The following is a 99,796-nucleotide window of genomic DNA, read 5'->3' on the forward strand; positions in this document are numbered from 1 at the left end:
GTGGCGAGCGCGGCGACCGTGGGGACCGCCGTGGCGGCGACCGCGGCGGCCGTCAGCAGCAGGCCCCGCAGGACGCGCCGGCCGGCGCAGGAGTTGAGGCGTAACCATGCTTATTCCCCGTCGAGTCAAGCACCGCAAGCAGCACCACCCGAAGCGCTCGGGCCAGGCGACCGGTGGCACCAAGGTGTCGTTCGGTGACTACGGCATCCAGGCGCTGACCCCCGCTTACGTGACCAACCGTCAGATCGAGTCCGCTCGTATCGCCATGACGCGTCACATCAAGCGTGGCGGCAAGGTCTGGATCAACATCTACCCGGACCGCCCGCTCACCAAGAAGCCGGCTGAGACCCGCATGGGTTCCGGTAAGGGCTCGCCCGAGTGGTGGGTCGCCAACGTCAAGCCGGGTCGTGTGCTCTTCGAGCTCTCCGGCGTCAGCGAGGACATCGCTCGCGAGGCGCTGACCCGTGCAATCCACAAGCTGCCCCTCAAGGCACGCATCATCAAGCGCGAGGAGGGCGACGCATAATGGCGATCGGTTCCAAGGAGCTCCGTCCGACGGAGCTCGACACCTTCGAGAACGAGCGTCTCGCTGACGAGCTGAAGAAGGCCAAGGAGGAACTCTTCAACCTCCGCTTCCAGTCGGCCACCGGCCAGCTGGAGAGCCACGGCCGTCTCCGTGCCGTCAAGCGCGACATCGCACGCATCTACACCGTCCTCCGCGAGCGCGAGCTCGGCATCCGTGCCACCCCCGCGCCCGTCGAGACCGCCACCAAGGCCAAGAAGACGACGAAGAAGGCTGACAAGCCCGCCGAGTCGACCGAGGCCGCTACCGCCGAGGAGAACTGATGGCGAACGAAGAGAACAACTCCGCCGCCTCGACCCGCGGCTACCGCAAGACGCGTCGCGGCTACGTGACCAGCGACAAGATGGACAAGACCATCGTGGTCGAGGTCGAGGACCGCGTGAAGCACGCGCTCTACGGCAAGATCATCCGTCGCACGTCCAAGGTGAAGGCGCACGACGAGCTCGGCACCGCCGGTGTCGGCGACCTCGTCGTCATCAGCGAGACCCGTCCCCTCAGCGCCTCCAAGCGCTGGCGCCTGGTCGAGATCCTCGAGAAGGCCAAGTAGGCCCCGGCCTGCTTCGGAATAGGAGACAGCAGTGATTCAGCAGGAATCCCGCCTGAAGGTCGCCGACAACACGGGTGCCAAGGAGATCTTGACCATCCGCGTGCTCGGTGGCTCGGGTCGTCGCTACGCCGGTCTCGGTGACGTCATCGTCGCCACGGTGAAGGACGCCATCCCCGGCGGCAACGTGAAGAAGGGTGACGTCGTCAAGGCGGTCATCGTTCGCACCAAGAAGGAGACCCGTCGTCAGGACGGCTCCTACATCAAGTTCGACGAGAACGCGGCAGTGATCCTCAAGGCCGACGGCGACCCGCGCGGTACGCGCATCTTCGGTCCGGTCGGTCGCGAGCTCCGTGACAAGAAGTTCATGAAGATCATCTCGCTCGCGCCGGAGGTGCTGTAAGCCATGGCGAACATCAAGAAGGGCGACCTCGTCCAGGTGATCACGGGCGCCAAGCAGGAGCGCGGCGGCGACCGTGGCAAGCAGGGCAAGGTCATCGAGGTCCTCAAGGACAAGAACCGGGTCGTCGTCGAGGGCGTGAACTTCGTCACGAAGCACGTCCGCGTCGGCCAGACGCAGCGTGGTTCGAAGACGGGCGGCATCGAGCAGCACGAGGCTCCGATCCACGTCTCGAACGTCGCGATCGTCGACCCGAAGACCAAGAAGCCGACGCGCGTCGGTTTCCGCATCGAAGAGGTGGAGAAGGACGGCGTCAAGAAGACCGTCCGCGTCCGCTACGCCAAGAAGTCGGGTGAGAAGCTCTGATGACCGACACGACTGCCGCGCCGGCGACCAAGGTCGAGCCGCGCCTCAAGCAGAAGTACAAGAACGAGATCAAGACCGCTCTCACCGAGCAGTTCGGGTACGCGAACGTCAACCAGGTCCCCGGCCTGGTCAAGGTCGTCGTGAACACCGGCGTCGGCGAGGCGGCTCGTGACTCGAAGATCATCGAGGGGGCCGTCAAGGACCTCACGGCGATCACGGGTCAGAAGCCGGTCGTGACGAAGGCCCGCAAGTCCATCGCGCAGTTCAAGCTGCGTGAGGGCCAGGCCATCGGCGCGCACGTCACCCTCCGTGGTGACCGTGCGTGGGAGTTCATCGACCGCCTCGTCACCCTCGCACTGCCCCGCATCCGCGACTTCCGCGGCCTGAGCGACAAGCAGTTCGACGGCAACGGCAACTACACGTTCGGTCTCACGGAGCAGTCGATGTTCCACGAGATCGACCAGGACCGCATCGACCGCGTGCGTGGCTTCGACATCACCGTCGTGACCACCGCGAAGACGGACGACGAGGGCCGCGCGCTGCTCCGCCAGCTCGGCTTCCCGTTCCGTTCGGCCGACCAGACGGTCTAAGATAGTCCGGGCGTTGCGGGCCGGAGGATTCACGTCCTCCGGCCCGCACGCACGAACACCGGCCGTCGGCGTCAGCCGCCGGCCTCCAGGTCTCCGGGAACCGCTCGGAGACCACCCGATCGCTCAGGTCGGCATTCGTGGAACGGGTGTCGAAACCAGGCGAAGAATGGACGACCATCATGACGATGACCGATCCGGTCGCAGACATGCTGACCAGATTGCGGAACGCGAACTCGGCGCACCACGACGCCGTCTCGCTGCCCAGCTCCAAGCTGAAGAAGAACATCGCCGACATCCTCAAGCGCGAGGGTTACATCAGCGAGTGGAAGATCGAGGACGCCCGCGTCGGGCAGACCCTCACGATCGACCTGAAGTACGGCCCCGAGCGCGAGCGTTCGATCGCCGGCATCAAGCGCGTCTCGAAGCCCGGTCTCCGGGTGTACGCGAAGTCGACGGAGATCCCCCAGGTCCTCGGTGGCCTCGGCGTGGCGATCCTCTCGACCTCGTCGGGACTGCTCACCGACCGTGAAGCCGAGCAGAAGGGCGTGGGTGGGGAAGTCCTCGCCTACGTGTGGTGACCGACAATGTCTCGTATCGGACGTCTTCCCATCGACATCCCCGCCGGCGTGACCGTCTCCGTCGACGGTTCGACCGTTGCGGTCAAGGGCCCGAAGGGCGAGCTCTCGCTCGTCATCGCTGAGCCCATCCAGGCCAAGGTCGAGGAGAACCAGGTCCTCGTCACGCGCCCGGACGACGAGCGCGAGTCCCGTGCCCTGCACGGCCTGACCCGCACCCTCATCGCGAACAACATCGTCGGCGTCACCCAGGGCTACTCCAAGGGCCTCGAGGTCGTCGGCACCGGTTACCGCGTGGCGGCGAAGGGCTCGAACGTCGAGTTCGCGCTCGGCTACTCCCACCCCATCACGGTCGAGCCGCCGGCGGGCATCAGCTTCGCCGTCGAGGGCAACAACAAGCTCACCGTGTCGGGCATCGACAAGCAGGCCGTCGGCGAGGTGGCTGCCAACATCCGCAAGCTGCGCAAGCCCGAGCCCTACAAGGGCAAGGGTGTCCGCTACGCGGGCGAGATCGTGCGCCGCAAGGCCGGAAAGTCAGGTAAGTGATCATGGCTCTCGGTATCCGAGGAAAGAGCAAGTCGGCCGCCAAGGCGCGCCGTCACAACCGTCTCCGCAAGAAGATCACCGGCACCGAGGCGCGTCCGCGTCTCGCCGTCACCCGGTCGTCGCGTCACGTGTTCGTCCAGGTCATCGACGACGCGAAGGGCCACACCCTGGCCAGTGCGTCGACGATGGAGGCCGACCTCCGTTCGTTCGACGGCGACAAGACGGCCAAGGCCCGTCGCATCGGCGAGCTCGTCGCCGAGCGTGCGAAGGCTGCCGGCGTCGAGGCCGTGGTCTTCGACCGCGGTGGGAGCAAGTACGCCGGTCGCGTCGCCGCGATCGCCGATGGTGCCCGTGAAGGAGGGCTGAACCTGTGAGCGACATCGCGAACAACAACGAAGCGGCCGAGACCGAGACCGCTCCTGCGGCCGAGGCGACGACCGAGGCCAAGGCCACGACCGGCAAGGAGGCGGACACCGCCGCCGTCGCCGAGCGTCCGGTCGAGACCGCCGCGGGTTCCGCGTCGAACAACCGCGACAACGCCGACCAGCGCGGCCGTCGTGGCGGCGGGCGTGACCGTCAGCAGGGCCGCGACCGCAACAACCGCGGTGGCGACAGCCAGTTCCTCGAGCGCGTGGTGACCATCAACCGCGTCTCGAAGGTCGTCAAGGGTGGTCGTCGCTTCAGCTTCACGGCGCTCGTCGTCGTCGGTGACGGCAACGGCCTCGTCGGTGTCGGCTACGGCAAGGCGAAGGAAGTCCCCACCGCGATCTCGAAGGGCGTCGAGGAGGCGAAGAAGAACTTCTTCCGCGTCCCCCGCGTCGGCAACACGATCCCGCACCCCACCCAGGGTGAGGCCGCTGCCGGTGTCGTGCTCCTGCGTCCGGCCGCTGCCGGTACCGGTGTCATCGCCGGTGGTCCGGTCCGCGCCGTGCTCGAGTGCGCCGGCATCCACGACGTCCTGAGCAAGTCGCTCGGCTCGTCGAACACCATCAACATCGTGCACGCGACGGTCACGGCGCTGCAGCAGCTCGAGGAGCCCCGCGCCGTCGCCAGCCGTCGTGGCCTCGACGTCGACCGGGTCGTCCCGGCGCGTCTGCTCCAGGCCGAGGCCGCAGCACTGCGTGCCGCGACCGAGAAGGCAGGTGCGTGATGGCGATGCTGAAGATCACGCAGACGAAGTCCGTTATCAGCGAGAAGCAGTACCAGCGCGACACCCTGCGCAGCCTGGGCCTCAAGCGCATCGGCCGTACGGTCCTGCGTGAGGACAACGCCCAGAACCGCGGGTACGTCGCGACGGTCGCGCACCTCGTGAAGGTCGAGGAGGTCGACGCATGAGCGACGAGAAGAACGAGCGGGTCCAGGTGCTGAAGCTGCACCACCTCCGCCCGGCTGCCGGTTCCAAGAAGGACCGCACCCGTGTCGGCCGTGGTGAGGGCTCCAAGGGCAAGACCGCCGGCCGTGGTACCAAGGGCCAGAAGGCTCGTTACCAGGTCAAGGTCGGCTTCGAGGGTGGGCAGATGCCGCTGCACATGCGCACCCCGAAGCTCCGCGGGTTCAAGAACCCGTTCCGTGTCGAGTACCAGGTCGTGAACCTGGACAAGATCGCGGAGCTCTACCCCAACGGTGGCGACGTCACCGTCGCGGACCTGGTCGCCAAGGGCGCCGTCCGCAAGAACGAGAAGGTCAAGGTTCTCGGTCAGGGTGACATCAGCGTGAAGCTCACGGTCTCGGTCGACAAGGTCTCGGCGTCCGCCGCCGAGAAGATCGCGGCTGCTGGCGGCACCGTCTCCCAGTAACCCCCGTCGGCGGCCCGTGCGTTTGCGCACGGGCCGCCGTTACGGTTTCCTTGACAGTGGCCGTCGTCCGACGGCCTGGTCGGCGCTGCCGACCGAACCGTGACGCCCGGTCGGGTCGCGCGGTCCCAGAAGTTCGGAGTCCTCGTGTTCAGAGCGGTCGCGCGCATCATGCGCACCCCAGATCTTCGGAAGAAGATCGGCTTCACCCTCGCGATCATCGCGCTGTTCCGCCTGGGGTCGTACATCCCCGCACCGTTCGTCGACTACGCCGCCGTGCAGAGCTGCCTCGCCAGCGCGTCGTCCTCCGGCGGCCTCTACGACCTGATCAACCTGTTCTCCGGCGGCGCGCTGCTGAAGCTCTCGGTCTTCGCGCTCGGCATCATGCCGTACATCACGTCGTCGATCATCGTGCAGCTCCTGCGCGTCGTGATCCCGCACTTCGACGCCCTCTACAAGGAGGGGCAGTCGGGCCAGGCGAAGCTGACGCAGTACACGCGCTACCTCACCATCGCGCTCGGTGTGCTGCAGTCGACCACGCTCATCACGGTCGCCCGCTCCGGCGCCCTGTTCGGCACGAACGCCTCGGCGTCCTGCTCGTCGATCATCTCGAACGACAGCTGGTACGCGATCATGCTCATGGTCGTCACGCTGACCGCCGGCACCGGCCTCATCATGTGGATGGGCGAGCTCGTCACCGAGCGCGGTATCGGCAACGGCATGTCGCTCCTCATCTTCACGTCGATCGCGGCGCAGTTCCCGTCGGCGCTCTGGGCCATCGAGCAGTCGCAGTCCTTCGAGCTCTTCCTGTTCGTGATCCTCGTCGGCCTGGTGATCATGATGGCCGTCGTGTTCGTCGAGCAGTCGCAGCGGCGCATCCCCGTGCAGTACGCCAAGCGCATGGTCGGTCGTCGCACCTACGGCGGCAACAACACGTACATCCCGATCAAGGTGAACATGGCCGGCGTCGTGCCCGTCATCTTCGCCTCGTCGCTGCTCTACCTGCCGGCCCTGGTCGCGCAGTTCAACCAGCCCTCCGACGGCACCGAGCCGGCCGCGTGGGTGACCTGGATCCAGAACAACCTGACCTCGGGTGACAACTGGTTCTACATGGTCCTGTACTTCCTGCTCATCGTCGGGTTCACGTACTTCTACGTCGCGATCACCTTCAACCCCGAAGAGGTCGCCGACAACATGAAGAAGTACGGCGGCTTCATCCCGGGCATCCGGGCCGGTCGTCCGACGGCCGAGTACCTCGACTACGTCCTGACCCGGGTGACGTTGCCCGGCTCGCTCTACCTCGGTCTCATCGCGCTCATCCCGCTGGCAGCACTGGCGCTGTTCGGCGCGAACCAGAACTTCCCGTTCGGCGGCGCGAGCATCCTCATCATCGTGGGTGTCGGTCTCGAGACCGTGAAGCAGATCGACTCGCAGCTGCAGCAACGTCACTACGAAGGGCTTCTCCGTTGAGCGCACGTCTCATCATCGTCGGACCTCCCGGAGCCGGGAAGGGCACCCAGGCCGGTCGCATCGCGGAGGGCTTCGGCGTCCCCGCGATCTCCACGGGTGACATCTTCCGCAAGAACGTCTCCGAGGGCACGCCGCTCGGGGTGCAGGCGAAGGCGATCATGGACGCCGGCGACTACGTGCCGGACGAGCTGACCAACGAGCTCGTCAAGTCCCGTCTGGCGGAGGCGGACGCCGAGCAGGGCTTCCTGCTCGACGGCTACCCCCGCACCGTCGGCCAGGTGGCGTACCTCGACGCGCTCCTCGCCGAGCAGGGCACCGGGATCGACGCCGTCGTGCAGCTCGTCGCCGACCAGGACGCCCTGGTCGAGCGCCTGCTCAAGCGCGCCCAGGACCAGGGTCGCACCGACGACAACGAGGACACCATCCGTCGTCGCCAGCAGGTGTACACGGAGCAGACGGCGCCGATCGTCGCGGCCTACGCGGAGCGCGGGCTCGTCGTGGACGTCGACGGCCTCGGCGGCATCGACGAGGTCGGCGACCGCATCCAGGCGGCCCTGACGTCCCGCGGGCTCACCGCGGGCGTCTGAGTCCTCGTCGTGCGCCGTCGGAAGCCGTCGATCTACAAGTCCCCCGACGAACTCCGGGCGATGGTCCGTCCAGGGCTGCTGACCGAGGCCGCCCTCACCGCGGTCCGGGAGGCGCTCCGGCCGGGGGTCACCACGGGTGAGCTCGACGCGATCGCCGAGCGGACGATCCGCGTCGGCGGCGGCATCCCGAACTTCCAGCTCGTGCCGGGCTACCGGCACACGCTGTGCGTCTCGGTGAACGACGAGATCGTGCACGGGATCCCCGGCGACCGCGTGCTCCAGCCGGGAGACATCGTGTCGGTCGACGCCGGTGCCGAGGTCGACGGGTGGAACGGCGACAGCGCGTTCACGACGGTGCTGCCCGGTGGTGACGCCCCGCTGGCCGCGGCGCGCCAGACGCTCTCCGACACGACCGAGCGAGCGCTGTGGCACGGCATCGCGGCCCTCGCCCACGCGCGCTCCCTGAACGAGGTCGGCGCGGTCGTCGAGGACGCCGTCGACGAGACCGGTGCGTGGGGCATCGTCGAGGACTTCACGGGGCACGGCATCGGCCGTTCGATGCACGAGGAGCCGCCGGTCTTCAACTACCGGGTCCGCGGTGCGGGTCCGGCGGTGAAGCCCGGTCTGGTGGTGGCGATCGAACCGATGATCACCGCCGGCACGATCGACAGCTCGACGGACGACGACGACTGGACGATCCGCACGCTCGACGGTTCGGACGCGGCGCACTGGGAGCACTCGGTCGCCGTGCACGCGGACGGCATCTGGGTCCTGACCGCCACCGACGGCGGGGCCTCCGGCCTCGTGCCGCTCGGCGTCACGCCCGTCCCGATCACGTAGCGCGAGTCCCCCCGGTCGCACCGGCCTGGAGGCGCGCCCCGCCGTGGAACGGCGGGGACCCTCCGCAAGGTGTCAGTTCCCGACCGTGCAGGTCTGCTCGGACGCGGCCTGTCCGGAGATGCTCGACGGCAGCGGCGTCGCGCTCGGAGCGGTCGTCGTCGTCCCGCTGCCGCCCGACCCCGTGCTGCTCGTCGGCGCGGTGCCGGTCGCCGGCGACTGGCTCGACGGTGCCGTGCCGGTGGACGGAGCGGTGCCGGTGCTCGGCGTCGGCGTGCTGCCGGCCGTCGGGGACTCCTCCGAGGCCCGCCCGGTCGTCGAGTCGGACAACGACGTCCTCCGGTCCTCCTGCAGCGCCACGTTGAGCGCGTGCGCGGGGTCCGTGGAGACGAGCACGTGCGCGCTGTCCTGCGGGTCGTCGACCACCGGGTACTGCACGAACAGCATGTTCGCCGTGCTCATCCCGCGGAGGGTGGAGGCGAGGCCGACGAGGGTCCGGGTCTGCGCGAGCCCGTCGGAGAGCGTCATGTTGCCGAGGGCGGCGCCGGCGAGCTTGTAGAGCGTGACCGGGTTCGACAGGGTGCCGTCCGAGGTCACCTTGCGCAGCAGGGCGGAGAGGAACACCTGCTGCGAGCTGATGCGGGCGAGGTCGCTCGAGTCGCCCACACCGTGACGGCTGCGCAGGAAGGCGAGGGCGTCCTGCCCGGCGAGGGTGTGCTGCCCGGCCGAGAGCTGGAGGCCGGTGTACGTGTCGTCGATGGGCTTGGCCACGCAGACGTCCACGCCGCCGACGGCGTTCGACATCGAGACGACGCCGTCGAAGGTGATCAGCCCGGCGTAGGGGATCGTGAGGCCGGTCAGGTTCTCGACGGTGTCGACGACGCAGGAGAGCCCGCCGTGGCCGAGGGACTCGTTGAGCAGTTCGCCGTCGGAGGCCGGGTAGGTCGTCCCGGTCTCGGGGTTCGTGCAGGCCGGGATCGGCACCTCGAGGTCGCGCGGGAAGCTCACGGCCGTGAGCTGCTGGTGGTCCTGGGAGATGTGGACGAGGATCGTGACGTCGTTCCGGGCACCCTCGACCTTCTCGTCGGAGTCGAACTGCCCGATCCGGGTGTCACTCCCGACGATCAGGATGTTCGCGCCGCCCTTGATCGCGGTGATGTCGGCGGTCTTCGCCGTGTCCTGGTCGTCCGAGCTCAGCTCGACCGTGTGCGGTGCCGCGGCGAGCTGCGCGCCGGCGATCGCCGCGACGCTCGTCCCGCTGACCAGGACGACCGCCAGGGCCGACGCCACGAGGCCCAGTGCGGTGCCCCAGCCGCGGTGGCGGCGCAGGCGGCCGTGACGGGCGAGGGGGCGGCGTGGTGCGTGGGGCACGGGGACTCCGATCGGTGGTCCGGCGCGGGGGACGGACGTCGATCGCCAGGCTACGGGCGGACCCGGGGCGGGGAACCGGGAAGTCGCCGACGGTCCACTGGGGAACACTCAGCCTCGTGGCGCGCGGCCGGAGGGAGCCGGCACTTGGCAATACCGCCGCCATCACATAGGATCGACCTTTGGTGTGCCATGCCCTTCGGCGTGGCGCCCGACCCGCAGACCGGCTCGGGGATCACACCGGTAATCCAACCAAGCGACAGTGAGGCTATGGCCAAGAAAGACGGCGTCATCGAGATCGAGGGCTCGGTGCTCGAAGCTCTGCCCAACGCGATGTTCCGCGTTGAGCTGACCAACGGACACAAGGTCCTCGCGCACATCTCCGGGAAGATGCGCCAGCACTACATCCGCATCCTCCCCGAGGACCGCGTGATCGTGGAGCTGAGCCCGTACGACCTGACCCGCGGCCGGATCGTCTACCGCTACAAGTGATCCGCGAGCTGGAAAGGAACGGCTCGGCGAACCCGCCGGGCACGAAGCCAGCGAGCACGAGGAAACAACCATGAAGGTCAACCCCAGCGTCAAGCCCATCTGCGAGCACTGCCGAGTGATCCGCCGGAAGGGCCGCGTCATGGTGATCTGCAAGAGCAACCCGCGCCACAAGCAGCGCCAGGGCTGAGCTCCCAGCAGGACCCACAACTCAACACTGAACACGCAGTACCAGATCCCGTGGCTCCGGCCGCGGGGGACACCTCGGGGCGGAGGCCCGGGCACCGGTACTGCGCCACACCTCCATCGACAACAGGAGCAGCCAGCACATGGCACGTCTAGCAGGCGTCGACATCCCGCGCGAGAAGCGCGTGGAGATCGCACTCACGTACATCTACGGCGTCGGCCGTACCCGCGCGGTCCAGGCACTCGCCGAGACCGGTATCTCCGGTGACATCCGCGTCAAGGACCTGACCGACGACCAGCTCGTCGCCCTCCGTGACTTCATCGAGGGCAACTTCAAGGTGGAAGGTGACCTCCGCCGCGAGGTCGCCGCCGACATCCGCCGCAAGGTCGAGATCGGTAGCTACGAGGGTCTCCGCCACCGTCGTGGTCTCCCGGTGCGTGGTCAGCGCACCAAGACCAACGCGCGTACCCGCAAGGGACCGAAGCGCACCGTGGCAGGCAAGAAGAAGGCCCGATAGGAGATCATCATGGCTACCCCCAAGACTGCCGCGCGCAAGCCGCGTCGCAAGGAGAAGAAGAACGTCGCCGTGGGCCAGGCCCACATCAAGAGCACGTTCAACAACACCATCGTCAGCATCACCGACCCGTCGGGTGCCGTCCTCAGCTGGGCGTCCTCGGGTGCCGTGGGCTTCAAGGGTTCGCGCAAGTCGACGCCGTTCGCGGCGCAGCTCGCCGCCGAGTCCGCTGCGCGTCAGGCGCAGGAGCACGGCGTCAAGAAGGTCGACGTCTTCGTCAAGGGCCCGGGCTCGGGTCGCGAGACCGCGATCCGCTCCCTGCAGGCCGCTGGCCTCGAGGTCGGTTCGATCAACGACGTCACCCCGCAGGCGCACAACGGCTGCCGCCCGCCGAAGCGTCGCCGCGTCTGACGCGAGGAGCAACCGGCCGTTCCCCGCTCGTCCCCTGACCGGGGCGAGCGGGGCCGGCCATTCCTGGTCGTTCGATCGCGGGGGGTGGGCCGTTCCGGTCCGCCCGTCCGCGTGATCACAACTCAACAGACCCGTCGGGGCCCGGTCGGCCCCGTCGTACCGCCGAGTGTCATATAGCGGACACTCCGCCGAAAGGAATCCCACAGTGCTCATTGCACAGCGCCCCACCCTGACCGAGGAGTCGATCTCCGAGTACCGCTCGCGCTTCGTCATCGAGCCGCTCGAGCCGGGCTTCGGTTACACCCTCGGCAACTCGCTGCGCCGCACGCTCCTCTCCTCGATCCCCGGCGCGGCTGTCACCAGCATCCGCATCGACGGCGTCCTCCACGAGTTCAGCACCGTCCCCGGTGTCAAGGAAGACGTCACCGAGATCATCCTCAACATCAAGAGCCTCGTCGTCTCCAGCGAGCACGACGAGCCGATCACCGCGTACCTGCGCAAGCAGGGTGCCGGTCAGGTCACCGCGGCGGACATCTCCGCCCCGGCCGGCGTCGAGATCCACAACCCGGACCTCGTCATCGCGACCCTGAACGACACCGCGCGGTTCGAGCTCGAGCTGACGATCGAGCGTGGCCGCGGCTACGTGTCGGCGACGCAGAACCGTTCCGAGTTCAGCGAGGCCGGTCAGATCCCGATCGACTCGATCTACTCGCCGGTCCTCAAGGTCACCTACCGCGTCGAGGCGACGCGTGCCGGTGAGCGCACGGACTTCGACCGCCTGGTCGTCGACGTCGAGTCGAAGCCGGCGATCACGCCGCGCGACGCCATCGCGTCGGCCGGTCGCACGCTGGTCGAGCTGTTCGGTCTCGCCCGCGAGCTGAACACGGCGGCCGAGGGCATCGAGATCGGCCCCGCGCCGGTCGACGCGGTGCTCTCGAACGAGCTGCAGACCCCGATCGAGGACCTCGACCTGTCGGTCCGCAGCTACAACTGCCTCAAGCGGGAGGGCATCAACACGGTGTCCGAGCTCGTCGCCCTGTCGGAGACGCAGCTCATGAACATCCGCAACTTCGGTCAGAAGTCGGTGGACGAGGTCAAGGACAAGCTCACCGAGCTCGGCCTGTCCCTCAAGGACACCGTCCCCGGATTCGACGGCGCCCACTTCTACAGCGGGTACGACGAGGACGAGTCCAACAACTGACCTCGCGCTCACGCGCACGCGCGCCGATGAGTCGGTGCGCACCACCATCACCACTGGAGAACTGACATGCCGAAGCCCACCAAGGGCCCCCGCCTCGGTGGCGGCCCCGCCCACGAGCGCCTGCTCCTGAGCAACCTCGCCAACGCCCTGTTCACGCACGGCCGCATCACCACCACCGAGACGAAGGCCAAGCGCCTCCGTCCCGTCGCCGAGCGTCTCATCACGTTCGCGAAGCGTGGCGACCTGCACGCGCGCCGTCGCGTCATCGCACAGCTGCGTGACAAGTCCGTCGTGCACACGCTGTTCACGGAGATCGCGCCGCAGGTCGAGGACCGCCAGGGCGGTTACACCCGCATCACGAAGCTCGGCTTCCGCAAGGGTGACAACGCGCCGCTCGCCTCGATCGAGCTCGTGCTCGAGCCGGTCTCGGGCGGGCCCGCCCCGGTCAAGCGCGACGCCGCCCCGGCCGCTGCCGCTGCGCCGGTCGCGGACGAGACGCCCGCCGAGGAGGCCCCGGTCGACGAGACCGAGACGACCGAGGAGTCCGCTCCCGTCGAGGCCGAGACCGAGACCCCGGCTGCCGCCGAGGTCGAGGCCGACGCCGCTGCCAAGTCGGACGACGCAGCCAAGTAGGTCCAGCACCACCACACGACGGAACCCCCGCGACGCACGTCGCGGGGGTTCCGTCGCGTCCAGAGGTGACCACGGGCGGACGGGAGGCGCGCGCCGGTCGTGCGCAGCGCCTCCCGTCCGCCCTCACAGCCGACCGCGCCTACGGTGATCCCGTCATGGCACGAGCAGAACGGATCACCGGCGCGGGGCGCCGACTGTGGCAGTGGAGCCGCGACTCGGGGACGCAACCGCGCCTGCTCCTCGCGGCCAAGGCCGCGGTCGCCGCCGTGATCGCGTGGACCCTCGCGAAGTACGCGCCCGGCGTCGCCGCCGAGTACCCGTACTACGCACCGCTCGGGGCCATCGTCGCCATGCGGACGACGGTGTTCGCCGGCATCCGCGCGGGCGTGCAGACGCTGGTCGGCATCACGCTCGGCATCCTGATCGCCGGCTTCACGATGCTCGTGGACGCCCCCGGGGTCGTCGCCGTGGCGCTGGTCGTGGGCCTCGGTGTCCTCGTCAGCGGCTTCCGGATCCTCGGCGAGGGGTACTCCTGGGTGCCGATGGCGGCGCTGTTCGTGCTCCTCATCGGAGGCGGCAACGCCGAGGGCTACTCGTTCGCGTACGTCGTGCAGATGGCCATCGGGATCGCCATCGGCCTCGCGGTGAACTTCGCGATCGTGCCGCCGCTGCACTTCTGGGACGCCGAACGTCGCATCGACCAGGTGAACGCGGTGCTCGCGCAGCACCTCGACGACCTCGCGGACGTGCTCGACCAGGGGGAGCCGGACACCGCGGCCTGGGACCGGCAGCAGGGGCGCCTCGACAAGGCGATCGCCGACGTCCGGGACCGGGTCTCGGTGGCGCAGGAGAGTCGTCGGATGAACCCGCGCAGCGCCCTCCGTGGTTCCCGCGCCCGGCTGGCGACGGACGGGGCACGCTTCCGCGCGCTCGAACGGGCGGCCTGGTACACGACGGACCTCACCGAGCTCGTGGCACGGTCCGGTCCGGTGGCCGACAACATCGGCCGGCCGGACCCGACGTTCGCGGAGCCGATGGCCGGGGCGCTGCGTCAGGTCGCCTGCGTGGTACGCGGGGACTGCCCGGAGGACGAGGGCGACGAGGCGATCGCACGGCTCGAGGAGGCGCTCGACGCCAGCCGCTCGAACCCGTCGCACGTCACCGTGACGGCGAGTGCGATCGTGGCGCTGCGTGGGATCCTCGAGTCGGAGAAGCGGGCGACGGAGGACGTCGACACGAAGACCGGGCCGTTCGGCCGCTCGACCGGCGGCCACGCTCACTAGGATCGGGCCGTGCCCGTCGCCTCCCGTGTCGCCGTCCTCGGACCGGTCACGGTCGCGGGTCCGGACGGCACCGCGCTCCCGGTACCGGGAGCGCTCGCCCGGTCGTTCCTGACGGCGCTCGTGCTCGCCCCCGGGCACGCCCTCGGCACCGATGCGCTCATCGACGAGCTCTGGGGCGAGGACCGGCCGAAGGGCGCCCGGGCCGCGCTGCAGACCCTCGTCTCGCGCCTGCGCCGCACGACCGCGGACGGCCTGGTCGTCTCGACGAGCACGGGGTACGCACTCGGCGGCGACCCGGACGGCATCGACCTCGTGGCCGCGGAACAGGCCGTGCACGACGCCGACCCGACGACCGTGCGCGACGCCCTGGACCGCTGGCGCGGCAGCCCGGGCGCCGACGTCGACGGCGACCTCGGCACCGCGCTGACCGAGCGGGCGGCAACGACCGAGCACGCCCTGCGTCGGCGGCTCGGCGCGCTGCTGCTCGCGGACGGGGACACCGGTGCGGCGGCCACGATCTGGGTCGCCGAGGCCGAGGCGTCGCCCTACGACGACACCGCGGCGGCGGGGGCGATGCGGGCGCTCGACGCGGACGGCCGCACGGCCGAGGCGCTCGCGGTGTTCGCGGCGCACCGGGAACGATTGGCGGACGGCCTCGGCGCGGACCCCTCCGGCGAACTCGTGCGGCTCAACGCCGAACTGCTCCGGCGGTCCGTGGCCGCCGACGACCCGGTCCGACGGGTCGGCCTCCGCGTCGCGCCGAACGAGCTGGTCGGCCGGCAGGACGACCTCGCCGCGGTCTCGGGGCTCCTCGACGAGCACCGCCTGGTCACCGTGCTCGGCCCGGGCGGACTCGGGAAGACCCGGCTGGCGCAGGCCGTCGCCGGGGCGCTGCCGGCCACCACGGGTGTGGTCGTGTGCGAGCTCGCGCCGATCGGCGACGGGCAGGACCTGCTGCCCGCGCTCGGTGCGCTGCTCGGGATCGCGGAGGTCCGGTCGGCGCGGATGCTCCAGGACGCCGTCGTCACCGACCTGTGGGGCCGCGTGGTCCGGGCCCTCGACGACGGGCCGACCGTGCTCGTCCTCGACAACTGCGAGCACCTGCTGCACGACGTGGCCCGGTGCACCGCCGACCTGCTCGCCGCCGTGCCGGGCCTCCGGGTCCTGACGACCTCGCGTGCACCGCTCGCGATCGCGGGCGAGGTCGTCGCACCGCTCGGACCGCTGCCGGTCGAGGCCGACGGTGCGGCCGTCCGGCTCTTCACCGAGCGCGCCCGTGCCGCCCGCCCCGGTGCCGTGCTGCCCGTCGACGCGGTGCGCCGGATCTGCACCCGGCTCGACGGCAGCCCGCTCGCGATCGAGCTCGCCGCGGCCCGGATCCGCGGCATGTCCGTGGACGAGGTCGAACGCCGGCTCGACGACCGCTTCGCGCTGCTCCGCGGTGGCGACCGCAGCGCGCCGGAGCGGCACCGCACCCTGCTCGCGGTGATCGAGTGGAGCTGGCGGCTCCTCGACCCGGGGGCGCAGGACCTGCTCACCCGGCTCGCGCTCTTCCCCGACGGCGTGGCGGTCGACGCGGTCGAGGCCGTGGCGGCACCCGACCGGCGTCCGGACGCGCTCGACGACCTCGCCGAGCTCGTGGAGCAGTCGCTCGTGCAGCTCGTCGAGATCGAGGGGGAGCCGGTGCGCTACCGGCTGCTCGAGACCGTCCGCGAGTTCGGGGCCGCGCGCCTGGCCGAGCGCGGCGCGACCGGGACGGTCCGGGCGGCGATGACCGCCTGGGGCCGTGCGCTGTCGTCGACGCGGAACGTCTTCGCCCTGGGTGGCCCGCAGCAGTTCGTCGCCTTCACCGAGGTCCGGCGCGAGGCCGACAACCTCGTGACGCTGCTGCGCTGGGCCCTCCGGGCGGACGACGTCCCGACGGTCACGCAGGTGTTCGCCGCCCTCGGCGGCTACTGGACGCTGCGCGGGCTGCACCGCGAGGTCGTCGCCGTCGCACCCGACGTCGTCGCGGCGCTGCGGTCCCGCGAGCCGGACCCGGCGGACCGCACGGCCGCGGTCACCGGACTCGTGCTGTGCGGCGCCACCTCGGCGTTCTCCGACCTGCGGACGACCGCACGGGCCGTCTCCGGGCTCCGGCGCCTGCACCGGGTCGGCCGTGCCGACCACCCCGTGGTCGACGCGCTCGCCGAGCTCCTGCTCACCGTCGGACGCCCCGGGCCGGCCACCGCGTTGCTCGCCCGGCTCCGAGACGACCCGGACCCGGCGCTCGCCTGCCTCGGGAACCTGCTCAGCGCGCCACTCGCCGAGAACGCCGGCGAGCCCGCCGAGGCGCTCCGCTTCGCCCGCCGGGCCCAGGAGCTGTCGCTGGGCACCGGCGACGTCTGGACCACCGGGACCGGTTCGACCACCCTGACGCAGCTGCTCGCACAGTCCGGCCGCTACCGTGAGTCGCTCGCCGCGGCCGTCACCGCCCGCGAGCACCTCGAGCTGTTCGGCGCTGAGGACGACCTGTACGAGATCGGGTGGACGGTCGGACTCGCGTCGGCGGCGATCGGCGACGTCGAGCGCGCCCGTTCGATCGCCGCGGACCTGCGGCACCGACCGACCGGCGGCCGGGGTGGCTTCGACGACCGGGGGCTGATCGCCGTCCTCGCGGTGGCGATCACGGCGGAGTGCGCTCGGTACGAGGGCGACCTCGCGGCGTCCGCGGCCGGGTACACCGAGGCGTGGGACGTCGTGCAGCCCGGCCGGGGGAGCGCCGCGCACTGGGCGCTCATGGCGGGGGCCGCGCGGATCGCGGCGGTGGACGAGGCGGCGGCAGCCCGGTCCGGCGGTGCCGCCACGGGCCTCCCGGCTGCCGAGGCGGCGGTCGCCCGGCGCATCCGGATCGGGGCCCTCGTCCAGCTGCGCCTGCGGGACGCCCGCCGGGACATGCCGGTGATCGGGACGGCGCTCGCCGGGCTGGCCGTCGCCTCCGCGCGGACGGGCCGCCCGGCGACGGCGGCGGCGTGCTGGGGTGCGATCAGGAGGATCGGGTCGCGGCAGGACTTCGCGGTCCTCGCCCACGACCGGTTGCGGCGGCTGCTCGTCGAGGTCGTCGGTGAGGCCGCGCTGACCGACGCCGAGGCGGCCGCGGCCGGCTGGGACCGGACCGAGGCCGCCTCGCGGGTACGGACGCTGCTCGAGGACACGCGGTTGCCCGCCTGCGCCCCATGACCACCCGAGCGGTCCGTCAGGCCTTCCGCATGTAGGCCCGGACGGTCAGCGGCGCGAACACCGCGACGATCACCGCGGCGCCCAGCAGGCTGAGCCAGAGGTCCCCGCCGATCGTGCCGTGGTTGACGAGGTCGCGCACCGCGGTGATGAGGTGCGAGACCGGGTTGACCTCGGTGAACCAGCGCAGCCAGGCCGGCAGCGTGTCCGTCGGGACGAACGCGTTCGACAGGAAGGTCAGCGGGAAGAGCACGAGGTTGGCGATGCCCGAGACGCTCGAGGCGGTGCGGGCGATGACGCCGAAGTAGGCGAAGACCCAGCTGATCGCCCAGGCGACCACGATCACGAGCACTGCCGCGAGCAGGACCGCACCGAGGCCGCCGGCGGGACGCAGCCCCATGACGATCCCGACCACGAACGTGATCGTCGTCGCGATGGCGTAGCGCACGGTGTCGGCGAGCAGGGCGCCGGCGAGCGGTGCGATGCGGGCGATGGGCAGGGACCGGAAGCGGTCGAAGACGCCCTTGTCCATGTCCTCGCGGAGCTGGACGCCCGTGACGATCGATGACGTGATCGCCGTCTGGACGAGGATTCCGGGGATGATGACGGGCAGGTAGCTGCCGACGTCACCGGAGATCGCGCCACCGAAGATGTACGTGAACATCACGGTGAAGACGATCGGCATGAGCGTGACGTCGAACAGCTGCTCGGGCGTGCGCCGGATCTTCACGAGCCCGCGGTAGGCCATCGTGAACGACTGCCGGACGGTCGCGGCGAGGCCGGTGCCGCCGATCCCGGGACGGGGGGTCACGCGGGGCGACGACGTGGTGGTGGGTGTCGGGGCGAGGGTGGTCATGCGAGGCTCCCTTCGAGCGCGCGCTCGGACTCGGTCTCGGCGTCCGCGGACGCCGGCGAGCCGGTGATGGTGAGGAAGACCTCGTCGAGCGTCGGCTTCTGGACGCTGATCTCGGCGAGGGAGACGCCCGCGTCGCGGAACGACACGAGCAGGTCGGTGACGCGGTCGGGTGCGGTCATCGGGGCGGTGAGTCGCGCGCCCTCGGGGCTGACGACCGCGGGCGTACCGAGCACCCGTTCGACGAGCGCGGCGGCGGTCGTCATCGCGATCGGGTCGGCGTCCGCGAGCCGCAGCTGCAACGAGGCGGTGCCGACCGACGACTTCAGTTCGTCGGCGGTGCCCTCGGCGACCACGCGGCCGTGGTCGATCACCGCGATGCGGTCGGCGAGCTGGTCGGCCTCGTCCAGGTACTGCGTGGTGAGCACGACGGTGGACCCGGTTGCGACGAGCTCGCGGATCGTGTCCCACATCTGCGCGCGGGTCCGCGGGTCGAGGCCGGTCGTCGGCTCGTCGAGGAAGATGAGCGGCGGCTGCGCGATGAGGCTCGCGGCCAGGTCGAGCCGGCGGCGCATGCCCCCGGAGAACTTCTTGAGCGGACGCGACGCCGCCTCGGACAGCCCGAAGCGCTCGAGCAGCTCGACCGCCTTGCGCTTCGCGTCGGTGCGGGAGAGCCCGAGCAGTCGCGCGAAGATGACGAGGTTCTCGGTGGCGCTCAGCGTCTCGTCGACGCTGGCGTACTGGCCGGTCACGCCGATCAGGGAGCGGACGGTCTGCGGGTCGCGCCGGACGTCGTGGCCGAAGACGCGGGCCTCGCCGCCGTCCGGCACGAGCAGCGTGGCGAGCATCGAGATGGTGGTGGTCTTGCCGGCGCCGTTCGGGCCGAGCACGCCGTAGACGGTCCCGGCCTCGACCCGGAGGTCGACGCCGTCCACGGCACGGTTCGACCCGAAGGTCTTCACGAGGCCGGTGGCCTCGACCGCGAGGGGTGTGGTGGTCATCGGGAGGTCCTTTCGTCGATGTCGGTGTCGATGGTGCCGCCGGGCGCTCACGCGCCACTGACGCGGCACTGACACGCGCTGACACCGGCGGTCGGCCCCGGTCGGGGCGCGGGGTCGGCCGGGAGGCCCTGGTCGCCCCCGGTACGCTCGCTCCCGTGGACGGGACGGACGCGACGGACGGATCGGGTGCTGCGGGCACGGGCACGGGCACGAACGGGGTGCGGCTGCGCCTCGACGTCGCGTACGACGGTGCGGCGTTCTCGGGCTGGGCCCGGCAGCCCGGGCTGCGGACCGTGCAGGGTGCGCTGGAGTCGGCCCTCGCGACCGTGTTCACCCGCTGGGGTGCGCCGCCGCTGCTCACGGTCGCGGGACGCACGGACGCGGGCGTGCACGCCACCGGGCAGGTCGCCCACCTCGACCTGACCGCCGAGCAGTGGGGCGCCCTGACCCGCCCGCGGCGGTCCTCGCCCGACGGGCCGCCGCGCACGTCGCTCGACGGTCTGGTCCGGAGGATCAACGGCATCGCGGCGCCGACGGGCGACGTCGTCGTACGGCGGGCCTCGGTCGCGCCGGACGGGTTCGACGCGCGGTTCTCCCCGCTCTGGCGGCGCTACGAGTACCGGGTCGCGGACGCCGACGCCCCGCGCGATCCCCGTCGTCGTGGGCACACGCTCTGGCACCCGACGCGTCTGGACCCGGCGGCGATGGAGCGCGGTGCGCTCCGGCTGCTCGGGCTGCACGACTTCGCGACCTTCTGCAAGCCGCGCGAGGGTGCCACGACCATCCGGACGCTGCAGGAGTTCCGCTGGGACCGCGAGCCGGACGGCGTACTGGTGGCGCGCCTCCAGGCCGACGCCTTCTGCCACTCCATGGTGCGTGCGATGGTCGGCGCGACCATCGCCGTGGGGGAGGGCCGCTTCGGCCCGGACCGGCTCGAGGAACTCCGGGTCGCCGAACAGCGCACCAGCGCGTTCGCGGTCGCGCCGGCCCTCGGGCTCACGCTCACCGAGGTCGGCTACCCGGCGGACGACGAGCTCGCGGCACGTGCGACGCAGACCCGTGCGCGCCGGTCGGACGACGAGCCGGGCGCCGGTACCGTCGGGGGATGAGTTCCCGCAGGCCGCGTTCCGTCGTCTCCGTCGGCCCCGGGGTCGTCTTCGTCGAGGGACCGGTGTCGAACTGGGTCGTCCTCGCCGAGGAGGACGGCGTCGCGCTGATCGACGCCGGCTACCCGGCCGACACCGACCTCGTGCTCGACACCGTGCGGTGGGCCGGGCACGACCTCGGGGACCTGCGACGCGTCTACGTCACGCACGGGCACGTCGACCACGTCGGCGGCCTCCCCGGGATCCTCGAGCGGTTCCCGCACGTCGAGGTCCTCGCCCACGCGGACGAGCTCGACAACGTCCGCGGGCCCGGGCGGCAGCAGGTCACGCCCGCGGAGATCGGCGGGCGGCTGGCGGCACCCCGGACGCTCCGGTGGCTCGCGCGGGCGATCGGCTCGGACGCGCTGCGACCGGTCACCGTGCCGACCGCGCGGGCGTTCACGGGGGCCGACTTCGCCGAGCGTGCCGTGACCCCGTTCCCCGCCGTCGGGCACACCGCCGGCTCCACGGCGTACCTGCTCCCCGCCGCGGGGGCGATCGTGACGGGCGACGCGGTCGTCACGCACCACGACACGCTGCCGCGGTCCTGGCAGCCCCGGCCGCGGATGATCACGCCGTTCTTCACGGCGGACCAGGACGCGGCACTCGCGTCGGCGCGGGCGTTGCCGTACCCGGAGGTCGTGCTGCCGGGGCACGGTCCCGCGGTGCACCGGGTCGGGCGCGAGTGGGTGCCGGTCGCCGGCTGACCGTGCCCACGACGGGGGTGGACCGGATCGTTCACCTGCCGGAAACCTGAGCGACCGATCAGGTGTCTAGCGTGGTGCAGTCCCCCTCCTCCTGCCGAAGGTCAGCATGCCCAACCTCCTGCGGCGCACCGTGCTGTGCGCCACGGTCGCTGCGACGCTCGTCGCCGCCCCACTCGTCTCCGTCTCCACCGCCCTCGCGGACCCCGCCGGTACCGGCCTCGTCATCAGCGAGGCGTACCTCAAGGGCGGCAGCGCGAACGCCTTCTACAAGGAGAAGTTCGTCGAGATCACGAACCCCACCGCGTCGCCGGTGTCGCTCGCCGGCTGGTCGCTCCAGTACCGCGCGGCGACCAGCACCGGGAACTTCTCGACGAGCGCGCTCGAGGGCACCGTGCCCGCGAACGGCACGTTCCTGGTGTCGATGACCGGCAACGGTGGCGCGACCGCGGTGGGCGCCGACCTGCCGACCGCGGACGACACCGCCTCGATCAACCCCTCGGGCACCACCGGGACCCTCGCGCTGTCGAACACCACGGCTGCGCTCGCGCTCCCCGCCGGCCCCGTCGCGACGGGTACGCCCGGTGTCGTGGACCTGCTCGGCTACGGTGCGTCGAACACGTACGAGGGTGCAGTCCGGTCCGTGACCGGTGCCAACAACGTGCCGAACGGCCTGACCCGGGCCGGGGCGACGGACACCGACGTCAACGGCACCGACTTCACGGTCACCGAGTCGTTGACCCCGACGAACGCCGCGGGCGAGACGGGCAGCACCACGCCGACCGACCCCGAGCCGACCGACCCCGGCACGCCGGCCGGCCCCGCCGAGGCCGTCACCATCGCGCAGCTGCAGGGCACCGGCACCGCCTCGCCGTACGTCGGCAAGCGGGTCGTCACCGACGGTGTCGTGACCGCGGTCTACGCCACGGGCGGCCTGAACGGCTACACGGTCCAGACCGCCGGCACCGGCGGTGCGGTCGACCTCGCCACGCACACCGCGTCGGACGCCGTGTTCGTGTTCTCCGCCGCGACCGCGGGCAGCGTGGCCATCGGTGACGCCGTGCGCCTCACGGGCACGGTCGCCGAGTACAACGGCCTCACCGAGCTCGAGGTCGCCTCGACCGCCGACGTCGAGGAGCTCCCCGCCGCAGGCGTCGTGCAGCCGGTCCCGGCGACGCTGACCCTGCCGCGCACGGACGCCCAGCGCGAGTCGCTCGAGAGCATGCTCGTCGCACCGCAGGGCGACTACACGGTCGCCGACAACTACACGACGAACCAGTACGGCGAGATCGCGCTCGCCGCGGGGACGAAGCGCCTGATCCAGCCGACCGAGGTCGCCCGCCCGGGCAGCGCCGAGTACGCCGCGGTCGTCGCCGACAACGCCGCGCGCAAGGTCGTCCTCGACGACGGCGCGAGCACGAACTTCCTCAGCGCCGCGAACCAGTCGGTGCCGGTGTCCTGGCTCACCCAGGGCCCGGTCACCGTCGGTGCCGCCGCCACGTTCTCGGAGCCGGTCGTCCTCGACTACCGCAACGACGCGTGGAAGTTCCAGCCGACGACGCCGATCACCGGCGCGACCCCGGCGGCGGACCTGCCCGCGTCGTTCTCGAACGTCCGCACCGCGGCGCCGGAGAACGTCGGCGGGGACCTCAAGCTCGCCGGGTTCAACGTGCTGAACTACTTCCCGACGACGGGCGACCAGCTCACCGGCTGCACGTACTACACCGACCGTGACGGCGACCCCGTGACCGTCCGCGGCGGCTGCGACGCCCGCGGTGCGGCGAACGCCGACGACCTCGCGCGCCAGCAGGTGAAGATCGTGAAGGCGATCAACGCCCTGGGCGCCGACGTCGTCTCGCTCGAGGAGATCGAGAACTCGAAGCGCTTCGGTCAGGACCGCGACGCCGCTGTGGCGACCCTGGTGGCCGCGCTGAACGCCGCGACCGGCCAGGACACCTGGGCGTACGTCCCCTCCCGGGCCAAGGTCCCGGCGAGCGAGGACGTCATCCGTCTCGCGCTCATCTACAAGAAGGACCGGGTCGCACCGGTCGGCGAGTCGACCATCCTCGACGACCCGGCGTTCGTGAACGCCCGGCAGCCCGTCGCCGACGCCTTCCGCCCGCTCGGCGGGACGGCCGCGGACGACTTCCTCGTGATCGCGAACCACTTCAAGTCGAAGGGGTCGGGCACGGGCGAGAACGCCGACCAGGGCGACGGCCAGGGCGCCTCGAACGCCGACCGCGTCCGGCAGGCCCAGGCGCTCGCCGCCTTCTCGACCACCGAGCAGGAGAAGTACGGCACGGACCGCGTGTTCATGCTCGGCGACTTCAACGCCTACAGCGAGGAGGACCCGATGGTCGTCCTGCGTGACGCCGGCTACACGGACCTCGGTCCGGCGAAGGACTCGACGGAGTACTCGTACGTCTTCAGCGGCCTGAGCGGTTCGCTCGACCACGTGCTCGCCTCCCCGGCCGCACTCGCAGCCGTCACGGGCGTGGACATCTGGAACATCAACTCGACCGAGTCGGTGGGCCTCGAGTACAGCCGCTACGACTACAACGTCACGGACCTGTACCGCGACGACGTGTACCGCGCGAGCGACCACGACCCGATCCTGGTCGGCTTCGACCTGGCAGCGGACGAGACCCCGACCCCGGGTGACGGCGAGACCCCGACCCCGGGTGACGGCGAGACGCCCGCTCCGGGTGACGGCGAGACGCCCGCTCCGGGCAACGGCAGCGGCACCGGCACCACCCCCGGCGCCGGCCAGACGCCCGTCGCTCCCGCCGGGTCGTCGCTGACCGAGGCGAACCGTGGCAGCATCACCGCGCCGGCCTCGGCCCGTGCCGGCGAGACCATCACGGTCGGTGTCGGCTCGGCGCTCGCCGGGCAGCGGATCTCGGTGTGGCTGTACTCCGACGCGGTGCTCCTCGGCACCGAGGTGGTCGCCGCCGACGGCACCGTCCGCGTGACGATCCCGGTCGGCACGACGACCGGGTCGCACCGCCTCGCCGTCACCGCCGCCGACGGGTCGCTCGTCGGCTGGACCGACATCCGGATCGACCCGGCGACGGGCGAGCTGGCGTTCACCGGCGCGGAGCTCACCGGTGGCCTCGCCGCCGCGCTGCTCCTGCTCGCTGCCGGCACCGGGCTGATCGTGACCCGTCGTCGTCGGGCGGCCCGCGCCGCCTGACGCGCTGAACGCACGTCGAACGCGACACCGCACCCGTCTATCGACGGGTGCGGTGTCGCGTTCCCCGCGGTGGTGGTGACCACCGGACGGACGGGAGGCGCATGGCGGCCCCGCACCGTGCCTCCCGTCCGACAGCAGCGGGCGTTCGACAAGGCGAGCCGCGTCGGGTAGGCTCTCACCTTGGTCTGTGCGCCCCGTGCGCCGGACAGTCAGATGAGCCCTCCACCGGGCAGTTCCACGAGCATCGCCCGCGGAACACCCACCGGAGCGGGATTCACGGACTCCTCACCTCGACACGAAAGCAGCACTCCTGTGACTCGTACGTTCTCCCCGAAGCCGGCAGACGTCCAGCACGACTGGATCGTCATCGACGCGACCGACGTCGTCCTCGGCCGTCTCGCCACCCACGCCGCGGCGCTCCTGCGCGGCAAGCACAAGGCCACCTTCGCCCAGCACATGGACATGGGTGACTACGTCATCATCATCAACGCGGACAAGGTCGCCCTCACCGGCTCCAAGCTCGCGAAGAAGGTCTACTACCGTCACTCGGGCTACCCGGGCGGCCTCACGGCGACCTCCTACCCGGAGATGCTCGAGAAGCACCCGACCCGCGCCGTCGAGAAGGCGATCCGCGGCATGCTGCCGAAGAACACGCTCGGCCGTGAGCAGCTCGGCAAGCTCAAGGTCTACGCCGGCCCGGAGCACCCGCACGCCGCGCAGCAGCCCAAGGCGTACACCTTCGACCAGGTCGCACAGTAGTTCCGGCCACGACGACTTCAAGGACTGATAAAACTCATGGCTCAGATCGCTGACTCCCTCGACCAGACCCCGGAGAGCTTCACCACCGAGAGCGCGCCCGTCGCGTCCGAGGCCGCTCCCCGCCAGATCCTCAACGTCTCGGGCGGTGCCGTCGGGCGCCGCAAGGAGGCCATCGCGCGTGTCCGCCTCGTCCCCGGTGGCGGCTCCTTCACGGTGAACGGCCGCACGCTCGAGGACTACTTCCCGAACAAGCTGCACCAGCAGCTCATCAACGACCCGTTCAAGGTGCTCGAGCTCCTCGGCGCCTACGACGTCGTCGCCCGCATCACCGGTGGTGGCCCCTCGGGTCAGGCCGGTGCGCTCCGCCTCGCGATCGCGCGTGCGCTGAACGAGATCGACCGCGAGAACAACCGCGCCACCCTCAAGAAGGCCGGCTTCCTCACCCGTGACGCCCGCGTCATCGAGCGCAAGAAGGCCGGTCTCAAGAAGGCCCGCAAGGCGTCGCAGTTCTCGAAGCGCTAGTCGCGCGACGAACCCGATCGCAATGCCGCGTCTGTTCGGTACCGACGGTGTTCGTGGACTCGCCAACGGCGAGCTGACGGCCGCGCTGGCTCTGGGTCTCGCCCAGGCCAGCGCGGCCGTGCTCACGCACGGACACCATGCGGACGCCCGCCGGGCGTCCGGTCGACCGCGCCCCCGTGCGGTCCTGGCGCGCGACCCGCGCGTCTCCGGCGAGTTCCTCGGTGCCGCGGTCGCGGCCGGGCTCGCCTCCGCCGGCGTCGACGTGCTCGACGCCGGGGTCATCCCCACGCCCGCCGCCGCGTACCTGGTGGCGGACATCGACGCCGACTTCGGCGTCATGATCTCCGCGTCGCACAACCCGGCGCCCGACAACGGCATCAAGTTCTTCGCGACGGGCGGCCGCAAGCTGCCCGACGAGGTCGAGGACCGCATCGAGGCGGCCATGCACGACCAGTCCGCGCCCACCCCCACGGGCGGCGAGGTCGGCCGGATCACCCGGTTCGCCGACGCCGAGGACCGCTACGTCGTGCACCTGCTCGGCACGCTGCCGCACCGGCTCGACGGTCTCCACGTCGTGCTCGACTGCGCGAACGGTGCGGCCGCCGGCGTCTCGCCCGAGGTGTTCGTGAACGCGGGTGCCCGCGTGACCCTGATCGGCGCCGAGCCGGACGGCATGAACATCAACGACGGCGTGGGGTCGACGCACATCGACAACCTCGCCCGGGCGGTGCTCGAGCACGGCGCCGACGTGGGCATCGCGCACGACGGCGACGCCGACCGGTGCCTCGCGGTGGACGCCGCGGGCAACGCGGTCGACGGCGACCAGATCATGGCGATCCTCGCGCTGTCGCTGCAGGAGCGCGGCCACCTGAAGGACGACACGCTGGTCGCGACGGTCATGTCGAACCTGGGCCTCAAGCGCGCCATGGCGGACGCGGGCATCACGGTGCTCGAGACCGGCGTCGGTGACCGCTACGTGCTCGAGAAGATGAACGAGGGCGGGTTCTCGCTCGGCGGCGAGCAGTCCGGCCACATCATCTTCAACGACTACGCGACCACCGGCGACGGGGTCCTGACCGGGCTGCACCTGGTGGCCGAGATGGCGCGCACCGGGAAGAGCCTGCAGGAGCTCGCGTCGTGCATGACCGTCTTCCCGCAGGTGCTCCTGAACGTCCGGGGCGTCGACCGCCACGGGCTCGAGGACCAGGGCGTGCAGGACGCGGTCGCCGCGGCCACGGCGGCGCTCGGGGACTCCGGGCGGGTGCTGCTGCGTCCGTCCGGCACCGAGCCGGTCGTCCGCGTGATGGTCGAAGCCGCCTCGCAGGAGGACGCCGAGCGCGTCGCCGAGGAGCTCGCGGACGTCGTGCGTGACCGGCTGGCGATCGCGGCATGAGCGCCGCGCTCCGGCGCGCTGCCGCGGCATCGACGGCTGGCGGCGCGGGCTGCTTCCGCACAACCGAACGCACCCCGAACCACGTGATCGCGTGGCGCGGGGTGCTTTCGGTTGCGCGGAGGACCACGGCGTCGCGCCGACGCCCCCGCGTCAGATCTTGCGGAGCAGCACCGACGACACCTTGTGGTTCGCGCCCTTCTTGAGCACGAGGGTCGCCCGGGAGCGCGTCGGCAGCACGTTCTCGAGCAGGTTCGGCTCGTTGATCGCCCGCCACACCTCGGTCGCCGTCCGCACCGCGTCCTCGCGCGACAACGAGGCGAACCGGTGGAAGAACGAGTCGGGGCTCGAGAACGCCTCCTCCTGCAGGGCCAGGAACCGGTCGACGTACCAGGACTCGATGTCCTTCGTCTTCGCGTCGACGTAGATGGTGAAGTCGAAGAGGTCGGAGAGCGCGAGCCGCCCGTGCACCGGCGGCGCGAGCACGTTGAGCCCCTCGACGATGAGGACGTCCGGCTGCCGCACGACGATCTCCGCGTCGGGCACGATGTCGTAGACCAGGTGCGAGTAGAACGGCGCACGGACCTCGGTCGCGCCGCTCTTGACCTGGCTGACGAACCGCAGCAGGGCCCGGCGGTCGTACGACTCCGGGAAGCCCTTGCGGTCCATGATCCCGCGGCGCTCGAGCTCGGCGTTCGGGTACAGGAAGCCGTCGGTCGTGACGAGCTCCACGCGCGGGGTGTCGGGCCAGCGCTTCGTCAGCTCGCGGAGCAGCCGGGCGACGGTCGACTTGCCGACGGCCACCGATCCGGCGACGCCGATGACGAACGGTGTCCGACCGGCCCGCTCGCCGAGGAAGCGGCTCGTCTCCGCGTGCAGGTCCCGCGCCCCCGCCGCGTACAGCGTCAGCAGCCGCGAGAGGGGCAGGTAGACCTCCTGGACCTCCTGCATGTCGAGCCGGTCGCCCAGGCCGCGCAGCTGCACGACCTCGGTCTCCGTGAGCGACAGGTGCTCCCTCGGCGCCAGCTGGGACCACTCGTCGCGCGGGATCTCCACGAACGGGGTCGGGTGCGCGACGGCGGTCTCCGTGATCGGCATGGGCACGAGCGTACCGACGGGAGGCGCGGAGCAGGTGAGCGGACGGGCTGCGGTGGTGCGCGCCTCCCGTCCGGGGCACGGTGCGTGTCCGCAGGACGCGACCCGGCACGTGGACCGGAGGTCAGGCGGGCAGGGCCGCCTCGATGGCGGCGACGACCTCGGGGGCGTCCGGCTTCGTGGTGGGACGGAAGCGCGTGACGGAGCCGTCGGGGGCGACGAGGAACTTCTCGAAGTTCCAGCTCACCCGGCCGGCCTTGCCGGAGGCGTCGGGGGTCTCCTTGAGGGCCTGGTAGAGCGGGTGGGCCCCCTTGCCGTTCACCTTGACCTTCTCGGACATCGGGAACGTCACGCCCCACGTGGTCGAGCAGTACTCGTCGATCGCTTCGGAGGAACCGAGCTCCTGCAGGAACTGGTTGCTCGGGAAGCCGAGGACCGTGAAGCCGCGCTCGGCGTAGGTCTTCTGCAGGGCCTCGAGCTGCTCGTACTGGGGTGCGAGCCCGCACCGCGAGGCGACGTTCACGACGAGCACCGCCTTGTCGGCGTACTGCCCGAACGTCGTCTGCTCGCCGTGCAGCGTCGTGATCGCGATGTCGTCGAAGCGTCCCATGATCGGAACGTTATCCCCGCCACCCGCGGCTTCGCAGGGTCGGCGGTCAGCCAGACCGTAGGATCGTCCGCATGTGTGGAATCGTGGGCTACGTCGGCACCGGGAGCAGCCAGGAGGTCCTCCTCGGGGGCCTCCGTCGGCTCGAGTACCGCGGTTACGACTCTGCCGGCATCGCCGTCGTCGACCGACCCGGCGACCTGGTCTCGGCGAAGAAGGCGGGCAAGCTCCAGGCCCTCGTCGACGAGCTCGAGGCGCACCCGATCGCCGACGGTGCCACGGGCATCGGGCACACCCGGTGGGCGACGCACGGCGGTCCGACCGACGGCAACGCGCACCCGCACCTGGCGGACGGCGGCAAGCTCGCCCTCATCCACAACGGCATCATCGAGAACTTCGCCCCGCTGAAGGAGGAGCTCCTCGCCGAGGGCGTGACGTTCGCCAGCGAGACGGACTCCGAGGTCGCGGCGCACCTCGTCGCGCGGTCCTTCCGCGAGACCGGCGACCTGACGGCCGCCATGCAGCAGGCCGTGCAGCGGCTCGAGGGCGCCTTCACGCTCCTCGTCGTGCACGCCGACCAGCCGGGCGTCGTCGTCGGTGCCCGCCGGAACTCCCCGCTCGTGGTCGGCCTCGGCGACGGCGAGAACTTCATGGGCTCGGACGTCGCCGCGTTCGTCGCCTACACGCAGCGCGCGCTCGCGATCGGGCAGGACGAGATCGCCACGATCCGTCCCGAGGGGGTCGAGGTCGTGCACTTCGACGGCAGCCCCGCGACCCCGGACGAGTTCGAGGTCAGCTGGGACGCGTCGGCCGCCGACAAGGGCGGCTGGAGCTCCTTCATGGCGAAGGAGATCAGCGAGGAGCCCGAGGCCGTCGCGAAGACGATCCTCGGCCGTGTGCACGACGGTGCCGTCACGCTGACCGACCTCGACCCGATCGCCGAGCGCCTGCAGCAGGTGGACCGCGTGATCGTGATCGCCTGCGGCACCGCGGCCTACGCCGGGACCCTCGGCAAGTACGCCATCGAGCAGTGGGCCCGCGTGCCGGTCGAGGTCGAGCTCGCGCACGAGTTCCGCTACCGCGACCCGGTGCTCGACGAGCGCACCCTCGTGGTCTCGATCAGCCAGTCGGGCGAGACCATGGACACGCTCATGGCCGTGAAGTACGCCCGCGAGCAGGGCGCGCAGGTGCTCTCGATCTGCAACACGCAGGGCGCGACGATCCCGCGCGAGTCCGACGCGGTGATCTACACGCACGCCGGGCCGGAGGTCGCCGTCGCGTCCACGAAGGCGTTCATCGCCCAGGGCGTGGCGCTCTACCTGCTCGGGCTGCACCTCGCCACGCTGCGCGGGACGCTGACGGCCGAGCAGGTCGCCGAGCAGGTCGCCGAGCTCGAGGGACTCGCGCCGAAGCTGCAGCAGACCATCGACGACGCGTCCGGCATCGCCGAGCTGGCGAAGTGGATGGCGGACACCCGGAGCGTGCTGTTCCTCGGTCGCCACGTGGGCTACCCGATCGCGCTCGAGGGTGCGCTCAAGCTCAAGGAGCTCGCCTACATCCACGCCGAGGGCTTCGCCGCCGGTGAGCTCAAGCACGGTCCGATCGCCCTGATCGAGCCCGGGCAGATCGTCTTCGTCATCGTGCCGTCGCCGCGCGACCCGCGCTCGCTGCACCCGAAGGTCGTCTCGAACATCCAGGAGATCCGCGCCCGCGGTGCCCGGGTGATCGCCATCGCCGAAGAAGGGGACGCCGCCGTGCTGCCCTTCGCCGACGAGGTCCTGCGCATCCCGCTCGCCACGCCGCTGTTCGAGCCGCTGCTCGCCGTCGCGCCGCTGCACATGTTCGGCATGGAGCTCGCCGCCGCCAAGGGCCTCGACGTCGACCAGCCGCGCAACCTGGCGAAGTCGGTCACCGTCGAGTAGGTCGGACGTGATCATCGGCATCGGGGTCGACGTCGTCGACACGGAGCGGTTCCGGGGTGTGCTCGAACGCACTCCGGCACTGCGCACCCGGCTGTTCACCCCCGCCGAGCTGCTGCGCGACGGCGAACCGCGTCCGGTGTCCTCGCTCGCCGCGCGGTTCGCGGCGAAGGAGGCGCTCATCAAGGCCTTCGGGTCGAGCGCGGGACTGAGCTGGCAGGAGCTCGAGGTCGTCGCCGACGACCAGCGGAACCCGTCGCTCACCCTGCACGAGGGGGCCCGTCGGGTGGCGGCGGACCGCGGCGTCACCGACGTCCACCTGTCGCTGTCGCACGACGGCGGCATCGCGACGGCGTTCGTCGTCATCGAAGGGGGGAGCGCATGACCGCGTTCACCGGCATCACGGTCGACCGCGAAGCGTTGATCGCCAACTACGTGACCGTGTCCGAGCGCGTCGCGCCCGCCGGGGTGATCGCGGTCGTGAAGGCGAACGCGTACGGCCACGGGGCGCTCCACGCCGCACGGGCCTTCGTCGACGCGGGCGCCGAGTGGCTCGGGGTCGCGGACGTCGACGAGGGCATCGCGCTCCGCCGGGCCGGGATCGACGAGGGCGTGCGGATCCTCTCGTGGCTGCACGCCCCGGACGAGGACTTCCGCCGGGCCGCGCAGTACGACGTCACCCCGGCGGTCTCGAGCGTGTCCCAGCTGGCTGCGGCAGCCGACTCCGAGGTGCCGGCCGTGCACGTCTGCGTCGACACCGGCCTGAGCCGCAACGGCGCCGTGGAGTCCGAGTGGGCCGAGCTGTTCGCGACCGCCGGACGCATCGCCCGGTCCGGTGGGCGCACGCGCGTCGAGGGGCTCATGTCGCACCTGTCGAACGCCTCGCGTGCGGACGACCTCGACCAGGACGCCGCGCTGCAGCGGGCCCTCGACGGGCTCGCGGCGAACGGCATCGTGCCGGACGTGGTGCACCTCGCCGCGAGCGCGGCGAGCATCGCGGTGCCCGAGACGCGGCACGACGCCGCCCGGGTCGGGCTGGCGCTGTACGGCCTGAGCCCGTTCGCCGACCGCTCGTCCGCCGACCTCGGGCTGCGCCCGGCGATGCGCGTGACCGCCGCCGTGCTCCGGACCGTCCCGGTCGCCGCGGGCGAGGGCGTGAGCTACGGCTACACCTGGCGGGCGGAGACGGACACGCGCCTGGCGGTGATCGGGCTCGGCTACGCCGACGGCTTCGACCGTGACCTCGGCAACCGGGTGTCCGTCCGCATCGGCGACCGTCGCTTCCCCGTCGTCGGACGCGTCGCGATGAACGCCATGCACATCGACATCGGTGACGCGGACGTCCGGGTCGGCGACGAGGCCGTGCTCTGGGGCGACCCCGCCGACGGCGACCCGGCCGTCGAGGAGTGGGCGGCCGCGATCGGCACGATCAACTACGAGGTGGTCGCGAGGGTCGGCCGCAGCGTGGAACGGAGGACGACGTGAACGCGCCGCTGCGCCGGGCCCGGATCGACCTCGACGCGTACCGGTCGAACCTCGACCTGGTCCGCGGGTGGATGGCACCGGTCGAGGTCATGGCGATCATGAAGGCCGACGCCTACGGGCACGGCCTCGAGCCGATCGCCCTCGCCGCCGTCGACGCCGGGGTCCGGTGGATCGGGGTGCTGACGGTGCCCGCGGCGCTGCGACTGCGGTCGATCGGCATCGGCGAGGACGTCCACCTCTTCACCTGGCAGCACGACCCCGGGCTCGACTTCCGGGACGCGATCGACTCGGCGATCGACCTCGGCGTCTCGAACGTCACCGAGCTGCAGCGGGTCGTCGACGCCGTCGACCAGCGTCCCGCCCGCGTGCACCTCGGCGTCGACTCCGGTCTGCACCGCGACGGCGCGACGGCCGACGTCTGGCCCGACCTGGTGTCCCTGGCCGTGCAGGCGCAGCGTGCCGGTCGGATCGAGGTCGTCGCCGCGTACACGCACCTCGCCGAGTCCTCCGACGACGACGACAGCGCCGCCGTGGCGGTGTTCGACCGCGCCGTCGAGGCGGCGGAGGACCTCGGACTCGACCTGCCGATGGAGCACGTCGCGGCGTCGCTCGCCGGGCTCGAGCGCAAGGAGTTCCGGAAGGACATGGTCCGGATGGGCGCCAACCTGTTCGGCATCCCCGGTGCCGACGGTGTCTCCGCCGCGGACCTCGGGCTCGAGCCGGTGATGACGCTGACGGCCTCGGTCGCGAAGACGAAGCGCGTGCCCGTCGACACCGGCGTCTCGTACGACTACACGTACCGCACCAGCGCGGAGACGACGCTCGCCCTCGTGCCGGTCGGCTACGCGGACGGTGTCCCGCGCCTGGCGCAGGGGCGGATCGAGGTCACGATCGCCGGCAAGCGGTACCCGGTCGCCGGTCGGGTCGCCATGGACCAGTTCCTGGTCGACGTCGGCGACGACGAGGTCCGGGTCGGTGACCCCGTCGTGCTCTTCGGCACGGGGGAGCACGGCGAGATGACCGTCCTCGAGTGGGGCGCGGCGCTCGGCACGATCGGCGAGGAGGTGACGTGCCGCATCGGCGCGCGCGTCCCGCGCGAGGTCGTCGGACACGAGGTCGGCGGGCGCGTCGGCGACTACCTGCGGGAGCAGCCGTGACGGACGCCCCCCGCGTGCTGCTCGACACCACGGTGTCGACGACCGACGAGATGGGCGCGCTCGGCGCCCGGCTCGCCGCGGTCCTGCGTGCGGGGGACCTCGTCGTCCTCACCGGGCCGCTCGGTGCCGGCAAGACGACGCTGACCCGCGGCCTCGGCGCGGCCCTCGGCGCACGCGGACAGGTCTCCAGCCCGACCTTCGTGCTCGCCCGGACCCACCCCACCTCGGCGGGGCCGGACCTGGTGCACGTCGACGCCTACCGCCTGAGCGACCCGGTCGAGCTCGACGACCTCGACCTCGACTGGGACGCCGCGATCGTGGTCGTCGAGTGGGGCCGCGGGTTCGTCGACGGCATCTCCGACGCCGTGCTCGACGTGGAGATCGTCCGCGCGACCGGGGCGGACGCGTCGACGGACGACCTCGACCCGGACGACGTGCCGGACGAACCCCGACGGGTCGTCGTCACCGCGACCGGCGCGCGGTGGGCCGACACCGCACTCTGACGGGTTCCCGCGGTGGTCACTCGCCGGGAAGGCGAGCGGTCGGGTCGATGAAGAAGTCGGCGTAGCTCGGCTCGGCGACGGGGAGCCACCCCACCCGGGCGTGCACGAGCGCCTCGAGTTCGGCGGGCGGGGTCAGCCCGCGACGGCGCCACTGGTCGGGGTCGCGGTGCACGGCGGTACGAGGGGTCCAGGGCATCGGGCGTCCTTCCTGTTCGTGTCGCGTGTGCTCTGCATGTGTCCGGCAGAACATCACCGGAGAGTATTCCTACTCGACCGACGGTGATTCTGCAAACGCTTGCTCACAAACCTGGCGGCGCGGTCCCACCTACGATGGACGGGTGCTCCTCGCCATCGACACGTCCGCCGGTACCTCCGTCGCGGTCGTCGACCCGACGACCGGCCGGACCGTCGCCGAGCGCAGCACCGACGACTCCCGCCGTCACGCCGAGGTCGTCGGGCCGTTCCTCGCCGAGGTCCTCGCCGAGGCCGGGATCACCGGTGCCGACGTCACCGGCGTCGTCGCCGGCACGGGCCCCGGTCCCTTCACCGGGCTGCGCGTCGGCATCGCCGCCGCGCGGACCTTCGCCGCCGCCCTCGGCGTCCCCGTCCTGCCCCTCGTCAGCCACGACGCGATCGCGGCCGACCAGGCCCAGGACGGCCCGTTCGTCGTCCTGACGGACGCGCGTCGGCGCGAGGTCTACTGGAGCGCGTACGACCGGACCGGCACGCGGGTGGCGGGTCCGGGACTCGCCAGGCCGGCGGACCTGGACGAGGCGATCCGTGCCTCCCGTCCGGACGCGGTGGGCTGGGACCGGGTGACGGTCGCGACGGTGCCGGCCGGGAGGCTCGGGGCGATCGCCGCAGACCGGCTCGCCTCCGGCGCGCCCTTCGCGGACGACACCCCGCTGTACCTGCGCGACCCCGACGTGACGGTGCCGGGAGCCCCGAAGCGGGTCGTCCGGTGACCGGACCGTCGGCGGACGGACTGCGGATGCGCCGGGCGGTCCCGCAGGACCTCGACGACATCATGTGGCTCGAGCACGCCTCGTTCCCGACGGACGCCTGGTCGGCGTCGCAGATGGCGGGCGAGTTGTGGTCGCCGCACGGGTACTACGTCGTGGTCGAGACCACGGAGGACGGCGCCCCGACGGTCGTCGGCTACGCCGGGCTGTCCTCGCTCGCCGGCAACCCCGTCGCCGACGTGCAGACCATCGCCGTCGCTGCCGAGCAGCGGGGGCGGGGCATCGGGAGGGCGCTCTTCACGGAACTGCTCGACGAGGCCCGTCGGCGCGGGGTGCACGAGGTGTTCCTCGAGGTGCGTGCCGACAACCCCGTCGCGCAGGCGATGTACACCGCGGCCGGCTTCGAGCAGATCGCCGTCCGCCCCCGCTACTACCAGCCGGACGGTGTCGATGCGTGGGTGATGCGAGCGACGCTCGCACCCGCGCCGCCCGGCCCCGGACCCATCGGACAGGAGACCCTCGGTGAGCGCGACTGAACCCCTGGTGCTCGGCATCGAGACGAGCTGTGACGAGACCGGGATCGGCATCGTCCGCGGCACCACCCTGCTGGCCAACGTGATCGCGTCGAGCATGGAGGAGCACGCGCGCTACGGCGGGGTCGTGCCCGAGGTCGCGGCGCGGGCCCACCTGGAGGCGATGACCCCGACCCTGCACGAGGCCCTCGAGCGCGCGGGCGTGACGCTCGACGAGCTCGACGCGGTCGCGGTGACCGCGGGACCGGGGCTCGCCGGTGCGCTCATGGTCGGGGTCGGCGCGGCCAAGGCGCTCGCGGTCGCGACCGGCAAGCCGCTGTACGGGGTGAACCACCTCGTCGGGCACGTCGGCGCGGACGTGCTGCGCGCGGACGACACCGCGATCGAGCTGCCGACCGTGGCGCTGCTGGTCTCCGGCGGGCACACCTCGCTGCTGCTCGTGCGGGACCTGGTCGGCGACGTCGAACTGCTCGGCGAGACCATCGACGACGCCGCGGGCGAGGCGTTCGACAAGGTCGCGCGGCTGCTCGGCCTGCCCTACCCCGGCGGCCCGCAGATCGACCGGGCGGCTGCCGACGGCGACCCGACCGCGATCCGCTTCCCCCGCGGCCTCACGCTGCCGAAGGACATGGCGGCGCACCGGTACGACTTCTCCTTCTCGGGACTCAAGACGGCCGTCGCGCGCTGGGTCGAGAAGTGCCGCGACGAGGGCCGCGAGGTGCCGGTCGCGGACGTCGCGGCGTCGTTCCGCGAGGCCGTCGTGGACGTCCTCCTCACGAAGGCGCTCGCCGCGTGCCGGGACACCGGCGTCGACCGGCTGCTGCTCGGCGGCGGGGTCGTCGCGAACGCCCGGCTCCGCGCCGTCGCCGAGGAGCGGTGCGCTGCAGCCGGCGTCGCGCTGCGGATCCCGCCGTTCGACCTCTGCACGGACAACGGCGCGATGATCGCCGCGATCGGTGCGCGTCTGGTGGCCGAGGGGCACGCGCCGAGCGACCTCGGGATCGCCGCCGACTCGACCTTGCCGGTGACGACCGTCCAGGTCTGATCGGCGGGCCCGGCCGGGCTGCCGAGACCGGGCGGAGGCGCTTGTGGGAGGATCCTCTCGGGCGCCGACCGGGCGCCGAGGAGGGGTGGACGGTGTCCGATCAGAACCAGTGGCCGAAGCCGGGCGAGTCGAACGGGTCGCCCGACGGCCAACAGCGCGACGGCCAGCAGCCCGACGCCCGGCACCAGGACGGGCAGCAGTCGGGTGCGTACCAGCCCCCGATGTCGGCGCCGTCGAGCAGCGCGCAGGACCCGTGGTCGCGGTCCGGTCAGGGCACCGCGGCCCAGGGCGTCACCGGCGGCTCCACCGCGCCCCAGGGGCAGCAGGGCCCGTCGTCGTACGGGCAGCAGCCCCAGCCGGGGCAGCAGGCCCCGTACGGGCAGGCGCCGCAGGGCCAGCAGACGCCGTACGGGCAGCAGCCGACGGGCGCGCCCTACGGTCAGGCGGGCGCGAACCCGTACGCGCAGCAGTCCCAGGGCAACCCGTACGCGCAGCCCCAGGGCAACCCGTACGCGCAGCCGCAGGGCGGCAACCCCTACGCGGCGCCGTACGCCACCGGCGGGTACCAGCCCTACGCGCAGCGTCCGCGGACGAACACGCTGGCGATCCTGTCCATCGTCTTCGCCTACGCGGGCATCATCATCTGGCCGCTCGTCATCCTGTCGAGCCCGGCCGGCGCGATCATGGGCCACATCGCCCTCGGCAAGATCAAGCAGTCCGGTGAGGCCGGCCGCGGCCTGGCGCTCGCCGGGATCATCGGCGGGTGGGTCCTGACCGGGCTGTACGTGCTGTTCGCGGTCGTCTTCATCATCGCGATCGCCTCGTCGCACGGCTACTCCGACTCGTACGACTACGACTCGGGCGCCTTCATCGGCTGACCACTCCGCGAGAACGACAGGACCCCGCGAACGGTTCGCGGGGTCCTGTCCTCCTGCCGAGGAGACGCGGCAACCGACGCAACACCGACGCCGGACCCGCGCCGATGCCGGACCCGCGCCGACGCCGGACCCGCGCCGACGCGCTCCCGCGCCCTACCCGGCCACCCCGGCGAGCCGCTCGCACAGGACCGCGGTGTGCCGTCCCTCCAGGCGGGTGAGCACCAGCGTGACCGACCGGCGCCCCCGCAGCCGCAACCGCTTCCGGAACTGCGCGGGATCGACGTCGACCCCGCGCTTCTTGATCTCCACGGTGCCGACGTCCTCGGTGGCCAGGCGGGCGGCGAGCTGCTTCACGTCGAGCGGCATCGTGTCGAGCACCCGGAACCCCTGTGCGAAGGGTGTCGTGACGGCCCGGTCCGAGGTGACGTAGGCGATCCCGTCCGAGAGCATCCGGCCGTCCAGGGACCGGGCGAGGTCGCCGATGAGCCGGGCGCGGATGACGGCGCCGTCGGGCTCGTACAGGTAGGTGCCGACCGGGCCGACCTCGACGTCCTCCGCGTCGGCGGGACCGGTGAGCTCGGCGATCCCGTGGGCACCGATGACGGTCGCCGCGCGCCGGACGCCGGCGCGGGCGAGCGGGCCCGACCAGAGGACGAGCTCGACGACCTCGCGGTCGACGGAGACCCACTGCGCCTCGAGGGTGTCGGGGATCAGGTCGCGGTCGATGCCCGGTCCGAGCTTCACGCCCGTCGGGGTCGTCGTGGCCGCGGCGAAGACGGTGTCGAGCGAGGGCGACCAGTCGTCCGGGTCGGCGAGGCGCTTCGTGTTCGCGTGCCCGGCCGTCCGACGCGCGGGGTCCATCCACACGCCGTCGACGCGGGACAGGTCGAACTCGGCGGCGTCGCCGAGCTCGACGCGCGCGTTCGGCCAGAGCGCCAGGTTGTGCGTCGCGACGGCCGCGGTCACCTCGTCGCGGTCGACCGCCGTGACGTCGAGGTCGAGCGCGGCCATCGCCATCGCGTCCCCGCCGATGCCGCAGCCCAGGTCGGCCACGCGCGTCAGGCCGGCGGCGGCGAAGCGTCCGGCGTGCTGTGCGGCGACCCGCAGCCGAGTGGCCTGCTCGAGTCCGGCCTCGGTGAAGAGCATGCGCCCGGCGAAGTCGCCGAACTTCCCGCGGGCCTTCTGGCGCAGCTTCGCCTGCGTGAGGACGGCGGCCACGAGCCCGGGGTCGTGCCCCTCGGCGCGCAGCCGCGAGACCACGCGGACGATCTCGCCCCCGTCCGAGACACCGGGGGTACGGTCGAGCAGGGCCATCCCCTCGGGGGTCAGCAACTGGGCGAGATCGGCGGCTTCCACCCGACGATCCTCGCAGGTCGCCGGGAGCCCGGCCGTGTGCTGGCACTCGGATTGACCGAGTGCCAGACTGTCCCTAGACTCGCGTTGGCACTCTCCTGTGCGTAGTGCCAACCGGTTCCCATCTGTACCGAGTCAGTACCGAGAAAGAAGAGGTCACCGTGGCCGTCACCATCAAGCCGCTCGAGGATCGCATCGTCATCCGCCAGGTCGAGGCGGAGCAGACCACCGCTTCCGGTCTCGTCATCCCGGACACCGCGAAGGAGAAGCCCCAGGAGGGCGAGGTCGTCGCCGTGGGTCCGGGTCGCATCGACGACAACGGCAACCGCGTCCCGCTCGACGTCGCCGTCGGCGACAAGGTCATCTACTCGAAGTACGGCGGCACCGAGGTCAAGTACTCCGGCGAGGACCTGCTCGTCCTCTCGGCGCGCGACGTCCTCGCGGTCATCGAGCACTGAGCTCACGCCCCACGAACGCCCCGTCCGGCTCCCAGCCGGCGGGGCGTTCCTGCGTCCGGTGACGGCCGGGAGGCGCGGTGCCGCTCCGCAGCGTCCGACCGGCTTCCTAGGATGGTTCCGTGAGTGAACAGGTGCCGGCCCGGCCGGTCCGCAGCGAGGCGTCCGTCGGCGTGGTCCAGGCGATCGTGGCGTACGGCCTCTGGGGCCTCATGCCCCTGCTCTTCGCGGCGATGAGCCCCGCCGGTGCGTTCGAGATCGTCGCCTGGCGCATCGTCTTCGGACTGGTGTTCTGCGCGGTCGCGATCGCCGTCACCCGCTCCTGGCTCCGCACGCGCTCCCTGCTCGCCCAGCTTCGGGTGGTGCTCGTCATGGGCCTCGCCGCGGTGCTCATCCTGGTGAACTGGACCGTGTACGTCGCCGCGACGACGACGGGCCACACGGTCGAGGCGGCGCTCGGCTACTTCATCAACCCGCTCGTGACGATCGCGCTCGGCGTCGTGGTCCTCCGCGAACGCCTGCGGCCGGCGCAGTGGGCGGCGGTCGGCATCAGCGTCGCGGCCGTCGTCGTGATCGCGATCGGCTACGGGCAGGTGCCGTGGATCTCGCTCGTGCTGGCGTTCTCGTTCGGGCTGTACGGCCTCGTCAAGAAGCGCGTGGGCGGGACGGTCGACGCGTTGAGCGGGCTGACGCTCGAGACCGCGTGGCTGCTGCCGATCGCGGTGGGTGCGCTCGTCGTGCTCGGGGTCACGGGACTCGGGGGCGGCCTGACGTTCACGAGCGAGGGGTGGCCGCACGCCGTCGTCACGGTGCTGACCGGCCCGGCGACGGCGGTGCCGCTGCTGCTGTTCGCGTCGTCCGCACGGCGGGTCAGCCTGTCGACGCTCGGGTTGACGCAGTACCTCGCGCCGGTCCTGCAGCTGCTCGTCGGCGTCGTCGTGCAGCACGAGGCGATGCCGCCCGCACGGTGGGTCGGCTTCGGCATCGTCTGGGTGGCGCTCGTGGTGCTCACCGTCGACAGCTTCGCGGCCGCCCGGGCAGCGCGGCGCCGGACGTCAGCACCTGCGGCGGTCGAGCCGGCCTGACGGAGGCGGGGAGCGCCTCCCGTCCGCCTCGGTGCCCGCGCGCGGTCCGGAGCGCTGTGCCGAGACTCGGCCATGCGGACAGTTTCGCGGTACCGCGCCCGCGAAACCGTCCGCGGACGCGAGTCTCGCGGGGACGACGTCGGCCCCGGACCTGCGAGAGGTCCGGGGCCGACGTCGAGCGGTGTTACTTCGAGACCGAACCCTGGATCGCGGTCTGGTAGACGGGCTTGTTGTCGCCGTCGAACTTGTAGATGCCGATGTAGGCGCTCGACGGGTCGTTCTTGCTGTCGAACGGACCGATGCCGGACGGGCCGGTGTAGTGGATGTCCTCACCGGAGTCGAGCAGCTTCTTGCAGTCGGCGAAGGTCGAGCACTCGGTGCCGCCGTCCGCACCGGAGACCGCGGCCATGTTGGCCTGGATCGTCCCGGAGTCGGTGCCCTTGCCCTTGACCGCGGCCAGCGCGGCGAGGGTGGTGGCGTCGTAGGACTCGGCCGCGTACGAGTAGTCGGCGAGCTCCTTGCCGGACGACTTCTTGTAGAAGTCCGCCAGGCGCTGCTTCAGCTCGTCCTTCGGGCTCGCACCGGGGATGGTGCCCTGGGCGCCCTCGAGGGTGCCCGGGTCGAAGTCCTTCGAGTAGTCCGCCGTGTTGCCGTCGGACATGTAGATCTTCGCCATGTCGGCGTTCTGCGACTTCAGCTCGGGGATGATCGACTTCGTCTCGTCGAAGGCGAGCACCACGATGGCGTCCGGCTTGGCCGCGAGGGCCGCCGTCACCTCGGACGAGAACGTCGTCTGTCCGGGCGGGAACTCCTGACCCTTGCCCTTGCCGCCGTAGACGACCTGGCCGCCCGAGTCCTCGACCGCCTTCTGGACGGTGTCGCGGAGACCCGTGCCGTAGGTGTCGTTGAAGACCAGGAACGCGACCGTGGCGTTGCCGTCACCGGTGATGAGCTGACCGAGCGCCGAGCCCTGGACCGAGTCCGGCGGAGCGGTGCGGTAGTAGTGCGACGAGTAGCCCGACAGGTCGGTCGCGGTGTTCGCCGGCGAGATCTGCACCATGCAGTTGCTCGTCAGCTGGTCGATGACGTTCAGCGTGACGCTGGACGACTCGGCGCCGATGACGACGGGGACCTTGGCGTTGACGAGCTTCGTCGCCGCGGAGCTCGACACGGTCATGTCGTTGCTGTCACCGGAGTCGGTGGCGGGGTCGATGCTGACGTCCTTGTCCAGCACGCCGCCCGCGGCGTTGATGTCCTCGACCGCGAGGCCGACACCGGACTCGGCCGGCGGGTTGAGGTACGACAGCGTGCCGGTGAGCGGCAGGATCGTGCCGATCTTCAGCGCGTCGGTACCGGGGGTGTCGGGTGCCTTGCAGCTGGCAGCCGGGTCCTTCTTCGCACCGCCTGCCGACGCGGAGGAGGTCGACTCGGCGCTGCCGCCGGTGGAACACGCGGCGAGGAGGAGCGCTGCCGCTCCCGCCACTGCCAGTGCCGTGGTGGCACGGGTGGTTCTGGTCATCCGTGGAGCCCTTTCTCTGCGCGGAGGCTCAACCGCATCGGGTCGAGCGCGGTCACCTCCGCGTGGGTTGCCGAGAAAACTAGGGCCGAAGTGTTTCGCGTGTGTGTCCAGGATCGACACCTGGACGTTTCGTTACACACCCGTGACGAAACTGAGCAGGCGCACGGGAAGGCCTGATGAGGAGTCCGTCCGGACGGTCTCCGAGGTCTGGAGCGCTCCCTGGACGGCGCCGGATCCGACGTCCGACGGACCCGTGCGGGCACCCCACCGGCCGCGCGTACGGTCCCGGGCATGAGCGACGCAGCTTCCGAGACCACGTTCCGTCCGACCCGAGCCATCGTCACCGGCGCCGAGTCCGGCATCGGCAAGGCCACCGCCGTGGCCCTCGCCGCCGCCGGCATGGACGTCGGCATCACCTACCTGTCCGAACCCGAGCGCGCCGAGGAGACCGCCGCGGAGATCCGGCAGGCCGGACGCCGGGCGTTCGTCGCGCAGATCGACGTGACCCAGCTGGACCGGGCCGGTGCGGTCATCGACGACCTCGCGGCGCAGCTCGGTGGGGTCGACGTCATCGTGGCTGACGCCGGGACCGGCGACAACGCCCCCTTCCTCGACATCACCCTCGAGCAGTGGCGGCACACGGTCGCGACGGACCTCGACGGCGCGTTCGTCACGATCCAGGCGGCTGCACGACGCATGGTCGACCAGGGCACCGGCGGGCGGATCATCGGCATCACGAGCGTGCACGAGCACCAGCCGCGGTACGGCTCGAGCGCGTACGACGCCGCGAAGCACGGGCTGGGCGGGCTGCTCAAGACGATCGCGATCGAGCTCGCGCAGCACGGGATCACCGCCAACGCGGTCGCACCGGGGGAGATCGCGACCCGCATGACCGGCGCCGAGGACGAGGACCCGCACACCATCGACCGCCCGGGGGTGCCGCTCGGTCGTCCGGGCAACGCGTGGGAGATCGCGGCCGCGGTGGCGTTCCTGGCCTCGCCGGCGTCGTCGTACATCACCGGGGTGTCCCTGCCGGTCGACGGTGGCATGCTGCAGATGGGCCCGCACGGCGGCAGCCACATCACGAGCGACGACTGGCGGAGCGCGTAGGGGCCGGCGGCGGGCGGGAGGGCGGCCGGGCGTCGCGTTGCGTTTCCGCAAAACGCAATGTGGGCGGTTCCTCGCAGGGACATCCCGCTGCGAGGAACCGCCCGGGTTGTGTCTTGCGGTCCGTCAGGCTCCGGTCGGGAGGCCCGTGGTGCGCAGGAGCGTCTGCAAGCGCCCCGGGGTGCGCACCTCCGACCAGCCCCAGCGGACGACGCCGCGCACCTCCGGCCGCACCAGCAGGGCCTGCTCCCGTGTCTTCTCCCGCCGGACGGCGTCGGGCCCGTCGTACTTCTCGAGGCCGTCGAACTCACCGACGATGCCCGCGCGCGGCCACCAGAAGTCGACGCGGTACCGACCGAACTCCTGCTGCAGGACCGGCGGTGGGAAGCCGTCCTCGTCGATGCGGACGCGACTGACGGACTCTCCGGGCGACTCGGACCGGGGGTCGGCGAACCGGAGGGCGCGGCGGGCCCGCGTCATGCCCCGCGGTGTCGGCCACGCCGCGAACGCACGGCGGAGTTCGTCCGCGTCGGTCGACCCCGTACGGAGGACGTGGTCGAGCACCGCCACGCCGTTCTCGTACGACGTGCTGCGGACGAGGTCGACCACGGTCCGGATGAGCGTGGTGACCCGACGCCCGTCGATCGTCGTCACCTCGTGGGTACCGAGTGCCGCTGCGTGGCGGACGACACGACGACCGGAGTGCGTCGTGCCGAGCAGGGGGTCCGTGACGTGCACGCGCCGGTCCGGCCGATCCACGTCGGGCAGACCCCAGAGCAGTGCGGCCGAGCGGTGGGACAGGGTGCGCCACTCACCGACGGTCGTGATCACGGCCTCGAGCTCGGTCCGTGCCCGCTCGCGCACCGATGCTGATCGCAGGGCGTCGGCCTCGACCGCGACGCCGTGCGTCAGCCGGACGAGCTCGCCCCGCCGGACGCGGTGTTGCGCGTCCCGGTCGTCGGACGTGAGCAGGACGAGTGGCAGGGGTTCGTGCATGCGGACGAGCTTCGGGCAGTCACGGGGACGCTGCGGCTCGTCGTCCGGATCTGTGGAGAACGGCGAGCGCACGATCGCGAAACGCAACGTCGGCGGTCCCTCGCAGCGGAGTACTGCTGCGAGAAACCGCCGACGTTGCGTCTTGCGGAAGGGGAGAGGCGGGTCAGCCTCGGTAGTTCGGGGCCTCGACGACCATCTTGATGTCGTGCGGGTGCGACTCCTTCAGTCCGGCCGCGGTGATGCGGACGAACTTGCCGCGGGCCTTGAGCTCCGGGACGGTCCGGCCACCCACGTAGAACATCGACTGCCGCAGCCCGCCGACGAGCTGGTAGACGGCGTTCGCCACCGAGCCGCGGTAGGGCACCTGCCCCTCGATGCCCTCGGGGATGAGCTTCTCGTCCGAGGGGACGTCGGCCTGGAAGTAGCGGTCCTTCGAGTACGAGGTCTTCTCGCCGCGGGTCTGCAGGGCGCCGAGGGAGCCCATCCCGCGGTAGGCCTTGTACTGCTTGCCGCCGACGAACACGAGCTCGCCCGGGGACTCGTCGGTGCCCGCGAGGAGCGACCCGAGCATGACGGTGTCCGCACCCGCGACCAGGGCCTTCGCGATGTCGCCGGAGTACTGCAGGCCGCCGTCGGCGATGACCGGCACGCCGGCCTCGCGAGCGGCGAGCGACGCCTCGTACACGGCGGTGACCTGCGGCACGCCGACGCCGGCGACGACGCGGGTGGTGCAGATGGAGCCCGGGCCGACGCCGACCTTGACCGCGTCGACGCCCGCGTCGATGAGCGCCTGGGCGCCCTGACGGGTCGCGACGTTGCCGCCGATGACGTCGATGCCGGCGAACGACGGGTCGGCCTTCAGGCGACGGACCATGTCGAGCACGCCCTCGCTCTCGCCGTTGGCGGTGTCGACGACGAGCACGTCGACGCCCGCGTCACGCAGGGCCTCGGCACGCTGCCAGGCGTCGCCGAAGAACCCGATCGCGGCGCCGACGCGCAGCCGGCCCTCGTCGTCCTTCGTGGCGTCCGGGTACTTCTCGCTCTTGTCGAAGTCCTTCACGGTGATGAGCCCGCGGAGCTTGCCGTCGGCGTCGACGAGCGGCAGCTTCTCGATCTTGTGCTGCGCGAAGATCGCGACCGCTTCCTCGGGATCGATGCCCTCGGCCGCGGTGATGAGCGGCGCCTTGGTCATGACGTCGCGGACGAGCGTGGTCGCCATCTCGAACGGGGCGACGAAGCGCATGTCCCGGTTCGTGATGATGCCGACGAGCGTGCCGTCCGACTCGACGACCGGCAGGCCGGAGACGCGGAACTGACCGCACACGGCGTCGACGTCGGCGACGGTGGCGTCGGGGGTGGTCGTGACCGGGTTCGTGATCATGCCGGACTCGGAGCGCTTGACCTTGTCGACGTAGGCGGCCTGGTCCTCGATGGACATGTTGCGGTGCAGGATGCCGATGCCGCCCTGGCGCGCCATGGCGATCGCCATCCGGGCCTCGGTGACGGTGTCCATCGCCGCGGAGAGCAGCGGGACGTGCACGTCGATGCGCTTGGTGAGCCGGGACGTCGTGGACGCCTCGCTCGGGATGACGTCGGTGTGCCCCGGCAGGAGCATGACGTCGTCGTACGTGAGTCCGATGAATCCGAACGGATCCGGCTGGTCCATGGGTCCCCTTCGTGGGCGAGGTGAAGTGGTCGGCACCGGGGCGCAACGTCGGGTTCCCGATGGGCCATGGTAACGCGCGCGACCCGCCGGCCATTCCGCTGTCCCCCGAGCCGTCGCGGCACGCGGAGCCGCGGTCGGGGCGAGATCCGGTCCCTGAGAGTCCGTGTACCGGCTGGACGGGCGGTTTCGTGCGGATCTGCGCGGGGTCGGTCACGAAAGCAGCACGATTTGTGCAGGAGACGTGCTGGAAACACGGGGGACACAAAAAATCCCTAGGGTCCTCGACTATCCGAACGAGAGGCTCATCCGTGGGTTCCATCACTCCGCCGGGGTCAGCGCTCATGCGCCGACTCCGCCGTGGGGCACCAGGTCGCAACCGCCTGGTCCTCGCCGCAGTACTCTTCCTCGCCTTCCTCGCAACCTTCGCGGTCGACTGGGCAGTGTCGCCCTCGGCCGAGGCGGCGACGAGCGCCCCGTCCGCCAGCAGCACCCCCGCGAGCAGCAGCCCCGCGGGCAGCGGTGCCGCGACCGGGCCCTGCACGGTCAGTCCGACGAACGGCTGCATCCGGGGCACCATCCTCGACTCCGACCGGAAGCCGGCCGCCGGCATCGACGTCGACGTGGCGGGTGCGGGCGGCTTCGCCCAGACCGCGACCACCGACGACTCCGGCCGCTGGTCCGTCTCGGTCACGACCGCCGGGCAGTACACGGTCAGCGTCGACCAGTCGTCGCTGCCGCGGGGGCAGTACCTGACGAACGCAGCCGACGCCGAGCGCAAGGTGAACGCGACGCTCAACGCCAACGTCGGGCAGATCTTCCAGCTCTCCGACCAGCAGGGCGCGACCACCACCGCGGACACGAGCAGCGTCAGCGCCGCCCGCGCCTGGCAGCAGCTCGCGTCGGGCATCCGACTCGGGCTCCTCATCGCCCTGGCGTCGGTCGGTCTCTCGCTCATCTACGGCACGACCGGCCTGTCGAGCTTCTCGCACGGCGAGCAGGTCACCCTCGGCGGCCTCCTCGCCTACGTGTTCGCGAACCAGCTCGGGTGGAACATCTGGGTGACCGGGATCGTGGTCACGCTGCTCTGCGCGGCCACCGGGTACCTGCAGGACGCCGCGATCTGGCGACCGCTGCGGCGTCGGCGGATCAGCCTGACGCAGCTCATGATCGTGACGATCGGGCTCTCGATCGCCGCGCAGTACGCGTTCCAGTACTTCTTCGGCGCCTCGACCGTCCGCATCCAGCAGGGCAACCCGGAGACGGTGACCTTCGCGGGGCTGACGCTGACCGTGCAGTCCTACGTCGCCATGGCGATCGCGCTCGTCGTGCTCGTCGGCACCGGGCTCTTCCTCGCGAAGACCCGCTTCGGCCGGGCCACCCGCGCCGTCTCGGACAACCCGGCGCTCGCCGCGGCGTCCGGCATCGACGTCGACCGGGTCATCCGGTTCGTGTGGACGCTCGCGGCCGGCCTCGCGGGGCTCTCGGGCGTGATGCTCGGCCTGGTCCTCAACGGCGTGAACTGGCAGACCGGCCTCCAGCTGCTGCTGCTCATGTTCGCGTCCGTCACCCTCGGCGGTCTCGGCACGGCCTACGGCGCCCTCGTCGGTTCGATGATCATCGGCATCGTCGTCGAGCTCACGAACCTCGTGCTGCCGGGTGACTTCAAGTACGCCACGGCCCTCGTGATCCTCATCCTCATCCTGCTGTTCCGGCCGCAGGGCATCTTCGGTCGCGCCGAGCGCATCGGCTAAGGGAGCACCGACATGGACTACATCCTCAGCCTGCTGTCGTCACTGACGCAGGAGGCCCTCGCCCCCACCACGGCGGCGTTCGCCCTGGCCGCCATCGGCCTCAACGTGCACTTCGGCCTCACCGGCCTGATCAACATGGGCCAGGCGGCGTTCCTGCTGCTCGGCGCCTACGGCTTCGCGATCTCGATCACGAACGGCCTGCCCTTCGTCATGGCGGTGCTCGTCGCGCTGGCGGTGGCGATCGTCTTCGCGGTCATCCTCGGCATCCCGACCCTGCGGCTGCGCGGCGACTACCTGGCGATCGTGACGATCTCCGGCGCCGAGATCATCCGCATGGTCGGTCGCTCCAGCCTCTTGACGGACACCACCGGCGGTTCGAACGGCATCGCCGGTTCGGCCTACCGCGACCCGTTCAACGCCCTCAGCCCACTGCCGGACGGCACCACGAGCATCCTGTGGTTCACCTACTCGAACAACGGCGTCAACGGTTGGTGGATCCGCATCGCCGCCTGGGGCCTCGTCGCGCTCTTCACCCTCGTGCTCTTCCTGCTCATGCGCAGCCCGTGGGGTCGTGTCGTGAAGGCCATCCGCGAGGACGAGGACGCCGTGCGGTCCCTCGGCAAGAACGTCTACTCGTACAAGATGCAGGCGCTCGTGTTCGGTGGCGCGCTCGGTGCGCTCGCCGGGGTCATCTACGTCCTGCCGAGCTCCGTGCAACCGGATGCCATGGGTCGCTCGATGACATTCTTCATCTGGACGGCACTCATCCTCGGTGGTGCCGCGACCGTCTTCGGTCCGGTGCTCGGGGCGATCCTGTTCTTCGTCGTGCGGCTCTTCGTCCGCACCCTGGCCGGGGACTTCATCCCCGACTCGATCATGAACGCGCAGCAGGCGGAGCAGTTCTCCTACGTGCTCGTCGGCATCGCGCTCATGCTCCTCATCGTGTTCCGGCCACAGGGACTCCTGGGCAACAAGAAGGAGCTGTCGTTCAGTGTCTGAGACGTACACCCACACGAAGTCCGACCCGATCCTCACGGTCGACGGCGTCACCCGGCACTTCGGCGGCATGACCGCCGTCGACGTCGACCACCTCGAGGTGCAGCGCGGCACCATCACCGCCCTCATCGGTCCGAACGGCGCCGGCAAGACGACGTTCTTCAACCTGCTGACCGGCTTCGACAAGCCGAGCCCCGGTGCGACGACCCGCTTCAACGGCGACACGCTCCAGAAGACGAGCGCGACCCACATCGCGAACAAGGGCATGGTCCGCACGTTCCAGCTCACGAAGGCGCTGAGCCGCCTGACGGTGATGCAGAACATGCTGCTCGGCGCCCGCGACCAGCCGGGGGAGAACTTCTTCGTCGGCCTGGTCCCCGGACTGTGGCGGAAGCGCGAGCGGGAGATCACCGCGAAGGCCGAGGACCTGCTCGCCCGCTTCAAGCTCCTCGAGAAGCAGGACGACTACGCCGGATCGCTCTCGGGCGGCCAGCGGAAGCTCCTCGAGATGGCGCGGGCGCTCATGTCCGACCCGACGATGATCATGCTCGACGAGCCGATGGCGGGCGTGAACCCTGCGCTCACCCAGTCGCTCCTCGGGCACATCCAGTCCCTGCGCGACGACGGCATGACCGTGCTGTTCGTCGAGCACGACATGCACATGGTCCGGCACATCTCGGACTGGGTCGTCGTGATGGCCGAGGGCAAGGTCGTCGCCGAGGGGCCGGCCGACACGGTGATGGACGACCGTGCCGTCATCGACGCGTACCTCGGCGCGCACCACGACACCGACCTGGGCGACGACTCGCTCCTCAACGAGGAGACCTACGAGGAGCTGGCCGAAGAGGTCAAGGAAGAAGACGAGCAGGAGGCGACCCGATGACCGACGCAACGAACGCAGCGGACGCGAGCCGCGCCTCCAGTCCGACGACGGACGCGACGAACGCGACGGGCGCGACGGGCGCGACGGGCGCGACCGCGACCGCGACCGCGACCGCCACCGTCGAACCCGTCCTCACCGCGAAGAACCTCGTCGCCGGCTACCTGCCCGGCGTCAACATCCTGAACGGCTGCGACCTCGACTGCTACCCGGGCGAGCTCATCGGCATCATCGGCCCGAACGGCGCCGGCAAGTCGACGCTGCTCAAGGCCCTGTTCGGCCTGGTCTCCATCCGCGAGGGCTCCGTGAGCCTGCAGGGCGAGGACATCACGAACCTCAAGGCGAACAAGCTCGTGCAGGCCGGTGTCGGCTTCGTGCCGCAGACGAACAACGTGTTCCCCTCGCTCTCGATCGAGGAGAACCTGCAGATGGGCCTGTACCTCCGCCCGAAGAAGTTCGCCGAGCGGCTCGAGGTCATCTACGACCTGTTCCCGGTGCTCGGGCAGCGGCGCACCCAGCGGGCGGGCTCCCTGTCCGGTGGTGAGCGGCAGTCGGTCGCGATGGCGCGTGCGCTCATGATGGACCCGAAGGTGCTGCTGCTCGACGAGCCCTCCGCGGGCCTGTCGCCGGTGCGGCAGGACGAGACCTTCATCCGGACGCGTCGGATCAACAAGGCCGGGGTGTCGATCATCATGGTCGAGCAGAACGCGCGACGCTGTCTGCAGATCTGCGATCGTGGGTACGTGCTCGACCAGGGGAGGAACGCGTACTCGGGCACCGGGCGTGAGCTCGCCGACGACCCGAAGGTCATCGAGCTCTACCTGGGGACGCTCGCCAAGGACGTCGACTCCGCTCGCTGAGCGGGGTCGACCCGCGGGTACTGCTGTGGGGGTGGTACCCGCACCCGACGGAGCCGCGCTGGCTGCTGATGCGCCGCGCGGCTCCGTCCTCACGTGACGGCGAGCGGTGCGTTCCACCTCCGCCACCCGCGTGCGCCCCGGCCTGGAGGCACGGCCCGCCTCCGCCCGTCGGCTAGCGTGACGCCGTGCGCACCCCCGGCCCCCTCGTGCTCGACGCCCTCGTCTGGGTCGTCTTCGCCGTGCTCTTCGTCGGCGCCGCACTCCTGGTGAAGGTCGCGGCCGCCCTGCTCGCCGCGCTCGTCGTGCTCGCGCTCCTGCTCGGCCTGGTCCTGCGGGCGATCCGGAAGCGGCGCGTCCGACCCCCTCGGTGACCGGCGCTGCTGCACCGTCCACCCGTCCCACTCCTGGGGGCCGCCCGCTAGGCTTGCCCGGTGACTGAAGTCGAGATCGGTGCAGGCAAGCGCGGACGTCGGGCGTACGCGTTCGACGACATCGCGGTGGTCCCCTCGCGGCGCACCCGCGACCCGCAGGACGTCAGCGTCCAGTGGTCGATCGACGCCTTCACGTTCGAGGCCCCGATCCTCGCGGCACCGATGGACTCGGTTTCCTCGCCCGCCACGGTCATCCAGATGGGCCGGCTCGGCATCCTCGGCGTGCTCGACCTCGAGGGCCTGTGGACCCGGTACGAGGACCCGACGCCCTTCTACGACGAGATCAGGACGCTGACCGACGGCAACGTCACGAAGCGCATGCAGGAGATCTACGCCGAGCCGGTCAAGGCCGAGCTGATCACCGCGCGCCTGGCCGAGATCCGCGCCGCCGGGGTCCCGGTCGCCGGGTCGCTCAGCCCCCAGCGCACGCAGGAGTTCTCGCAGACCGTCGTCGACGCCGGTGTCGACCTGTTCGTCATCCGCGGCACCACGGTGTCGGCGGAGCACGTGTCGCAGGAGACCGAGCCCCTCAACCTCAAGAAGTTCATCTACGAGCTCGACGTCCCCGTGATCGTCGGTGGCGCCTCGACCTACACCGCAGCCCTGCACCTCATGCGCACCGGTGCCGCCGGCGTGCTCGTCGGCTTCGGCGGTGGTGCGGCGTCCACGACCCGTGCCGCCCTCGGCATCCACGCGCCGATGGCGACCGCGGTGGCGGACATCGCCGGCGCCCGCCGCGACTACATGGACGAGTCCGGCGGCCGGTACGTGCACGTCATCGCGGACGGCGGCCTCGACACCGCCGGCGACGTCGTCAAGGCGATCGCGATGGGCGCGGACGCCGTCATGCTCGGCACCGCCCTGGCGCGCGCCACCGAGGCGCCCGGCGGTGGTTTCCACTGGGGTGCCGAGGCGCACCACCCGGAGCTGCCCCGCGGACGCCGGGTCGAGGTGGGCACGATCGCCCCGCTGGAGAACGTGCTGAACGGCCCGACCCCGACCTGGGACGGCCGGGCGAACATCGTCGGCGCCCTGCGTCGCTCGATGGCCACCACCGGATACTCCGACGTCAAGGAGTTCCAGCGAGTAGAAGTGGTCGTGGCGCCGTACCACCAGCAGTGACGGTGGCACCCGTGCTCCCGCGCGGGTGACGCCTTCGGTGCCGACCGTGCGCGGAGGCCGGCTCCGTGCGCGCAACCCGCACGGAGGCGACGATGGCCAAGCCAGCCAGCAGCAGCACGCAGACCAGTACGGACGCGACGACCGCGGGTGCCGCGAGCACCGTCCACGACGCGGAGCAGGAGCACACCGCCCAGGGCAGCGGGGTCGGCTTCGACCCGTCCGCCAAGCTCGGCCCGGACGAGCGCGCCGCGACGATCGAGGCGCTGAAGACCCGCGAGCTCGACGTCCTGGTGGTCGGCGGCGGGATCGTCGGCGGCGGCAGTGCGCTCGACGCGGTCACCCGTGGCCTGAGCGTCGGCATCGTCGAGGCCCGCGACTGGGGCTCGGGCACGTCGAGCCGTTCGTCGAAGCTCGTGCACGGCGGCATCCGCTACCTCGAGCAGCTCAACTTCGCCCTCGTCCGCGAGGCCCTGATCGAACGCGGTCTGCTCCTGCAGCGGATCGCCCCCCACCTCGTGAAGCCCGTGCGCTTCCTCTACCCGCTCAACCACCGCGTGTGGGAGCGCTTCTACATCGGCATCGGCATGGCGATGTACGACGTGTTCAGCTGGTCCGGCGGCCGTCCGCCCGGCGTCCCGCACCACCGGCACCTCAGCCGCAAGCAGGTCCTCCGGAACATGCCGGGTCTGAAGAAGGACGCCTTCGTCGGCGGCATGACCTACTACGACGCCCAGGTCGACGACGCCCGCTACGTCGCCTCGCTCGTCCGCACGGCCGCGTCCTACGGCGCGCTCGCCGCGAGCCGGGTCCGCATCGAGGGCTTCATCAAGGTCGGGGAGCGGGTCGTCGGCGCGCACGCGCACGACATCCAGACCGGCGAGAAGTTCGACATCCGGGCGAAGCAGGTCGTCAACGCGACGGGCGTCTGGACGGACGACACCCAGGCGATGGTCGGCACCCGCGGTCAGTTCAAGGTGCGGGCGTCGAAGGGCGTGCACCTCGTCATCCCGCGCGACCGCTTCCAGTCGAACACGGGCATGATCCTCCGCACCGAGAAGAGCGTGCTCTTCGTGATCCCGTGGGGCCGCCACTGGCTGGTCGGCACGACGGACACCGACTGGAACCTCGACAAGGCGCACCCGGCGGCGACCGCGGCGGACATCGACTACATCCTCGAGCACGTCAACAAGGTCCTCGCGGTCCCGCTGACCCGGGAGGACGTCGAGGGCGTGTACGCGGGCCTCCGACCGCTCCTCGCCGGGGAGTCCGACCAGACCTCGCAGCTGAGCCGCGAGCACGTCGTCGCGCACACCGTGCCCGGCCTGGTGGTCGTCGCCGGCGGCAAGTGGACGACCTACCGCGTGATGGGCAAGGACGCCATCGACGAGGCGGTCGCCGCGATGGACGGCAAGATCCCCGGGTCGACGACCGAGGACATCCCGCTGCTCGGCGCCGAGGGGTACCCGGCCGCCTGGAACCGCCGCAGCCGCACCGCGCGGACGTTCGGCGTGCACAAGGTCCGGATCGAGCACCTGCTGAACCGGTACGGCACGCTCGCGACCGAGGTCCTGCAGCTCGTCAAGGACGACCCGTCGCTCGCCGAGCCGCTGCCCCAGGCGGACGACTACATCGGCGCCGAGGTCGTGTACGCGGCCTCGCACGAGGGTGCCCTGCACCTGGAGGACGTCCTCGCCCGCCGCACTCGCATCTCGATCGAGGCGTGGGACCGCGGTGAGGAGGCAGCCCCGGTCGCGGCGAAGCTCATGGCCGGTGTGCTCGGCTGGGACCAGGAGACCACCGAGAACGAGGTCGCGAACTACCTGAAGCGCGTCGCCGCGGAGCGCGAGTCGCAGCTGCAGCCCGACGACCAGTCCGCCGACCGGGTGCGCCTGGAGGCGCCGGACATCGCGTTCGGCTTCGACGAGGACGACGTCGTGGTCGGCGGCGGCCGCTCCAGCGGCGCGGAGGGCGCGAAGGCGTCCGATGAGCAGGTCGTCGGCGAGAAGACGAGCGAACCGAAGTAGGGACGGACGGGAGGCGCGTGGCGACCCCGCCACGCGCCTCCCGTCCGTCGCCTGGTCCCGCTCCGTTCGCGGGGCGCGACCTCGGCGGTTGCCCGCAGCGCTACCCCGCTGCGAGCTGCTGCCGACGTTGCGTGTTGCGGGTCCGGATCATCGTCGCGAACAGCACACCCGGGATCGCGACGAGCGCGGCGATGCTGGTCAGGTACAGCACGCCGGCCCAGATCGTGTGGGCGGCGCCGTCGGTCGGCCACGAGTCGGCCACGTCCATGCCGAGGAAGAAGCCCGACTGGAACGTCGCGAGCCCTCCGGCGGCGAGGACGCCGAGGTGGAGCACCGCGATGACCGTCGCCGGCAACCGCGATGCGAGCCCGACGGCCGCCGCGGTCACGGCCAACCCGATCCCGATGCCCGCCACCACGATCACCCCGACGACGTCCTGCGTCACGTCGTTGCTGACGTCGACCCGGGCGTAGATCTGCGCCAGCGAACGACCCGGCACCGCCGCGAGCGGGTCGAGCACGAGCGCGTTCACGGCCAGCAGAGCCGCGTACGCCGCGACGACCACCACCCCGACGACGGCGACGACGATGCGGACGGACCCCCGAGTGTTCCCCATGGGACGACCGTAGCGCGCGGAATGCCCGGCACGACCCGGTGGTTATCATCGGGGTACTCACCAAGGGAGCCATCATGGTCGACGTCCATCGCGTCAAACTCCCCGGAGTCGGCGTGCTGCACAGCTTCTACACCGACGACGGTGGCAAGTGCGGTGTCATCACGCACCGGTCGGGGCACTCCGACCTCATCTCGTTCGCCGACGTCTCCGACGGCGCGGACAAGTCCGAGAAGGTCTCGCTGCGCCTGAGCGAGGACGAGGCGCACACCCTCGCCGAACTGCTCGGCGGCACCCGGATCACCGAGGGCCTCGACAAGCTCGACGAGATCCCCGGCCTGTCGATCGACTGGTTCAGCGTCGACTACGAGGACGCCATCGCGGGCAAGCCCCTCGGTGACCTGCACCACTCGGGCTTCATCGGCCTGACCGTCGTCGCCGTCGTGCGCGGCGACAGCGCCAACCCCGCCCCCTCGCCGGACTTCGTCGTGTTCCCCGGTGACACCATCGTCGTCGCCGGTTCGCCCGAGAAGGTCGCCAAGGCGTTCTCCTTCTACCGCAGCGGACAGCTGGCGGCGGCGGCCGCCGAGGCGCCGCCCGGGAGCTAGCCGGTGCACCTGGGTGGTGAGCTGCTGACCATCGGCGGCCTGTTCATCATCGCCTACGTCCTCGGACGCCTGGGCAAGACCATCGGTCTGCCCGCCATCCCGATCTACATGGTGGTCGGGCTCATCGCGAGCCCGCACACCCCCTGGATCGGCCTCAACGTCGAGTCCCACACGATCGAGCTCATCGCGACGTTCGGACTCATCCTCCTGCTCTTCAACCTGGGGTTGGAGTTCGACCAGGAGGAGTTCTACGGCAACGCCGGCAAGCTCCTGGTCTCCGGTGGCACGTACGTCGCGATCAACATGGGCGTCGGCTTCGCCTTCGGGTTCTCGCTCGGCTGGGGGACGCGCGAGGCCCTGATCATCGCGGGCATGACCGCGACGTCGTCGAGCGCGATCGTGACGAAGCTCCTCATCGAGCTGCGACGGCTCGCGAACGACGAGACGCCGATGATCCTCGGGGTCACCGTCATCGAGGACGTCTTCATCGCCGTCTACCTGGCGATCGTGTCCGTGGTGCTCTCCGGTGACACGAACCTCTGGGCGGTCGTCGGCAAGCTCGGGCTGGCGTTCGGCTTCCTCATCGTGATGTTCACGCTCGCCCGGTTCGCCGGCAAGTGGGTGTCGAAGATCTTCGCGACCCGCGACGACGAGCTCTTCACGGTGCTGTTCTTCGGCCTCGCGGTCATGTTCGGCGGCATCGGCGACCTGCTCGGGGTGACGGACGCGATCGGTGCGTTCGTGATCGGCCTGCTCTGCGGCGCGACCCGCTACCGGGACCGCATCGAGCAGCTCGCCCTGCCGATGCGCGACGTGTTCGCGGCCTTCTTCTTCGTGAACTTCGGCCTCGGGCTCGACCTGTCGACGTTCGGCGAGGTGCTCTGGCCCGTCCTCGGCGCGATCGGCATGACCGTCGTGCTCAACGCGGTCGCCGGGCAGCTCGTCGCGCGCATGAACGGCTTCGACGTCCAGCAGGGCATCAACACCGCGGTGATCCTGGTGAACCGCGGCGAGTTCGCGCTCATCCTCGCGACGCTGTCGGCTGCCGCCGGCCTGGAGGCGCGCATCACCGCCTTCGCGGGCCTCTACGTCCTCGTCATGGCCGTGCTCGGTCCGCTGCTCGCCGTGAACTCGGACCGGATCGGCCGCCTCGTGGTGCGTCCGGCGCGCGTGGCGCGGCTGCGCACGCGCCTTCGGTCGCGGCTCGGCCGTGGTGGCGCGGGCCGGCCCGGTGCCGTCCCCGCCGGGCCGGCGCTCGACGAGGCGATCGAGACCGCCGCCGTAGCCGGCGTCGCCGACCAGGACGCCGCCGCTGCTGCGCGCAAGGCCGAGCGTGACCGGCAGTTCGCGGAGGAGTTCGCCCTCGTGGAGGCAGCGGGCAGGGAAGAGCGCGACAATGGGTCACCGGGGCCGACGACGGGCGAACCCGTGACGTCGCCGGTCGAGATCCCCGCCGAGCGTCCGAAGCGCCCGGCCCGCCAGCGCGATCCGGAGTACTGATACAGATGTGGGCCGTAGCCCGACGACCGAGGTGGATCGCGCTGCTCCTGCTGGCGCTCGTGCTCGCGGGGGTGTTCGCGGGGCTCGGCAAGTGGCAGCTGGAGCGGAGCATCGCGAACGGCAAGCCGCTGCCGGAGACGACCGAGACGCGCCGCGACCTCGACGCCGTGACGCAGCCGGGGGCGGGCGCACCCGAGACCATCGCGGGCCAGAAGGTCTCCGTCACCGGGACCTTCGTCGCGGGGGACACCACGATCCTGACCGGCCGCTCCGGTGGCGGGACCTACCAGACCATCGGTCACCTGGTCGACGCGCAGAGCGGCGCGAGCCTGCCCGTCGTGATCGGCTGGTCCGACCGACGTGACGCGGCCGTCGCGGGCGGCGACCGCCTGGCCGACGGCGACGAGGTGACGGTCGAGGGACGGTACTACCCGGCGGAGTCGCCCGACCAGGACGCCTACACGAAGGGCGAGTTCTCGGCGGTCGCGCCCGCGCGCTTCGTGAACACCTGGAAGGCGTTCGACGACCGGATGTACATCGGGTACGTCGTCGCCGACGGCACCACCGCGGAGGCGGCCGACCTCGGCACCATCGCCGACCGCGCCCCGACGCGCGAGATCCAGTTCGACTGGCTCAACCTCTTCTACGCGATCGAGTGGGTCGTCTTCGCCGGCTTCGCCGTGTTCCTCTGGTACCGCTTCGTGAAGGACGCCTTCGAGCGCGAGGAAGAAGAGCGTCGTGAGGCCGCACTCAGCGTCGACGGGGCCCTGGTCGACCGACGGTAGGATGGACCGCATGGCCTTGACCGTCCGCACCCGTGACATCCCCAAGATCCCGGGAGCCGTCAAGTGGTACCGGGTCTCGGCGTACATCACCGGTGTGCTGCTGCTCGCCCTCGTCATCGAGGTCATCATCAAGTACACGCCGCTGCAGCTCGAGATGCAGCTCGGCAACGGACCGTTCTTCGTGCCCAACGGCACGGCGGGCGAGGCCCCCGGCACGTTCAACCTGTCGATCGCGATCCTCATCGCCCACGGGTGGCTCTACGTGCTCTACCTCTTCACCGACTTCCGCCTGTGGAGCATCATGCGCTGGAGGCCGACCCGCTTCCTGCTCATCGCCCTCGGCGGCATCATCCCGTTCATGTCCTTCGTGGTCGAACACCGCATGCAGAAGCGGGCCATGGACACCTACCACGAGCTGACCGCTGCGCAGCAGCGTGAGAAGGAGGCCGCTCGGTGAGCGAGACCGAACAGCGACCCGTCCTCGTCGTCGACTTCGGCGCCCAGTACGCGCAGCTGATCGCACGTCGTGTGCGTGAGGCGAACGTCTACAGCGAGATCGTCCCGCACTCGATCACAGCGGAGGAGATCCGCGAGAAGGACCCGGCGGCCATCGTGCTGTCCGGTGGTCCCTCGTCGGTCTACGAGGACGGCGCCCCGTCGCTCGACGGCGAGATCCTCGACCTCGGCGTCCCCGTGCTCGGCATCTGCTACGGCTTCCAGGCCATGGCGAAGTCGCTCGGTGGCGAGGTCGCACACACCGGTCAGCGCGAGTACGGCGCGACCGACGTGACCGTCTCGGGCACCGACAGCGTGCTGCTCGGCGACCAGCCGGCCTCGCAGGTCACCTGGATGTCGCACGGCGACTCGGTGGCCAAGGCGCCGGAGGGCTTCGACGTCCTCGCGTCGAGCGCCTCGACCCCCGTCGCCGCCTTCGCCTCGGACGAGCGCAAGCTCTACGGCGTGCAGTGGCACCCGGAGGTCAAGCACTCCGCGTACGGCCAGGCCGTGCTCGAGAACTTCCTGCACCGCGCCGCCGGGCTCCCCGGCGACTGGAACTCCGCGAACGTCATCGAGGAGCAGGTCGAGCGGATCCGCGCGCAGGTCGGTTCGGCACGCGTGATCGCCGGACTCTCCGGCGGCGTCGACTCCGCGGTGGCCGCGGCGATCGTGCACAAGGCCGTCGGTGACCAGCTCACCTGCGTGTTCGTCGACCACGGGCTCCTCCGTGCCGACGAGCGCAAGCAGGTCGAGGAAGACTACGTCGCCTCCACCGGTGTCCGCTTGGTCACGGTCGACGCGGAGCAGCAGTTCCTCGACGCCCTGGCCGGCGTGAGCGACCCCGAGCAGAAGCGCAAGATCATCGGGCGCGAGTTCATCCGCACGTTCGAGGCGGCGGCCGAGGCCCTGGTGCTCGAGGCCCGCGGCGACGACGACGCCGGCGAGGTCAAGTTCCTCGTGCAGGGCACGCTCTACCCCGACGTGGTCGAGTCCGGCGGCGGTTCGGGCACGGCGAACATCAAGTCGCACCACAACGTCGGCGGCCTGCCCGAGGACATGACCTTCGAGCTGGTCGAGCCGCTGCGCACCCTGTTCAAGGACGAGGTCCGTGCGGTCGGTCGCGAGCTCGGGCTGCCCGAGGTCATCGTCGGCCGCCAGCCGTTCCCCGGACCGGGGCTCGGCATCCGCATCGTCGGCGAGGTCACCAAGGACCGTCTCGAGTTGCTCCGCGCGGCCGACAAGATCGCGCGCGAGGAGCTCACCGCGGCCGGCCTCGACGAGGAGATCTGGCAGTGCCCGGTCGTCCTGCTCGCCGACGTCCGCTCCGTTGGCGTCCAGGGCGACGGCCGCACGTACGGGCACCCGATCGTGCTCCGTCCGGTTTCGTCGGAGGACGCCATGACCGCCGACTGGACGCGCCTGCCGTACGACACCCTCGCGAAGATCTCGAACCGCATCACGAACGAGGTCCCCGACGTGAACCGCGTCGTGCTCGACGTCACGAGCAAGCCGCCGGGGACGATCGAGTGGGAGTGATCACTCCCTGATGCCCCGAGGGCCCGGTACGCACGGCGTGCCGGGCCCTCGTGCGTGCGGGGGCGCTCCGGAGCCCCTCGCTCGAGGTTCCACAACTGCGGCATCTCGGCGCTCCGCCCGCCCACTCCTGGAACCGCGACGACGCCTGCGCGGCGAGTCCTGGAACCCCGGGGGAGCGGTCCCGGGCGCGCCAACCAGCGGGCAGGACGTGCCGGACGCCGAGCGGTGCGCACGGCAGCGAGCGGGCAGGACACGCCGCGCGGTCGCCGCCGAGCGGGCGGAGTCCGTCGCTCGGCGCCGTTGAGCGTGACGGATCGGGCCCGCTCGGCGACGGGGAGCGGGGCGGCAGTCTCCCGGGAACGACGAAGGGCCCCGGCGTGTGCCGGGGCCCTTCGGACGAGCGGGTGCGGGTCAGTCGCGGTTGCTCGCGAGCAGGGCGAGGATGCGCAGGATCTCGATGTAGAGCCACACCAGGGTGACGATGAGACCGAACGCCGCCGTCCACGCGTAGATGCGCGGGGCGCCGCGCTGGACACCGGTCTTGATCTGGTCGAAGTCGAGGATCAGCGAGTACGCCGCCATCAGGACCACGAAGACGCCGATCAGGACACCCCACGGGATGCCGAACAGGAAGCTCGGCTCACTGCGGAGCCCCTGCGCCCCGGTGGTCACGCCCGTGAGCATCAGGACCAGGTTGACGAGCGAGAACGCCAGGTACCCGACCATCGCGATGAGGAAGAAGCGGGTGAGCTTCGGCGTGGCCCGGACCTTGCCGGACGAGAACAGCAGCAGGGTCACGGCGAAGACGCCGAGCGTTCCGAAGACCGCCTGCGCGACGATGCCGTCCGACTGCGCGTTGAACGCTGCCGAGATGCCACCGACGAACAGGCCCTCGAAGAACGCGTACGCCAGGACCAGGCCCGGCGACGGCTTCTTCTTGAACGTGTTGACGAGCGCCAGCACGAAGCCGACGATCGCGCCGACGATCCAGACGATGGGCGGCAGGTTCCAGCCGGCGACGGCGCCGACGAGGAGCACGCCGAACGCCAGGAGCGTCTTGACGATGGTGTCCTCGTACGACATCCGGTCGGTGTCGACCGGGTTCGCCGTCGGGCGGTCGTACATGTACTGCAGCTGCTCGGGCGTCATGCCGCCCTGCTGCGGGTACTGCCCCTGCTGTGGGGTGCGTCCCCAGCCCGCCTGCTGCTGACCAGCGCCGGCGCCCCAGGCGCCACGGCCCTGGTCGTTGAAGGCGGGGGACTGGTCGAAACCGGGCTTGAAGGCCATGGTGTCCTCTTCCTTGGAGATTCGAGTCCTCTCAGCCTAGGGGCGCTGCACCGCGGAAGGCTGAGGATTCGCGGCGAGCGGAAGCGGGTCCTGACGGTCCCGACCCGCGGAGCCTACGGGCGTGGTCTGCGTGCGCGCCCCGAGCCGGTGGGGAACCAGCCGACCGTCTGCCGCAGCCGAGGCGGCGGGGTCGGGCCGTGCCTCCAGGCCGGGTCGGGGTCCGTCGGGACCGCAGCGCACCTGCGGGTACAGCCACGAGACCAGGGCGACCGAGATCACCATGAGGAGCAGCCAGGCGACGATCTTCGTCGGTGCGACCGGCTGCCACCCGGCGGCCTGCGCCGGGTAGGACCACGCACCCGCCCAGGTGGCGACGTCCTCCGCGAGCCAGATGAACAGTGCGACCAGCGACATCGCCAGCAGGACCGGCATCCGCAGCGTCGCACGGTGGACGCGCACGTGCATCGTCGTCCGGGCGAACAGCGCCACGACGAGCGCGAGCAGCGGCCAGCGGAGGTCCCACACGAAGTGGTGACCGAAGAAGTTCGCGTAGATGCCCACCGCGACCACCACGAGCAGCCACTGTCGCGGGTACCGGTCGAACCGCAGGTCGAACAGCCGCACGACCCGCACCATGTACGAGCCGACCGCGCCGTACATGAAGCCGGAGAAGAGCGGGACGCCCGCCACGACCAGCCAGCCGCCGGTGCCGTACTCCCACGAGCCGACGTGGGTCTTGAAGACCTCCATCACGGTGCCGACCACGTGGAAGACGAGGACGACGCGGAGCTCCCGGACGGTCTCGAGGCCGAACACGAGCATGCCGACCTGCAGTGCGACCGCGGCCAGCGTGAGCACGTCGTTGCGGGCGACCGGCGCCCCGGCCGGCCAGGTGAGGTGCACGACGGCCATCGTCGCGAGCAGCAGCGCCCCGAACGCGCACGCCCAGGCCTGCTTCGCCCCGAACACCAGGAACTCGGTGACGGCGAGCCGGACGGGGCGGTGCGGCTGGTGCCCGGCGTCGAGCAGGCGGCGTGCGGCGCGGTCGATGCGGGCCTCGACGGCGGTGGAGAGGTGTCGGACGGTCACGCCGCCGACGATCCGTGTCCCGGCTGGGAACGACGCCGCGCGGCTGAGCGGATGTGTCCACAGGTACACCTGCGGGTCACCGGGCGGCAGGAGCGAGCGGCTACGGTCGGCCCATGACGCGCGTGATCGCCCACCGGGGCGCCTCCGGACACCGGCCCGAGCACTCCCGGGGCGCCTACGAACTGGCCGTGGAGCTCGGTGCCGACGCGATCGAACCCGACCTGGTGCCCACGAAGGACGGCGTCCTGGTCCTCCGGCACGAGAACGAGGTGTCCGGGACGACCGACGTCGCCGAACGTCCGGAGTTCGCGCACCTGCGGACGACGAAGACCGTCGACGGGCAGAGCGTCACCGGGTGGTTCACCGAGGACATGACGTGGGACGAGGTCCGGACGCTCCGGGTCCGGGAGCGCCTGCCCGCGCTGCGACCCGCCTCCGCGGCCCACGACGGCGAGGGGACGGTGCTGCGCCTCGAGGACCTCCTCGGGATCCTCGACGCCGCCCCGCGTGCGGTCGGGCTGGTGGCCGAGGTCAAGCACGCCACCTTCTTCGACCGGGCCGGGTTCCCGATGGCGCAGCTGCTCGACGACGCGCTCGGGGACGCCGGCTGGCGCGGTGACGAGCGCCTGACCGTCGAGTCGTTCGAGAAGACCGTGCTCCGGCAGCTCGGCTCGCGCGGCACGGGTGGTCGGCTCGTGTACCTCCAGGAGGCCCGTGGCAGCGCCGCGGACGAGGTCGCCGCCCACGGGTCGGCGGCTCCGTCGTGGGCCTCGGAACGGACCGACGAGGCGCTCGCCGCGTTCGCCGGGGAGTTCCACGGCATCAGCGTCGACCTGCGGACCCTGATGGCGGGGGCGGACACCGTCCCCGTCGACGATGCGCGGCCGGTGCGGAGCGTGGTCGTCGACCGGGCGCACGCGGTCGGGCTCGCCGTCTACACCTGGACGCTGCGGCCGGAGAACCGGTTCCTGCCGGCTCCGCTGCGGCGCGGGGGCGACGTCGCGGCGCACGGCGACTGGGAGCGGTGGTTCACGTCGGTGGTGCGCACCGGCGTCGACGGGGTGTTCGCGGACCACCCGGACCTGGCGGTGCGGGCGCGGTCACTCGTCGAGGGTGCGACCGGCTGATCCGTCAGCTCCGCACGTCGGCACGCGGCGGGGTCGCCGTCGCGGCACCGCCGCAGTCCGCCACGTGGCGATCGCGGCAGCAGCGGCCGCCGAGAGCGCGATGAGCAGGCGGAGGCCCGGGAGGGGTGCCCAGGCGTGGGACCAGTACGTCTCGAGCAGCCAGACGCAGAGCGCCGCCAGGGCGCCGGCGAGCAGGGCGTGCGCGACGGCGTGCACGCCGCGTCGGACTGAGCACCGGGTGAGCGCCCACCCGAGTGCGTACGTGCACGGGAGCGCCACGATCGCGCCGCCGATGGTCACGAGCCCGGCGACGACGGCGAGGAGGAGGATCGTGAGGGCGAGCGCGGGCGGGCCGTCGGGCGCCCCGATGCCCCCGTCGGCGAGGAAGGACCAGCCGGCCCCGCCCGTGATGGTCACGGGCGTCGTGACGAACGACATCCAGCGCCAGCTCCGCTCGACGAGCTCGACGGCGTCGCCTGCGGTCCACGTCCTCATGCCGACAGCCTGCACGGGTGGAGGCCAGGGCCCTGCCCTCGCGCCCGGCGCTGTGCCTCCGGACCCACGACCTCGGCAGCTGTCGGGGGCCGCGCCTAGACTGACCCGGTCATGACGATCGTGCTCGACCCCTTCGACCAGTCCCCCGAGCCGGGCGCGGGCAACCGCGCCGGCGGGTACGACGACCCCTTCACCGCGGGTCTCAACCCCCAGCAGAAGGAGGCCGTCGAGTACCGCGGCGAGTCGCTGCTCATCGTGGCCGGTGCGGGTTCCGGCAAGACGAGCGTCCTCACCCGACGCATCGCCCTGCTGCTCGCCAACCGTGAGGCCTGGCCGTCGCAGATCCTGGCGATCACCTTCACGAACAAGGCCGCCGCCGAGATGCGCGAGCGCGTGCAGGCCCTGGTCGGCCAGGCCGCCGAGGGCATGTGGATCTCGACGTTCCACTCGGCGTGTGTCCGGATCCTCCGGCGCGAGGCCGAGCGCTTCGGCTTCCCGCAGTCGTTCACGATCTACGACTCGGCGGACTCGCGTGCGCTGCTCAAGCGGATCATCAAGGAGCTCGAGGCCGACTCGCTCGGGCTGACCGTGGGTGCTGCGGCGTCGAAGATCTCGAAGCTCAAGAACGAGCTGCAGGACATCGACACCTACGCCCGGAACATCAACGCGAACGACCCGCAGGAGGTCATGTTCACCGAGGTGTTCCGGCGGTACACGAACGAGCTGCGTCGCGCGAACGCGTTCGACTTCGACGACCTGATCGGGCAGACGGTCTTCCTGTTCCGAGCCTTCCCCGAGATCGCCGCGCTCTACCAGCGCCGCTTCCGGTTCGTGCTGGTCGACGAGTACCAGGACACCAACCACGCCCAGTACGCCCTGATCCGGGAGCTCACCCGTCCGGTGCCCGTCGAGCAGGTCGACAAGCTCGAGGACGCCGGGCAGCACGTCGAGCGGATGCGCGAGGCCGACGGATCGATCGCCCCGGCGTCGCTCACCGTCGTCGGTGACTCGGACCAGTCGATCTACGCCTTCCGCGGCGCCGACATCCGCAACATCGTCGAGTTCGAGCGGGACTTCCCGAACTCGAAGGTGATCCTGCTCGAGCAGAACTACCGGTCGACGCAGACCATCCTCGACGCCGCGAACGCCGTCATCGCGAACAACTTCGACCGTCAGGCGAAGAACCTGTTCACCGACGTCGGCGCGGGCGACAAGATCGTCGGCTTCACCGGGTACACCGGCCACGACGAGGCCCAGTTCGTGGCGGACGAGATCCAGCGGCTGCACGAGGAGGGCACGTCCTACCGCGACGTCGCCGTGTTCTACCGGACCAACTCGCAGACGCGTGCGCTCGAGGAGATCTTCATCCGCTCGGCCATCCCGTACCGGGTGCTCGGCGGCACGAAGTTCTACGAGCGCGCCGAGATCAAGGACGCCATGGCGTACCTGATCACCGTCGCCAACCCGGCGGACCCGCTGTCGCTCCGCCGCATCCTCAACGTGCCGAAGCGCGGCATCGGTGCCGTCACCGAGACGGCACTGCAGCGCTACGCCGACGAGCACGAGACCTCGGTGCGCGACGCCCTGCGGCACGCCGACGAGCTCGGCTTCGGCCCGAAGGTGCGGAACGCGATCACGGCGTTCGCCGAGTTGCTCGACTCGGTCTCCGAGAAGGCCCCGACGCAGCCGGTCGTCGACACCCTCACGCAGCTGCTCGACGGCTCGGGCCTGCTCGAGAACCTGCGGAAGTCGCCGGACGCTCAGGACGCCGCGCGGGCGGACAACATCGACGAGCTCGTCGCGGTGACGCGCGAGTTCCAGAAGAACAACCCCGAGGGCACGCTGTCCGACTTCCTGACCGAGGTCTCCCTGGTCGCAGCGGCCGACGAGCTCGACGACTCGTCTGGCACGGTGTCGCTCATGACCCTGCACACGGCGAAGGGACTGGAGTACGACGCGGTCTTCCTCACCGGTGTCGAGGAGGACCTGCTCCCGCACCGGATGTCGGCGAACGAGCCCGGGGGCCCCGCGGAGGAACGCCGATTGTTCTACGTCGGCATCACCCGTGCGAAGAAGTCGCTCTTCCTGTCGCTGGCGATGACCCGCGCGCAGTTCGGCGACGTCAACGTCGCGATGCCCTCCCGCTTCCTGCAGGAGATCCCCGAGGGCCTCATCGACTGGAAGCAGTCGCCGGGCATGGCGAACAGCCGCGGCGGCACCGAGCCCCGCGCGCTGAACGCCCGTCGCGGCGGGGGCCCTGGCGGCTTCGGCGGTGCGGGCTCCGGCGGTGGTGGCGGGTACCGCGGCGGTGGCGGCTTCGGCGGCGGGTCGTACGACCGTGCGGCCGCTGCGGCGAAGACCCGCCCGAAGACCGAGTGGGCGAACCGGGTGTCCGGGCAGGTCCGCGACAACGGCGACATGGAACTCGTCGCCGGCGATCGGATCAAGCACGTCGACTTCGGCGAGGGCACCGTGTCCGCGGTGACCGGTCAGGGCGCGAAGCGCATCGCCGAGATCGCGTTCGACGCCGCGGGTCGCAAGAAGCTCCTCATCAAGATCGCCCCGATCGAGAAGCTCTAGCGCACCATCCGCACCGCGTCGAGGCCGGTCGGCCCGATCTGCTCGTGCTGCACGGCGCCGTCCCGCCGGAATCCGTTCCGGCGGTAGAAGGCCTCGGCTCGCGGATTGCCCTCGGCGACCCACAGGTACGCGGGTGCCGACCCGACGGCGGCGTCGAGCAGACGCTGACCAGCGCCGGTGCCGTGCTGTGCGGCAAGGACGTAGATGCCCTCGAGCTCGCGGTCACGCGGGGTGTCACCGCGACCACTGCGTCCTGGTCCCGCGCTGGCCCAGCCGACGACGCTGCCCTCGACGACGGCGACGAGGACGTCGACGGCGGGCTCGGCGATGATGCCGCGCCAGCGTGCCGCTCGGGCCCCGACGTCGAGCGCCGCGAGGAACTCGGCCGGCAGCAGGTGCGCGTACGCCTCACGCCAGGCCTGCACGTGCACCGCGGCGATCGCGTCGGCGTCCTGCACGTCGGCGGTCCGGACGGTGAGCGCGTGCGGGGTCCCCATCCGTCGACGCTACCGCGGACGTCGGTCCGCTCGGCTGGTTCGACGGGGCCGCGCACAACCCCGAGCGCGTCGCGCCACGAGCACCCCTGGTTCGACGTGCTTCCCGTTGTGCGGGAGCGCCGCGACCGAACGACCCCCGCGAGCGCCAGCGCCTACGGCTGCAACCGCGCCACGTCCCACCCGTCGCCCGCGCGGACGTACTGCAGCCGCCGGTGCATCCGGTCGCGGCTGCCCTGCCAGAACTCCACCAGGTCCGGCTCGAGCCGCCACGCCACCCAGCCCTCGGGTCGCGGCACGTCGTCGTCCGTGTCGGACAGCAGCACGTTCGCGTCGTCGATCAGGTCCTGCAGCGTCCGTGGTTCGAGCACGTCCGACTGGTCGGCGATCGCGGTCGCGGCGCGCGACTTCGGCGAACGGTCGGCGAACAGCGCGTCCGACTCGTCGTCGGACAGCTGCACCGCCCGGCCCTCGAACCGGAGCTGCTGCATGCTCTCGCGCCAGTAGACCTGGAGCGCCGCGTGCGGGTTGTCGGCGAGCTGGCGCCCCTTCGGGCTGAGCGTCGAGGTGCCGAACACGAGGCCGCGGTCGTCGAGCCGCTTGACGTCGACGGTCCGGGCGCTGACCCGGCCGTCCGAGCCGGCGGTCGCCAGCGTCATCGACATGGGCTCGGACACGTCACGGTCGGCGGCACCGTCGAGCCACGCGTGCGCGACGTCGAACGGCGACGCGGGAGGCGCGTCGAACTCGGGCAGGTGCAGGGAGTCGTCACCGGAGAGCGAACTGGACATGGTCCCACCCAACCGCCCCGTCCGCGTCGTCGCTCAGGTTCGGTGCGCGTACCGCGCGGCGGTCCGTTGCATCGCCCGCAGGAGCAGCGGCCCGGGCAGGCGGAGCACCCACCCCGGCACGAGCGCCCGCAGCCCGCGGACGAGCCGGACCACCCGCCGGAAGCGCCCTCGCTCGCGCGGGCCCCACGGGAACCCGTACTGCCGACGCAGGGCCTCCGGCAGCATGCCGACCGTGACGACCCGGACGAGCGGCATCGCCGCACGCACCCACAGCGGCGCGAACCGCGGGTGCAGCAGGTCGCGGACGATCCCGCGGGCGTCGTCGGTCACGCGCAGGGTCGGCAGCGTGCGCTCCCAGTACGCGTCGAAGGCCGCGACCGAGGCGAACCAGCCGTCTGCGGGTACGCGCAGCGCCGTCGCGATCGGGGCGTAGGCCGCGAGCACCCGCTCGGCGTCGTCGGCCGACAGGGGGTCGCCGAAGAGCGCGTGCGCGTCCCGCGCGGAGTCGAAGAGCGTCGCGGCGACCCAGCGCTGGCGGTCGACCTCGTCGGCCCCGGCGACCGTCCGGTGCGCCCGGTCCACGAACGCGGCGGCGACGGCGGTGTCGCGCTCCGTCCCGATGACCACGGCGTAGACGAACATCAGGGTGTGGGCCAGCCGCTGCTGCGGTCGGCGCGCGAAGTCGGAGTACAGCCGGACGCCCGCCCCGACCACCGGGTCGGCGATCTGCAGCAGGATGGCGCGGCCGCCCGCCGCGACGGGCGTGCTGTCCGCCAGCCAGCGGCGCAGGGCGCGGTCGCCACGGGACGGGGCGCGGTCACCACGGAACAGGGCACGGTCACCACGGGACGGCCGGGAGGCACGGATCCGGCCCGCCACGGATGCCCGACCGGCCGTCCCCACGCCTCGGCCGACGGGGCGGGGGTGGGGCGCGCCTCCCGGCCGGTGCGTCACGGACGCGGTCCCGACCGTCGCGTGCGGCGGACCGAGGCGGTGTCGGCGACCAGGGCTGCCGCGAGGGCGACCACACCGCCCACCAGGGCGGCGACGAGCCAGCCGGGGCTCGCGACGGTGCCGCTCGCGGCCGCGAGCAGGGTCACGACGAGCCAGATCGCTGGGAGCGGCCAGAGGTGCTTCGTCGCCCCCGTGAGCACGGCCAGCGCGACGCCGGCCACCAGGAGCGGCAGCCACGCGAGGGTCCCGGTGCGCGAACCCGAGTGGGCGGCGGCCGCCACGAGCAGCAGCGACGCCAGGGAGAGCAGCCGGGTCAGCGCGGGCGTGGCCCGGACACGGTCACGGACGCCACGGAGCACGGCCCGATCGTACTGGGCCGTGCTCCGGAGGTGGTGCGGGGGACGCTCAGAGCGGCTTCGTGCCGAGGTCGCCGCCGAGGTCCGGGCGGTCGGTGTCGTCGTCGTGCTCCCAGAGGTCGGGCGATCCCTCGCGGGGTGCGCCACCGGTGGGGCCGTCGTCCGAGCCGTCGCCCGGCTGGGGCTCCACGGTCTCGCCGGCGACGGCGTCGTTCGTGACGGTCTCGAGGGACTCCTCGGACTCGTCGACCTCGTACGGGCCGACGTGTTCGCGGTCCACGTCGTCGTTGCGGCGCTCCTGGGCGTCGAAGTCGTCGACGGGGCTGATGCCGGGGTCGCTCATGGTGCAGTCCTTCCGTGGGTGTCGGGCTCCGGCGTCGTGTCCGGCCGCCGGGCCGTCGGGTCTCCCTGTGTACGCCGTCCGCCTGACGGATCGTCCGGGTCGCGCACTCCCGGGGCGGCTTCGCGTCGTGTTCACCTCGGCGTCACCTGCGGGTCACGATCGCGGGTCACACTCGCCGTGCTCGGGGGAGTGGAGCGCGGTCGCCGACGGGTGGTCGAGCGACCGCGCCTTCCCCCGACCGAGACGCCGGAGCGGCCGGAGCCGCGCGTCAGACGCGCTCGAGCAGGTGCCGCTCCTCGACGTCGGCCAGGCCGAGCGTCTTGTAGCCGGCCGACTCGAAGAACACCGTCAACCGGTCGTCCTCCGTGCTCATCACCGTGCCGCGACCCCACTGGGCGTGCTCGACCGGCGCCTCCGGGGGCCAGGCGTCGTCGTTCGCACCGTCGGCACCGTGGGCGTCCGCGTCCCGGGCGGTCCCGGCCGTGCAGGTGTCGCAGTTGCCGCACGGCTCGGCGAGCTCGTCGCCGAAGTACCCGAGCAGGAACTGCCGACGGCAGCCCGAGGTCTCGGCGAAGCGGCGCATCATCGCGATCCGCGACTCCTCGATCTCCTCGCGCTCCTTCGCCTGCGCCTTCGCGAGGCCCGCCGCCGCCTCGGCGTCGCGGGGACCGTCCGGTCGCCGGGTGAGACCGTCCTCGCCGTCGTCGAGCGCACCCGCGTCGACGAGCGCGTTGGCCGCGCGGCCCGCGGTGCGTGCGGCGAGGCCGGAGCGCTCGGCGAGCTCGGAGCGGGCGACCGAGCCCTCGGTGGGGACGGCGTCGAACACGGCGCGGAGGGTGGCCGGACGCGGCGATCCGGACGCGAAGAAGCGTCGGAGGCCGAGGTCCTCGGCGCGGTAGTGCATCGTGGCGAGGCCGACGTCGCCGGCGCGGCCGGCGCGGCCCACCTCCTGGTAGTAGGCGTCGACCGACTCGGGGACGTCGGCGTGCACGACGAAGCGGACGTCGGGCTTGTCGATCCCCATGCCGAACGCGCTCGTGGCGACGACGACGTCGAGCTCGCCGTCGAGGAACTCGTGGTGGACCTGCTCGCGGTCCCGCACCCGCAGACCGGCGTGGTACGGCTTGGCCCGGCGGCCGCTCTCGACGAGCTCGTCCGCGTAGACCAGGGTCTCGGCGCGGGTCGCGACGTAGACGATGCCGACGCCCTCGAGCCCGGCGACCTGCTCGACGACGGCCTCGTGCTTCGACTCGTCGTCGCTGTGCCGGACGACCTCGAAGCGCAGGTTCGGCCGGTCGAAGCCGGTCGCGACGACGAGCGGGTCGCGCATGCCGAGCCGCTCGACGATCTCGGTGCGGACCGGCGTCGACCCGGTCGCGGTCATCGCGAGCACCGGCGGGCGCCCGAGCCGCTCGACGACCTCGCCGAGCACGAGGTAGTCCGGGCGGAAGTCGTGCCCCCAGCTCGACACGCAGTGCGCCTCGTCGACGGTGACGAGCGCGACGCCGGCGTCCCGCAGCTTCTCGACGACCTCGTCCTTCGCCAGCTGCTCGGGGGCCAGGAACACGTAGCGGGCCTCGCCGGACGCCACGGCGTCCCACGCGTCCTCGAGCTGCCGGCTGCCCCGGGTGGCGTTGATGGTCACGGCGCGCGGGGCGTCGGGGTGGTCCTCGATGCCGACGACCTGGTCCTCCTGCAGCGCGACGAGCGGGGAGACGACGACGACCGGCCCGTCGAGCGCGAGCGCGGCGACCTGGTAGATGGCGGACTTCCCGGACCCGGTGGGCATGAGCGCCAGCGCGTCGCGGCCGTCGAGGACGGCGTCGACGACCCGCTCCTGCTCGGGGTGGAGGTCCCAGCCGAAGACGTCGGCGGCGCGGGTACGGAGTTCCTTGTGCACCCGTCGACCGTGCCCCGTGCTCCCTGTCCGATCACCCGGCCGCTGCGTCCCCCGGCCAACCGCGGGGACCGGGCCCCGAGCGGTGCCTCCCCGCCGCGCACCCCGCGTCCACGCTGCGGCAGTATGGTGGGCGCGGCCGTTGTCTCGACATCGAGCGACCCTCGATGGTGAGTGCGACCCGATGACCGATGCCGATCGCACGAACCGTGCGGGAAGAAGAACAGCGTGGATCTTTTCGAGTACCAGGCCAGGGACCTCTTCGAGTCCTACGGCGTCCCTGTGCTGCAGGGCATCACCGCCGACACCCCGGAAGAGGCGAGGGCCGCGGCCGAGCGGACCGGCGGCGTGGTCGTCGTCAAGGCGCAGGTGAAGGTCGGCGGACGCGGCAAGGCCGGCGGCGTCAAGGTCGCGAAGACCCCCGACGAGGCGTACGAGCACGCGAAGGCGATCCTCGGCCTCGACATCAAGGGCCACACCGTCCAGCGCGTGATGGTCGCCCAGGGCGCCGACATCGCCGAGGAGTTCTACTTCTCGGTGCTGCTCGACCGGGCCAACCGCTCGTACCTGTCGCTCGTGAGCGTCGAGGGCGGCATGGAGATCGAGCAGCTCGCGGTCGAGAAGCCCGAGGCGCTCGCACGCGTCGAGGTGAACCCGCTCACGGGCATCAACAAGGAGGCCGCGCTCGACATCGCGCGCCAGGCGAACTTCCCGGCGGAGCTCCAGGACCAGGTGGCGGACGTCTTCGTGAAGCTCTACGACGTGTTCGCGGGCGAGGACGCCACGCTCGTCGAGGTCAACCCGCTGGTCCGCACCGGCGACGGCCAGATCCTCGCCCTCGACGGCAAGGTCTCGCTCGACGAGAACGCCGACTTCCGCCACGAGGGCCACGCGCAGCTCGAGGACACCGCGAGCGAGGACCCGCTCGAGGCCAAGGCGAAGCAGCACGGCCTGAACTACGTGAAGCTCGACGGCCAGGTCGGCGTGATCGGCAACGGCGCGGGGCTCGTCATGTCGACGCTCGACGTCGTCGCGTACGCCGGTGAGCGCCACGGCGGCGTCAAGCCTGCCAACTTCCTCGACATCGGCGGCGGCGCATCGGCGGAGGTCATGGCGAACGGCCTCGACGTCATCCTCGGCGACCCGCAGGTCAAGAGCGTCTTCGTGAACGTCTTCGGCGGCATCACCGCCTGCGACGCCGTCGCGAACGGCATCGTCGCCGCACTCGGCATCCTCGGCGACGCGGCCACCAAGCCGCTCGTCGTGCGCCTCGACGGCAACAACGTGGAAGAGGGTCGTCGGATCCTGGCGGAGGCGGCGCACCCGCTCGTCACCGTCGCCGCGACCATGGACGACGCGGCCGAGCAGGCCGCCCAGCTCGCCGCGGCCGCGGCGTAAGGAGCACCAGAGCAATGTCGATCTTCCTCAACAAGGACTCCAAGGTCATCGTCCAGGGCATCACCGGCGGCGAGGGCACCAAGCACACGGCGCTCATGCTGAAGGCGGGGACGAACGTCGTCGGTGGCGTCAACGCCCGCAAGGCCGGCACGACCGTCACGCACGGCGACGTCGAGCTCCCGGTGTTCGGCTCGGTGCGCGAGGCCATCGACACCACCGGTGCCGACGTCTCGATCGTCTTCGTCCCGCCGGCGTTCGCGAAGGACGCCGTGATGGAGGCGATCGACGCCGAGATCCCGCTCGTCGTCGTCATCACCGAGGGCATCCCGGTGCAGGACTCCGCCGCGTTCTGGGCGCACGCCAAGGCCCTCGGCGGGAAGACCCGCATCATCGGCCCGAACTGCCCCGGCATCATCACGCCCGGGGAGTCCCTCGTGGGCATCACCCCGGCGACGATCACCGGCAAGGGCCCGATCGGTCTCGTCTCGAAGTCCGGCACCCTGACCTACCAGATGATGTACGAGCTGCGTGACCTGGGCTTCTCGACCGCCATCGGCATCGGCGGCGACCCGGTCATCGGGACGACGCACATCGACGCGCTCGCCGCGTTCGAGGCCGACCCCGAGACCGAGGCCATCGTCATGATCGGCGAGATCGGCGGCGACGCCGAGGAGCGCGCGGCCGACTACATCAAGGCGCACGTCACGAAGCCGGTCGTCGGCTACGTCGCCGGCTTCACCGCGCCGGAGGGCAAGACGATGGGCCACGCGGGCGCCATCGTGTCCGGTTCGGCCGGCACGGCCGAGGCGAAGAAGCAGGCCCTCGAGGCCGCGGGCGTCAAGGTCGGCAAGACGCCGTCCGAGACGGCCGCGCTGCTGCGCGAGGTGGTCGCCGCGCGCTAGCGCGTGGCGTTCCGTCACCAGGAGACGGACGGGAGGCACGGTGCGGGTCTGCACCGTGCCTCCCGTCCTTCCTGTGGGGAGTCGTGAGTCTCCACAGGTGCCGCGCGGCTCGCCCGGTGAGCAGGGCACGGCACGTACCCTGACTGCGATGAACCGCCTGGGAACCGCACTGCTGGCCGCCGTCGAGGCGATCGTGACGGTCGGTGTCGGCATCGGCATCGCGCTCGTGCCGCTGACCCTGCTCTGGGGCTTCGAGTACGGGCTGCAGGTCGACTGGGACGTCTTCTGGAAGGCCGCGGGCAGCGTCTGGCTCGTCGGACACGGCGTGGACGTCACGTTCCACCTCGGTGCCGCCACGGCCGGCGCGTCCGGCATCGAGGGTGCGGGCGACCCCATCCACGTGACCCTCGCGGCCCTCGGCTTCGCGGTCGTCACGGCCTGGCTCGGAGGGCGGGCCGGTCGACGGTTCGCCGAGACGGAGCACCGCACGACGGGTCTGCTCGTCGGGACCGCGGGCGTGGCCCTGCTCGGACTCGCCATCGCGCTCTCGTCCACCTCCGCGGCGACCGAGCCGGTCGTCTGGCAGGCGATCGTGTTCCCGGCACTCTGGTTCGTCGTCCCCGCACTCGTGACCGCCGAGGTGTGCCGCATGCGCCGCGGGCTGCCGGCGGACCCGCTGACCGGCCGGTTGCTCGACCAGGTCGGCCGGGTTCCCGTGCTGTGGCGCACCACCGCCGGCTTCGCCCTCCGAGCGGGCACCGCGGTGACCGCCGTCGTGGTCGCGGCCGCCGGGGTGGTCGTCGCCCTCCTGCTCGTCACCTCGTTCGCCGAGGTCATCGCCCTGTACGAGCGCTCGCACGCCGGGGTCATCGGCGGCATCGCGCTCACCGTCGGTCAGCTCGCGTTCCTGCCCGACCTGGTCGGGTGGGCCGTCGCGTGGCTCGTCGGCCCCGGGTTCGCCATCGGCACCGGGTCGAACGTCTCGCCGATCGGCACGGTCCTCGGCCCCATCCCCGGGATCCCCGTCTTCGGCGCCCTGCCCGCCTCCGGCCACACCTTCGGCCTGCTCGGGGTGCTCGTGCCCGTCGTCGCCGGGTTCGTCGTGGCCGGGCTCATGCGGCCCGCGCTCGTGCGCGCGCTCGGCTCGGCGGACAGCCCGCTCCGCCGGGCGCTCGCCGGAGCGGCCACCGGTGTCGTGGCGGGCGTGCTGACCGGGGTGGCCACGGCGCTCACGTCGGGGTCCCTCGGCCCGGGCCGACTCACCCAGGCCGGGCCGGACGGCCTGCTCGTCGGCGTGTTCGCGGCGCTCGAGGTCGGCGTGCCGGCCGCGGTGGCGCTCGCCGTGGGGAGCGACCTCGTGCGGCTGCCCGAGCGCTCCCGGGGCCGCGACCGCTGGATCGAGGCCGACCAGGACGCTGCCGACGACGCCCGCGCCGGCTCGCTCGTCGCCGCACTCGACGAGGCCGGTGCCGGACGCGCCTCAGCGTCCCACCGGTTCACCGTCGAGGAGGCCCACGACTCGTCGACCCGTGCTGCCGGGTCGTCGTCGGGTGCTGCCGGGGCCGCGTCGGACGACCACCCGACGGAGCCGATCGCCGACACCGACACCGACACCGGTGCCGACACCGGTGCCGACGCAGCGCACGACCGCGCGCGCGAGCCCGCCTCGTCGCAGGAACACGAGCACGAGCACGAGCACGAGCACGAGCCTGTCATCGCCCGCCGCGCACCCGTCGCGGAACCCGACGACGTGCCGCTGCCGGACTGGGCGCGGACCGACGCGGTCGCCGCCGAGCGGGTCGCTCCCGCACCGGCCGCCCCCGCACGTGGCGGCATCAGCGGGCTGCGGGATCGGCTCCGCGGCGCCGCCGACGACGTCCGGGCGCGCGCCGGCGACCTGCGCGACCGTGCCGGCGACCTGCGTGACCGCGTCGGCGGAACCGGCGCGGGCAGCACGAGGGACGACGGACCGCGACCGGCGGACGAGACGCTCCCGCACGCACCCGGCACCGAGCAGCAGCCCGCCTTCCCGTGGAGCACCGAGGAGTTCGTCGCCGGCCGCGACGACGCCGACGAGCCCAGCCCGGCGACGAACGGGCCGGCATCGCCCGCGACCGGCGGCACCCGCTGGGACCAGACCGACCAGATCGCCGAGGACGAGCTGCCCTGGTGGCGCCGTCCGAAGCACGACGCCTAGCGCTCCTCGGGTCGCGCGCCGTCGAACCGGTCAGCGCTGAGCCGCGGGTCGCACGACGATCTCGTTGACGTCCACGTCGGGCCGCTCGGCCACGGCGTACTCCACGGCGCGGGCGATGGCGTCGGCGGAGACGGAGTCGGCGCGGTAGGCCTCCATCGCGGCGGCGGCCGTCGCGTCGGTGATCGTGGAGGCCAGCTCCGACTCGGTCACGCCCGGTGAGATCGTCGTCACCCGGATCCCCCTGGGCGACTCCAGGCGGAGGCCCTCGGTGATCGCCCGTGCCGCGTACTTCGTGCCGCAGTAGACGGCCGCCGTCGGCGTGACGCTGTGGGCACCGATCGACGCCATCGTCACGAAGTGGCCGGCGCCCTGCGCGAGCATCGTCGGGAGGGTCGCCGCGATGCTGTGCAGGAGCCCGCGCACGTTGACGTCGATCATCTGGTCCCACTGCTCGACGAGCCCGGAGGACAGGGGCGAGAGCGGCATCACGCCGGCGTTCGCAACCACCACGTCGATGCGCCCGAACCGCGCGGTGGCCGCGTCGGCGAACGCCTGTGTGGAGGCGAGGTCGGTGACGTCCGTCGGTACCGCCAGGGCCTGGCCGCCCGCGCCCTCGATCTCCGTCACGAGGGATCCGAGACGGTCGACCCGGCGAGCCCCCAGGACGACGGGGTGACCGGCCGAGGCGAGCCGGAGCGCGGTCGCCCTGCCGATACCGCTGGAGGCACCTGTGACGAGCACGACCTTCCGGCGTCGCAGCACCATGCCGCCGTGGTGCAGGACGTCGTCGCGGAAGTCGCCGTCCGCGGTGAAGCCGGTGTCGTCCCGGTACTCGACGTGGGCTCCGGCGACCTCGTAGCTGCCGGTGTACGCGGCCTCGCGGTCACCGCGGGCCTCGACGTACCGGCCTCCGGTGCGGAGCTCGTGACGGACGCGGCCGTCGTCCGTGACCCAGAGGCCGAGGTAGGGGTGGGGGGTGGTGGGAGTGTCGTCGTTCACGGAGCCAGCGTCCGTCTCGTGTGCAGGGCTTCCCGTGCCGCGTCGTTCCGGGGTGTGCCACGACCAGGGAGGCGGTCGCCGTCGGAACTACCCTGTCAGCGTGCCGTCGTCCTCTGCCGACCTTGCCCTGGGCGCGTACCTGCGGGCGATCCGCGGTCGTCTCTCCTCGGAGGCGCTCGGCCTGCCCTCCGGCGGGCTCCGCCGCGTGGCCGGCCTCCGGCGAGAGGAGGTGGCGGTGCTGGGTGGCCTCAGCGTCGACTACTACACGCGCCTCGAACAGGGGCGCGAGGTCAGCCCCGGGTCGGCGGTGCTCGACGGCATCGCCGACGGGCTCGAGCTGGAGGGCGACGAGCGCGACCACCTCTTCACCCTCGCCGGGCTCGTCCCGCCGCCGCGGCGGTCCCGCGCACCCGGCTCGGTCTCACCGGCGCTCGGTCAGCTCCTCGACTCGTGGTCAGCGCACCCGGCGTTCGTGATCGACCCGGCCCACGACGTCCTCGCAGCGAACGCCCTCGCCCGCGGCGTCCACGCACCGTTCGCCCGGTTCGACAACCTCGTCCGGATGACCTTCACCGATCCGGTTGCTCGCGACTTCCACGTGGACTGGTCGAGGACCGCGGACTCGACCGTCGCCAGCCTGCGCGCCGCGACCGCCGAGCACGGAGCCGACCCTGGCCTCCTGGCGGTCGTGGCCGAGGTGCGCGGACGCAGCGACGACTTCGAGGAACGCTGGAGTGCGCAGCGGGTGCAGCGGAAGGCCGTGACGACCAAGCGGTTCGTGCACGGAGAGGTCGGTGGGCTGGAGTTCGACGCGCACAGCTTCGCCGTGCAGGGGTCGCCGGGGCTGCAGCTGGTCGTCTACGGCTGCGCCCCGGGGTCCGCGACAGCGCAGGCGCTCCCGCTGCTGGCGATCGGCGGGGCGGTCGTCCGCCGCTAGGCTGGACCCCGTGCTCGAACTGGTCGTCCTGATCTCCGGTACCGGCTCGAACCTCCGAGCCCTGCTCGAGGCGACGACCGACGCCGAGTACCCCGCCCGCGTGGTCGCGATCGGGGCGGACCGTGACGCCGAGGGCCTCGGCCTGGGCGAGGAGTTCTCGATCCCCACCTTCACGGTGCCGTTCTCCCGGTTCGCCACGCGCGAGGAGTGGGGCGCCGAGCTCGCCGCGCAGATCCGCCCGTGGACGCCCGACCTGCTCGTGCTGTCCGGCCTCATGCGCCTGCTGCCGCACGCCGTGGTGTCCGAGTTCGCCCCGGCGATCATCAACACCCACCCGGCGTACCTGCCCGAGTTCCCCGGTGCGCACGGCGTCCGGGACGCCCTCGCCGCCGGCGTCGAGCAGACGGGCGCGAGCATCATCCAGGTGGACGACGGCGTCGACACCGGACCGATCCTGGCGCAGGAGCGCGTCCCGGTGCTGCCGGGCGACACCGAGTCGACGCTGCACGACCGCATCAAGCCGGTCGAACGCCGCCTGCTCGTCCAGACCATCCTCGACATCGCCAACGGCACCACCGACCTGAAGGGCACCCCGAGCGCATGAGCGTGCACGCCGCCGACCCCAGCCTCTACCGCCACCGCGACGTCGTGCCCGTGCGGCGCGCACTCGTCTCGGTGAGCGACAAGTCCGGCCTGCTCGAGCTCGCCGGCGCCCTGGCCGACGCCGGCGTCGAGCTCGTGTCGACGGGCAGCACGGCGCAGACGATCCGCGACGCCGGCTACGCCGTCACCGACGTGTCGAGCGTGACGGGCTTCCCCGAGTCGCTCGACGGCCGCGTGAAGACGCTGCACCCGGCCGTGCACGCCGGCCTGCTCGCCGACCTGCGCCTCGAGTCGCACGAGCAGCAGCTCGCCGACCTCGGGATCGCGCCGTTCGAGCTCGTGGTCGTGAACCTGTACCCGTTCGTCGAGACGGTCGCCTCGGGCGCCGAGCCCGCGACCGTGGTCGAGAACGTCGACATCGGCGGCCCCGCGATGGTCCGGGCGTCCGCGAAGAACCACCCGAACGTCGCGATCGTCGTGTCGCCGTCGTCCTACGCCGAGGTCGTCGAGGCCGTCCGCGCCGGTGGGACCACGCTCGGGCTCCGGCAGCGGCTCGCCGCCCAGGCCTTCGCGCACACCGCCTCGTACGACGCCGCGGTCGCCGCGTACTTCGCGTCCGACGTGGTCGGGTCCGCCGGGGCCGCCGGGCACGGCACCGGTGCGGGCGACGTCGAGACGCCGGGGTCGTTCGACGACTCCCTCCGCCTGGAGGCCGACCTGACCGCGACGCTCCGCTACGGCGAGAACGCGCACCAGGCCGCGGCGCTGTACACGACCGCCGGGGGAGCGGGCATCGCGCAGGCGACGCAGCTGCACGGCAAGGAGATGTCGTACAACAACTACGTCGACGCCGACGCGGCCGTCCGTGCCGCGTACGACTTCGACACCCCGGCCGTCGCGATCATCAAGCACGCCAACCCGTGCGGCATCGCGATCGCCCCGGCGGACGCCGTCGACCCGATCGCCTCGGCACACGCCGCCGCCCACGCCTGCGACCCGCTGTCGGCGTTCGGCGGGGTCATCGCCGCCAACCGCCCCGTCACGAAGCAGATGGCCGAGACGGTCCGCGACATCTTCACCGAGGTGGTCGTGGCACCGGCGTTCGACCCCGAGGCGCTCGAGATCCTGTCGCAGAAGAAGAACATCCGCCTGCTCACGCTGCCGGCGGACTTCGCGCTCGCGACCCGCGAGGTCAAGCAGGTCTCCGGCGGTTTCCTCGTGCAGGACGCCGACCGCTTCACCGCGTTCGACCAGTCCACCTGGACGCTGGTGTCCGGCGAGCCCGCCGACGCCGCGACCCTGGCCGACCTGGCGTTCGCGTGGAAGGCGAGCCGCGCCGTGAAGTCGAACGCCATCCTGCTCGCCGACCAGGGCGCGAGCGTCGGTGTCGGCATGGGCCAGGTCAACCGGGTCGACTCCTGCCACCTCGCGGTCAATCGTGCCGGGGAGCGGGCCGCGGGGTCCGTCGCAGCGAGTGACGCCTTCTTCCCGTTCGCCGACGGGCTGCAGGTCCTGCTCGACGCCGGTGTCCGTGCCGTCGCCCAGCCGGGCGGCAGCGTGCGGGACGATGAGGTGATCGCGGCAGCGCAGGCGGCCGGCGTGACGATGTACCTGACGGGCGAGCGGCACTTCTTCCACTGAGCCCACCGGGTCCACTGAGGCCTGCTCAGATCGACGGCGTCCAACAACGTCGGAGCCATTGCGCGGCACCAGCGACCGTGAATAGTCTGTAAGGCTCCGCACCGAGTACCGACGATCGCAACCGCATCGGCCGTGCCGGCGGACACAACGGTGACGAAGACGACGACTGGAGTGACGATGGACGCGACGACCGGAACAGTGGCGACGGCTGCCCGGACGGGTCTCGTGTCCCTCGTGGGGACCACTCCCGCTCCGCGACCCCGTACCGGAGCGGCCCTGCCGCTGCGGTACCGAGCCGCGGCCGCCGCCTAGCCAGGCCCCTCCCACGGCCCCGCGCCCGACGACACCGTCGGCGAGCGCGGACCGTCCGCTGAGAACCCGGGGACCCGTGTCCCCGGTGCCCACCGGCCCGGTCGACGTCACGCGAGTGACGGCGACGGCGCGCGACCACGCGCCCGGCCGACGACCCACGCAATGCCACACCGTGCCTCCCGGCCGGACCGCCACCCGCCGACGTGACCCGTCGACGGGACCGGTGACCCGGCCGAGCGGACGCGGCACGACGCACGAGGACGCAACCGCATGTCCACAACGCCCGACCAGGCGCTCCCGTCCACCGACCGCCCCTCGACCCTGCGCGCCATCGCGCGCATCTACCCGTACGTCAGGCCGTACCGCTGGCGGCTGCTCGGCGGCATGGCCGCGGCGATGGGCGCCTCGCTCGTCGCCCTGGCGATCCCGTACGTGCTCCAGTGGCTCGTCGACGGTCCGCTGTCGTCGCGCGACGCCGCGCTCATCTGGCCCGCCGGTCTCGGCGTGCTCGCGCTCGGCGCGCTCGAGGCGTTCTTCATCGCGTCGCGCCGACGACTCGTGATGCGCCCCTCGACGCGCATCGAGACGAGCATGCGCAACGCGCTCTACGCGAAGCTGCAGGACCTACCGGTGTCGTTCCACGACCGCTGGGAGTCCGGGCAGCTGCTGTCCCGCTCGGTGTCCGACCTGTCGCTCATCCGCCGGTGGCTGGCGTTCGGCGTCGTGCTGCTCGTGGTGAACATCGTCACGATCGCGGTCGGCTTCGTCGTGCTGTTCACCTTCGGCTGGCTGCTCGGCCTGATCTTCCTGGTGGCGTCGATCCCGCTGTGGATCAACGGCCTGCTGTTCGAGCGGAAGTACTCCGTGGTCGCGCGGCGCAGCCAGGACCAGGTCGGCGACCTCGCGACCAGCGTCGAGCAGTCGGTGCACGGCATCCGCGTGCTCAAGGCGTTCGGTCGCGGGCGGAGCAAGCTCGAGGAGTTCAGCGAGCAGGCCGAGGCGCTGCGCGGCACCGAGATCGAGAAGGCGAAGGCCATCGCGAGTATCTGGCTGTGGCTGCTGCTCGTGCCGGACGTCGCGTTCGCGCTCTGCCTGCTCGCCGGCATCTGGCTGGCGTCGCAGGGCGAGCTCACCGTCGGACAGCTGTTCGCGTTCTTCGCCACGGCGACCGTGCTGCGGTTCCCGATCGAGTCGATCGGCTTCTTCCTGTCGATGACGTTCGACACCCGGACCGCCGTCGACCGGTTCTTCGAGGTCATGGACTCCGAGAACACGATCGAGGACCCGGCGGAGCCGAGGACCATCGCCGAGCCGCACGGGGCGCTGTCGTTCAACGCCGTGCACTTCCGGTACCAGGACGCCACGGACGCGTACCCCGACCTGGTCGACGGGGTCGAGCTGCAGCTGCAGCCCGGCGAGACCATGGCGCTCGTCGGCCTGACCGGCAGCGGCAAGACGACCCTGCTGTCGCTCGTGCCGCGGCTCTACGACGTCACCGGCGGCTCGATCACGATCGACGGCGTCGACGTGCGGGACCTGTCCCGCGCCGAGCTCCGCCGGCACGTCGGTGTCGCGTTCGAGGACGCCACGCTCTTCTCGACGAGCGTGCGGGACAACGTGCTGCTCGGACGTCCGGACCTGTCCGGGGACGAGGCCGAGCGGATCATGCGCGAGGCCCTCGACATCGCGCAGGCGTCGTTCGTCGACGACCTGCCCGAGGGCGTCGACACCCGCGTCGGCGAGGAGGGCCTGTCGCTCTCCGGCGGCCAGCGCCAGCGGCTCGCCCTGGCCCGCGCCATCGCCGCCCGGCCGTCGGTGCTCGTGCTCGACGACCCGCTGTCGGCGCTCGACGTCGACACCGAGGCCCGCGTCGAGGCGGGGCTCCGCCGGGTCCTCGCGGACACGACGTCGCTCATCGTTGCCCACCGCCCCTCCACCGTGACGCTCGCCGACCGGGTGGCGCTCATGGAGGGCGGCCGCATCACCGCCGTCGGCACCCACTCGGAACTGATGGCCACCAACGAGCACTACCGCTACGTCATCTCGTCGCTCGACGAGGACGACGCACCCGCCCGAGAGGAGGCGATGGCATGAGCCAGCAGGAGCAGGTACCGCCCGTCGACACGGCAACCGGGCCGGGAGGCGCGGACCCCGTCCTCGACGAGGGTGCGGCCGCGCAGGCTGCCGCGCCGATCACCGCGTCGATCACCACGCAGGGCGTGCGCGGCGAGGAGCGCGAGGACTTCACCAAGGCGGAGAGCAAGCGCCTGCGGCGTCGCTCCCTCGCCCTGCTCGGGTCGCTCGCCGCGCCCCTGAAGGCACGGCTCGTGCTGCTCGGGGTCGTCGTGGTGGTGTCCACCGCGGGCACCGTCGCCGGTCCGGCGCTCATCGCGTGGGGCATCGACAACGCCCTGCCCCGGGTGATGGACGAGAACGACTGGGTGCCGGCGTTCGGCGTCGTGGCGACGTACATCGTCGTCGCGGTGCTCGGCGCCGTCCTGACCGCCTGGTACACCGTGCTGGCGGCGCGGATCAGCCAGGCGATCCTGTTCGACCTGCGGAAGCGGGTGTTCCTGCACACGCAGCGGCTCTCGCTCGAGTTCCACGAGACGTACACCTCGGGGCGGATCATCTCGCGGCAGACGAGCGACCTCGACTCGATCCGCGAGCTGCTCGACTCCGGCCTGAACCAGCTCATCCAGGGCGTGCTCTACATGGTGTTCACGGGCATCGCGCTCGTGCTGCTCGACCCGACGTCCGGGCTCGTGCTCGCGGTGTCGCTCGTGCCGCTCTGGTTCCTCATCCGCTGGTTCCAGACGAACTCGCAGACGCTGTTCCGGGCCACCCGCGTCACCTCGGCGCGCGTCATCGTGCACTTCGTCGAGACCATGACCGGCATCCGGGCGGTGCAGGCGTTCCGCAAGGAGTCCCGCAACCGCGACGAGTACGGCCGCTACGTCGAGGACTACCGCGTCGCGAACACGAAGGTGTTCAACCTGTTCGGGACGTTCGACCCGGTGCTCGTGCTCATCGGCAACGCCACGCTCGCGGCCGTCGTCATCGTCGGTGGCTTCCGGATCGTCGGGGGCTCGCTCGAGGTCGGCGCACTGCTCGCGGTCGCGCTGTACGCCAAGCGGTTCTTCGACCCGGCCCAGGAGCTCGCGATGTTCTACAACGGGTACCAGTCGGCCTCGGCGGCGATGGAGAAGATCTCCGGCGTCCTCGAGGAGCGGCCGTCGGTGCCGGACCCCGCGAAGCCGGTGCGCCTGCCCGAGGCGACGGGCGCGATGGACTTCGACGACGTCGAGTTCGCCTACAACGCCGGCAAGGTCGTGCTCCCCGAGTTCGACCTGCACATCCCGGCGGGGCAGACGATCGCGCTCGTCGGGTCGACCGGTGCCGGCAAGTCGACGCTCGCGAAGCTCATGGCGCGGTTCTACGACCCGTCGCGGGGCTCGGTGCGGCTCGACGGGGTGGACCTGCGGGAGATCGACCCGAAGGACATGCGGCGCGCGATCGTCATGGTGACGCAGGAGGCCTACCTGTTCTCCGGCTCGGTCGCGGACAACATCGCGCTCGGCAAGCCGGGGGCGACGCGTGACGAGATCGTGCGGGCGGCGGAGGCCGTCGGCGCGCACACGTTCATCGAGGCCCTGCCCGACGGGTACGACACCGACGTGAACAAGCGCGGCGGTCGGGTGTCGGCCGGGCAGCGGCAGCTGCTGTCGTTCGCCCGGGCGTTCATCGCCGACCCGAAGGTGCTCATCCTCGACGAGGCCACGGCGTCGCTCGACATCCCGTCGGAGCGGCTCGTGCAGGAGGGGCTCGAGACCCTGCTCGCGGACCGCACGGCCGTGATCATCGCGCACCGCCTGTCGACCGTCGCGATCGCCCACCGGGTGCTCGTGATGGAGTACGGCCGGATCGTCGAGGACGGCACGCCCGACGACCTCATCGCGGGGACCGGGCGCTTCGCGCAGCTCCACGCGGCCTGGCGCGACTCGCTCGTCTGACGGACCGGGCTGCACGTGGTTGGCTTGCTCCATGAGCAACGACAGCGTGCAGCCCGGCGGCGTCGCCCTGCGCGATCCCTGGTACGGCGCACCCTTCTCCGCGGCGTTCCGGCGCTTCTGGCAGAAGTACACCGTGTTCACCGGGCGGGCGTCGCGTGCGGAGTTCTGGTGGTGGTGGGTCACGTCGTTCGTGGTCGGGCTCGTGCTGCAGCTCGTTCCGCAGCTGTTCACGCCCGGTAGCGCTGCGTTCGAGAACCCGGTCGGCTCGTACCTCTTCGTGCTCTGGGGTCTGGCGACGCTGGTCGGCTCGCTCGCGCTCGGCGCCCGTCGGCTCCACGACGCGAACCGGTCGGGCTTCTGGCAGTTCCTGCACGTGCTCGTCGGTATCGGCTCACTCGTGCTGCTCGTGCTGTTCCTGCTGCCGTCGAACCCGAAGGGCACGCGCTTCGACGTCTGAAGCGACCCGCGTGACGTGACCTGCGCGAGCAGGTCAGAACGGATCTTCGGCGTCCGTGGCGGGTGACCAGCGCGCACGACCCATGTCGATCCTCCAGGCCGACGGACCGTGCACGAGCGGCGTCCCCTCGACGCGGTAGTGCTCGAGCGCGCGTGCCTCGTGCCGGAGCGGCGGCAGCCCGCCGGACCGCACCACGCGCCACCAGGGCAGGTCGGCACCCTCGTGCGCCATCACCTTGCCGACCGCGCGCGAGGCACGGGACCCGAGCGCTGCGGCGACGTCGCCGTAGGTCATGACGCAGCCCGGCGGGATGAGCCGGACGACCTCGGCGACGGCTGCGCCGAAGTCCGGCTCCGTCACCCGGGCGGTTACAGAGCGAGCACGGCGAAGTGGTCGCCGTACTGGGTGTCGCGCACGGTCTCGAAGCCGAGGGCGCGGAAGAACGCCTCGGGGCCGCCGTTGCCGCCGGGCTCGTAGACCACGGTCAGGCGCTCGAAGCCACGGCTCCGGGCCTCGTCCGCCAGGCCGTGCACGGCGAACCGGCCCACGCCCCTGCCCTGCGCGTCGGCGGCCACGTTGACGCGCCAGATGGCGCTGCGCAGCTCTTCTTCGCGGTTCTCCTCGTCGAAGGTGCCGATGATCATGCCGACCACGCGGTCGCCGTCGAGCACGACGCGGGTCCACGCCGAGCTCGGCTTCACGTCGGACTCCGCGACGCCGTACGTCGTCGGTTGCACGAACTGCTCCTGCCCGGGCTTGAGCGTCAGGGAGTTCGCCGCGGCGGCGGTCGACGCGGAGAGGGCTTCGAGGCGGAGGTCCGTCATGCCGCTCAGGCTAGCGGTGCACCCCGTCGGGGTGCCAGGACGCAGCAGGGTCCGTTGCAGCAACGTTGCACGCCCGTCCGCGGCGGTAGGGTCGCGACATGGCGGAGCATCGGCGTGGGGCGAACCTGCCCTCGATCGGCGGCTTCAACCGCACCGTCGTCCTCGACGCAGTCCGTCGCTCGCCGGACGGGCTGAGCCGCGTCGAGCTCGCCGCCCGCACGGGCCTGAGCGCGCAGACGGTGTCCAACGTCACGCGGTTCCTCATCGAGGCGGGCATGATCGCCGAGTCCGGCACGGTCGTCGCTGGACGGGGCAAGCCCCGGACGATCCTGCGGCTCGAGGCCACCAGCCGCTACGCCGTCGGGGTGCACGTCGACCCGGCCGTCGTGACGTACGTGCTCCTCGACCTGGCGGGCCGGGTGGTCGCCGAGACCACGACGTCGACGCCGTCGGCGGACGACCCCACCGAGGTCGTCCGCACGATCGCCACCGCCATCGCCGGTCTCGTGGCGGACGCCGGGGTGGCGGTGGAGAGCGTCCTCGGGGTCGGCATCGCGAGCCCGGGACCGATCGACGTGGACGCCGGCGTCGTGCTCGACCCGCCCTTCCTGCCGCGCTGGCGGGACGTCCCGCTCCGCGACGCGCTCGCCGAGGCCACCGGCTTCCCGGTGCTCCTCGAGAAGGACGTCACGGCCGCGGTCGTCGGGGAGATGTTCCTGGCGGGGGAGTCCTCGGCGCGGAACTTCGCGTTCGTGTACTTCGGCACGGGGTTCGGCGTGGGGCTCGTCGTCGATCACGAACCCGTGCGCGGCGTGGGGTCGAACGCGGGCGACGCCGGGCACATCATGGTCGACCAGGGTGCGCTGGCGGGCACACCGGACGGTGCCGGCAGCCGGGGCGAGGTCGGGGGGACCGTCGCGCCCGACCGGCTCGTGCAGGTGGCGCGGGCCCGCGGGCTGCGGCTCGGCGACGACGAAACCGGCCTCGGCCCCGGCGAGCCGGACGGCATCGCCGCGGTGCAGCGGGCGTGGGACGCCCTCGGCGCCGCGATCGAGGCCGGCGACGAGGTCGCGGTGGGACTCGCGGCCGAGGCCGGCGCCGTGATGGGACGGGCCGTGGTCGTCATCGTCAACCTGCTCGACATCGACCGGGTCGTCTTCGGCGGGCCCCTCTGGTCACGCATCGCGCCGGTCGCGCTGCCCGCGGCCCGTGCGGCGGTGGTCGCGTCACCGCTGCTCGTGCCGAAGCACCCGGTCGCGGTGGTCGACAGCGGTCGCGGCGCGGACGTGACGGCGGTCGGCGCGGCCTGCCTGGTGCTCGACGCCGCGCTCTCCCCCCGAGCGAGCGCCCTGCTCATCCGGCGCTGACGGCCCGGATGGTCGGGCCCCCGTTCGCGGTGCTGCGCCGCCACGGCCCGCCTCGCTAGGGTTCGGGGACACGCACGCGACGGAGGGCCGCATGACGATCACGGACGACCCGACCGGGACGATCGACCCACGCTGGGCCCGGGTCCGCCCGATGGTCTTCCGGACGATCATCGGCGCCGTGGTCGCAGCCGGACTGGTGGGCATCGTCGCGGTGCTCCTCGGGGACTTCGGCCGGGTCGCGGTGCAGCTCCTGCTGACGGTGGTCGTGGTCGTCGTCTTCGCGCTGCTGTCCTGGTACGACGCCGACGTCTCCTCGCGGCGGTCCGGCACGTTCGCGTTCGCGAGCATCGTCGTGTCGATGTACCTGCTCGTGACCGGCCTCTTCAAGGTCTGGGTCGTGCCGACCGACCCGTACGGGGGCGACGGGATCTGGCTCGTCGGTGAGCACTTCTGGCAGTGGCTCGGGATCGTGTTCGTCGCACGGTTCGCCCTGCTGCACGTGCACCTGCTGCTCGTCATCCACCGCCGCTACCCGACCCCGCTGCTGCAGCTCGTGGCGAAGGTGACCGTCGGCGTGATCGCGCTGCTCGCCCTGCTGCTCTCGGTGCCGCTGCTGGCCCCGGACGCCGACCTCGCCAGCGGGTACTGGCGGCTCGTGTGGGTGGTCGTCATCCTCGACCTGCTCGGCACCGTCGTCGTGCCGCTGAGCAACGCGCTGTTCCGGCCGCGGCACCACGGCGGCCCGGGTGCCGGTGCGTCCGTCGACGCCCCCTCGGTGGCGTGGCGGAGCCAGCTGGCGGCAGCCACGCCGGTCGCCGGCGGCTGGACGGGCACGCCGGTCCCGGCTGCTCCCGCCGTCTCCGCGGCTCCGGCCGTCCCCGCGGGCCCCGCGGTCGCCGCGGCTCCGGCCGTCTCCGTGGATCCCACCGCGCTGGCGGCCGACGGACGACGGACACACGACGAGGCCGCGACGGTCCGCGGCAGCGACGGCCTGCTCTACGAGCGGAGGCCGGACGGGGCCCTGGCACTCGCGTGGCCGCGCTACGTCGACGGGACCCCGCTGCCGGCGGCACCCGACGGCTCGCCCGACTTCGGCGGCGTCGCCCGCCCCTGACCAAGGGCGGCCGTCCCTCAGACCTCGCCGAGCACCTTCCGCCACGCGGCGGTCAGCGTGGCGTACTCGTCGTCCGACAGCAGGTCGCGCACCCCGGTCGCGAGCACCGCCGACCGGACGGCCTCCTCGGCGCCGGCCCGGTCACGCAGGTGCGCGTCCGAGTGCTTCACTGCACGCCCGGCCTCCTGCGCCGCCTCGATCTCGTCGACACGGCCGGCTGCGCCCGCCGCCTCGAGCGCGTGCTGCCACGCGGCGAGGAGGTCGGCGTTCGTCACCATCCGGCCGTCCGCCCCGCCCTGGATCGCGAGCGACGCGCTCGGTTCCGGCACGACGATGCCCTCGTCCGCCTTCCAGGTCACGTCGAGCGCCTCGGCCTCGTCAGCGGTGATCCGCCCGGCCCGGTCGATCATCGACTGCACTGCGGCCTGGCTGTTCTCGTTCGACACGATGTCCTCTCCGACCGGACGCGCGCCTCGCGTGGTCCCCACCATCCTCCCGACGGCTGCTGGGAGGAGACGGGAACCACCGCCCGACGGGAGGCGCGGTGCGGCGCCGCCACGCGCCTCCTGTCCGACGCGCGCCTCCTGTCGACGCGCGCTTCCTGTCCGACGCGCGCCTCCTGTCGACGCGCGCTTCCTGTCGACCGGTCGGCGACCGCTCCTGCGACACCCGTCGTTCACCGTGCGGTCACCGCACGGACGCCCGGGTCCTGAACAGTCGTGCAGGTCTCCCCCCGAACCCGAGAAGGACTCTGCATGCGCACACCCGCCCTGCGGGTCGGCGCCGGCATCGCGACGGGCCTCGCCCTCGCCGCCGGCGTCCTGACCGCCAGCCCCGCCCTCGCCGCCGTCGGCGACGACGACCCCACCGTCGGCGCCCGCGTCACCAGCGGCCCCGCGACCGGCCTCGCGATCAACGAGGTCGAGTCGAACGGCGACGACAACGACTGGGTCGAGCTCGTCAACACCTCGTCGGCGCCGATCGACCTGAGCGGCTGGCGCTTCCTCGACTCCGACTCGACGCACACGGCGTACACGCTGCCGGCCGGCTCGACCATCGCCGCGGGCGGGTACCTCGTCGTCGACGAGGAGACCACGACCCGGCCGGGCTTCGGCTTCGGGCTCGGCGGTTCCGACGCCGTGCGGCTCTACGACACGAGCGGCACGCTGACCCTCCGGTACGCGTGGACCTCGCACGCGGTCGTCACGTACGGCAGCTGCCCGGACGGCTCCGGCACGCTCGTCGACACCACCGCGTCGACGAAGGGCGCCCCGAACGACTGTTCCTCGCCCGTGCGGATCAACGAGGTCGAGTCGCAGGACGGCACCCCGGGGGACTGGGTCGAGCTGACGAACGTCGGGACGACCACGGTCGACCTCGGCGGGTACGTGCTGCGGGACAGCGAGGACGACCACGCCTGGACGATCCCGGCCGGCACCACGGTCGCAGCGGGCGGCTTCACCGTGCTCGACGAGGCGCAGTTCGGCTTCGGGCTCGGCAAGGCCGACAGCGTGCGGCTCTTCGACCCCCGCGGAGTCCGGGTCGACGCGTACTCCTGGACCGCCCACGCGGAGACGACGTACGGGCGCAACCCCGACGGCACGGGCGAGTTCGCCGAGACGGCCGAGCCGACCAAGGGTGCGGCGAACCGCTTCGCCGGCGTCGTGACCGCCGAGGCGTGGCCGGGCGGACCGGACGAGACGGTGCTCGACGCCGAGGGCACCTTCACCGGTGACCTCAGCGGACTCGACTGGACGACCTCGTCGACCTCGCGCGACGGGCAGCTCTGGGCGGTGCAGAACGGCGACGGCCTGCTGTACCACCTCGTGCCGGACGGCAAGGGCGGCTGGGCGCCGACGAACGCCGCCGGCACCGACCTGCGCTACGCGGACGGCACCGGGACCCCCGACGCCGAGGGCGTCACCGTGACCGCGGACGACCCCGGTGCCGTCTACGTGTCGACCGAGCGCGACAACGACGTGTCGAAGGTGAGCCGCCCCGCGGTCCTGCGCTTCGCCACCACCGCCGGGGCGGAGTCCACGCTGCGGGCGACCGACGAGTGGAACCTCGCCGCGGACTTCCCCGGGCTCGGTGCCAACGCCGGACTCGAGGGTGTCACCTGGGTGCCGGACGCCTGGCTGACCGAGCGCGGCTTCGTCGACCAGCACACCGGTGCGGCCTACGCCCCCGCGTCCTACCCCGGGCACGGTGACGGACTCTTCTTCGTCGGCGTCGAGGGCACCGCGAGCGTGTACGCCTACGCCCTGATGGACGACGGCTCGTTCCAGCGCGTCGCGACGATCAGCACCCCGTTCTCGCTGTTGGCCGAGGTGCAGTTCGACCCGACGCTCGACGCCCTCTGGGTGGTCTGCGACGAGGCGTGCTCCGGTCGTACGGCGCTCTTCGACGTGCAGGACGGCGCCTTCGCCCTCGCGTCGCTGTACGAGGCGCCGGCGAACGCCGACCGGACGCTCGCGAACGAGGGCTTCGCGATCTCGGGCCGCTGCGTCGACGGCGCGCGGGCGACCTTCTACGCCGACGACAACGACACGAACGGCGCCTCGCTCCGCACCGGGACCCACCCGTGCGACGCGACGACCGAGCCGGGTGACGGCGACGGCGGCACGCCCGCTCCGGGCGACGGCAGCACGCCCGCCCCGGGTGACGGCAGCACGCCCACCCCGACGCCCGCGACCGGTGGGTCCGCACCGACCCCGACCCCGTCCCTGCCCGGCACCCCGACCGCCCCGGTCGCTCCGACCGAGGCCCTGACCGACGCGAACCGCGGGTCGGTCTCGGCACCGGACACCGTGCGCGCGGGGTCCTCGGTGACGATCACCGTCGGCACGCGGTACGCCGGGCAGCCGGTGGCCGTCTGGCTGTTCTCGGACGCCCGACTGCTCGGCACCCCGACGGTCGCGGCGGACGGTACGGTCACGGTCCTCGTCCCCGCCGACGTGTCGGCCGGTGCCCACCGCCTGGTGGTGGCCGCGCTCGACGGCACCGTGCTCGGGTGGACCGAGGTCACGGTCGACCCCGCGACCGGCGAGCTCGCGTTCACGGGTGCCGACCTGGCGGGAGGCATCGCCGCGGCGCTCCTGCTCGTGACGGCCGGTGCCGGTGTCCTCGTGGTGCGTCGGCGCCGTGCGGGAGCCGCGCGCGCCTGACGCCGAGCGTCCCACGACGCCCCCGCTGCCCTCCCGGCAGCGGGGGCGTCGTGCGTGCGCTGCCCGATCCTTCCCACAACGGGCGCGATGGGGAGCGGTTCCGGGCGTACCTGGTCGTTCCGTCAGAGCAGGTACACCCGTTCCGGCCAGGTACGCCCGTTCCGGCCAGGGAGGCCTCCGCCCACGCCACCCGACCAGGTGGGCGCCCGCCGGCACGAGGGGCGCGCGCTCCCGAGCTCGGCACCGTTGCGGAGCCGTGACCGAAAGCTCTTGACACGAATAAGTCCACACGCTGTACTAATCCTGCGCGCGGGTGACGGAGCCCGCGGACATCCCGTGCAAAGGAGCACCGATGAAACGCCGCACCCGAATCATCGCCGGTCTCGCAGCCGTGGCAGTCGCCGCGGTCGGACTGGCGGGTTGTTCCAGCTCGGGGTCCGCCTCGAGCAACACGATCAAGATCGCGTACCAGAAGTTCGGTGCCTTCCAGCAGCTCGATGCGCAGATGAAGGAGGTCAAGACCGCGTACGAGAAGGCGAACCCGGGCAAGACCGTCACCCTCGTCCCGATCCAGGCGCAGGGCAACGACTACTACACGAAGCTCGCGCTCATGAACAAGGCGCCCGCGACGGCCCCGGACGTCATGTACGAGGACACCTTCCTCATCAAGTCCGACGCCGAGGCCGGCTACCTGCTGCCCCTCGACAAGTACACGGACAAGTGGGACGAGTGGGACCAGTTCTACGACAACGCGAAGCAGGCCGGCCAGGGCGACGACGGCAAGATCTACGGCGTCTCGATGGGTACCGACACCCGGGCCCTCTGGTACAACAAGGACATCTTCAAGAAGGTCGGCTTGCCCGTCCCGTGGGAGCCGAAGACCTGGGACGACGTGCTCGCCGCCGCGAAGACCATCAAGGAGAAGGACGCGGGCGTCATCCCGTTCAACATCTACTCCGGCAAGGCGCAGGGCGAGGCCTCGACCATGCAGGGCTTCGAGATGCTCCTGTACGGCGCGGACGGCGACGGCAACACCCTCTACAAGGACAAGAAGTGGGTCGTCGGCTCGAAGCAGTTCGAGGACTCCCTCAAGTTCGTGAAGGACGTCTACCAGGGCGGCCTCGGCCCGACACCGCAGCAGGCGCTCGACACGAACGTCGGCACGACGATCGCGCAGACGTGGCTCCCAGAGGGCAAGCTCGCCATCGACCTCGACGGCTCGTGGCAGTCCGGCACGTGGCTCGAGTCCGGCACCGCTCCGTGGAAGGAGTGGAACGACGTCATGGGTCAGGCAGCGTTCCCGACCCAGAACGGTCAGGCACCGGGCTACAACTCGATGTCCGGCGGCTGGACGCTCGCGGTCGGCTCGAAGTCGAAGAACCCGCAGGCGGCGTTCGACTTCATCACGACCTTCCTCGACAAGGACGGCTCGCTGAAGTACGACACCGAGAACAGCCAGATCGCCGTTCGCAAGGACGTCGCCGAGGACACCGCGTACACGGACGCCAACCCGACGTTCAAGTTCTTCTCCGGCCTGGTGGAGCACACGAACTTCCGCCCTGCGACGAGTGACTACGCGCAGGTCTCGAACGCGATCCAGGTCGCGATGGAGTCCGTCATGACCGGGCAGCAGACGCCCGCCGAGGCCGCGAAGGACTACGACCAGGCGGTCGAACAGGTCGTCGGCAAGGACAACACCGTCGACGCCGGTTAGCGGCGCGACCACCTGACGGACTGGAGGCGCGGGGCGGTCCCGCACCGCGCCTCCCGTCCGTCCCTCCCCACCTTCGGAACCCCTCCGCACCCGGAAGGCATCCAGCGTGTCCACAACACCCCTCGCGCCGACACTGTCGGCGCCCGGTGCGCCGAAGCGCACCGAGCCACCCGTGCCGCGCAAGCGGCGACCACTGCGGAACGCGACGCGGGTCGTCCCGCTCCTGCCCGCGGTGGTCCTCCTCGTCGTCTTCCTGCTCGGCCCCGTCATCTCGTCGTTCTACGGGTCGTTCACCGACTCGGCCCTGACCGGCGTCGGCGCCGCTGACCAGCAGTTCGTCGGCTTCCGCAACTACGTCGAGCTCTTCCAGGACAAGGACTTCCCGAAGTCCGTCGTCCTGACGATCGTGTTCCTCCTCGCCTCGGCGGTGGTGGGACAGAACGTGCTGGGCCTCGGGCTCGCGCTCCTCATGCGCAGCGCGAACCGGGTCGTCCGCGCGATCGTCGGCACCTTCGTCGTCGCCGCCTGGGTGCTGCCGGAGATCGTCGCGTCGTTCGCCGCCTACGCGTTCTTCAACGACACCGGCACGCTCAACACCTTCCTGGCGTCCATCGGCATCACCGGGGCGAACTGGCTCTACACGTACCCGATGCTCGCCGTGATCCTGGCGAACATCTGGCGCGGGACCGCCTTCTCGATGCTCGTCTACTCGGCCGCCGTGTCCGAGGTCCCCGAGGAGATCACCGAGTCCGCCGAGGTCGACGGCGCCACCGGGTGGCAGCGGCTCGTCTACATCACGCTGCCGGTCATCCGCCGCTCGATCTCGACGAACCTCATGCTCACGACGCTGCAGACGCTGTCGGTCTTCACCCTCATCTTCGTGATGACGGGCGGCGGCCCCGGCACGAACTCGTCGACCCTGCCGATCCTGGCGTACCAGGAGGCGTTCAAGTTCTCGCAGCTCGGCTTCGGGACCGCGATCGCGACGATCCTGCTGATCGTCGGCGCGGTGTTCTCGATCATCTACATCCGCGCGCTCAAGCCCGAGGTGGACTGACCATGGCCCTCACCGCCGACCGTCCCGTCGCGAACGTCACCCGCTCGGTGACCGCGCCCGGCGCACTGCACATGACCTCCCCGCGCGGACGGACCATGCGCTGGGTGTCGAACGTCGTCCTGCTCGTCATCGCCCTCTGCTTCGCGGTGCCCCTGCTCTGGCTCGTGCTGGCGTCGGTGGACACCCAGGCGTCGCTGTCGGTGAAGCTGCCGACGCAGTTCACGCTCGACAACTTCACGCAGGTGCTCACCCCGGAGCTGTCGTTCATCCCGCTCGCGAACAGCCTGCTGCTCTCCGGCGGCACCGCGGTCGTCACCGTGGTGTTCGCGCTGCTCGCCGCGTACCCGCTGTCCCGCTACAAGATGCGCGTCAACAAGCCGTTCCTGTACAGCATCCTGTTCGGCACCGGGCTGCCGATCACGGCGATGATGGTGCCCGTCTACGCGCTGTTCGTGTCGCTCAACCTGATCGACAACGTGTGGGGCTGCATCTTCTTCCTCGCCGCGACGAGCCTGCCGATGGCGATCTGGATGGCGAAGAACTTCATGGACTCGGTGCCGATCTCCCTCGAGGAGGCGGCGTGGACCGACGGCGCCTCGATGTTCACCACGCTCACGCGGATCGTCGTCCCGCTCATGCGCCCCGGCATCGCGGTCGTGTTCATCTTCGTGTTCATCCAGGCCTGGGGGAACTTCTTCGTCCCGTTCGTCCTGCTGCTCTCGCCCGACAAGGTGCCCGCCGCGGTGAGCATCTTCAACTTCTTCGGGCAGAACGGCGCGGTCGCCTACGGGCAGCTCGCCGCCTTCTCGATCGTCTACTCCGTGCCCGTGATCGCCCTCTACGTGCTCGTGTCCCGCGGCCTCGGGGGCGGCAACGCCCTCGCCGGCGGCATCAAGGGCTGACCCCACCGCTCGACGGGAGACGGTGCCGCGGTACCGCCCTGCCCGCCGACCCCTGCTGGAAAGGAACCACTCCATGCACCACGACGAACCGCTCGTCGAGGCCCGGATCGCCCGCCTCGTCCGCGACCGCATCGACCCCGCCGTGCACCGCCGCTCGGCCCCGGTCACCATCGACGCCTGGGAGGTGCCGGACGAGCCCGTGCCCTTCGAGGTCGCCGTCGCCGCCGAGTACACACCGTTCACGGTCGGCAGCGCGTGGGGCGGCCGGCCGTGGGGCACCACCTGGTTCCGGGTCCGCGGCACGGTGCCCGACGACTTCGGCACCGACCCCGGCACCACCGTCGAGCTCCGCGTCGACCTCGGCTTCTCGAAGCGGCAGCCCGGCTTCCAGGCCGAGGGCCTCGCCTGGCGCACCGACGGCTCGACGATCAAGGGCATCGAGCCGCGCAACGACACCGTGCCCGTCGAGGTCGGCCCCGGCGGCTCCTTCGAGCTGTACGTCGAGGCCGCCGCGAACCCGGACATCGGTGGCGACGACTTCCAGGGCGCGACACCGCTCGGGTCCCGGACGACGGCCGGCACGGAGCCGATCTACCGGTTGCGCGCGCTCGAGCTCGTCGAGCGCGACGACACGGTGTGGGAGCTCCAGCAGGACGTCTGGGTGCTCCGCGGCCTGATGGCCGAGCTGCCGACCGACGGCACCCGCGGGGCCGACCTGCTCCGCGTGCTCGAGCGCGCCGCCGATGCCCTCGACCCCGACGACGTCGCGGGCACCGCCGCGGACGCCCGCGCCGTGCTCGCCCCGGCCCTCGCCGTGCCCGCCAGCGCCGCCGCGCACCGCGCCGTCGCCGTCGGACACGCGCACATCGACTCCGCGTGGCTCTGGCCGGTCCGCGAGACGATCCGCAAGTGCGCCCGGACGTTCTCGAACGTGCTCGACCTGATGGACCAGGACCCCGACTTCACCTTCGCGTGCTCGTCCGCGCAGCAGTACGCCTGGATCCGCGACGGCTACCCGTCGATCTGGGCCCGCATCAAGCAGCGGGTCGCCGAGGGGCGCTGGATCCCCGTCGGCGGCATGTGGGTCGAGTCGGACACCAACCTGCCCGGTGGTGAGGCCCTCGCGCGCCAGTTCGTCGCCGGGAAGCGCCTGTTCCTCGAGGAGTTCGGCGTCGACACCCCCGAGGCCTGGCTGCCCGACTCGTTCGGCTACACCGGCGCGCTGCCGCAGATCGTCCGGGCCGCCGGCTCGAAGTGGTTCGTCACGCAGAAGCCATCGTGGAACGAGACGAACGTCATCCCGCACACGTCCTTCCACTGGGAGGGCATCGACGGCTCCCGCGTCCTGACGCACCTGCCGCCGGCCGACACCTACAACTCGGACGTCTCCGCCGCCGACCTGCTCCGCGGCGAACGCGGCAACAAGGAGCGCGGCGTCGCGAACACGTCGATGCTGCTGTACGGGTTCGGCGACGGCGGCGGTGGACCCACCCGCGAGATGGTCGCGGCGGCCCGACGTCAGCACGACCTCGACGGCTCGCCGCGGGTCGACCTCGGCACCCCCGCGCAGGTGTTCGAGGAGCTCGAGCGCGTCCTGCCCGAGCCCGCGGTGTGGTCGGGGGAGATGTACCTCGAGTTCCACCGCGGCACCTACACGTCGCAGATCCGCACGAAGCAGGGCAACCGCCGATCCGAGCACCTGCTCCGCGAGGCCGAGCTCTGGGCGGCGACCGCGGCCGTGCGGCTCGGCGCCGAGTACCCGTACGACGAGCTCGAGGCCGTCTGGCACACCGTGCTGCTGCAGCAGTTCCACGACATCCTGCCGGGGTCGTCGATCGCCTGGGTCTACGAGAACGCCGAGGCCGAGTACGCCCGGGTCGCCGAGGTCCTCGAGGGACTGATCGGGTCGTCCACGACCGCACTCGCGAGCGGTGGGGCGCCGGCGCTCGCCGGGGTCGGGGCGTCGGCGACCGCGTTCGCCGGGGGAGCCGGCAGCGGGCTCGATGCGCCGCAGGGCGCGGGTGCGGTCGGGTCCGGGGGCAGCGCCGAGGTCGGGACCGTGGTGCGCTTCAACGCCTCGCCCGTCACGGCGGGCGGGGTGACCGCCCTGGGTGGTTCCGCCGCGCTGGCGGAGGAGGCCGTGCCTCCCGTCCGGAACGGCGACCGCTTCGTCTTCGACACCGGCGTCGTCACGGCGACCATCGACGCAAGCGGGCACGTCGTGTCGCTCGTCGACCACGCCTCCGGACGCGACGCCGTCGCACCGGACGCCGTCGCCGCGCAGTACACGGTCTTCCGGGACACCCCGAACCAGTGGGAGGCGTGGGACATCGACCGCGCCTACCAGCGGAACGGGACCGTCCTGGCGGCGGCCTCCGTCGAGGTGCTCGGCGATGCGCTCGTCGTGACGCGCCCCTTCGGCTCGTCGTCGGTGACCACCCGGTACTCGGCGACCGCGGGGCAGCCCGAGCTGCACATCGAGACCGAGGTCGAGTGGCACGAGCGGCAGAAGCTCCTCAAGCTCGCCTTCCCGCTCGACGTGCGGGCGTCGGTGGCGTCGAGCGAGATCCAGTTCGGGCACATCGACCGGCCGACGCACCAGAACACCTCGTGGGACATGGCCCGCTTCGAGACCGCGGCGCACCGCTGGGTGCACGTCGCGGAGCCGGGGTTCGGCGTCGCGGTCGCGAACGACTCCACGTACGGGCACGACATCACCCGCTCGACGCGTGCGGACGGCGGGACGACGACGCTCGTGCGTGAGTCACTGCTGCGCGCGCCGACGTTCCCGGACCCGCACGCCGACCAGGGGCACCACGTGTTCCGGACGGTGCTGCGCGTCGGCGCCTCGGTGCTCGACGCCGCGGACTCCGGGTACCGGCTCAACCTGCCGGTGCGCTCGGTGCCGGGTTCGGCGGAGGTGTCGCCGCTGGTCGTCGTGTCCTCGCCGCAGGTGCTCGTCGAGGCCGTCAAGCTCGCCGAGGACCGCTCGGGCGACGTCGTCGTGCGGCTGTACGAGGCGTCGGGCGGTCGGGCGACGGACGTCGGGGTGTCGTTCGGGTTCGACGTCGCCGCGGTCGACGCGGTGGACCTGCTCGAGCGGCCGGTCGGCGACGGGACGTGGGCGGCCGGGGAGCCGGTCGTGCTCACGCTGCGTCCGTTCGAGATCGTCACGCTGCGGGTGCGGCGGGGCTGAGGCGGCGGCGCCGGGCCCGTGGCAGCGGGTCCGGTGCCGCCGGCCCGGAGGGGCTGCGGCGCCGGGGGAGCACGGGTGCGTTCCCTCGGCGCCGCGTTGCGGGGAGGGCGGCGGTCTGCGCCGCTCGCTGATCGCCCGCGGTGTCGTGCCCGGTCGTTCCACGTCGCCCGCGGTGTCGTGCCCGGTCGATCCGGGCGTACCTGATGGGAACGGGCGTACGTGGTCGAACAGGACGACCAGGTACGCCCGTTCTCACTTCCCATCGCGGCCGTCATGGGAAGGAACGGGCGTCCTGCACAGGGCGAGCGGACGGGAGGCTCGTCCACAGTCCGCCCCGCCGGCCCCGGTCCCGCGGTGGGGACCGGGCACGCTCCCGGCATGGAACGACCACTCCCCATCCTCCGTGCGGGTCCGGCCCGCGAGGTCGGCTGCGATCCGACCACGTTGCGTCGCCGCGTCCGGTCCAGCGGCTCCGATCGGCTCGTCCGCGTCGGCCCGAACGCCTTCGTCGAAGGCGTCCGGTGGGACGGCGCAGGCCCTCGGCAGCGGTACGTCACACGCGTGTACGCACGGCTCGGACGGCTCGGGACCCCCGCCGTCGCCTCGCACGTGTCGGCCGCCGCGGTCCACGGGCTCCCGGCGTTGTCCGGGTGGAACGCCCCGGTGCACGCCACCGTGCCGGAGTCGATGTACCGCGGCCGGACACCGACCCTGGTCCTGCACACGCGTCCGGTGCCGCCGGCCGAACGGGTCGAGGCGGACGGGGTCGCGGTGACGTCCGTGCCGCGGACGGCGGTCGACATCGCGATGTCCGACGACCTCCGGACCGCGGTGGTCGTCGCCGATGCGGCCCTCCGCAGCGGCATCGGCACCGGGTGCCTCCGGGCAGCGGTCCACCACCGGTCTCGCGGGCGCCGACGCGCCGACCAGGTCATCGACCTCGCCGACGGCCGGTCCGGATCCGCAGCGGAGTCGTTCGCCCGCGTCGTCTTCCTGGAGCTCGGTCTGCCGGAGCCGGTGCTGCAGCAGGGGTTCGTGGTCGACGGCCGTCGGTACGCCGTCGACTTCTGGTTCCCCGACCAGGGCGTCGTCGTCGAGATCGACGGCCGTGCGAAGTACACGCAGGAGCGGTACCTCGCGGGCAGGAGCCCGACCGAGGTGTTCCTCGACGAGAAGCGTCGGCACGAGGGGCTGCTGACGGTCCCCGGGGTCCGGGCGGTCGTGCGACTCGAGTGGCGGGACCTGTTCGACCCGGGCGCCCTGGTCCGCCGCTTCCGGGCCGCCGGCCTGCCGTGTCCGGTGCGACCGATCAGGAGCGCCCGACCGGCTGCCTGACCGGGAGCGGGCCCAGGGGCCTCGGCTTAGCGTCGCGCCCATGGCAGTCACCGAGATCTGGCTCGTCCGCCACGGGGAGTCCACCGCCAACGTCGCCGCCGCCCGTGCGGACGCCGCTGGCGCGGACGTCATCGAGGTCGACCACCGCGATGCCGACGTCCCGCTCAGCCCCCTCGGTGAGGAGCAGTCGCGGGCGCTCGGGCAGGAGCTCGCCGACCGCGGCGTCGACGACGTCCCGGTCGCGCTGTGGGTGTCGCCCTACCGTCGTGCGCAGCAGACGATCGGCATCGCGCTCGAGGCCGGCGGCCTGACCGAGCCGCCGAGGCGCACCGACGAACGGCTGCGCGACCGGGAGCTCGGTGTCCTCGACCTGCTCACCCGACAGGGCGTGCGCAACCGCTACCCGGACGAGGAGCGCCGCCGACAGTGGCTCGGCAAGTACTACCACCGGCCCGCGGGCGGGGAGTCGTGGGCGGACGTCATGCTCCGGCTCCGCACGGTGATGACCGACGTCGACCGGCTCGAGGGGACCGAGCGGCTCCTCGTCGCCGCACACGACGCGGTCGTCATGCTCGCGATGGCCGTGTGCCTCGACCTCGACGAGCACGCGCTCATGGCCTTCGCCGAGGACCACACCGTCGCGAACGCCTCGCTCACCCGGCTCCACCGCGACGGCCCCGGTGCGCCCTGGACGCTCGAGGAGTTCTCCGCCGTCGGGCACCTCGACGACGACGAAGTGACCGAGCACAGCGGCCGGAAGGACGACGCCCGTGTCGAGTGAGCCGGAGGCCCCGCAGCACATCACGCCGAACGTCCTGCGCGAGTGGCCGCTGCCCGAGCCCGGTGCCGGCAAGTACGGTCGCGGGCAGGTGCTCGTCATCGGTGGTGCTTCGTACACGCCCGGCGCGGCCATGCTGTCCGCGCTCGCCGCACTGCGGGTCGGTGCCGGTCGGCTCACCCTCGCGGTCGGCGCGAGCGTCGCGCACCACGTGGCCGTCGCCGTGCCGGAGTCGGGGGTGCTCCCGCTCGCCGAGGACGCGGACGGGCACGTCGCCGTCGGCTGATCCGACGCGCGCGGTGGTGGGAAAGACTGCACCTCGCCCGTCGACGCCCTGCGCG

Annotated in this window: 98 protein-coding genes and 1 pseudogene (1 of these 99 only partly in view); 75 read left to right on the forward strand and 24 right to left on the reverse strand. The window is 71.8% G+C overall.

Annotated features, from left to right (window positions below; translation table 11 throughout):
- The 16 genes from rpsC to map all read left to right on the forward strand — a co-directional run.
- A protein-coding gene (gene rpsC, locus H7A69_RS01160; protein WP_069712806.1) for a 30S ribosomal protein S3 crosses the window boundary here: on the forward strand, positions 1–104 show its 3' portion. Its footprint begins 703 nt before the window's first position; 104 of the gene's 807 nt are visible here — the last part of the coding sequence; the start codon falls outside the window, past its left edge; it ends in the stop codon at positions 102–104.
- Positions 105–106: 2 nt separating this feature from the next.
- Positions 107–526: a 50S ribosomal protein L16 gene (gene rplP / locus H7A69_RS01165; protein WP_065960031.1), complete on the forward strand. Its 420-nt coding sequence runs from the start codon at positions 107–109 to the stop codon at positions 524–526.
- Positions 526–846 carry a 50S ribosomal protein L29 gene (rpmC, locus tag H7A69_RS01170; RefSeq protein WP_065960029.1) on the forward strand — a complete coding sequence of 107 codons (321 nt, stop codon included), beginning with the start codon at positions 526–528 and terminating at the stop codon, positions 844–846. Before rplP ends, rpmC begins: the two co-directional genes overlap by 1 nt.
- On the forward strand, positions 846–1,130 hold the full coding sequence (gene rpsQ / locus H7A69_RS01175; RefSeq protein ID WP_066657023.1) for a 30S ribosomal protein S17: 285 nt from the start codon (positions 846–848) through the stop codon (positions 1,128–1,130). The genes rpmC and rpsQ overlap by 1 nt, the downstream gene beginning before the upstream one ends.
- A 31-nt stretch (positions 1,131–1,161) precedes the next feature.
- Positions 1,162–1,530 (forward strand): 50S ribosomal protein L14, encoded by a 369-nt coding sequence (rplN, locus tag H7A69_RS01180; protein ID WP_017885523.1) that lies wholly within the window; start codon positions 1,162–1,164, stop codon positions 1,528–1,530.
- 3 nt (positions 1,531–1,533) lie between these two features.
- On the forward strand, positions 1,534–1,893 hold the full coding sequence (rplX, locus tag H7A69_RS01185; RefSeq protein ID WP_069712807.1) for a 50S ribosomal protein L24: 360 nt from the start codon (positions 1,534–1,536) through the stop codon (positions 1,891–1,893).
- Positions 1,893–2,483 carry a 50S ribosomal protein L5 gene (gene rplE, locus H7A69_RS01190; RefSeq protein WP_069712808.1) on the forward strand — a complete coding sequence of 197 codons (591 nt, stop codon included), beginning with the start codon at positions 1,893–1,895 and terminating at the stop codon, positions 2,481–2,483. The genes rplX and rplE overlap by 1 nt, the downstream gene beginning before the upstream one ends.
- A gap of 179 nt (positions 2,484–2,662) precedes the next feature.
- Entirely contained in the window at positions 2,663–3,061 is a 399-nt protein-coding gene (gene rpsH, locus H7A69_RS01195; RefSeq protein ID WP_069712809.1) for a 30S ribosomal protein S8, read from the forward strand.
- A gap of 6 nt (positions 3,062–3,067) precedes the next feature.
- A complete protein-coding gene (rplF, locus tag H7A69_RS01200) occupies positions 3,068–3,604 on the forward strand; it encodes a 50S ribosomal protein L6 (RefSeq protein WP_069712810.1) in 537 nt (178 codons plus the stop codon).
- Positions 3,605–3,606: 2 nt separating this feature from the next.
- Positions 3,607–3,978 (forward strand): 50S ribosomal protein L18, encoded by a 372-nt coding sequence (rplR, locus tag H7A69_RS01205; protein WP_066657014.1) that lies wholly within the window; start codon positions 3,607–3,609, stop codon positions 3,976–3,978.
- Positions 3,979–3,983: 5 nt separating this feature from the next.
- Complete coding sequence (gene rpsE / locus H7A69_RS01210) at positions 3,984–4,754, forward strand: 30S ribosomal protein S5 (protein WP_182045446.1); 771 nt, start codon at positions 3,984–3,986, stop codon at positions 4,752–4,754.
- A complete protein-coding gene (gene rpmD / locus H7A69_RS01215; protein WP_022906355.1) occupies positions 4,754–4,939 on the forward strand; it encodes a 50S ribosomal protein L30 in 186 nt (61 codons plus the stop codon). Before rpsE ends, rpmD begins: the two co-directional genes overlap by 1 nt.
- Positions 4,936–5,400 carry a 50S ribosomal protein L15 gene (rplO, locus tag H7A69_RS01220; protein WP_220456166.1) on the forward strand — a complete coding sequence of 155 codons (465 nt, stop codon included), beginning with the start codon at positions 4,936–4,938 and terminating at the stop codon, positions 5,398–5,400. The genes rpmD and rplO overlap by 4 nt, the downstream gene beginning before the upstream one ends.
- A 144-nt stretch (positions 5,401–5,544) precedes the next feature.
- On the forward strand, positions 5,545–6,867 hold the full coding sequence (secY, locus tag H7A69_RS01225; protein WP_058728271.1) for a preprotein translocase subunit SecY: 1,323 nt from the start codon (positions 5,545–5,547) through the stop codon (positions 6,865–6,867).
- Positions 6,864–7,454, forward strand: a complete 591-nt coding sequence (locus H7A69_RS01230) for an adenylate kinase (protein WP_069712813.1) — start codon at positions 6,864–6,866, stop codon at positions 7,452–7,454. The genes secY and H7A69_RS01230 overlap by 4 nt, the downstream gene beginning before the upstream one ends.
- Before the next feature lie 9 nt (positions 7,455–7,463).
- Positions 7,464–8,294, forward strand: coding sequence for a type I methionyl aminopeptidase (gene map / locus H7A69_RS01235; RefSeq protein WP_259346017.1), 831 nt, complete (start codon positions 7,464–7,466; stop codon positions 8,292–8,294).
- Between the two features lie 72 nt (positions 8,295–8,366).
- On the opposite strand, the gene H7A69_RS01240 is transcribed toward map, so the two are convergent.
- The gene (locus H7A69_RS01240) at positions 8,367–9,662 is read right to left on the reverse strand and encodes an LCP family protein (protein WP_259346018.1); all 1,296 of its coding nucleotides are present in this window, start codon (positions 9,660–9,662) and stop codon (positions 8,367–8,369) included.
- A 267-nt stretch (positions 9,663–9,929) separates the two neighbouring features.
- Here H7A69_RS01240 and infA point away from each other — a divergent pair, with 267 nt between their 5' ends.
- From infA to H7A69_RS01280, 8 genes are all read left to right on the forward strand, one after another.
- Positions 9,930–10,151, forward strand: a complete 222-nt coding sequence (infA, locus tag H7A69_RS01245; RefSeq protein ID WP_017885509.1) for a translation initiation factor IF-1 — start codon at positions 9,930–9,932, stop codon at positions 10,149–10,151.
- 70 nt (positions 10,152–10,221) lie between these two features.
- Positions 10,222–10,338 (forward strand): 50S ribosomal protein L36, encoded by a 117-nt coding sequence (gene rpmJ / locus H7A69_RS01250; RefSeq protein WP_022903266.1) that lies wholly within the window; start codon positions 10,222–10,224, stop codon positions 10,336–10,338.
- Positions 10,339–10,477: 139 nt separating this feature from the next.
- Entirely contained in the window at positions 10,478–10,852 is a 375-nt protein-coding gene (rpsM, locus tag H7A69_RS01255; RefSeq protein WP_058728274.1) for a 30S ribosomal protein S13, read from the forward strand.
- 9 nt (positions 10,853–10,861) lie between these two features.
- Positions 10,862–11,260: a 30S ribosomal protein S11 gene (gene rpsK, locus H7A69_RS01260; RefSeq protein WP_017885507.1), complete on the forward strand. Its 399-nt coding sequence runs from the start codon at positions 10,862–10,864 to the stop codon at positions 11,258–11,260.
- A gap of 205 nt (positions 11,261–11,465) precedes the next feature.
- Positions 11,466–12,461 (forward strand): DNA-directed RNA polymerase subunit alpha, encoded by a 996-nt coding sequence (locus tag H7A69_RS01265; protein ID WP_069712814.1) that lies wholly within the window; start codon positions 11,466–11,468, stop codon positions 12,459–12,461.
- 66 nt (positions 12,462–12,527) lie between these two features.
- Entirely contained in the window at positions 12,528–13,094 is a 567-nt protein-coding gene (gene rplQ, locus H7A69_RS01270) for a 50S ribosomal protein L17 (protein WP_182045390.1), read from the forward strand.
- A gap of 155 nt (positions 13,095–13,249) precedes the next feature.
- Positions 13,250–14,377 carry an FUSC family protein gene (locus tag H7A69_RS01275; protein ID WP_182045391.1) on the forward strand — a complete coding sequence of 376 codons (1,128 nt, stop codon included), beginning with the start codon at positions 13,250–13,252 and terminating at the stop codon, positions 14,375–14,377.
- Positions 14,378–14,386: 9 nt separating this feature from the next.
- Complete coding sequence (locus H7A69_RS01280; RefSeq protein WP_182045392.1) at positions 14,387–17,596, forward strand: BTAD domain-containing putative transcriptional regulator; 3,210 nt, start codon at positions 14,387–14,389, stop codon at positions 17,594–17,596.
- 16 nt (positions 17,597–17,612) lie between these two features.
- On the opposite strand, the gene H7A69_RS01285 is transcribed toward H7A69_RS01280, so the two are convergent.
- A complete protein-coding gene (locus H7A69_RS01285) occupies positions 17,613–18,449 on the reverse strand; it encodes an ABC transporter permease (RefSeq protein ID WP_182045393.1) in 837 nt (278 codons plus the stop codon).
- Positions 18,446–19,447, reverse strand: a complete 1,002-nt coding sequence (locus tag H7A69_RS01290; RefSeq protein ID WP_182045394.1) for an ATP-binding cassette domain-containing protein — start codon at positions 19,445–19,447, stop codon at positions 18,446–18,448. Before H7A69_RS01290 ends, H7A69_RS01285 begins: the two co-directional genes overlap by 4 nt.
- Before the next feature lie 218 nt (positions 19,448–19,665).
- Between H7A69_RS01290 and H7A69_RS01295 the strand changes: the two genes are divergently transcribed.
- The 6 genes from H7A69_RS01295 to glmM all read left to right on the forward strand — a co-directional run bounded on the left by H7A69_RS01295 (position 19,666) and on the right by glmM (position 27,163).
- Positions 19,666–20,556: a tRNA pseudouridine synthase A gene (locus H7A69_RS01295; protein ID WP_182045450.1), complete on the forward strand. Its 891-nt coding sequence runs from the start codon at positions 19,666–19,668 to the stop codon at positions 20,554–20,556.
- The gene (locus tag H7A69_RS01300) at positions 20,553–21,299 is read left to right on the forward strand and encodes an MBL fold metallo-hydrolase (RefSeq protein WP_182045395.1); all 747 of its coding nucleotides are present in this window, start codon (positions 20,553–20,555) and stop codon (positions 21,297–21,299) included. Before H7A69_RS01295 ends, H7A69_RS01300 begins: the two co-directional genes overlap by 4 nt.
- A gap of 106 nt (positions 21,300–21,405) precedes the next feature.
- Positions 21,406–24,489, forward strand: coding sequence for an ExeM/NucH family extracellular endonuclease (locus H7A69_RS01305; protein ID WP_182045396.1), 3,084 nt, complete (start codon positions 21,406–21,408; stop codon positions 24,487–24,489).
- Positions 24,490–24,801: 312 nt separating this feature from the next.
- Positions 24,802–25,248 carry a 50S ribosomal protein L13 gene (gene rplM / locus H7A69_RS01310; protein ID WP_069712821.1) on the forward strand — a complete coding sequence of 149 codons (447 nt, stop codon included), beginning with the start codon at positions 24,802–24,804 and terminating at the stop codon, positions 25,246–25,248.
- A gap of 36 nt (positions 25,249–25,284) precedes the next feature.
- On the forward strand, positions 25,285–25,770 hold the full coding sequence (rpsI, locus tag H7A69_RS01315) for a 30S ribosomal protein S9 (RefSeq protein ID WP_069712822.1): 486 nt from the start codon (positions 25,285–25,287) through the stop codon (positions 25,768–25,770).
- 22 nt (positions 25,771–25,792) lie between these two features.
- Positions 25,793–27,163: a phosphoglucosamine mutase gene (gene glmM / locus H7A69_RS01320; RefSeq protein ID WP_182045397.1), complete on the forward strand. Its 1,371-nt coding sequence runs from the start codon at positions 25,793–25,795 to the stop codon at positions 27,161–27,163.
- Between the two features lie 150 nt (positions 27,164–27,313).
- On the opposite strand, the gene coaA is transcribed toward glmM, so the two are convergent.
- Together coaA and H7A69_RS01330 are read right to left on the reverse strand one after the other, a co-directional pair.
- Entirely contained in the window at positions 27,314–28,258 is a 945-nt protein-coding gene (gene coaA, locus H7A69_RS01325; RefSeq protein ID WP_069712824.1) for a type I pantothenate kinase, read from the reverse strand.
- A 121-nt stretch (positions 28,259–28,379) separates the two neighbouring features.
- Complete coding sequence (locus H7A69_RS01330) at positions 28,380–28,865, reverse strand: glutathione peroxidase (protein WP_182045398.1); 486 nt, start codon at positions 28,863–28,865, stop codon at positions 28,380–28,382.
- Positions 28,866–28,936: 71 nt separating this feature from the next.
- Here H7A69_RS01330 and glmS point away from each other — a divergent pair, with 71 nt between their 5' ends.
- The 5 genes from glmS to tsaE are packed head-to-tail and all read left to right on the forward strand — an operon-like array spanning position 28,937 to position 33,926.
- Complete coding sequence (gene glmS / locus H7A69_RS01335) at positions 28,937–30,784, forward strand: glutamine--fructose-6-phosphate transaminase (isomerizing) (protein ID WP_182045399.1); 1,848 nt, start codon at positions 28,937–28,939, stop codon at positions 30,782–30,784.
- Positions 30,785–30,791: 7 nt separating this feature from the next.
- Positions 30,792–31,166 (forward strand): holo-ACP synthase, encoded by a 375-nt coding sequence (locus tag H7A69_RS01340; RefSeq protein WP_069712827.1) that lies wholly within the window; start codon positions 30,792–30,794, stop codon positions 31,164–31,166.
- Positions 31,163–32,266 carry an alanine racemase gene (gene alr / locus H7A69_RS01345; RefSeq protein ID WP_069712828.1) on the forward strand — a complete coding sequence of 368 codons (1,104 nt, stop codon included), beginning with the start codon at positions 31,163–31,165 and terminating at the stop codon, positions 32,264–32,266. The genes H7A69_RS01340 and alr (H7A69_RS01345) overlap by 4 nt, the downstream gene beginning before the upstream one ends.
- Positions 32,263–33,423: an alanine racemase gene (alr, locus tag H7A69_RS01350; RefSeq protein ID WP_182045400.1), complete on the forward strand. Its 1,161-nt coding sequence runs from the start codon at positions 32,263–32,265 to the stop codon at positions 33,421–33,423. The genes alr (H7A69_RS01345) and alr (H7A69_RS01350) overlap by 4 nt, the downstream gene beginning before the upstream one ends.
- Positions 33,420–33,926 carry a tRNA (adenosine(37)-N6)-threonylcarbamoyltransferase complex ATPase subunit type 1 TsaE gene (gene tsaE / locus H7A69_RS01355; protein WP_182045401.1) on the forward strand — a complete coding sequence of 169 codons (507 nt, stop codon included), beginning with the start codon at positions 33,420–33,422 and terminating at the stop codon, positions 33,924–33,926. Before alr (H7A69_RS01350) ends, tsaE begins: the two co-directional genes overlap by 4 nt.
- Before the next feature lie 16 nt (positions 33,927–33,942).
- Here tsaE and H7A69_RS01360 read toward each other — a convergent pair whose 3' ends face one another.
- Positions 33,943–34,122 (reverse strand): hypothetical protein, encoded by a 180-nt coding sequence (locus tag H7A69_RS01360; protein ID WP_141718952.1) that lies wholly within the window; start codon positions 34,120–34,122, stop codon positions 33,943–33,945.
- A gap of 142 nt (positions 34,123–34,264) precedes the next feature.
- Here H7A69_RS01360 and tsaB point away from each other — a divergent pair, with 142 nt between their 5' ends.
- The 4 genes from tsaB (at position 34,265) to H7A69_RS17260 (ending at position 37,344) form a co-directional block, all read left to right on the forward strand.
- Positions 34,265–34,891 carry a tRNA (adenosine(37)-N6)-threonylcarbamoyltransferase complex dimerization subunit type 1 TsaB gene (tsaB, locus tag H7A69_RS01365; protein ID WP_182045402.1) on the forward strand — a complete coding sequence of 209 codons (627 nt, stop codon included), beginning with the start codon at positions 34,265–34,267 and terminating at the stop codon, positions 34,889–34,891.
- Complete coding sequence (gene rimI / locus H7A69_RS01370; RefSeq protein WP_259346019.1) at positions 34,888–35,424, forward strand: ribosomal protein S18-alanine N-acetyltransferase; 537 nt, start codon at positions 34,888–34,890, stop codon at positions 35,422–35,424. The genes tsaB and rimI overlap by 4 nt, the downstream gene beginning before the upstream one ends.
- The gene (tsaD, locus tag H7A69_RS01375) at positions 35,411–36,466 is read left to right on the forward strand and encodes a tRNA (adenosine(37)-N6)-threonylcarbamoyltransferase complex transferase subunit TsaD (RefSeq protein ID WP_182045403.1); all 1,056 of its coding nucleotides are present in this window, start codon (positions 35,411–35,413) and stop codon (positions 36,464–36,466) included. Before rimI ends, tsaD begins: the two co-directional genes overlap by 14 nt.
- Before the next feature lie 92 nt (positions 36,467–36,558).
- Positions 36,559–37,344, forward strand: coding sequence for a DUF4190 domain-containing protein (locus H7A69_RS17260; protein WP_220456167.1), 786 nt, complete (start codon positions 36,559–36,561; stop codon positions 37,342–37,344).
- 153 nt (positions 37,345–37,497) lie between these two features.
- Here H7A69_RS17260 and H7A69_RS01385 read toward each other — a convergent pair whose 3' ends face one another.
- Positions 37,498–38,700, reverse strand: a complete 1,203-nt coding sequence (locus H7A69_RS01385) for a class I SAM-dependent methyltransferase (protein WP_182045404.1) — start codon at positions 38,698–38,700, stop codon at positions 37,498–37,500.
- Positions 38,701–38,858: 158 nt separating this feature from the next.
- Here H7A69_RS01385 and groES point away from each other — a divergent pair, with 158 nt between their 5' ends.
- Both groES and rarD read left to right on the forward strand, forming a co-directional pair.
- Positions 38,859–39,155 (forward strand): co-chaperone GroES, encoded by a 297-nt coding sequence (groES, locus tag H7A69_RS01390; RefSeq protein WP_056121496.1) that lies wholly within the window; start codon positions 38,859–38,861, stop codon positions 39,153–39,155.
- Between the two features lie 119 nt (positions 39,156–39,274).
- Complete coding sequence (gene rarD, locus H7A69_RS01395) at positions 39,275–40,237, forward strand: EamA family transporter RarD (RefSeq protein ID WP_182045405.1); 963 nt, start codon at positions 39,275–39,277, stop codon at positions 40,235–40,237.
- Between the two features lie 184 nt (positions 40,238–40,421).
- On the opposite strand, the gene H7A69_RS01400 is transcribed toward rarD, so the two are convergent.
- Complete coding sequence (locus tag H7A69_RS01400) at positions 40,422–41,756, reverse strand: ABC transporter substrate-binding protein (RefSeq protein ID WP_069712836.1); 1,335 nt, start codon at positions 41,754–41,756, stop codon at positions 40,422–40,424.
- A gap of 291 nt (positions 41,757–42,047) precedes the next feature.
- Between H7A69_RS01400 and H7A69_RS01405 the strand changes: the two genes are divergently transcribed.
- A complete protein-coding gene (locus tag H7A69_RS01405) occupies positions 42,048–42,866 on the forward strand; it encodes an SDR family oxidoreductase (protein ID WP_069712837.1) in 819 nt (272 codons plus the stop codon).
- A 123-nt stretch (positions 42,867–42,989) separates the two neighbouring features.
- Here the strand turns inward: H7A69_RS01405 and H7A69_RS01410 are convergent, their stop codons facing one another.
- Both H7A69_RS01410 and guaB read right to left on the reverse strand, forming a co-directional pair.
- Positions 42,990–43,859: a hypothetical protein gene (locus H7A69_RS01410; protein WP_182045406.1), complete on the reverse strand. Its 870-nt coding sequence runs from the start codon at positions 43,857–43,859 to the stop codon at positions 42,990–42,992.
- 163 nt (positions 43,860–44,022) lie between these two features.
- Complete coding sequence (gene guaB, locus H7A69_RS01415) at positions 44,023–45,525, reverse strand: IMP dehydrogenase (RefSeq protein ID WP_069712839.1); 1,503 nt, start codon at positions 45,523–45,525, stop codon at positions 44,023–44,025.
- A gap of 308 nt (positions 45,526–45,833) precedes the next feature.
- Here guaB and H7A69_RS01420 point away from each other — a divergent pair, with 308 nt between their 5' ends.
- From H7A69_RS01420 to H7A69_RS01450, 7 genes are all read left to right on the forward strand, one after another.
- Positions 45,834–47,276, forward strand: coding sequence for a branched-chain amino acid ABC transporter permease (locus H7A69_RS01420; protein ID WP_223246603.1), 1,443 nt, complete (start codon positions 45,834–45,836; stop codon positions 47,274–47,276).
- Between the two features lie 12 nt (positions 47,277–47,288).
- Positions 47,289–48,275, forward strand: coding sequence for a branched-chain amino acid ABC transporter permease (locus tag H7A69_RS01425; RefSeq protein WP_069712841.1), 987 nt, complete (start codon positions 47,289–47,291; stop codon positions 48,273–48,275).
- Positions 48,268–49,155, forward strand: a complete 888-nt coding sequence (locus H7A69_RS01430; protein WP_182045407.1) for an ABC transporter ATP-binding protein — start codon at positions 48,268–48,270, stop codon at positions 49,153–49,155. Before H7A69_RS01425 ends, H7A69_RS01430 begins: the two co-directional genes overlap by 8 nt.
- A complete protein-coding gene (locus H7A69_RS01435) occupies positions 49,152–50,012 on the forward strand; it encodes an ABC transporter ATP-binding protein (RefSeq protein WP_182045408.1) in 861 nt (286 codons plus the stop codon). Before H7A69_RS01430 ends, H7A69_RS01435 begins: the two co-directional genes overlap by 4 nt.
- 185 nt (positions 50,013–50,197) lie before the next feature.
- Entirely contained in the window at positions 50,198–50,383 is a 186-nt protein-coding gene (locus H7A69_RS01440; protein ID WP_182045409.1) for a hypothetical protein, read from the forward strand.
- A 60-nt stretch (positions 50,384–50,443) separates the two neighbouring features.
- Positions 50,444–51,565 (forward strand): GuaB3 family IMP dehydrogenase-related protein, encoded by a 1,122-nt coding sequence (locus H7A69_RS01445; protein ID WP_182045410.1) that lies wholly within the window; start codon positions 50,444–50,446, stop codon positions 51,563–51,565.
- 92 nt (positions 51,566–51,657) lie between these two features.
- The gene (locus tag H7A69_RS01450) at positions 51,658–53,589 is read left to right on the forward strand and encodes a glycerol-3-phosphate dehydrogenase/oxidase (RefSeq protein WP_259346020.1); all 1,932 of its coding nucleotides are present in this window, start codon (positions 51,658–51,660) and stop codon (positions 53,587–53,589) included.
- 100 nt (positions 53,590–53,689) lie between these two features.
- Here the strand turns inward: H7A69_RS01450 and H7A69_RS01455 are convergent, their stop codons facing one another.
- A complete protein-coding gene (locus H7A69_RS01455) occupies positions 53,690–54,205 on the reverse strand; it encodes a hypothetical protein (protein WP_182045411.1) in 516 nt (171 codons plus the stop codon).
- 74 nt (positions 54,206–54,279) lie between these two features.
- Here H7A69_RS01455 and H7A69_RS01460 point away from each other — a divergent pair, with 74 nt between their 5' ends.
- From H7A69_RS01460 to guaA, 5 genes are read left to right on the forward strand one after another with little or no spacing between them, the layout of a single operon-like run.
- Positions 54,280–54,810 (forward strand): cation:proton antiporter regulatory subunit, encoded by a 531-nt coding sequence (locus H7A69_RS01460; protein WP_069712847.1) that lies wholly within the window; start codon positions 54,280–54,282, stop codon positions 54,808–54,810.
- A gap of 3 nt (positions 54,811–54,813) precedes the next feature.
- Positions 54,814–56,310, forward strand: coding sequence for a cation:proton antiporter (locus tag H7A69_RS01465; protein WP_182045412.1), 1,497 nt, complete (start codon positions 54,814–54,816; stop codon positions 56,308–56,310).
- Between the two features lie 5 nt (positions 56,311–56,315).
- Positions 56,316–57,095, forward strand: a complete 780-nt coding sequence (locus H7A69_RS01470) for an SURF1 family cytochrome oxidase biogenesis protein (protein ID WP_182045413.1) — start codon at positions 56,316–56,318, stop codon at positions 57,093–57,095.
- Positions 57,096–57,105: 10 nt separating this feature from the next.
- Positions 57,106–57,552: a DUF3817 domain-containing protein gene (locus H7A69_RS01475; protein WP_069712890.1), complete on the forward strand. Its 447-nt coding sequence runs from the start codon at positions 57,106–57,108 to the stop codon at positions 57,550–57,552.
- Positions 57,549–59,129: a glutamine-hydrolyzing GMP synthase gene (gene guaA / locus H7A69_RS01480; protein ID WP_182045414.1), complete on the forward strand. Its 1,581-nt coding sequence runs from the start codon at positions 57,549–57,551 to the stop codon at positions 59,127–59,129. The genes H7A69_RS01475 and guaA overlap by 4 nt, the downstream gene beginning before the upstream one ends.
- 411 nt (positions 59,130–59,540) lie before the next feature.
- Here guaA and H7A69_RS01485 read toward each other — a convergent pair whose 3' ends face one another.
- Together H7A69_RS01485 and H7A69_RS01490 are read right to left on the reverse strand one after the other, a co-directional pair.
- On the reverse strand, positions 59,541–60,416 hold the full coding sequence (locus H7A69_RS01485) for a Bax inhibitor-1/YccA family membrane protein (RefSeq protein ID WP_182045415.1): 876 nt from the start codon (positions 60,414–60,416) through the stop codon (positions 59,541–59,543).
- 36 nt (positions 60,417–60,452) lie between these two features.
- Complete coding sequence (locus tag H7A69_RS01490; protein WP_182045416.1) at positions 60,453–61,505, reverse strand: DUF817 domain-containing protein; 1,053 nt, start codon at positions 61,503–61,505, stop codon at positions 60,453–60,455.
- A gap of 113 nt (positions 61,506–61,618) precedes the next feature.
- On the opposite strand from H7A69_RS01490, the gene H7A69_RS01495 reads away from it, so the two are divergent.
- A complete protein-coding gene (locus tag H7A69_RS01495; RefSeq protein ID WP_182045417.1) occupies positions 61,619–62,632 on the forward strand; it encodes a glycerophosphodiester phosphodiesterase family protein in 1,014 nt (337 codons plus the stop codon).
- Here H7A69_RS01495 and H7A69_RS01500 read toward each other — a convergent pair.
- Positions 62,606–63,127 carry a hypothetical protein gene (locus tag H7A69_RS01500; protein WP_182045418.1) on the reverse strand — a complete coding sequence of 174 codons (522 nt, stop codon included), beginning with the start codon at positions 63,125–63,127 and terminating at the stop codon, positions 62,606–62,608. The genes H7A69_RS01495 and H7A69_RS01500 overlap by 27 nt on opposite strands.
- A gap of 111 nt (positions 63,128–63,238) precedes the next feature.
- On the opposite strand from H7A69_RS01500, the gene H7A69_RS01505 reads away from it, so the two are divergent.
- A complete protein-coding gene (locus H7A69_RS01505; protein ID WP_182045419.1) occupies positions 63,239–65,707 on the forward strand; it encodes an ATP-dependent helicase in 2,469 nt (822 codons plus the stop codon).
- Here the strand turns inward: H7A69_RS01505 and H7A69_RS01510 are convergent.
- From H7A69_RS01510 to H7A69_RS01535, 6 genes are all read right to left on the reverse strand, one after another.
- Positions 65,704–66,204 carry a GNAT family N-acetyltransferase gene (locus H7A69_RS01510; RefSeq protein ID WP_182045420.1) on the reverse strand — a complete coding sequence of 167 codons (501 nt, stop codon included), beginning with the start codon at positions 66,202–66,204 and terminating at the stop codon, positions 65,704–65,706. The genes H7A69_RS01505 and H7A69_RS01510 overlap by 4 nt on opposite strands.
- A gap of 152 nt (positions 66,205–66,356) precedes the next feature.
- Positions 66,357–66,992 carry a pyridoxal 5'-phosphate synthase gene (locus H7A69_RS01515; RefSeq protein WP_182045421.1) on the reverse strand — a complete coding sequence of 212 codons (636 nt, stop codon included), beginning with the start codon at positions 66,990–66,992 and terminating at the stop codon, positions 66,357–66,359.
- A gap of 33 nt (positions 66,993–67,025) precedes the next feature.
- A complete protein-coding gene (locus H7A69_RS01520) occupies positions 67,026–67,871 on the reverse strand; it encodes an oxygenase MpaB family protein (RefSeq protein WP_182045422.1) in 846 nt (281 codons plus the stop codon).
- 71 nt (positions 67,872–67,942) lie between these two features.
- Positions 67,943–68,305, reverse strand: coding sequence for a hypothetical protein (locus H7A69_RS01525; protein ID WP_182045423.1), 363 nt, complete (start codon positions 68,303–68,305; stop codon positions 67,943–67,945).
- 46 nt (positions 68,306–68,351) lie between these two features.
- Positions 68,352–68,645 (reverse strand): hypothetical protein, encoded by a 294-nt coding sequence (locus H7A69_RS01530; protein WP_069712858.1) that lies wholly within the window; start codon positions 68,643–68,645, stop codon positions 68,352–68,354.
- 268 nt (positions 68,646–68,913) lie between these two features.
- The gene (locus H7A69_RS01535) at positions 68,914–70,545 is read right to left on the reverse strand and encodes a RecQ family ATP-dependent DNA helicase (protein WP_182045424.1); all 1,632 of its coding nucleotides are present in this window, start codon (positions 70,543–70,545) and stop codon (positions 68,914–68,916) included.
- Between the two features lie 225 nt (positions 70,546–70,770).
- Here H7A69_RS01535 and sucC point away from each other — a divergent pair, with 225 nt between their 5' ends.
- The 3 genes from sucC (at position 70,771) to H7A69_RS01550 (ending at position 75,039) form a co-directional block, all read left to right on the forward strand.
- Positions 70,771–71,940, forward strand: a complete 1,170-nt coding sequence (sucC, locus tag H7A69_RS01540; RefSeq protein ID WP_182045425.1) for an ADP-forming succinate--CoA ligase subunit beta — start codon at positions 70,771–70,773, stop codon at positions 71,938–71,940.
- 14 nt (positions 71,941–71,954) lie between these two features.
- A complete protein-coding gene (sucD, locus tag H7A69_RS01545) occupies positions 71,955–72,842 on the forward strand; it encodes a succinate--CoA ligase subunit alpha (protein WP_182045426.1) in 888 nt (295 codons plus the stop codon).
- A gap of 148 nt (positions 72,843–72,990) precedes the next feature.
- Positions 72,991–75,039: a DUF6350 family protein gene (locus H7A69_RS01550; RefSeq protein WP_182045427.1), complete on the forward strand. Its 2,049-nt coding sequence runs from the start codon at positions 72,991–72,993 to the stop codon at positions 75,037–75,039.
- A 30-nt stretch (positions 75,040–75,069) separates the two neighbouring features.
- On the opposite strand, the gene H7A69_RS01555 is transcribed toward H7A69_RS01550, so the two are convergent.
- Positions 75,070–76,038, reverse strand: coding sequence for an SDR family NAD(P)-dependent oxidoreductase (locus tag H7A69_RS01555; protein WP_182045428.1), 969 nt, complete (start codon positions 76,036–76,038; stop codon positions 75,070–75,072).
- Positions 76,039–76,138: 100 nt separating this feature from the next.
- On the opposite strand from H7A69_RS01555, the gene H7A69_RS01560 reads away from it, so the two are divergent.
- The 6 genes from H7A69_RS01560 (at position 76,139) to H7A69_RS01585 (ending at position 84,001) form a co-directional block, all read left to right on the forward strand.
- Positions 76,139–76,975, forward strand: a complete 837-nt coding sequence (locus tag H7A69_RS01560; RefSeq protein WP_182045429.1) for a helix-turn-helix transcriptional regulator — start codon at positions 76,139–76,141, stop codon at positions 76,973–76,975.
- A 10-nt stretch (positions 76,976–76,985) separates the two neighbouring features.
- The gene (purN, locus tag H7A69_RS01565) at positions 76,986–77,579 is read left to right on the forward strand and encodes a phosphoribosylglycinamide formyltransferase (RefSeq protein WP_182045430.1); all 594 of its coding nucleotides are present in this window, start codon (positions 76,986–76,988) and stop codon (positions 77,577–77,579) included.
- Positions 77,576–79,219 carry a bifunctional phosphoribosylaminoimidazolecarboxamide formyltransferase/IMP cyclohydrolase gene (gene purH, locus H7A69_RS01570; RefSeq protein ID WP_182045431.1) on the forward strand — a complete coding sequence of 548 codons (1,644 nt, stop codon included), beginning with the start codon at positions 77,576–77,578 and terminating at the stop codon, positions 79,217–79,219. Before purN ends, purH begins: the two co-directional genes overlap by 4 nt.
- A gap of 582 nt (positions 79,220–79,801) precedes the next feature.
- Positions 79,802–81,625 carry an ABC transporter ATP-binding protein gene (locus tag H7A69_RS01575; RefSeq protein WP_182045432.1) on the forward strand — a complete coding sequence of 608 codons (1,824 nt, stop codon included), beginning with the start codon at positions 79,802–79,804 and terminating at the stop codon, positions 81,623–81,625.
- Between the two features lie 110 nt (positions 81,626–81,735).
- A complete protein-coding gene (locus tag H7A69_RS01580; protein ID WP_182045454.1) occupies positions 81,736–83,544 on the forward strand; it encodes an ABC transporter ATP-binding protein in 1,809 nt (602 codons plus the stop codon).
- A 31-nt stretch (positions 83,545–83,575) separates the two neighbouring features.
- On the forward strand, positions 83,576–84,001 hold the full coding sequence (locus H7A69_RS01585) for a DUF805 domain-containing protein (RefSeq protein ID WP_182045433.1): 426 nt from the start codon (positions 83,576–83,578) through the stop codon (positions 83,999–84,001).
- A gap of 33 nt (positions 84,002–84,034) precedes the next feature.
- Here H7A69_RS01585 and H7A69_RS01590 read toward each other — a convergent pair whose 3' ends face one another.
- Together H7A69_RS01590 and H7A69_RS01595 are read right to left on the reverse strand one after the other, a co-directional pair.
- Positions 84,035–84,361, reverse strand: coding sequence for an MGMT family protein (locus tag H7A69_RS01590; RefSeq protein WP_182045434.1), 327 nt, complete (start codon positions 84,359–84,361; stop codon positions 84,035–84,037).
- An 8-nt stretch (positions 84,362–84,369) separates the two neighbouring features.
- Positions 84,370–84,825, reverse strand: a complete 456-nt coding sequence (locus H7A69_RS01595) for a GNAT family N-acetyltransferase (RefSeq protein WP_182045435.1) — start codon at positions 84,823–84,825, stop codon at positions 84,370–84,372.
- 98 nt (positions 84,826–84,923) lie between these two features.
- On the opposite strand from H7A69_RS01595, the gene H7A69_RS01600 reads away from it, so the two are divergent.
- Positions 84,924–86,192, forward strand: coding sequence for an ROK family transcriptional regulator (locus H7A69_RS01600; protein WP_182045436.1), 1,269 nt, complete (start codon positions 84,924–84,926; stop codon positions 86,190–86,192).
- A gap of 91 nt (positions 86,193–86,283) precedes the next feature.
- Positions 86,284–87,306 (forward strand): hypothetical protein, encoded by a 1,023-nt coding sequence (locus H7A69_RS01605; RefSeq protein ID WP_182045437.1) that lies wholly within the window; start codon positions 86,284–86,286, stop codon positions 87,304–87,306.
- 17 nt (positions 87,307–87,323) lie between these two features.
- Here the strand turns inward: H7A69_RS01605 and H7A69_RS01610 are convergent, their stop codons facing one another.
- Complete coding sequence (locus tag H7A69_RS01610) at positions 87,324–87,752, reverse strand: hypothetical protein (RefSeq protein WP_141718953.1); 429 nt, start codon at positions 87,750–87,752, stop codon at positions 87,324–87,326.
- A 309-nt stretch (positions 87,753–88,061) separates the two neighbouring features.
- Between H7A69_RS01610 and H7A69_RS01615 the strand changes: the two genes are divergently transcribed.
- From H7A69_RS01615 to H7A69_RS01650, 8 genes and pseudogenes are all read left to right on the forward strand, one after another.
- Complete coding sequence (locus tag H7A69_RS01615; protein WP_182045438.1) at positions 88,062–90,473, forward strand: lamin tail domain-containing protein; 2,412 nt, start codon at positions 88,062–88,064, stop codon at positions 90,471–90,473.
- 352 nt (positions 90,474–90,825) lie between these two features.
- Positions 90,826–92,187, forward strand: a complete 1,362-nt coding sequence (locus tag H7A69_RS01620; RefSeq protein WP_182045439.1) for an extracellular solute-binding protein — start codon at positions 90,826–90,828, stop codon at positions 92,185–92,187.
- 106 nt (positions 92,188–92,293) lie between these two features.
- Positions 92,294–93,244, forward strand: coding sequence for a carbohydrate ABC transporter permease (locus H7A69_RS01625; protein WP_182045440.1), 951 nt, complete (start codon positions 92,294–92,296; stop codon positions 93,242–93,244).
- A gap of 71 nt (positions 93,245–93,315) precedes the next feature.
- Complete coding sequence (locus tag H7A69_RS01630) at positions 93,316–94,146, forward strand: carbohydrate ABC transporter permease (RefSeq protein WP_182045455.1); 831 nt, start codon at positions 93,316–93,318, stop codon at positions 94,144–94,146.
- A gap of 73 nt (positions 94,147–94,219) precedes the next feature.
- Positions 94,220–97,342, forward strand: coding sequence for an alpha-mannosidase (locus H7A69_RS01635; protein WP_182045441.1), 3,123 nt, complete (start codon positions 94,220–94,222; stop codon positions 97,340–97,342).
- A gap of 378 nt (positions 97,343–97,720) precedes the next feature.
- On the forward strand, positions 97,721–98,677 hold the full coding sequence (locus H7A69_RS01640) for a hypothetical protein (RefSeq protein ID WP_182045442.1): 957 nt from the start codon (positions 97,721–97,723) through the stop codon (positions 98,675–98,677).
- 40 nt (positions 98,678–98,717) lie between these two features.
- Positions 98,718–99,458, forward strand: a complete 741-nt coding sequence (locus tag H7A69_RS01645) for a histidine phosphatase family protein (protein ID WP_069713259.1) — start codon at positions 98,718–98,720, stop codon at positions 99,456–99,458.
- Positions 99,448–99,729, forward strand: a pseudogene (locus tag H7A69_RS01650) (NAD(P)H-hydrate dehydratase); the annotation flags it as partial. The gene H7A69_RS01645 and the pseudogene H7A69_RS01650, both read left to right, overlap by 11 nt.
- Between the last annotated feature and the right edge of the window lie 67 nt (positions 99,730–99,796).

Origin of the sequence: Curtobacterium sp. ME26 (assembly GCF_903970945.1) — a bacterium.
Taxonomy (GTDB): domain Bacteria; phylum Actinomycetota; class Actinomycetes; order Actinomycetales; family Microbacteriaceae; genus Curtobacterium; species Curtobacterium citri.

Coding starts and splice junctions, on each gene's coding strand:
- rplP (WP_065960031.1), top strand. CDS start 107: ATGCTTATTCCCCGTCGAGTCAAGCACCGCAAGCAGCACCACCCGAAG.
- rpmC (WP_065960029.1), top strand. CDS start 526: ATGGCGATCGGTTCCAAGGAGCTCCGTCCGACGGAGCTCGACACCTTC.
- rpsQ (WP_066657023.1), top strand. CDS start 846: ATGGCGAACGAAGAGAACAACTCCGCCGCCTCGACCCGCGGCTACCGC.
- rplX (WP_069712807.1), top strand. CDS start 1,534: ATGGCGAACATCAAGAAGGGCGACCTCGTCCAGGTGATCACGGGCGCC.
- rplE (WP_069712808.1), top strand. CDS start 1,893: ATGACCGACACGACTGCCGCGCCGGCGACCAAGGTCGAGCCGCGCCTC.
- rpsH (WP_069712809.1), top strand. CDS start 2,663: ATGACGATGACCGATCCGGTCGCAGACATGCTGACCAGATTGCGGAAC.
- rplF (WP_069712810.1), top strand. CDS start 3,068: ATGTCTCGTATCGGACGTCTTCCCATCGACATCCCCGCCGGCGTGACC.
- rplR (WP_066657014.1), top strand. CDS start 3,607: ATGGCTCTCGGTATCCGAGGAAAGAGCAAGTCGGCCGCCAAGGCGCGC.
- rpmD (WP_022906355.1), top strand. CDS start 4,754: ATGGCGATGCTGAAGATCACGCAGACGAAGTCCGTTATCAGCGAGAAG.
- rplO (WP_220456166.1), top strand. CDS start 4,936: ATGAGCGACGAGAAGAACGAGCGGGTCCAGGTGCTGAAGCTGCACCAC.
- infA (WP_017885509.1), top strand. CDS start 9,930: ATGGCCAAGAAAGACGGCGTCATCGAGATCGAGGGCTCGGTGCTCGAA.
- rpmJ (WP_022903266.1), top strand. CDS start 10,222: ATGAAGGTCAACCCCAGCGTCAAGCCCATCTGCGAGCACTGCCGAGTG.
- rpsM (WP_058728274.1), top strand. CDS start 10,478: ATGGCACGTCTAGCAGGCGTCGACATCCCGCGCGAGAAGCGCGTGGAG.
- rpsK (WP_017885507.1), top strand. CDS start 10,862: ATGGCTACCCCCAAGACTGCCGCGCGCAAGCCGCGTCGCAAGGAGAAG.
- rplQ (WP_182045390.1), top strand. CDS start 12,528: ATGCCGAAGCCCACCAAGGGCCCCCGCCTCGGTGGCGGCCCCGCCCAC.
- H7A69_RS01275 (WP_182045391.1), top strand. CDS start 13,250: ATGGCACGAGCAGAACGGATCACCGGCGCGGGGCGCCGACTGTGGCAG.
- H7A69_RS01285 (WP_182045393.1), bottom strand. CDS start 18,449: ATGACCACCCTCGCCCCGACACCCACCACCACGTCGTCGCCCCGCGTG.
- H7A69_RS01290 (WP_182045394.1), bottom strand. CDS start 19,447: ATGACCACCACACCCCTCGCGGTCGAGGCCACCGGCCTCGTGAAGACC.
- H7A69_RS01300 (WP_182045395.1), top strand. CDS start 20,553: ATGAGTTCCCGCAGGCCGCGTTCCGTCGTCTCCGTCGGCCCCGGGGTC.
- H7A69_RS01305 (WP_182045396.1), top strand. CDS start 21,406: ATGCCCAACCTCCTGCGGCGCACCGTGCTGTGCGCCACGGTCGCTGCG.
- rpsI (WP_069712822.1), top strand. CDS start 25,285: ATGGCTCAGATCGCTGACTCCCTCGACCAGACCCCGGAGAGCTTCACC.
- glmM (WP_182045397.1), top strand. CDS start 25,793: ATGCCGCGTCTGTTCGGTACCGACGGTGTTCGTGGACTCGCCAACGGC.
- coaA (WP_069712824.1), bottom strand. CDS start 28,258: ATGCCGATCACGGAGACCGCCGTCGCGCACCCGACCCCGTTCGTGGAG.
- H7A69_RS01330 (WP_182045398.1), bottom strand. CDS start 28,865: ATGGGACGCTTCGACGACATCGCGATCACGACGCTGCACGGCGAGCAG.
- glmS (WP_182045399.1), top strand. CDS start 28,937: ATGTGTGGAATCGTGGGCTACGTCGGCACCGGGAGCAGCCAGGAGGTC.
- alr (WP_069712828.1), top strand. CDS start 31,163: ATGACCGCGTTCACCGGCATCACGGTCGACCGCGAAGCGTTGATCGCC.
- H7A69_RS01360 (WP_141718952.1), bottom strand. CDS start 34,122: ATGCCCTGGACCCCTCGTACCGCCGTGCACCGCGACCCCGACCAGTGG.
- H7A69_RS01400 (WP_069712836.1), bottom strand. CDS start 41,756: ATGACCAGAACCACCCGTGCCACCACGGCACTGGCAGTGGCGGGAGCG.
- H7A69_RS01405 (WP_069712837.1), top strand. CDS start 42,048: ATGAGCGACGCAGCTTCCGAGACCACGTTCCGTCCGACCCGAGCCATC.
- H7A69_RS01410 (WP_182045406.1), bottom strand. CDS start 43,859: ATGCACGAACCCCTGCCACTCGTCCTGCTCACGTCCGACGACCGGGAC.
- guaB (WP_069712839.1), bottom strand. CDS start 45,525: ATGGACCAGCCGGATCCGTTCGGATTCATCGGACTCACGTACGACGAC.
- H7A69_RS01425 (WP_069712841.1), top strand. CDS start 47,289: ATGGACTACATCCTCAGCCTGCTGTCGTCACTGACGCAGGAGGCCCTC.
- H7A69_RS01435 (WP_182045408.1), top strand. CDS start 49,152: ATGACCGACGCAACGAACGCAGCGGACGCGAGCCGCGCCTCCAGTCCG.
- H7A69_RS01450 (WP_259346020.1), top strand. CDS start 51,658: ATGGCCAAGCCAGCCAGCAGCAGCACGCAGACCAGTACGGACGCGACG.
- H7A69_RS01455 (WP_182045411.1), bottom strand. CDS start 54,205: ATGGGGAACACTCGGGGGTCCGTCCGCATCGTCGTCGCCGTCGTCGGG.
- H7A69_RS01460 (WP_069712847.1), top strand. CDS start 54,280: ATGGTCGACGTCCATCGCGTCAAACTCCCCGGAGTCGGCGTGCTGCAC.
- H7A69_RS01470 (WP_182045413.1), top strand. CDS start 56,316: ATGTGGGCCGTAGCCCGACGACCGAGGTGGATCGCGCTGCTCCTGCTG.
- H7A69_RS01475 (WP_069712890.1), top strand. CDS start 57,106: ATGGCCTTGACCGTCCGCACCCGTGACATCCCCAAGATCCCGGGAGCC.
- H7A69_RS01485 (WP_182045415.1), bottom strand. CDS start 60,416: ATGGCCTTCAAGCCCGGTTTCGACCAGTCCCCCGCCTTCAACGACCAG.
- H7A69_RS01495 (WP_182045417.1), top strand. CDS start 61,619: ATGACGCGCGTGATCGCCCACCGGGGCGCCTCCGGACACCGGCCCGAG.
- H7A69_RS01500 (WP_182045418.1), bottom strand. CDS start 63,127: ATGAGGACGTGGACCGCAGGCGACGCCGTCGAGCTCGTCGAGCGGAGC.
- H7A69_RS01505 (WP_182045419.1), top strand. CDS start 63,239: ATGACGATCGTGCTCGACCCCTTCGACCAGTCCCCCGAGCCGGGCGCG.
- H7A69_RS01510 (WP_182045420.1), bottom strand. CDS start 66,204: ATGGGGACCCCGCACGCGCTCACCGTCCGGACCGCCGACGTGCAGGAC.
- H7A69_RS01515 (WP_182045421.1), bottom strand. CDS start 66,992: ATGTCCAGTTCGCTCTCCGGTGACGACTCCCTGCACCTGCCCGAGTTC.
- H7A69_RS01530 (WP_069712858.1), bottom strand. CDS start 68,645: ATGAGCGACCCCGGCATCAGCCCCGTCGACGACTTCGACGCCCAGGAG.
- sucD (WP_182045426.1), top strand. CDS start 71,955: ATGTCGATCTTCCTCAACAAGGACTCCAAGGTCATCGTCCAGGGCATC.
- H7A69_RS01550 (WP_182045427.1), top strand. CDS start 72,991: ATGAACCGCCTGGGAACCGCACTGCTGGCCGCCGTCGAGGCGATCGTG.
- purH (WP_182045431.1), top strand. CDS start 77,576: ATGAGCGTGCACGCCGCCGACCCCAGCCTCTACCGCCACCGCGACGTC.
- H7A69_RS01575 (WP_182045432.1), top strand. CDS start 79,802: ATGTCCACAACGCCCGACCAGGCGCTCCCGTCCACCGACCGCCCCTCG.
- H7A69_RS01585 (WP_182045433.1), top strand. CDS start 83,576: ATGAGCAACGACAGCGTGCAGCCCGGCGGCGTCGCCCTGCGCGATCCC.
- H7A69_RS01595 (WP_182045435.1), bottom strand. CDS start 84,825: ATGACGGACCTCCGCCTCGAAGCCCTCTCCGCGTCGACCGCCGCCGCG.
- H7A69_RS01600 (WP_182045436.1), top strand. CDS start 84,924: ATGGCGGAGCATCGGCGTGGGGCGAACCTGCCCTCGATCGGCGGCTTC.
- H7A69_RS01605 (WP_182045437.1), top strand. CDS start 86,284: ATGACGATCACGGACGACCCGACCGGGACGATCGACCCACGCTGGGCC.
- H7A69_RS01615 (WP_182045438.1), top strand. CDS start 88,062: ATGCGCACACCCGCCCTGCGGGTCGGCGCCGGCATCGCGACGGGCCTC.
- H7A69_RS01620 (WP_182045439.1), top strand. CDS start 90,826: ATGAAACGCCGCACCCGAATCATCGCCGGTCTCGCAGCCGTGGCAGTC.
- H7A69_RS01630 (WP_182045455.1), top strand. CDS start 93,316: ATGACCTCCCCGCGCGGACGGACCATGCGCTGGGTGTCGAACGTCGTC.
- H7A69_RS01635 (WP_182045441.1), top strand. CDS start 94,220: ATGCACCACGACGAACCGCTCGTCGAGGCCCGGATCGCCCGCCTCGTC.
- H7A69_RS01640 (WP_182045442.1), top strand. CDS start 97,721: ATGGAACGACCACTCCCCATCCTCCGTGCGGGTCCGGCCCGCGAGGTC.
- H7A69_RS01645 (WP_069713259.1), top strand. CDS start 98,718: ATGGCAGTCACCGAGATCTGGCTCGTCCGCCACGGGGAGTCCACCGCC.